Genomic DNA, 115,343 nt, shown 5'->3' with positions numbered 1-115,343 from the left:
CTCGGCGCATGCGAATCGCGACATCGTCAGGCAGCGTCAGGAAGACGTGAACTTTCACGACATCCTCGCCGCCGCGAATCCGAATCCCTTCTTGCGCTTCAGCTGCGAGTTAATCAACGAGATGATCCGGCAGCTCATCGAGTTCCGGAACGACACGCCGCAGGCCGAGCACGAGCGCTTCGGACGCGCCAACGTGAAGATCCACAAGGCGATCACCGAAGCTGCGCGCGCGCGAGACTCCGCGAAGGTGCGCGAGCTGATGGTGATTCACATGACCGAGGCGCCGCGTTATGTGAAGCGCATGAAGGGCAAGCTGCGCGGACGGCTCATTCTCGACTCGGAGATTCGCAAGCGGCTCGCCGGACGCGGGAACAACTGAATCACGGGCGAGTCCGCTTCGAGGGCGCTCAGGCCTTAGCGACTACAATCGATCATCGAACGCGCGGAGCGCGCGTTCGTTACATCCATTTTCAACCCGTAAATCACGGAGTTTTCGACGCCATGCGAGGCGGCGCCGCACGCCATGCGGGGTGGCTCGCGCCACGCGGAGAAACTGAATGCCACCCAGATTCAATGCCGTTCGCAAGACCGGGCGCGTGGTCAGCCGCCGCCTGATGCGGCGCAACAGCACCGCCGCGATGCGTTTCGCCGAGGCGTTTTCACGACATCCGGTGCTCGCGGGCCTCATCGGCACCGCTATCGCCATTTCCATGGCCGTGCTCTCGTTCGCCGCCCTCTGGCAAGGACGCGCGCAGGCTTTGCAGAATGCGCACGCGGCGTCGGCGAATCTCGTCGCCACGCTGAGCGCGGACATCGCGCGCAATGTCGAATCGAGCGATCTGTCGTTGCGCACCATCGTGAGCGGCGTGCAGGATCCGCAAGTCATGGCGCTATCTCCCGAACTGCGCAAGCTCGTCCTCTTCGATGGCGCGACGGCAATGCGCTATGTAGGCGGCGCGTTCGTCATGAATCGAGAGGGGCGGATCGTCGTGGAACGAGACCCGAGCGAGCACACGGACATGCTCTTCAATGACCGGGATTACTTCAAGGTTCACGTCGCGCATCCCGATGCGGGCCTCTATATTTCCGGACCCTACGCATCGAGATTACGCAAGGGCGCGACCTCGCTCGCGATGAGCCGCCGCATCAACGCACCCGATGGCTCGTTCGCGGGCGTGGCGGTCATCGCGCTGAACACCGAATACTTCAGGAGCCTGCTCGAACGCGTGAACGTCGGTGCGTCCGGCTCGGTGTTCATCGTCCAGCAAGACGGCGAAATGATCGCGCGCAAGCCAGCGTTGACGTCCGATGCAACAGCGGCATACGTCGCGAAGTCACCGAGTTTCTCCGCGATGAAGGACACGAACTCCGGCTCGTACATCTCCCGGTCACCGCTCGATGGCGTACGGCGCCTGTATACCTTCCAGCACGTGCCGGGCACGCATCTGATCGCGGCCGTCGCGCCTGCCGAAGACGACGTGCTGGCGTCGTGGCGACAACGCAGCATCGTGATCGGCGGCCTCACGTTGACGTTCGGAGGCTGCTTCATCGTCATCTCGTGGCTGCTCGCGATCTCGCTGCGTTCGCGTGCGATCGCGCAGGAAAAGCTGCAACGGCTCGCGGGCACCGATTCGCTCACCGGCCTGTGTAACCGGCGCGCGCTCGACCGCCGTCTCGACGAAGAATGGCGACGCGCCCGCCGCGCGGACCAGCCGATCTCCGCGCTGTTCATCGACGTCGATTACTTCAAGCTCTACAACGACACATATGGTCACATGATGGGCGACGACGCGCTGATCGCAGTGGCCGATTGCATTTCGAATTCCGCGAGGCGCCCCGGCGATATCGTCGCGCGCTATGGCGGCGAGGAGTTCGTGATCGTGTTGCCGGGCGCGGCCGCGAGCGGCGCGGTGACGTTCGCGGAACGTCTGCGGGAGTCGGTCGAAGCGCTCGCGATCGCGAACAGCGAGGCGTCCAAGGGGGTACTGACGATCAGCATCGGCTGCGCGACGGCCTCGCCGCGCCAGAGCGACGACGCGCTCAGGCTGCTCAACAGCGCGGACGCCGCGCTCTATCTCGCCAAACGCGCGGGCCGCAATCGCGCGATCCACGAAGGCAGCGTGGCGAGCGACGGCGCTTGACACGACACGCAGACGGTCGCGCGTATCATGCATTCCTGATGCAATCGCGCGTTTGACATGTTGCATTAAGAATTCAGGCGACCGCTTCCGGAAGGAGACAACCCGATGAACGCTTCGACCGCCGTATTTGCCATTCTTTTCTCCCTGCTGCTGGGCGCGATGATTCCCGGTCCGAGCTTTGTGATCGTGGCCCGCAACGCTATCGGCGTATCGCGCATGGATGGCATCGCGACCGCGCTGGGCATGGGCGTCGGCGGCATCTTCTTCGGCGGCATAGCGCTCGCGGGGTTGTACACGCTGCTGGTCGCCGTCGAATGGCTTTATATCGCGCTCAAGGTCGCGGGCGGGATATATCTGATCTATATCGCATCGAAAATCTGGCGCGGCGCCGCGCAGCCGATGCACATGCCGGCACGAGACGGTGCGCCCGCGCATCCGGGAAGCGCGCGCAAATCGTTCTGGCTCGGACTCTCGACGCAACTGAGCAATCCGAAGACCGCGATCTGGTACGGCAGCATCTTCGCTGCCCTCTTGCCGCAACACCCGCCGCTGTGGTGCTACTTCGTGCTGCCGCCGATGGTTTTCGCGATCGAAACCGGCTGGTACACCATCGTCGCGCTGGGCTTCTCCAGCAAGCGTCCGCGCGAGATGTACCTGCGCTCGAGGAAATGGATCGATCGCGTGGCTTCCGGCGTCATCGCAGCGCTCGGTCTGCGTCTGGTGCTCACCGCCAGCAAGGCCGGCTTCTGATTTTGCATGCGTGGTTCAAAAACGCGGGGCGCAGAATCGCATCAAGCATGACGAATGCAAAAGACCGGACACGCCGGGCGTCCGGTCGTTGCGCAAGGCTGCGTCAATGCGCGTGCCTCACAGCGGATGCAGCTTGCCATCGAGGTCCATTGTCCACTTCGAGCCATCCTTGAAAGTCAGCACGCCGTTTTGGGCATCGATGTGAGTCGGACGGCCAGCCGGCTCCTGCTTGTCGCCACCGACGATGCGTGACATCTCGGCAGAGGACAGTTCTTCGGCGTGTTTCAGATCGTCGAGCTTCAGTTGCGTCATGGCGGTTCTCCTGGCGGTACGTAGCAAAAGTTTGTCCGGAACGAGCGTGTCTTCACGCTCGCCTGCCCTTTTGCATGCGGCATGCCAATTCACAGCCCAAGACCGTCGAGGCCTTGTGCAGCGGGCGTCGAGCCGATCAGCCCACGTGATGTGTCAAACCCCTAAGTCGGACATGGCCCGACACAATACGCATGCCTCTGTCTGCGCGCCGACGACACCCGATTTCTTTCGTTTTCCCGACATACGAGTACGCCCTCGCTGATTGGCGCGGACCTTGCTCTTATAGACGCTCGAACATCCGGCGATTCGACCGGCACTTGCACACAGGAGGAGACGATGCAAGACGAGATTCAAGAAATCGCGGCGAGTCATGGTGAACGCGACAGCGGCTGGCTGATTCCGTCGATCCAGAAGGCGCATGAGCGCTCGGAAACCTTTGGCCTGAACGCCTCGACGCGACCCGACTACGACGTGCTCACCGAAGGCGACCTGCTGCTCAAGCTCGAGCAGAACCGCGTGCTTTGCGCGCACGCGACGCCGGTGATGGAAACCCTGCGTGAACAAATCGTCAACACGCAAAGCATGATCGTGCTGACCGATGCGCAGGGTCTCATCCTGCATTCCACCGGTGACGACGATTTCCTCGCGCGCGCCGAGAAGGTCGCGCTGAGAGCAGGCGCGAACTGGGCCGAGGAACGGCAAGGCACGAACGCGATCGGCACGGCGATCGCGGAGCGCACGCCCACGGTCGTGCACGGCGACCAGCATTATCTCGCGGCCAATCGCTTTCTCACGTGCTCCAGTGTGCCGATCCTCGATCCGTACGGCGATCTGATCGGCGTGCTCGACGTCACCGGCGATCATCGCAGCTATCATCGCCACACGATGGCGCTCGCGCGCATGTCCGTGCAGATGATCGAAAACCACCTGTTTTCCAGCACGTTTCAGGGCATGCTGCAAGTTTCGTTTCATGGCCGCCCCGAATTTCTCGGCACGCTCATGGAAGGCATCATGGCGTTCACGTGCGATGGCCGCTTTCTGTCGGCCAATCGCAGCGCGCAATTTCAGTTCGGCCTGCCGCTGTCGGCGCTGCGCGCGCATACGCTTTCGTCGCTGTTCGGTGTGACGAGCGCGCAACTGATCGATCGTTCGCACGCGAGCCGCGCTCCGCATATTGCGCTCGACCTGAACAACGGCACGGTGGTGTGCGCGCGGGTGCGCCTGAATCGCGCGCCGCTCGCCGAAATGGCTGCGACGACACTCGCCGCGAGGCCCGCACCGCGCGCTGTAAGCACACGCGAGACGCAATCCAAGCTCGCACCGCTCGACACGGGCGACGCCACGGTCGCCGCCGTCATCGGCAAGGTGCGCAAGGTCATCGGCAAAGACATTCCGATTCTCATCACCGGCGAAACGGGCACCGGCAAGGAACTGCTCGCGCAAGCCATTCACGGCGACTCGCCGCGCCGCGCGGGGCCGTTCATCGCCGTCAACTGCGCATCGATTCCCGAGAACCTGATCGAGTCGGAACTCTTCGGCTATGAAGAAGGCGCCTTCACGGGCGCACGCCGCAAGGGCGCGGCCGGAAAGCTGTTACAGGCGAACGGCGGCACGCTCTTTCTCGACGAGATCGGCGACATGCCCTATCCATTGCAAGTCCGTCTTCTGCGCGTGCTGCAGGAGCGTGTCGTCGATCCGCTCGGCTCGAGCAAATCGATACCGGTCGATGTCGCGATCATCTGCGCGACGCACCGCAACCTGCGCGAAATGATCGCGCAGAACCGCTTCCGCGAAGACCTCTATTACCGGCTCAACGGGCTCGTCGTGAAGCTGCCGCCCTTGCGCGATCGAACCGACCTCGCGGCCGTCATCACGAAGATGCTGCAGGCAATGAGCGCCGACGAAGCATGCGGCATGCGCCTTTCCATCGACGACGAAGTCATGGCCTTGTTCGAGCGTTATGCGTGGCCCGGCAACTTCCGGCAGTTGTGCAACCTGCTACGCACAGCGGCCGCCATGGTCGACGAAGACGGCTGCATCCGTCGCGATCACCTTCCGGAGGACTTCTTCGATGAGCCGTACAGTCGTGCGGAAGGCATATCTGAAGCAAGCGCTCCGTCGGCATTTGTTTCCGGACGACTCCACGAGGTCACAACTTCCGTGATCGCGGCGGCGCTCGCGCGCCATCATGGCAACGTGTCCGCTGCCGCGCGCGCGCTCGGCATTTCACGCAACACGATCTATCGAAAGATGCCCACTTGTTCAGCGATGGAGCAGTGAACTGTTGCATGCGGTGTTCCACTTCGATACACCCCTGTCGCGAAGAGGAACAGCGTGCCCAATCGGGACGCGTATCGTCGAAATAGAACTGAAAGCAAGAGCGTGTTCTGCGCGGTCTTTTCATCGAAGGCATGGACCTTGCATTTTCGACCTCTGGTTGCGAAACCGTTCGCGATCCAATGTCGAACATCACTCAAGGAGATGACCATGCAATGGACCAAGCCCGCCTTCACCGATCTGCGTTTCGGCTTCGAGATCACGATGTATATCGCCACACGCTGATGCTTCACTAAAGACATGCCCGGGCCGGGCTCGCATCGACCCGGGCATGCGCACCTTCCTCATCTCTTCCACATGAACCCGACGACCGCGCGTGCGGGTGCGTTCCCGCGCCCGCGTTTGCGTACGCCCCTCAAGCTGCACTGGCACGCGGACATGCGCACGTGCGAAATCGTGCATCCGCACGGCAGCATCGAACTGAATCGCAGCGCCGGCGAAATACTCGCGCGCTGCGATGGCACGCGCGAACTCGACGACATCATCGGCGAACTCGAAGCGCGCTTCGGCGTGTCCGGGCTCGCGGCCGACGTGTATCGCTTCATCGATGAAGCGCGCCGTCTCGGCTGGATCGACTGACGCACGTCACTGTCACATCGGGCAACACGCCTGCGTCCCATTGCTCCACGTTGCAACACTCATGCATCAACGCCATGCGCCATGTGCAGGCATCGCCGTAAGCGCCACATCCGCATGCGACAAGGCATGCGCGCACATGCATCGCGAATGGCACATGACTTGCCTTGATGAACCGGCAACCGTTTCGCATGCCTATCAAGGCCAACACGAGATCAAAAGAAACGTCGCAATATCATCCCAGGAGACAACGATGAAGACCCCCACCGTCCCGTCCATGCGCATCGCGGCCCTTGCAGCAGGCATCGCGGCTGCATTCGGCTTCGTGCAACATCAGGCCGTCGCGGCCAACAGCACGCCGGCGCAGTATCCCGACGTCAGCTATGAACGGCTCGCGAGCGCACAGAACGATCCAGGCTGGCTCACCTATTACCGCACGTACAACGGCCATGCGCATTCGCCGCTCAAGCAGATCGACACGAGCAACGTGAAGGGACTGAAGCAGGCATGGAGCTACAAGTTTCCCGCCGATCTGCAACAAGGCTTCGAAGCGACGCCTATCATCAACGGACGCTTCCTGTTCGTGACGACGCCCAAGGACAACGTTTATGCATTCGATGCCGAAACGGGCAAACAGCTCTGGAAATACGAACCGAATCTCGACGCGAGATCGTTCAAGACCGCTTGTTGCGATGTGGTGAATCGCGGCGTCGCGCTGTATGGCAAGAACGTCTATGTCGCGATGCTGAGCGGTGAAGTCGCCGCGCTCGATGCGCAGACCGGCGCCCTCGTGTGGAAGAAGGCGATGTTCGATCCGGGTACGGGCTACGCGTTCTCGCTGGCGCCGCTCGCACTCGATGGCGCGATCGTCGTCGGCAGTTCGGGCGGCGAGTATGGCGCTCGCGGCTTCATCGCGGCGCTCGATCCCAATGACGGCAAGGTGTTGTGGAAGCGCTTTACCGTGCCCGGCGCCAAGGAGCCGGGCGGCGACACATGGCCCGATGGCATGCAGGAACACGGCGGCGCGCCCGCGTGGCTCACGGGCACCTATGATGCCGCGAGCAAAACGCTGTACTGGGGCGTGGGCAACCCGGGGCCGTGGCTCGCCGACCTCCGTCCCGGTGACAATCTATATTCCGATTCGCTGCTCGCGCTCGATCCGAAGACCGGCGATCTCAAGTGGCACTATCAGTACACGACCCACGACACGTGGGACTACGACGGCGTCAACACGCCCGTGCTCGCGAACATCAAGTATCAGGGCAAGGACTATGACGCGATCATTCACGCGGATCGCAACGGCTTCTTCCATGCGATCGATCGCAGCAACGGCAAGCTGATCTATGCGCGTCCGTTCGTGAAAGCAACCTCGGTGACAGGTTATACCGACGACGGCAAGCCCGTTCAGGATGCGGCGAAGTACCCGAAGACGGGCACGACCATCGAAACCTGTCCGAGCTTCCTGGGGGGCAAGAACTGGTGGTCCGTGTCATACGATCCGGAGAAGCATCTCGCGATCGTGCCGGCGCTGCATGCGTGCATGTCCTTGTCGGGCAAGTCGGTGAACTACATGGAAGGCCTGCCCTATCTCGGCGAAGGCTTCGAGATCAAGCCCGAGCCGGGCAGCAAGGGTTATGGCGAGCTGCAGGCGATCGACGTCGATACCGGCAAGAAGGTCTGGAGCCACTGGAGCAAGCTGCCGTGGAACGGCGGCGTCGCGACCACGGCGGGCGGCCTCGCCTTCAGCGGCTCGCTCGACGGCCATCTGCTCGCGTTCGATGAGAAAACCGGCAAGGTCCTCTGGCAGAGCCCGAAGCTCGCGAGCGGCATCATCGCGCAGCCTTCGGTCTATGAGATCGACGGCAAGGAATATGTCGCGGTGCTCGCGGGCTACGGCGGCGCCAACCCGATCTGGGGCGGCCCGATGGCCAAGGCCGCGGACAAGGTGCCGCGCGGAGGCACGCTCTACGTGTTCGCGCTCAATCGCACCTGACAACACCTGATCGAAGCGCGAGCGCTCAACTTCATCGCGCGCTCGCGATGCTCATTACATCATCGGACGCCTGGTCATGAATCATCCACTCAACTCCATTCGTGCGGCGGGCATGCTCGCGGCATGCATCGCACTCGCACCGTCGCCCTCGCACGCCGCAGTGAAGATCTGCACGTTTCCCGGCAGCCCGTCCGTGGCACTGGATCGCGCCGTCGCGCAAGCGGTCTTCGCGCGCGCCAACATTGCGGCGACGCTCGTCACGCACGGTATCGGCGAAGGCGACGATGACGGCGTCTCGCTCAGCGAACTCGACAAGACGCTCGCCCGCGATTGCGACGTGATCGCAGGCTTTCCACGCTCGACGGTCGCCGATGCATCCGGCGGCAAGATGCGCTTCTCGCGAGGCTATCTGCGTGCGGGCTATGTCAGCGTCGAAGCGCCCGGCGCCGTGTTGCAGGACGCGGCGAAGCGCACGGTCGCCGCGACCTACGCGAGCCCCGCGCAACTCATCGCCGTGCAGCAACCTGACGTGACGCTGGATCTGGAGAACACCTCGGCATCGACGGTCGAAGCGGTCGCGAAAGGACGCGCGCAGAAGGCCATCGTCTGGTATCCGGCTGTCGTCGCCTATCGCATGGCCCATCCGGAGCACAGCTTCGATGTGGCGCTCGCGGACTCGCCTTATGCGGACTGGCATCTCACGTTCGCATTCGGCGACAAGGCTGCCGCGTTGCTTCCGCGCATCGACGATGCACTCACCGCCATGAACAACGATGGCCGCCTGCAGGCGCTCACGAAGCAGTGGACCCTCCCGGCACAAACTGCGTCGGTGCGTTCATCGGCGCATTATCTCGACACGGCTTCGACAGCATCGTCGGCGCGCACGGGCATCATGCTCGCCGACGCCAATGCGGCGCGCATGGGACGCTTCATCAAGGTCGCGAACGAAGGGGGCGGCGAGCCGCCATCGTTCGAACAGGCGCAGATCGCTCACGGCAAGACGCTTTACGCGAGCTCGTGCGCGAAGTGCCACGGCGCCCAATTGCAAGGCGTCACCGCGCCCGCATTGCAGGGGCCATCGTTCGCGCCGGCGGCGAACTCGCATCTGACGGTTGGCGGCATCTTCACCTACATGGCGACCAACATGCCCGCTGATCGACCGGGCAAGATGAAAGATCAGGATTACGCCGACATCATGGCGTTCCTGCTCAATTCGAACGGCTACAAGGCCGGCGCGACAAAGCTGACCGCCGACAGCGCGCGCGCCTCCACCTTGCCGCTGAACGCCGGACCTGGCCATTGAGCTTCCCATGCGGACATCGTTCGCGCGACTTCAAATACATCACAACGTGATATATAATCGAAACGTCGCGCAGGCGGATCGAGAAGCGCCGCAAGCGTGGCGCAATGCGCAAATCAGCCGGCTTGTGTCGGCGGGAGGCCAGCGTCGTGCTTATCAATAATGACTTCGAAATCGGCTATCTTGTGGTAATTTTCGCTTTGCTCGGCGTCATCCTGATCGGCGCGCTGCTCACGGTGCTGCATCTGGATCGCTGGCATCCGAAGCTCATCAGCGCAGCCATCGGGGCGCTACTCGGGCTTGCGCTGATCGAAGCGGTGCCGATACTCACCTGACGACACACCCTGAAGTTTCGTCGAGTCTTCGGTTCGTCGCGACACCAAGGCGGCAACACGCCCAGCTTCATGGGTGTGTGTCGCCTTCTTCATTTTTCGTCCTCGTTTCCTGCAACGTCCTCGTCGCGCGTATTGGCATAATGCGGCATCGGACGCGCGCATCCGCCGCGACTTCGTCACTCATACAAGAGCGCATGATCGCGATCACCCGCACTCGACGCCGCTTGCGCGCATTCTTCGGCGCGCCCGAAGCCAGACGGCTCGCCCGCACGCTTCTGAGCTGCGCGATCAGCTATGGCGCAGCGCGTCTCGCCGCATTGCCCGAAGGCTATTGGGCGCTCATCACGACGCTCGTCATCGTGACGCAGCCGAGCCTCACGCAAGCGGTCGATACGGCGCGCGACCAGATCATCGGCGCGTTCATCGGCGCGGTAGTGGGGGTGCTCGGCATCGTCGCCATGGAACGTGGCGCGCCGCCGCTCGCCGTCTTCACGGTCGGACTCGTGCCGCTCGCCACCTTGAGCGCGAAGCGACCCGCGTTCAGGCTCGCGTGCGTCACTCTCGTGATCGTCGTGCTGATTCCCGCCGGACCAGGCTCGCCCTTCGAGCGGCCAATGCATCGCGTGCTGGAGATCTTGATCGGCGCGGCGTCGTCGTTCGTCGTGTCGGCTATCTGGCCGAATCGTGCGCTCACGGCCGCGCATCGCGGCGTCGCCGATACCTTGAAAAGCCTCGGCCAATTGATCGGCCTGCATCTTTCCGGCGACAAGGACGAAGCCCGCGCAATGCGCCTCGAAGCGCAAAGCACGGACGCACAAAAGGCGCTCGACGATGCGTTGAAGGAAGCCGAACGAGAACACATCATCGTGCTCGTGCAGAACCGGCGCTCGGACGCCATCGACAAAGCCGCGCCGTTCCTGCGCCGTCTGCACAGCGATGCGCTGTTTCTCGCAAAGGCCGTGTCGCGCGTCGATGCCAATACGTGCGCGGCGCGCTTCGGCGAAACAGGCCGCGAACTGCAGGCGCTGTTCGAGACGCTTGCGAGCGTGCTGGCATCGCCGCGCCAGGACGACGCCGGACTCGTACGCGCGCGCGGCGCCGTGAGCGAACTCAAGGACATGCTCGCGGCGCAGGAGTCGACGCACGGCGCGCAGGAAGTCGCGCAATTCGTGATCGATCTCATCGTGACCGATCTCGATGCGCTGATCTCGACGATCTATCCGCCCAAAGAACAGTCAGCCTAGCGCGAGAGGCCGCGCGCGTCGATCGGCCAGATATCGGTCACGTGGGCGCCGCGAAAGCAAACGTATTCGTCGTAGAGATTCACGGTCGGATCGCAATGCCCGGGGGGCAGAAGGAGCCGCTTGCCGACGAGTTCCGCCAGGTCGTCCTCCGGTGCGCCGTGCGCCTGAAGCATGCCGTGCTCGTCGTTCGCGGAGCCGTAGGTCAGCACCGGTTCAATGCTCGGGTCGAGCCAACGCGCGCTGCGCGGCAGCCCTGAATCCACCGCGAGCCCCTTCAAGCCGACATCGCATACAGCCATGCCGGGACGCGTCGCGCTCATCACCGTGGACAGCACGAACAGACTGTGACGCCAGCGCATTTCGCCGCCCCAGCCGATGCCGCCATAGTCACCGTCCATGAACAGATAGGAACCGGGCTGAAGCTCGGTGTAGACGCCGCTCGCGGCATCGAACTCGACGGTGCCCGTCCCGCCGCCCGTCACGATCGCGCAACGCATGCCGCGCGCTTCGAGCGCGCGCACGTAGCGTGCAGCGCTGTCGGCGGCGCGGCGCGCTTCGCTCTTGCGCGCGTGCCAGTCGGCGACGTGCTGTATGCCGCCGTGATATGCCTGAATCCCGGTGAAGCGCAATGCGCTTTGCGCGCCGATCGCGTCCACGAGTTCGATGAGCGCGTCTTCGCTGGTTACGCCGCAACGATGCTGCCCGGCGTCGACTTCGGGCAGCACGTCTATCGTCACGCCAGCGCGCGCGGCCGCTTCCCCCACGGCCTGCACTTGCGGCAATGCATCCACGCACACGGAAAGCCGCACGTGCGAGGCGAGTTCGACGGCCATGGCAAGCTTGTCCGCGCCGACGAACTCATTGCTCACATGGATGCTCGCAATGCCCGCGGCAGCGAACGGATACGCCTCCGACAACTTCTGACAACACACACCGACGGCCCCAGAATCGATCTGACGCTGCGCGATTGCACTGGATTTGTGCGCCTTGGCATGCGGACGCAAGGCGACGCCGTGGCGCGCCGCGAATGCGGACATCGCGGCGAGATTCGCGTCGAAGGCGTCCAGGTCGATGATCAGTGACGGCGTGCCGACCGATACGAGCGCGTCGCCCACGCGGGCGGCAGGAGGGGGTGAAAGTGTCATGGCGTTTCGTGGCGTAGGAGTGAGAACATCATAGCCCGGCATTCTGCATGATGAATGCAGAATGCCGAGCACCCGAGTCCGCCCATCACGCGGGAACTTCCGTTTCAAGGATCGCGCCTTCCTCCTTGAGCGCCTGAATGCGGGTATCGTCGAAGCCGTATTCGTTGAGCACTTCGCTCGTGTGCTGTCCCAATAGCGGAGCGGGGCGCGATACCCTGGTGCACCCTTCGGAGAAGTGAATCGGCAAGCCGATGCCGCGCATCGGGCCCGCCAGCGGATGCTCGGTTTCGACGATCATCCCGCGCGCGATGGCCTGCTCGTGCGACGACGCTTCGGGCACACCGAGAACCGCGCCGCTCGGCAAGCCGATTTCATCGAACGAGACGAGCCATTCATCGGTGGTCCGCTCGACGAGGCGCGCGGTCAGAATCTCCACCAGCAGCTCCCGATGTTTCAGGCGCCCCGCGTTGGTCTGAAAGCGCTCATCTTCGGCCAGCCCGGGAATGTTCAACACCCCGACGAGCCGCTCGTAGTTGCTCTGATTGGCTGCGCCAATATTGACCCAGCCGTCGCGTGTGCGAAACGCCTGATACGGCGCACTCGTCGGATTGGCCGAGCCCGCTTTGGGCAGCACGGTGCCGTCGGCGAAGTAGTTGGCGAAGGCCCAGTACATCTGCTGCAAGCCCGCTTCGAACAGCGACGTGTCGACCATCTGGCCCAGACCAGTCGCCTGCTTTCTCGCATAGGCCGCGCTGATGCCGAGCGCGGCGAGAATGCCCGCGTTGATGTCGGTGACGGGCGAGCCTGCCTTGATCGGCGCCTGCCCCGGCTCGCCGGTCATGCTCATGAGTCCGCTCAGACCTTGCGCGATCAGATCGAAGCCGCCCTTGTCGGCCATCGGCCCGCTGCGGCCATAGCCGGAAATCGCGCAATAGATGAGGCCGGGATTCATGGCCTTGAGCATGTCGTAGCCCATGCCGAGCTTTTCCATCGTGCCGCGCCGATAGTTTTCGGTCACGACGTCCGCGCTTGCGAGCATCTTGCGGAGCACTTCCTTGCCGCCCTCGGTCTTGAGATTGAGGGCGATGCCGCGCTTGTTGCGGTTCACGATCATGAACGACGCCGATTCGCCGCTCGCCAGAATCGGAGCGAAACGCCGGCAATCGTCGCCATTCGGAATCTTTTCGACCTTGATGACATCCGCGCCCATATCCGCGAGCATCATCCCGCAGATCGGTCCCGACATGATGTGCGCGAGCTCGACCACGCGCATGCCCGCGAGCGGTCCCGCGCCGGGCGCGGCCGCTGGTTTGATGTCTGACATGTCAACGTCCCTTGAATTGCGGTTTGATCTTGTCGAGGAAAGCCTGATAGCCGGTGCGGAAATCTTCCGTGCCGAAGCAGGCGAAACCTTCGTCACGCTCTTCGTCGCCGAGCGGCGCGGGGTCCATCACGCGACGCACGAACTGCTTGTGCCAGCGCGCGACGAGCGGCGCGCCATCCGCGATGCGCCGCGCGGTCTCACGGGCGTGCGCGGTGACTTCCGCATCCGCGACGACGCGCGTGACGAGGCCTTTCGCGAGCGCCTCCCTGGCATCGAAGATGCGTCCTTCGAGCAGGAGTTCGAGCGCCACAGCCGGACCAGCCAGACGCACCAGTCCCTCCATTTCCGCGTGCGCCATCACGAGCCCGAGGTTCTTGATGGGCACGCCGAAGCGGCTCGATTCGCCGCAGATGCGCAGGTCGCACATCGCGGCAATCTCAAGACCGCCGCCGACGCAGATGCCGTGAATCATCGCGACGATCGGATGACGGCACTCGTGCAATGCATGCAAAGTGCGATGCATGATCGCGCCGTACTCGCGCGCCTGCTCGACGTTGGCGCGATCCGTACGGAATTCGGCGATGTCGTTACCGGGAGAGAAGGCTTTCTCGCCCGCGCCACGCAACACGATGCAACGCAGCGTGTCATCGCCGGACAGTGTTTCGATGGTCTCCCCGAGCGAGCGCCACAAGGGCTTGGTCATCGCGTTGAGCTTGTCGGGCCGGTCGATGACGACCGTCGCGATATCGCCGTCGCGCTCGATCAGGATGGATGGTTCCGCCACATCGCCTCCGTAGTTTGAATACTGCATGCGTTATTCCGGATCGGTGCAATGCATGCGGAATGCATTGCACCGTGACATTCGCCGATCAGACGAACTCGCGCCCCTGCGCGGCGTCTTCCTTTTCCTCCTCCACTTCGAGCGCGCGGTCCGGGCGCATGGTGAACGAGAGGATGATGCCAACCGCCATCAGGATCATCGACACCGTGAACGGCAGGTTCCAGTTGCCGGTGCGGTCGATCAGCCAGCCTCCGACTACCGGGCTGATGATCGCCGAAAGCGCCGAGCCGGAATTCATGATGCCGGCAGCGGTGCCCGAATGCTTCGGTGCGATGTCCATCGGCACGGACCACATCGGGCCGATCGTCATTTCGTTGAAGAAGAAGCCGGCAGAAAGGCACAGCGCCGCGACCGTGATCGAGATGTTCGAGATGAACATGATCGGCGCGAGCGAAAGCAATGTGAGCAGCATGCATACGCCGACCATCACGTTGCGCGCCAGGCGCACGTTGCCGCTCTTTCTCAGGATGCGATCGGTGAGCGAGCCGCCGAGCCAGTCGCCGAGCACGCCCGCGAAGAATACGCCCGAGGCGAACAGCGCCGACTTGCCGAGCTGCATGTGATAGTTGTGCAGGAAGTACTGTGGAATCCAGCCGAGGAAGAGCCACAGCACCCAGCCATAGCAGAAATACACGGCCGTGACGGGCGCCATGCGGCCGAGCAGCTTGCGCCAGGGCACCGGCGTGCGTTGCTTCACGCCCGAGTAGGTCGAGAGCGTGGCGCATTCCGTCTCCGTGATGCGCGGATGGTCGCGCGGGTTATCGCGGAAGTAGAAGACCCATGCGATCGCCCACAGAAAGCTGATGATCCCGGTGATGATGAACGCGCCGCGCCAGCTCGTCGCGACCATCAGCCAGACGATCAGCGGCGGCGCCACTGCATTGCCGATACGCGATGCCGCATGCGTGATGCCTTGCGCGAAACCGCGCTGATCGGCGGGCATCCAGTTGGACATCGCGCGCGTCGCGGTCGGAAAGGTCGCGCCTTCGCCGAGTCCGAGCAGCACGCGCGCGACGATCAGCGATGCGAAGCCGCCCGCCAGACCGGTCAGCACGGTCGCGCCGGCCCAGATGATCGCGCAGAGCGTGAGCGTGCGGCGCGGACCGAAGCGGTCACCGACCCATCCGCCAATGATCTGAAACACGAGATACGGATAGGCGAACGCGGAAAAAACGAAACCGACTTGCGTGTGCGAGAGGCCCAGCTCGGCGCCGAACTGACTCGCCGCGGTGCTGACATTGACCCGGTCGATATAGGTGATGAAATACATCGCGCATAGCAGCAGCAAAACGCGCGTCGTGGCTCGACGGAACATCATCGTCTCCTTGTGTAACCGCGTGCGTGGGCGAGGCGCCTTCGGTCATCGAGAGGCGCCGTGAGTCACGGCATGCGGAACTTCGCGTGTGGTACGTCGGATGAGTGCTTCTGCCCGGGAATCGCGCTTATTGCGTGCGCCGGCGCAAGCTGCGGATGCGTGGTTTGCGCGGTGATGTCATGGCTTGTCTCCTGATCGCGGTTCGTCGCCGTCCGCTGTTATGTGTCGATGAGTGAATGCTTCTTCCCGCTGTCGTCAATCCTTCTAATCAAGTGCCATCGCGAGCACGCGTGCCACATGAAGCGCTTCGCGTTGCGCGCCGTCCGCGATCTGATGACGGCAACTGGTGCCGTCCGCGACGATCACGGCATCGGCCGCCTTGCGCACCGCCGGCAGCAGCGCCAGCTCAGCCATCGCCTGCGATGCCTCGTAGTGCTCCGCTTCGTAGCCAAAGCTTCCTGCCATGCCGCAACACGACGATTCGATCGGCTTCACATCGAGGCCCGGAATCCACGCGAGCACCTTTTCGATGGGACGCACGGCGTCGAAAGCCTTCTGATGGCAATGTCCATGCAGCAGCGCCTTCGGCGTTTGCAAGGGCTTGAACTTCAGCTTCAGACGCCCGGCCGCCTCTTCGCGCACGAGGAATTCCTCGAACAGAAACGATGCCTGCGCGAGCTTGCGCGCGGCGTCGCCGAATCCGTAGCCGAGGAACTCGTCGCGCAACGAGAGCAGACAGGACGGCTCAAGGCCGACGATCGCGACGCCGCGTTCGACATACGGCATCAGCGCATCGAGCGCGCGGCGGGCTTCGGTCTTCGCTTCATCGACGAGCCCCGCCGACAGGAACGTGCGTCCGCAACATAGCGGCCGCTCGCCCGGCTTCACGTTGAAGTGCACCGTGTAGCCCGCCGCTTCCAGCACGCGCTGCGCGGCGCGCGCGTTGTCGGGCTCCATGTAGTTGTTGAACGTATCGACGAAAAGCAGAACTTCGCTGGTTGCGGATGCAACCGGTCTCGCCGGCGCGTCCGCGAGGAAGGGCTTCGTGAAGCGTGGAAACGCGCGTTGAGGCGCGAGACCGAGCCGGGTCTTGAGCCAGCGCGCGATACCCGGCATACCCGCTTCGAACGCCGCTGACAACGCGGGCACACGGCTGGCGTACGGCGCATAACGCGGCAGAAATGCGGTCAGCCGCTCGCGCAAGCGAACACCATGGCGTTCCGTCCATGCAGCGCGCGCCTCTATCTTGATGCGCGCCATGTCCACGCCTGTGGGGCAATCGCGCTTGCAGCCCTTGCATGACACGCACAGGTCGAGCACATCCTTTACGTCCTGGCTCGCGAGACCGTCTTCGCCCAACTGTCCCGACAACGCGAGCCGCAAGGTATTCGCGCGGCCGCGCGTGACATGCTGCTCGTCCTTCGTGATGCGATAGCTCGGGCACATCGTGCCCGCGTCGAATTTTCGGCAGTGGCCGTTGTTGTTGCACATCTCGACCGCTTTCGCGAGTCCGTTCGATGCATCGCCGCCCGAGCCCGGTGCGCCCTCCTCGCCCGTCAACGGATCACGCGTCACGTTCCATGCGGACCAGTCGAGTTGCGGTTCCAACGCGCGCTCACGATATGAAGGCGGAAAGCGGAAATTCGCTGCATCATCCATTTTCGGCGGCGCGACGATGCGATCCGGGCTCATTCGATTCTCGGGATCGAAGAGTCGCTTGATGTCGCGATACGCCTCGTTGATGCGCGGACCGTATTGCCACGCGACCCATTCGCCGCGGCACAGACCATCGCCGTGCTCGCCCGAATAGGCACCCTTGTATTCACGCACCATCGCCGCGGCCTGCTCAGCGATCGCGCGCATCTTGAGGGCCCCGTCGCGGCGCATGTCGAGAATCGGCCGTACGTGCAGCGTGCCGACGCTCGCATGCGCGTACCACGTCCCTTCGGTGCCGTGCTTCCTGAACACGTCAGTCAGGCGGCTCGTGTATTCCGCGAGATGCTCGAGCGGCACGGCGCAATCCTCGATGAAGGACACCGGCTTGCCGTCGCCGCGCATGCTCATCATGATGTTGAGACCAGCCTTGCGCACTTCCCACAAGGCTTTTTGCGGACCTGCATCGGGCATCTGCACGACCGAACCGGGCAGGCCGAGATCGCTCATCAGTTCGACGAGTTGCGCGAGCCTCGCCATCTGCACGTCGCGATCCGCGCCGGCGAACTCGACGAGCAGCACGGCTTGCGGCCTGCCGACCAGCGCCTTTTCGATCACGGGCCGGAACGCGGGATTCGACATTGCGAGATCGATCATCGTGCGATCGACCAGTTCGACCGCGACGGGACCGAGCTTCACGATGTGCTGCGTCATGTCCATTGCATCGTAGAAGCTCGGGAAATTCACCACGCCGAGCGTCTTGTGCTCGGGCAGCGGCGCGAGCTTCAGGGTCAGTTGCCGGCTGAACGCGAGCGTGCCTTCCGAGCCGACGAGAAGATTCGCGAGATTCGGCTCGCCGTCGCCGGTGAAGGGCACCGGACTCTGGCAGTCGAACAGATCAAGGTTATAGCCCGCGACACGTCGCAGCACCTTCGGGATGCGCTCGCGCATCTCATCCTTTTCGCGCAATGCAATGCCGCGCACGCCGTCGACGAGATCGCGCGTGCGCACGTCGGTCATCATGGTCGAGAGCTTGCCGAAGCGCGCTTCATGACCATCGGCGAGAATGGCGTCGATCGCGTCGACGTTGTGGACCATGATCCCGTATTCCATCGAACGCGAGCCGCACGAGTTGTTGCCCGTCATGCCGCCGATGGTGCACTGCGCACTCGTCGATACGTCCACCGGAAACCACAGGCCGTGAGGCTTCAGCCACGCGTTCAGATGATCGAGCACGACGCCCGGTTCCACCGTGACCGTGCGCGCGTCGCGGTCGAAGTGAATGATGTTGTTGAGCCACTTCGTCGTGTCGATGACGAGCGCCTCGCCGACCGTCTGTCCGCACTGGCTCGTGCCGGCGCCACGCGCAAGCACGCTGGCGTGACTGTCCCGCGCGATCTGCAGGGCGAGGCGCAGATCGGTCTGATCCTTCGGTACGACGACACCGAGCGGCATGATCTGATAGATCGATGCATCGGTCGCGTACCGTCCGCGCGATGCGCGGTCGAACAGCACGTCGCCCTTCAACTCGCGTTGCAGACGCGCCTGCAGCGGCGTCGGCGTGGACGCGAGTCTCGCGCGGGCAGTGGCAGGCATCAGATGGATCGGCTTGACGAGCCGGTCGGTCGGGGAATTGAGCATCGTCGCTGTCTGTGAACGCCAGGGCGCAATACGTTCCTGGCCTTATGAATGCGTTATGCGAAATGCAATTCGACGACGGGCAAGCCTTCGATCACGCCCACCGCCACGCCGGGTGCATCGGGAATCGCCAGGCCGGTGTACGAGCCCGCCGTGATCACGGTTCCGCGCTCGACGGGCAGCCCGCGCGCGACGCTGTGATTGACCGTCCATGCAAGCAGCCTGCGCGGGTCGCCCGCCGGATTGGCGGGCTCGCCGTGGAAGAGCGCAGCGCCATCGAGCGTGAAGGTCATCGAAGGCGAGACGAAGGGAAACGCCGCGTCGTACGGCACGCCTTCGCCCACGATCAACGCGCCGTGGTTCTGCAGGTCCGCGAGCTGCCACGGCTTCTCCACGTCGGGCCACGCGGCGAAACGGCTCACCACGATCTCGATCGCCGCATGTACCGACTCGACTGCATCGAGCACCTCTTCGTCGCGATACGGACCGCCGCCCGGCTCGAAGCGCCTGCCGATCCTGAACGCTACTTCGAGTTCGAGACCGGCCCGGCCGAACGCATGCATCGCGAGGCGCGCGCCCGAGCCATGCACGCCTTCGGCGGGAAGCGGCGCGCCCTGGATCGGACCATCGGGTGACTTCGCGCCGACCTTCCAGCCGGCGACATTCGCTTGCATGGCGCGCAGCGTCGCGTCCTGCACCGCATACGCCTGGTCCGCGTTGGCGGGACGAGCGCCTTCGGGCAAACCGTCGAGCTTCGCGCGATGCGCTCGCGCCTGCACGAAAAACTGTGCGACTGCGGCGGCGTCGAACGCGGCGCTCATGCAGCCGCCTTCAGCGCGGGCTTCGCGACGTGACTCGTCAGATAGTCCATTGCCGCCGCCACGCCGCTGTCCTTCAAACCGATGCCCGCGAGCCTGAGCCCCATCTCACAGCCGGAAAGCGCGGCCATCAGCGTGAGATCGTTGCAATCGCCAAGATGGCCGATGCGGAACATGCGGCCCTTCACCTTGCCGAGTCCCGTGCCCAGCGACATGTCGAAGTGTTCGTAGATGAGCTTGCGCACCGCATCGGCATCGACGCCTTCGGGCGTCATCACGCCCGTCAGCACCGGCGAATAGACGGACGGATCGGCGCACTGGATTTCGAGCCCCCAAGCGGTGACGGCCGCGCGACACGCCGCCGCGAGCCGCTGATGTCGCGCGAACACGTTGTCGAGCCCTTCGCCGAGAATCATGTCGAGCGCTTCCGAGAGCCCATACAGCAGGTTCGTGTTCGGCGTGTACGGCCAGTAACCCTGCTTGTTCATCTCGATGATGTCGGTCCAGTCCCAGAACGCGCGCGGCAAGGTTGCGCGTTTGGACGCTTCACGCGCCTTCTCCGACACCGCGTTGAAGCTGATCCCCGGCGGCAGCATCAAGCCCTTCTGCGAGCCGGAGACAGTCACGTCCACGCCCCATTCATCGTGTCGATAATCGGCGGACGCAAGACCCGAGATCGTGTCGACCATGAGAAGCGCCGGATGCTGCGCGGCATCGATCGCGCGGCGCACGGCGGCGATGTCCGACGTCACGCCCGTCGACGTCTCGTTATGCACGACGCACACGGCCTTGATCGTGTGTTGGGTGTCCTCGCGCAAGCGTTTCTCGATCATGTCGGCCTGCACGCCGCGCCGCCATCCTTCGATGCCCGGCAGCCCGAGAAACTCAGGCTTCAAACCGAGGTTCTCCGCCATCTTCTTCCACAGTGTCGCGAAGTGGCCGGTCTCGTACATGAGCACCGTATCGCCCGGGCTCAACGTATTGCACAGCGCCGCCTCCCACGCTCCCGTGCCCGACGCCGGATAGATCACGACGGGCTGACTCGTCTTGAAGATCTTCCCGATGCCGTCGAGCACCTTCAGGCCGAGCACGCCGAACTCCGGGCCGCGATGATCGATCGTCGGATAGCTCATCGCGCGCAGGATGCGGTCCGGCACCGGGCTCGGACCGGGGATCTGCAGGAAGTGACGGCCAGCGGGATGGGAGTCGAGCTTCAGCATGAGTTCATGTCCTTAAATGTAATTTTGCATGCAAAATACAATAGCGCAGCAAGTTATCCGGGTAAAGGAATACATAGGCCGAATGGCCTAGGGATAACCCGCTGGCGGTTTTTTCCGCTATGGTCGAGTTAAAATTGCCGCAAACGGAATCCGAGGTATTGAATGCAAAATCCCGATTTTCCCGAGACTCACGTCTCGACTCCTCTGCCGAAGGTCGAGCGCCTGCGCCTGCACGACACGGTCGTCGATCATCTGCGCGGGTTCATCGTGGAGGGCTTGCTCGCGCCGGGAGTGAAGCTCAACGAGCGCAAGCTGTGCGAGACGCTAGGCATCTCGCGCACGCCGCTGCGCGAGGCGTTGAAGGTGCTCGCATCGGAGGGGTTGATCGATATCTCGCCGAACCGGGGCGCGTCGGTATCGCAGATGAGCGACTTCGAGATCCGCGAGATGTTCGAACTGATGAGCGGCCTGGAAGCGTTTTCGGGCGAGCTCGCGTGCGAGCGCATCACACCGCTCGAGATTGCCGATATCAAGGCGTTGCACTCTGCGATGCTCACCTGCCGCGCGCAGAACGATCTCTCCGGCTACTACAGCCGCAATCAGGCCATTCACGACAAGATCAACGAGGCCGCGCGCAATACGGCGCTGCGTCAGACTTACGTGTCGATCAACCGGCGCCTCATGGCGCTACGGTTTCGATCGAACTTTCAGACGCCGAAATGGGACCGCGCCATTCACGATCACGAGGAGATGATCGAGGCGCTCGAAACGCGCGACGGCAAGCGCATGGCGGAGATCCTGCGCAAGCATCTGCTCTCCAAGCGCGACGCGGTCCTGGCCGAGCGCTCGCTCACGACGGTCAAGCCGTCGGCGCCGAGGAAGCGCGCGAATCGTGCTGAGTCGAGCGAGGGCTAGCCTTCGGAAACAGAACGCCCGCACGAATTACCCCGCTGTAAGGTACGATACGCGCCTACGGCCGTCAGAGCCTTCAATTCGGGGAATACGTTGAACAAGATTCGAGGGACATGCATCGCGCTCGGCGCGGTGCTCGTCATCACGGGCTTCACCTTCTATCACTCGTCGGATTTCGAAACCGCATCGGCTGCCATGGACCGGCAGACCGTCGACTGCCTCACCAGCGGACTCACGCGCGACGAGAAAGTCCGCATCGCCCGACTCACCGCGGCACATGACCGCGAAGGGCTTCGTCCCGTCTACACCGACATTCTTTCGCGCTGCGTCGTGCGCTCCGATCAATGGGACCGTCGTCCGCAACTGGTCACGAGCGCACGCCAGGCCCTCTCCCACGACCCCGAGTTCAGGCAGTTATTGACCGCCAGCACGATGGAACTCGCTCGGGGCCGGTAATCCAGCAGGCGTCTCACACCGACATTCCGCTACCCGCGCCGGGTTGTATCCGGGGGCGCGCGCTTGCCGCATGCGCGCTCAGCACCGCGACTTCATGCTGCGTATAACGCGTGACGGGCGCAATGGCCGCGAGCGCGGCGGTGATGACGATGGCGACGATACTGATCGAGATGGCGTTCATGTTCGGCTCCTTTGCCCTGATGTTGTCCTGTCCGTGAGACGCATTGTGGTCGCCGAGTGTTAGCGAAGAATGAGCCTCGCGAGAGCCGCCGTTCGGCCACGTCCGACGCGGTAAGATCGGCATGCAATCGACCCTTGCGGTCGACCCAGTCGCATTCCGCATCCGGCATTCAAAATGAATTCGACAATCGACCGCTCCGCCACGCTCGAACTGCCTTTCAGGCGCCCTTTCGACTGGACCCGCATGCTGAAATTCATCGGCGGGCGCGCATCGGCGGGCGTCGAATCAGTGGAGGATGGCGTGTACCGGCGCGCGATCGAATGGCGCGGCGACGACGGCACGCTCGAAGCCAGGCCGCACGAGCGCAAGCATCGTCTGATCGTGAATGTGGAAGGCGCGGTTTCGCGCCATGCGGATGAACTCGCCGCGCCGCTCGCGCGCATGTTCGACCTGCACGCCGATCCGCGCGCGATTGCCCGCTGTCTCGCGGATGATCCGGTACTCGCGCCGCTCGTCGAAGCGGCGCCAGGCCTGCGTGTGCCGGGCGCCTGGTCGGGCTTCGAACTCGTGGTTCGGACCATCGTCGGGCAGCAGGTCAGCGTGAAGGGCGCATCGACGATCATGAACCGCATCGTGCAGCGGGCAGGCAGAAAGATCGACGGCCATCCGCACGAAGGCACCGCGTGGCGCTTTCCGACGCCCGCCGAACTCGCCGCCGCCGATCTGGAGAAGATCGGCATGCCGACGAAGCGCATCGAAACCGTACAACGCTTCGCGAAGGCGGTCGCCACCGGTGCGCTGCCGCTCGACACGCCGGGCGCCGATCCGGAATTCCTCAAGCGCGAGATGCTCGCGATGCCGGGCATCGGACCGTGGACGGTCGGCTATGTCGCGATGCGCGCACTGCGCGATCCAGACGCCTGGCCAGACGCCGATCTCGTGCTGATGCAGGCCATCGCCAGACGCGACCCGTCGCTCGTGAAGCCCGCGCAGCAACGCGCGCGCACCGAACGCTGGCGTCCGTGGCGCGCCTATGCGGCGATGCATCTGTGGAACGGCGTGGCGATGGAAACCGGGCTCGCGCGCGGCGGCTAATCGGAGCGATGTCTATTGCATGCAACATCACGCATGCAAAATGCCATCGCTCCGATCGAATCACCGGCGCGAACCACGGTTTCAAGCGTGCAGCACGAGCTTCTGCACCCGCCAGTTGAGCAACTCGGCGACGAACAGCGTGTTCTCGGCGGGGCAGGCCATCTCGTGAATCCAGCCGAACTGCTTCAACTGCTTTCCCGAGCGTCCGAGCACACCGAGCAGCCTGCCGTCCAGCGAGAGTTTGTAGATGCGTCCCGGAAACGCATCGGCGGAATACAGCACCTGATTCGGCCCGGGTGAGATGCAGATCGCCCATGGTGAGCCCGGCGCGAATGTGCCCGCCGCGATCGCCGCTTCATCGGGCATGTTGCCGATGGCCGGACGCGCATCGGCCGGCACGGGCACGTCGATCGTGAACTGGCGCTGAAAATTGCCTTCGCCATCGAACACCTGAATGCGGCGGTTGCTCCGGTCCGCGACATAGACCATGCCGTTCGCATCGACGGCAATACTGTGCGGCGTATGGAACTGCCCTGGTCCCTTGCCGCGATCGCCCCACGACTTGAGCCAGTTGCCGTCGCGATCCACTTTGGCGACGCGTGAATTGATATAGCCGTCGCTGATGTAGGTATTGCCCGCCGCGTCCCACGCGACATCGGTGACCTGGCGGAAGCGCCCCGGCTCCGAAGGCAGCGGCGGATTGGGATGCTTGAGCGGCGCGGTCTCTTCGTCGGAGGCCTCCTGCTTGCGCCCGAACACCATCGCGACACGGCCTTCCGGCGTGAACTTGATGATCATGTCCGAGCCCTTGTCGGTAACCCAGACGTTATCCTGTTTGTCCACCTTGACCGTATGCGCGAACGACCACGCATAGAGGTTATGACCGATCTCGCGCACGAAGCGTCCGTTGCGGTCGAACTCCAGAAGCTGCGCGGCGGCCGCGCCGTAGGCCGGCCCCGTGCTGTTGCCACGCGAAAGCACGAAGACGTGCCCCGCCGAATTGAGCGCGACACCCGAGCATTCGCCGAAGTACACGTCGTGCGGCAAGCGCACCGGGTCGGGAACGGAATCGTACGAAATGGACGGCACGTCGCTGTCGGCGAACGCGAGATGCGGAAAGAGCGCGAGCGCGGCCGCGCTGTGACCCGCCAGCGCCAGAAAACGCCGGCGGCTTGCGGCGCCCGGTTGTGTGTCGCAACATGGGCAGTACATCGAGTGTCGAAGACTCACTGTTACCCTCCTCTTGTTCCTCGCCTGCATTTGATGAACGTCGATGATGGTTATTGCTTCGCGATGCGAGAGGAAGTGTAGTGCATGAAGCGCATGCATCAAGCGGCCGTTTCATCGCTTTCAACAATGAAAGGACATCATGAACGAGACGTGGCAATACCAGATTCGGATCAAGCTCGCGCCCGAGCATGCGGCCATGGCGCGTGCGGACCCGTCAAATGCGATGCTCGCGCCGCTCAACGCCGTACTCGAGAAGCACAACGCCCGCGTGAAATGCCAGTACGACGCCTTCGCCGATTACGTGGCGCAGGCCGAGCACGATGGCGTCGAGCACTATCCGTTGTATCGATGGACGCGCGATACCATTGAAAACCCCGTGAAAAAGGCCAGGTATCTGGAATCGTTCACGCTCTACGTGAACGACGAAGAGGTCTATGAAAAAGCCCTGGCCGATGCACTCGAAACCGATCTCCGGAAACTCGCCAGCGAGGCGATCATCGATATCCGCAAGTACGACACGAATCCCGCAAGCAATCCTCAGCCGCCTTCCCACGGTTGACGCGGCAGCACCCTCAGGCTAACGTTTGGTACACAAACCAAATCAGGATCGAGTCTCGTGCAGGATCGTCGACAAACCATACTCGAGGCCGCGCTCGCGACGCTGCGCGAAGAAGGCTATTCGGGCTTCACGCAGCCGCGCGTGGCCGCGCGCGCGGGCGTGCGTCAAAGTCACCTCACCTATTATTTTCCGACGCGGCTCGCGCTGATCGAAGCCGTCGCGCGCACCGCGATCGACGCTCAGCTCGCGGCCATTGATGAGTTCGTGGGTGAAGCATCGCTCAAGACCAACGCAGGCGCGATCGCGAACGTGGTGGTTCGCCACGAGAACACGCGCGTATTGATGGCGCTCGCGCAAGCCGCCGATGAAGAACCCACGATCCGCACGCTCTTTCGCGAACTCGCCGACGGCGTCGCGGAGCGCATCACGCGCATGCTCGAAGCAATGGGCCTTGCCGTCAGCAAAGAGCACGTGTCGATGGTGCATGCGCTCGCGGTCGGGCTCGCGGTCATCGATCTGGCGGTCGGCCGTGCCGACGGCAAGCGCCGCGCTAGCACGGCGCTCGAAACCCTGTTCACGCTGCTGCCGCCCCGCGCGTGACGCATCAGGCTCCGCGTGCGTCCAGCCATTCGACGATATTGCGGACCGTATCGCCATAAAACGTGCGGTACAACTCTTCCGACACATAACCGATGTGCGGCGTCGCCAGCACGTTCGGCAGGGAGCGCAACGGATCGTTTGCGGCGAGCGGCTCTTCGTCATACACGTCGATGCCCGCGCCCGCCAGCCTGCCGGACTTCAAGGCATCGACGAGCGCGGCCGTGTCGACGATGGGCCCGCGCGATGTATTGACCAGACGGCTCGTCGGCTTCATCTGCGCGAGTTCTTTCGCGCCGACCAGATGATGCGTGCGCCCGCTCAGGCGCAGGTGGATCGAGAGCACGTCGGAGGTGGCGAAGAGCGTGTCCTTGTCGACGAGTTGCACGCCCTTTTCCGCCGCGCGCTCATGCGTGAGGTTCTGGCTCCATGCGATCACGTTCATGCGAAACGCGCGGCCGATCACGCCGACCGCCGAACCCACGCGCCCGAGACCGAGCAGACCGAGCGTCCTGCCCGCCAGATCGCCGCCGACCCCGACCTGCCAGCCACCCTCCTTCAGCGAACGGTTTTCGGCGGGAATGTTGCGCATCATCGCGAGAATCAGCGCCCAGGTGAATTCGATCGTCGGCGCGGACGTGTAGCCCGTATGCCTCACTTCGACGCCATGATCGGCGGCGGCGTCGAGATCGATGGACGCATTGGCGGCGCCGGTGGACGCGATCAGCTTCAGGTTCAGCAGGCTCTCGATGATGTCGCGCGAGAACGGCGTGCGTTCGCGCATCGCGCACACGACATCGAAGGGACTCAGGCGATCGATCAACGCGCCGCGCTCCGCGATGTGATCGTTGAACACGGTGATCTCGGCGCGCGCTTCGAGCGGCGACCAGTCGGCCATCGAGCGCGCGACGTTCTGGTAGTCGTCGAGGATCGCGACCTTGACCGGATTGGATGTGGACATGGCGGTTTCTATTGTTATGACAAAAAAAATCGGACAGCTTCCGCCAGTGTGACGCAATGCGCGAATTCATGTCGCGAACGACCGCCCAGCGCGCGCCCGATATCGCGCAAAGCCTTTCTCCATAAGGGTTCGATGCCATGACACGAGGTGAAATAAGTTACCGCGGGACTTCGCGGGAGCGCTTCTCTATAGTCACTTCCGTCGCCACACGAAACGCAACGTGGCCCAAGGACCGAGAAGGACATCCCGTGAAAAACGAATCGACTTTCGCTTCAAACGACCGCGTTGCCTCCAACACGCGCCGCGTGCGCAGCGCGCTGCTGATCGCAGCGACCGCCGCGCTAACGCTGTGCAGCAGCTCCGCCTTCGCAGGCTGGGCGCGCAGCGGCACTGCCTACACCGGCCGCGGCGAATATCAGGGCGCGCACGTCGGCTCCTGCGGCGGCGGCAGCTGCTCGCATGCGGGCGCTGTCGAAAATCCGTGGGGCCGCGTCGGCACCAACTCGGGCACCGTGACGCGCAACGCGCCGGGACAGTTCTCGAACTCCGGCACGGCATACGGCCCGAACGGCCGCTCCGTGCAACATGCGGGCGACACGAGCTGCGCTGGCGGAAGCTGCTCGCACACCGGCAGCGCGACCGGCCCGAACGGCAAGACCGCGACGGGCAGCGATACCGTGACGCGCACGGCGCCGGGTCAGTACACGTCATCGGGTTCGGTGACGGGCCCGAACGGCAACACCTCGACGCACAATGCATCGACGAATTGCGGTGGTTACACCTGCAACCGCTCCGGCACCGTCAACACCGCGAACGGCGGCACCGTCACGCATTCGGGCAGTGCAACGAGCGTGGCGCCCGGCGTGGTCACCACCTCGGGCAGCGCGACGGTCACGAACGGCTCGCACAGCACGACGGTCGTCGGCGGCGGCAGCACGGTCACGTCGAGCACGACGGTCGCGGTCGCCACGACGCCGGTCGTCACGGGCACGACGGTGATCGCCGCGCCGGTGATCGTGCCGCCGCCTCCGCCGCCTTCGACGACGGTCGTGGTCGCTCCTGCGCCGGCTTCGTCGACGGTCGTCGTCACGCCGCCCCCGCCGCCGCCCGCCAAGGCCGTGGTGGTCGCATCGCCCGCGCCGGTCAAGACCGTGTACGTCGCGCCCGCGCCCGCGCCGGTCAAAACCGTGTACGTCGCGCCCGCGCCCGCTCCGGTCAAGACGGTTTATGTCGCCCCGCCGCCGCCCGCCAAGACGGTGTATGTCGTGCCGCACCGACCGGTCCTGATTCCGGGTCAGTGGGTCGGCCGGTTCTGGATTCCCGCGCACTGGGCATAACGAGACGACAGCGCAGCAACGAAACCCGCGACGAAACAATCGACAAGGCCGGCCGCACATGCGCCGGCCTTGTCGTTTTGTCGATGCGGAAAGCGGCGTTACACTGCGAGGCAACGCCGCTTCCTACACAGGCACGACATGCCCGACGTCTTTCCCGACGCGCAAGCCGACCACACCGCAAGTCCATGACGAGGCACAGCATGAAGCGCCCGCATCTGCCTCGCGATCATGCCAAAGGCGTCCTGCACGACATCACGTGGACCGCCGGTCCCGTCGTGCTGATCATTGCGATCGTCGCCGCACTCGTCTACTGGCTCGTCGATCCCGCGCCGCCCAAGACCATCACGATGAGCGCGGGCCAGCCGGACAGCTCGTTCTACGTCATCGCGCAGGAATACTCGAAGCTGCTCGCGCGCAACGGCATCAAGCTGAAGGTGCTGCCCTCCGATGGCTCCGTGCAGAACCTCGAACGCCTGCTCGATCCGAAGCAGCATGTCGACCTCGCGCTCGTGCAAGGCGGCATTGCGACGAAAGAACAGGCGTCGAAGCTGATGTCGCTCGGCAGCGTGACGTATGTTCCGATCGTCGTGTTCTATCGCGGCAAGGGGCTCACGTTGCTGTCGCAACTGGAAGGCAAGCGCATTGCGATCGGACGTGAGGGGAGCGGCACGCGCACGCTGTCGCTGAAGCTGCTGGAGGCGAACGGCATTTATCCGGGCGGCGACACGCAGCTTCTGCCGACCGACGGCCTGCAGGCCGCCACGCAGCTCGTCAGCAACGAGGCCGACGCGGTGTTTCTTTCCGGCGACTCGGCAACGCGCGGCCTGATGCTGCGTCTGCTGCGCGTGCCCGGCATCTCGGTGATGGATTTCAAGGAGGCGCGCGCTTATACGAGGCTCTTTCCTTATCTCGACGATATCGAACTGCCGCCCGGCGTGCTCGATCTCGGCCGCCGCATTCCACCCGAGACCGTGCATCTGATCAGTCCGACGGCCGAGATCGTCGCGCGTCCGGACCTGCATCCCGCACTCTCCGATCTGCTCATCGAGGCGGCGCAGGAAGTGCATGGCACGGCCGGCCTCCTGCAACGCGCCGGTCAGTTCCCGAGCCCCGTGGCGCATGAGTTTCCGATCAGCGAAGACGCGAGCCGGTACTATCGCTCCGGCAAGAGTTTCCTGTATCGCACCTTGCCGTTCTGGCTCGCGAACATAGCCGATCGCGCGCTCGTGCTGTTGTTGCCCGTCGCGGTGCTGATCTTTCCCGCGTTGCGGCTCGTGCCCGCACTGTATCGTTGGCGCGTGCGCTCGCGCATTTATCGCTATTACGGCGCGCTGATCGCCGTGGAGCGCGGCGCGATGCGCGTCACGACCGAAGACGAGCGGCGCGCGCTGCTCGTCGAGCTCGACTACATCGAAGAATCGCTCGACACGCTCAAGCTGCCGCTCGCCTATACCGATGCGCTTTACGTGCTGCGCGAACACGTCGGCTTCGTGCGCTCGCGTCTGAGCGAAGCGCTGCGGCGGGACAAGAGCATGGCCTGAGGTCGCTTCGAATGAAGCACGCGGAGGACATACAAGAATGAAGCTTCGCAGATGGTTCGCCGCACTTCCGGTCATCGCGTTGACGCTGCTCGCAACGGGCTGCGCCAGCCTGCCGCCGCAATCCGGGCGCATGCAAACGCACGCCGAAACCAATACGTCGAACACGCGTCTCGGCACGGCGTTCGCGTCGAGCGAGGCCGCGCATCCCGGCGACAACGCGTTTCACCTGCTGTCGGATGGCATGGACGCGCTCATCGCCCGCGTGATTCTGAGCGAAACCGCCGAACGCACGCTCGATCTCCAGTACTACATCTGGCACGACGATCTGACGGGCCGCGAGATGGCCGCGTCCGTCATGCGCGCCGCCGATCGCGGCGTACGCGTGCGTCTCCTGCTCGACGACCTCGGCACCGATGCCGACGACCAGTTCCTGCTCGCGCTCGCCTCGCATCCGAACGCGCACGTGCGGCTTTTCAATCCGGTCGCGAACCGCAGCTTCAAGAAGCTCGGTTCGGCGATGGAGTTCTTTCGCGTGAACCGCCGCATGCACAACAAGGCGCTCATTGCGGACAATCAGGCCGCCATTCTCGGCGGGCGCAATATCGGCGACGAATACTTCGGCGCATCGAGCACGGTTGCCTTCGGCGATCTCGATGTGCTCGTGCACGGACCCGTCGTGCGCGAAGTATCGAATGCGTTCGATCTCTACTGGAACTCGGACGCAGCCTATCCGATAGAGAACCTGATGGGCCGTCATGCCGATCCAAAGGCGCTCGCCGACTATCGCGGGAAGCTCGATGCGTATCTGCTTTCGGAGACGCATTCGCCCTATGTCGCGCAGGTGCGCGAGCGTCTCGCGAACGTGCTCCAGGCGCACGGCACCGCGTTTTCCTGGGGCAAAGCCACGCTGCTTTACGACGATCCCGCAAAGATCACGCGCGCGCCCGGCGATACCGAAGGGCATCTGATGTCGCAGTTCAAGGAACTCACGCTGGACGCCAGTCAGGAGATGCTGATCGTCTCGCCCTACTTCGTGCCGCGCAAGGAAGGCGTGCGCTGGCTGCGCTCGATGACCGCCCGTGGCGTGCGCATCACCGTGCTCACGAACTCGCTCGCCGCCACCGATGTCGCCGCGGTGCACGCGGGTTATCAACGCTATCGGCGCGACATGCTCGAAGCGGGCGTGCGGCTGTACGAGCTGAAGCCCGTCGCATCGACCGATGAAGCGAAGAGCGCGAAGAAGACGACCTTCGGATCGTCGAAAGCCTCGTTGCACGCGAAGACTTACGTATTCGATCGCAAGCGCATCTTCATCGGGTCGATGAATCTGGACCCGCGTTCGGTGCAGTTGAACACGGAGATCGGCGTGTACTGTGAAAGCGAAGCGGCGGCGCAGCAGGTGGCGGATGGAATCGGTGAGAACATCGACCGGATCGCGTGGCGCGTCGAGTTGCGAGACGACGGGAACGGCGGCACGCGCATGGTGTGGATCGATACCGACGCCAACGGCAAGACGACAGAGCTCGATAAGGAGCCGGATGTGTCGGCGCTGAAGCGCGCGGGAATCTGGATGCTGGGCATTTTGCCGATCGAATCGCAGTTGTAGCGCGCGCATGCATGAATCACGGAACGTTTTTTGATAGATCCGTCTGGAATGCTACCTATAATCTGCCGCTCCTCCGTCGTGCCTCAAAGCCGCACGCCTTTGGAAGTCGAACAGCAGATTAATAACGGGTTCATTCATGCAAGAAATGACTTTCGGCGCATGCGTCAAAGATAGTTGGAAAGGCACCTTCCGCTTCATCAGTCAAATACCCGGCCTTTTCTGGGGATCGATTGCGCTCTCCATGCTTTTGTATCTTCTGGCGGGGCCCAACGGCGGTGAGAGCGACGTGAGGGGCCGCTTCATCGGATCGATGGTCCAGCTCGCGTTGCTTCTCGTTGTCGTGCCTGTCCTCCAAATCAAGGTATGCCGCTTTTTGGCGCTCGGCGAGCGTGCGCGTCCGCTCATGCCGGATTCAGGCGCGTGCTATGGACGCTTTATCGCGTTGGCGCTGATTTACACCCTCTTCGCTGGCCTCGCGATAGCTCTCTTCGTCATTGCCACGATACTGGCTTCTTCTCCGGGCGACCTCCGGACGATGATGAGTCACCGATTCATCATCGGCGCGTTTGCCTTCTCTTTTGTGTGCGCGTCGTGCTTCATTGTGATTCGACTCAGCCTGTTACACGCCGGCATCGCCTTGAGTCAGAAGCTCGAATTTCGCGCCGCCTGGCGCGACAGCCGAGGTCATTTCTGGAGCATGTTCGCCGTGATGTTCGCAACCTTTCTGGCGCTTTTTGCCCTCACCTACATCTCGGCGTTCCTCGCGATCTTCGCGGGCGTCATGCTGGGCGACAAGTCGGCTTTTCTGTCCATCGTGAACGGCTTCTTCCTACCGTTGGCTGCGGTTCAAGGGGCCAGCACCGCGACCATCCTCTACCGCCGGTACGCGAACGAACTCGCCGCGAAAGGTTCCGCGCACGTCTAGCCCGTGGGGCTCGCGCCTTGCGCGAGTCCACTTCAGGAGCAAGCGCACGGCCCGTATCGCTTGCCGCTCACAAGGCCAGCACGTTCACCGCCACATCCATGTGATGCGCGCCCCCGCCGAGAATCATGCCGCGCAGTAACGATACATCGCTATAGTCGCGGCCCGTCGCGAGCGTGACATGATCGAGGTCCGCGAGCACGTCGTTGGTCGGATCGAGATCGATCCAGCCGCTCTGCGGACAATGCACCGACACCCACGCATGCGACGCATCCGCGCCGATCAGCCGCGCGTGCCCCGGCGGCGGATCGTTACGCAAATAGCCACTCACATAGCGCGCCGGCAAGCCGAGCCCGCGCAGGCATCCGATCATCACCTGCGAGAAGTCCTGGCACACGCCATGTCGCAACTCGAACGCGCGCGATGCGGGCGTGTCGAACGCCGTCGACGAAGGCAGATATTCGAAGTCCGCGTGAATGCGATGCATCAGGTCGATGGCGCCCGCAACGACCGGCGTGCCCGCACCAAAGCTCGCCTTTGCGTAATCGCGCAATGCAAGGTCGAGCGGAATATTGGGCGACGCATAACAGAACTCGCTTTGCGGATGAAACGGCGCGCCCGCGCTATAGCGCATGCGTCGCGCGACCTCTTCCCATGGCGGCGTCGCATCGACATCGAGCGTGTTCCAGCGCGGCGTGAGGCGCACCGTGGTCTCGCTCGTCATCGACAGACGCTCATGCGGCGCATCGAGCGAAAAGTACAACAGGTCATTGCCGAATGCATCGACGCGGCTATGCACATAAGACGGCACCGGCTCGATGCGCTCGGTATGTGAGATCACCTGCTGCCACGGACAATGCAACGGACGAATGGTCGCGAGATGCTGCGCGATCTCCACCGGCGTGGAGTAGCGATAGGTCGTGCGATGCGTGACCGCGAGCACCGTGTCATCGACGCCCGGACTCATGACGACACCTGCGCGGCAAGCGTATTCGCATGACTGAAGTAGCGCGCGCTCACTTCGTTGGACGCCGCGCTCACCGATGCAACGAGCCTGTCGCACAACGCGATCAGTGCCGGCGTCTCGCATAGCGTCGCAAGTGACGGCAACGCGTCGGCGTGCACGAGCAAGTCGGCGAAGCGCGTCGCGTGCATGAGTCGCGCGCCGCCGGCCGCCGCCGCGATCTCGTCGAGCTTGGTGCGCAGGCGTGCATAGACGCCATAGAGTCCCCGCGGATTGGTCTGATCGACGACGATCAGATCGATCAGCGCCGGCACCTCGAGTCTGCCCGGATAAAGCGAGCGATACGTGAGCGTGCTGTCGAAGAGTTGCAGCAGCAGATCGAAGCCCGCAGGCGATGCGAGCGTGCCGCACGCGGCGACCACGCGCAGAATCGTGGCCATGGTCGTCACGCGTTCGATGTGCCGGCCGATGAACAGCAGCCGCCACGCCTCGTCGCGCGTCATGCGATCGCCCTGCGCGCCGCTGATCGCGGACAGTTGCGTCGCCAGATGTTCGAGCGCGCCGGCAAGCAGCACGCGATCGTAGTCGCGTCCGGGAGGCGTCGTGTCCGCCGTGTTCGGATCGGCGAGCGCATCGCGAAAGTCGTTGCGTGATGCGAGTATCGTGCGCCAGTGATCGGTCGAGAGGCGGTCGCGTATCTCGCCGCACGCGCGCACCTGATCCGCGAGATTGCCGCCTATGCTCGTCACACGGCTCGATTCCGGCAACCCCGCGACCAGCACGCGCTCGAACGCTTGCGGCGTGCTGCGCGCCAGCGTATCGACAGTCGGGATCAAGCCGCATTGCGCCGCGAGTTCCGCGAGCGTCGGAAAGAGTTCTTCCGCGTCGCTGCCTTCCAGCATGCCGAGCAGCAAGCGGCACAAGCGCACGTTGTTTTCGGCGCGCTCTCCATAACGTCCCGCCCAGAAGAGATTCTCCGCCGCGCGGCTCGACACCGTGCGATGCTTGCGCAAGTCGCCGGGCTTCATCGGCGTGGGCCGCAGCGGGACCGCCCCGCCCGGCTGGCTCGACATCACCCAGGTATCGACGCTGCTGCCGCCGAATTGCATCGACACCGTCGCGCGCCGGTCGGCCGCGAGTCGCGTGAAGCCGCCCGGCAATACGCTGAAGCCGCCGTCCATATCCGCGATCGCATACGCGCGCAGCACGCAGGGACGGGAGCCGAGCGCGCCATCGTAAAAGCGCGGCGCAGTGGAGAAAGGCAAGTCCTCCTGCAACGTGAAGACATCCGGCGCGCGCTCGATCCGCTCGCGCCAGGCCGCCAGATCCTGCACGCCTGCATCGATGCCCGGCGCCTGATCGGCCTGCGCGCCGGGCCACGTCGGCGCGATGATCGCGTGCTCGAGACGCTCGAACGCTTCGGTGCGCGCGGCTTCCTCGCCGCACCACCATGTCGGCACCGTCGGCAAGGCGAGCGCCTCGCCCAGCAGCGCCTTTGCGATGCCCGGCAAGAACGCGTTGAGCGCCGGCGATTCCGTGAAGCCCGCGCCCGGCACGTTGGACACCATCACGTTGCCCGCGCGCATCACCTGCAACAGACCGGGCACGCCGATGCTCGAATCCGCGCGCAGTTCGACGGGATCGCAAAACGCATCGTCCATGCGCCGCAGCACCGCATGCACGCGCGACAATCCGGCCAGCGTCTTGAGATAGAGCTTGTCGTGCCGCACCGTGAGGTCCTTGCCCTCGACGAGCGTCACGCCGAGATAGCGTGCAAGAAACACATGCTCGAAGTAGGTCTCGCTGAATGGTCCCGGACTTAGCAGCGCGATATGCGGCGCTTCGTTCGACCCATCGCCGCGGCCGCCTTCGTCGTCGCGCATGGTCGCGCGCGCGGCTTGCGCGATCGTCGCGATGAGCTGCGAATAGGTCGCGCCGAGCCGGCTCACGCGCATCGCGCGAAGCGGATCGGCGAACAGGCTCGAGACGATCAGCCGGTTCTCCAGCGCATAGCCGAGTCCCGAAGGCACCTCGGTGCGATGCGCGATGACCGTCCACGCGCCCGACGGCGCGCGTGCGAGATCGACCGCGACGATCTGCAGAAAGCGGCCGAGCGGCGGCATGTAACCCTTTACCGCACGCAGATAGCCGGGATGTCCGAAGACCAGCGCGGCCGGCAGGAGCCCGCGCTGCAGGAGCGTTTGCGGGCCGTAGTTATCGGCGACGATCGCGTCCATCAGGCGCGCGCGTTGCGCGACACCGCGTTCGATGAGCGCCCACTCTTCCTCGTCGATGATGAGCGGCAGAAGATCGAGCGACCACGCGCGCGGCTTACCGTTATCGGCGTAGACGTTGTAGGTGATGTCGTTGTCCCGCACCTGCCGCGCAACGGCGGCCACACCATCGTCGAGCCGGGCAATGCCTTGCTCGCCGAGCAACTCGAAGAACTGCCGCCACGGCTCGCGTAACGCACCGCCCGGCTCGCGCAATTCGTCCCAGTGTCCTTCGCGCGCGGGCAACGTGCGCAACAGCGCGAGCGCATCGACGCTCGTGCCGGCGATGTCGAAAGGCAAGGTCGATTGATGAGCCAAGGCCGTCTCTGCTTTCCGTTCTGATTGTTTCTATTCGAATGAAGATTGCCGCGAAACGCTTCAACGATAGCGCAGGTCGAGCGTGAACGGAAATTCGCGGCTGCGCTCGCGACTCTCGACGCGCATCTCGCCAGGCGTGTGTCCCGTCGCGAAGAAGCGCGCGCGCCGCCGGCTTTCGGCTTCGTACGCGTTGACGGGGAAGGTCTGGTAATTGCGCCCGCCCGGATGCGCGACGTGATACTGACAGCCGCCGATCGCGCGTCCTGTCCACGTGTCGACGATATCGAAGGTCAGCGGAGCATGCACGTCGATGGTCGGATGGAGCGACGCCGCCTGCGACCACGCGCGAAAGCGCACGCCCGCGACATGCTCGCTCACGCGCCCGGTCGGCTGCAGCGGCAACGCATGACCGTTCACGGTCACGACATGACGGTCGCCATTCAAGCCCAGCGCGCGCACTTCGAGCCGCTCGACCGACGAATCGACAAAACGCACCGTGCCGCCAATTGCGCCTTCCTCGCCCATCACGTGCCACGGTTCCAGCGCATTGCGGATCGTCAGCGCGATGCCATTCGTGTCGTAAGCGCCGATGAGCGGAAAGCGGAACTCGAAATGCGGCGCGAACCAGTTGCGCTCGAACGCGAAGCCGGCGTCGCGCAGATCCGCGAGCACGTCGTCGAAGTCCATCTGCACGAAGGTGCCGAGCATGAAGCGGTCATGCAGCTCCGTGCCCCAGCGCGTGAGACGCGCGGTATAGGGCGCATCCCAGAACCTCGCGACGAGCGCGCGCAGCAGCAACTGCTGCACGAGACTCATGCGCGCGTGCGGCGGCATCTCGAAGCCGCGCAACTCCAGCAGCCCGAGCCGGCCGGTGGGGCCATCAGGCGAATACAGCTTGTCGATGCAGAACTCCGCGCGATGCGTGTTGCCCGTCACATCGATCAGGATGTTGCGCAGAATGCGGTCGATGAGCCACGGCGGCACCGTCGCGCTGCCGCGTCCGCCGAGCAGATCGAGCTGACGCTGCAATTCCGCGAACGCGATCTCGAGTTCGTAGACCTGGTCGTTGCGCGCCTCGTCGACGCGCGGCGCCTGACTCGTCGGACCGATGAACAGACCCGAGAACAGCATCGACAGCGACGGGTGGTTGTGCCAGTACGCGATCAGGCTCGCCAGCAGATCCGGGCGGCGCAGGAACGGGCTGTCGGCGGGCGTTGCGCCGCCGAGCACGAAATGATTGCCGCCGCCGGTGCCGGTATGGCGTCCGTCGAGCATGAACTTCTCGGGGCTCAGATACGATTCGTGCGCCGCGCCATAGAGAAATTCGGTGTGGTCGACGAGTTCTTTCCAGTTCGCCGCCGGATGAATGTTCACTTCGATCACGCCGGGATCGGGCGTCACCTGCAGCATCTTCAGACGCGCGTCGCGCGGCGGCGGATAGCCTTCGACAATGACGGGAATACCGAGATCGGCGGACGTCGCTTCAACCGCTGCGAGAAGATCGAGATAGTCGTCGAGCGCGCTGAGCGGTGGCATGAAAACGTGCATCAGCTTGTTGCCATTGCCGAGCTTGCTGAGCGCATCGGCTTCCGCCTTCGGGCCTGCTGCGCGCGACGGATCGCGCGCCTCCACGCACAGCGCCGTGCGCGCGATCCAGCCAGCGGATTCACCGCGCCCGGGCACGCGCTCCCGCGACTCGCCGGATGCCCGTGCGGATGCGCTTGCCGTTGCGGTCGCGGATGCAGGCGCGCTCGCGTCCGGAATGACATTTTGCATGCGTGATTCATTATTTAAATCTGCATATTGCATGCGTAATTCAGTCGCGCTGCGCAATGGCGTCGGTGGCCCGAACGGATCGTGGGCGTGTTGCCACGGATAGTCGGCTTCCGATACCCACGGCAGCGAATCGAGCGGCAGGCGGTAGCCCATCGGCGAATCGCCTGGAATCAGATACATGCGTTCGTCGCGGAAGAACCAGGGGCCGCTCTCCCAGTGCCCGGGCTGCATCGCAGGGCCGCCGTCGCGCGAGATCGGCAGCGCGTAGCCGGTGATGGAGGGAAGGCCCGCATCGAATACGCGGCGCAGACGCGCGCGCTCCAGTTCGTCGTCGAGACGCGAATCGAACGGATCGACGTTCACCGGCAGGCGGCGCTCGCGCCACAGGTAATACCAGGTGTCCTCGTACGCCGGTTGAATGTATTTTGAATCCAGAGACAGCTTGCCCGCGAGATGGCGGATGAAGCGCGCCGCGTCATCCGACGTGTACGCGGCTGGCCGCCGTTCGTCCGCGAACAGCGCGGGGTCGCGCCAGCACGGCTCGCCGTCCGCTCGCCAGAATAAGGACAGCGCCCAGCGCGGCAATTGCTCGCCCGGATACCACTTGCCCTGTCCGATGTGCAGGAAGCCGCCCGCGCCGTATTGGGCGCGCAGCTTGTCCATCAGCGAGACGGCGTAGGCGCGCTTCGTCGGGCCGAGCGCATCGGTGTTCCATTCGGGCTCGTCGCGGTCGCGCACGGAAACATACGTAGGCTCGCCGCCCATGGTCAGGCGCACGTCCGACGCGTTCAGTTGCGCATCGACCAGTTCGCCCATGCGCAACACCGCGCTCCAGTCTTCCTCGGCGTACGGTTTGGTCACGCGCGGCGTTTCGAGCACGCGCGCGATCGACATCGTGTGGGCGAATTCCACTTCGCACGGATCCACCGCGCCGGATACCGGCGCCGCGCTGTCCGGCTCCGGCGTGCACGCGACCGGAATATGCCCTTCCCCCGCGAGCAGCCCCGAGGTCGGATCGAAGCCGATCCACCCGGCGCCCGGCAGATAAACCTCGCACCATGCGTGCAAATCCGTGAAGTCCACTTCAGTGCCGCTCGGGCCGTCGAGCGATTTGGTATCCGGCGCGAGCTGCAGCAGATAGCCCGACACGAAACGCGCGGCGAGACCGAGATGCCGGAGCGTCTCGACGAGCAGCCAGCCGGAGTCGCGGCACGATCCCGCCGCGCTTTCGAGCGTTTCCTCGGGCGTCTGCACGCCGGGCTCCATGCGAATCAGATAGCGGATTTCATTCGCGAGACGCTGATTCAGTTCGACCAGAAAATCCACCGTGGCGCGCGGCGAACGATCGATGCTTTCGACGAAAGCCGCGAAGCGAGGTGTCGGTTCGCGCTTGACCATGTAGGGCGCGAGATCGTGCAACAACTCGGGCGCATACTTGAACGGAAACTTTTCGGCCACAGGTTCGAGAAAGAAGTCGAACGGGTTATAGACGGCCATTTCCGCTACGAGATCGACCGTCACACTGAATTCGCGTGTCTTCTCGGGAAAAACCAGCCGCGCCTGATAGTTCGCGAACGCGTCCTGCTGCCAGTTGATGAAGTGGTCCTCCGGCTCGACGCGCATCGAATACGACACGACCGGCGTGCGGCAATGCGGTGCGGGCCGCAGACGCACGACCTGCGGCGAAAGACCGACGAGCCGGTCATAACGGTAATGCGTGACATGGTTCAACGCGACACGAATGGACACACCGGACTCCTTTGTTCAAATGACGCCGCCACCGTCGTCGATAGCGGTCGTGAATTGCGTCGACGCGGCACGATGTTTGCGACTGCACCGCCGCCATCTCGCGCATGCGAACACCGCAAGGCTCAACCTGACGCCACCACACGATGAAGACTTTTCACTGCAACCGCTGCAATCAGCTGGTGTTCTTCGAAAACACGCATTGCGAAAAATGCGGCGCGCGGCTCGGCTACGTGCCCGACATCAACCAGATCAGCGCGTTCGAGGAAACCGGCGACGGCCGCTGGCGCAGTCTGCATCCGCTCGCGAAAGATCTTTTCTACAGGCCTTGCCATAACTACACCGTCGAGAACGTCTGCAACTGGATGGTCCCCGCGCCCGATGCGAACACGCCCGACACGCTCTGCTGCTCGTGCCAGCTGACGAGCACGATTCCCAACCTCGCCAATCCCGAGAACCGCGTCTACTGGTATCGCATCGAGTCGGCCAAGCGGCGGCTGCTCTACACGTTCGCGGAACTGGGCCTGCCCGTGAAATCGCGCCAGGACGACCCCGGGCACGGCCTCGAATTTCAGTTTCTCGAAGGCGATGCACAGGGTCACGGCGTGGTGACGGGACACAACAACGGCGTCATCACGCTCAACATCGCCGAAGCCGATGACGCCCATCGCGAGAAGACGCGCTCCGCGCTGCACGAGCCGTATCGCACGCTGCTCGGTCATTTCCGCCATGAATCCGGGCACTACTTCTTCGACCGCCTGATCGCCGACACGGCGCGCATCGCGCCGTTCCGCACCGCGTTCGGCGACGAGCAAGCCGACTACGCCGCCGCGCTCGACCGTCACTACCAGGAAGGCCCGCCCGCGCAGTGGGAAGACAATTTCATCAGCGCATACGCCAGCGTGCATCCGTGGGAAGACTGGGCGGAAACCTGGGCGCACTACCTGCATATCGTCGACACGCTCGATACGGCGGTGTCGTGCGGTCTCGTGCTCGTGCCCGACAGCCCGCACGAGCCCACGCTCACCGATCAGACGCCAGTCGAGGAAACCAATTTCGATAACCTGATGGACCGCTGGTTTCCGCTCACTTATGTGCTGAACAGCCTGAACCGCAGCCTCGGCATGCCGGACGGATACCCGTTCACGCTCGCGCCCGCGGTCATCGACAAACTGCGCTTCGTGCATCGAGTCGTCGCCGCCGCGGCCCGACGCTGATGACACGCGTTCACCCCATGCTTTGCGACTGGCTCTGTGACGGCTGCGTCTGCTCCGGCGCCGGCGGCTTCTCTGGCGCGATCGGCAACAGGAATTCGCGGCTCACGCGGCTCGCCAGATCGTTCACGCGCGCGAGAAAACTCACGAGATAAGCATGCAGCCCGCCTTGCAGAATGTCGCCAATGCGCGCGTTCTTCAATTCCGCGCTGAGCTCGGCCGCAAGCCGCGCCGCTTCCGTGTCGCGCCCCTTCGTCACCTGCCCGATCAGTTGCTCCACTTCCGCGATGCTCGCCGCGAGCGAACGCGGCCAGTCGCCATAAAGAATCAAAAGGCCGGCTACGCGCTCGGGCGTGATGACATCGCGATAGACGCGCCGATACACCTCGAAGCCCGACACCGACCCGAGCACGGCGGTCCAGTGGTGATAGTCGAACGGCTGGGCGGATGTGTCCGCGCGCTGCTCCATCATCTCGAACTTCACATCGAGAATGCGCGCCGTATTGTCCGCGCGTTCGATGAAAGTCCCGAGACGCATGAAATAAAACGCATCGTCCTTGACGAGCGTGCCGAGCTGCACGCCGCGCGACAAATGCGAGCGGAACTTGACCCACTCGAAGAACGCATACGGCTCGCGCTCCAGAATGCCGTCCGCGAGCATGCGCTGACAGTCGAGCCAGGTCGTGTTGAGCGATTCCCATAGCTCGCTGTTGGTCGAACTGCGCACGGCGCGCGCATTCTCGCGCGCGGCGCGCAGACAACTCACGATCGATGACGGATTCGACAGATCGCGCGCCATGAAGTCGATCACTTCGCGGCTTTTCATGCCGTGATGCGCGGCGGAATAGATGCCGCTCAACTCCGATATCGACAGCATCGCGCGCCAGCCCAGTTCCGCATATTCATCGGATTGCGGCAGCAGCGAAAGCTGATGATTCGCATCGAGCATCCGGGCGGTGTTTTCGGCGCGCTCGGTATAGCGCGCCATCCAGAAGAGATGATCCGCGGTACGGCTCAGCATGGGTGTTCCCGGTCGTTTGTCGTTGTGTTTGACGCCTGTGATGCTGTGCTTCTCTAGCGCTCCAGAACCCACGTATCCTTGGTGCCGCCGCCCTGCGACGAATTCACCACGAGCGAGCCTTCACGCAATGCCACACGCGTCAGGCCGCCCGGCACCATGCGCACATCATTGCCCGACAGCACGAACGGACGCAGGTCGATGTGGCGCGGCGCGATGCCCGCCTCCACATACGTCGGACAAGTGGAGAGCGCGAGTGTCGGCTGCGCGATGTATTTCTCCGGATGCGCTTCGAGCACCGCGCGAAATTCCGCGATCTGCGCAGCCGTCGACGCGGGACCGACGAGCATTCCATAGCCGCCCGCTCCATGCGTCTCTTTTACGACGAGTTCGGGCAGATGATCGAGCACATAGGCAAGATCGTCGGGTTTGCGGCACATCCATGTCGGCACGTTGTTGAGAATCGGCTCTTCGCCGAGATAGAAGCGCACCATGTCCGGCACATACGGATAAATGGATTTGTCGTCCGCGATGCCGGTGCCCACCGCATTGCACAGCGACACATTGCCCGCGCGATAAGCGCCGATCAAACCCGGCACGCCCAACGCGGAGTCCGGCCTGAACACGAGCGGATCGAGAAAATCATCGTCGACGCGACGATAGATCACGTCGACGCGCTGCGGCCCCTGTGTCGTGCGCATATACAGATAGTCGTTCTCGACAAAGAGGTCCTGCCCTTCGACGAGCTCGACGCCCATCTGCTGCGCAAGAAACGCGTGCTCGAAATATGCCGAGTTGTACATGCCCGGCGTCAACACGACGATCGTCGGATTTTCCGCCGCGGCGGGTGCGGCCGCGCGCAAGGTGTCGAGCAGCAAGTCCGGGTAATGCGCGACCGGCGCAACGCGGTTGCGAGCGAAGAGATCGGGGAACAGCCGCATCATCATCTTGCGATTTTCGAGCATGTACGACACGCCCGACGGCACGCGAAGGTTATCCTCGAGAACATAGAACTCCCCCTGCCCCGCTCGAACGATATCGATGCCCGCGATATGCGCATAGATATCGCGCGCCACGTTCACGCCTCGCATCTCCGGGCGATACTGCGCGTTGCCGAGAATCTGCGCCTCGGGGATGATGCCCGCGCGAATGATGTCCTGGCCGTGATAAATGTCGTGGATGAAGCGATTCAGCGCATTCACCCGTTGGCGAAGTCCGCGCTCCAGCGCGCGCCATTCGTCGGCGGGAAAGATGCGTGGAATCACATCGAAGGGAATCGTGCGTTCGGGAATGATGCCGGGAACATCGCTCGTTCCATACACCGCGAATGTAATGCCCACGCGTCGAAAGTTCAGGTCCGCTTCCGCACGTTTGATATCGATTTGCTGCTCGCTCTGCGCGGTCAGCCAGGTCATGAAGTCGCGGTAGTGCGTGCGTGGATCACCCACGCCGCGAAATGCCGCCGCCGGCACACCCCGCGCCTCGAAATCGCTGCGCTCGAACATCTCGTTGAAGAATGCTTGCGTCATAGCCGGTCTTCCATATGAAGTGCATGCCGGGGTGGCGATCCCCTTTCGCTTTTTGTACCGGGTTGCACTCGCAAAAGACGCTTCGAAGAGCCTGAAAGACGCGACGCAACCGGAAGCTCCGGATACGTCGATAGGCGACCTCTAAGCGCGATGCATTTCTTCTTACCGTCACACCGGTTCCGTGTGAGCATCGCTTGCGTGGGCAGCCCAGTGCCGACTGGGAAAAAGCAACTTCAATGCCAATGCTTGAAGTGATGAGCCTCCTTGCAAAACGTGCCTTCAGATCGTGATGAGTTATCTGCCTTGCACCAAATCGGCGCGCCGCTTCCGGGCGCTGCACAGCTTGTGTTTCGCCTTCATGCTGCAACACGGTGCACAAACCACGGGACGTTACAGAATCGCATCGCGGGGCCGGTATGATAGGCGTCTTCCCGCACGATTACGGCACCACACGAAAACCATGAACACGCCTTCCGAAGCCGCACCCCGTCCCGCCCTGCGCGAACTCACGCCTCTGGAGGCGCGCGTGCTCGGCGTGCTGGTCGAAAAACAGCATACCGTGCCGGACACTTATCCTCTTTCGCTGAATTCCCTAACTTCGGGCTGCAATCAGAAGACGGCGCGCTCGCCCGTCATGAACGTCAGCGAAGATGAAGTGCTCACGACCATAGATGGCCTGAAGCGGCTGAGCCTCGTCTTCGAAGGCAGCAGCAGCCGGGTGCCGCGCTTCGAACACAACGTGAATCGAGTGCTGGGCGTGCCGAGCCAGTCGGTCGCACTGCTCGCGACGTTGTTCCTGCGCGGGCCGCAAACGGCCGCGGAGTTGCGCGCGAACAGTGCGCGGCTGCATTCGTTCGCGGACATATCATCGGTGGAAAGCTTTCTCGATGAACTCGCCGCCAACGATCCGCCCCGCGTGGTGAAGCTCTCGCGCACGCCCGGCGAGCGCGAGAGCCGCTGGATGCATCTGCTGTGCGGCGAAGTCAGCCTGAGCGATCTCCCGGTGCGCGAAGCGCAAGGCGGCGGCGAATCATTCTCGCTTTCTGAATTCGAGGCATTGAAGTCCGAGCAGAAGCGCCTCGCTCACGAAGTCGGGCAATTGCGTGCGATGGTTCAGCGCATGGCGGCAGAACTCGGCATTACGCTGGAACAACCCTCGACCGACGCCTGAGTCATGGACGCGCCGCTGGCATTGGCATCGCTCGTGTTTCGCGGCGATGGCACGCCTTACTCGCCGCGCCACGACGATATCTATCACAGCACTGCCGGCGCGCTTGCCCAGGCGCGCCATGTCTTTCTCAAAGGCAACGGACTGCCCGCGCGCTGGCGCCAGCGCACACATTTCACCGTCCTCGAGACGGGCTTCGGCATGGGCATCAACTTTCTCGCGACTTGGGACGCGTGGCGCAGCGACCCGACGCGTGCCCGCCAGCTCCATTTCGTGTCGATGGAGAAGCATCCTTTCAGCGCGAACGATCTGTGTCACGCGCATGCGGCAATCATCGACGATGCGCCGCTCACACCGCTCGCCGACGCTCTTTCGAGCGCGTGGCCGTCCCTCATGCCTCTCATGCCGGGCATTCACATGCTGGGCTTCGAGCAAGGCGCGATCACGCTGACCCTCGCTTTCGGCGACGCGGGCGATTACCTGCCACGTCTGCCCGACTATGGCATCAGAGCGGACGCGATCTATCTCGACGGCTTCGCGCCGGCCAAAAATCCGGACATGTGGACACCCGGCATCTTCGCCTCGCTCGCGTGCATCGCAAGCGACGACGCGACCTTCGCCACTTATACGAGCGCGGGCTCGGTCAAGCGCGCGCTCTTGCAAAGCGGCTTCGAATATCGCAAGGTCGCGGGGTTCGGCGGCAAGCGCGCCATGCTCGTCGGAGAGCGAGCGCCCCATTCAGCGTCAACATGACGTAAGCAATTTCATCGCTTATGTGAAGGCTTATTCATTGCGCATGGCCTGCCAGTTCAGCGAATGAATGTTATGAAGAAAGCATCGCGTAATCATGCTTTATGAAGCTATCCTTCGATTCATTGCGACATCGGCAATAAAACCGAATATCTTGGATAATCCGCACCCGTTGGCGGCGCGGCCCTTGCTCGCATCGGCGAAACGAACATGGAAGCCGCTCGCCGGCATGTTCCTGTCAGCGCTGATCAACGAGGAGATAACTCTTGGAATCGAACAACGATGCGCCACGCAGCCCCTGGCTCTGGGTCGCGCTACTCATACCGTACGTCGCCCTGCTCTGGCTGCCGTTCTATAACGACACGCGCCCTTCGATCGCCGGCTTTCCGTTTTTCTACTGGTATCAGTTCCTTTGGGTGCCGCTCACCTCGCTCCTGCTTTATGTCGTGTACAGGGGCCTCAAATGAACGATCTCACTCCGGTCGATCCGGTCGCGATGACCATCTTCATCGCGTTCTTCGCGCTCGTGACCATCGTGGGCTTCTTCGCCGCGCGCTGGAAACGCGGCGATCTCACGCAGCTTCATGAATGGGGCCTCGGCGGCCGCCAGTTCGGCGTGTTGATCTCATGGTTTCTCGTCGGCGGCGATTTCTATACGGCCTACACCGTGATCGCCGTGCCCGCGCTGGTCTATTCGGTCGGCGCATATGGCTTCTTCGCGCTGCCTTATACGATCATCGTCTATCCGTTCGTGTTCGCGGTCATGCCCAAGCTATGGAAGATCGCACATGCGAAGGACCACATCACCGGCGCCGATTACGTGCAGGGCGAGTACGGCGGCAAGTGGTTTCCGGCCGCGGTCGCCGTGACGGGCATTGTCGCGACGATGCCTTATATCGCACTGCAACTCGTCGGCATGCAGGTGGTCATCAAGGGACTCGGCGTGACGGGCGAGTTGCCGCTCATCATCGCGTTCGTGATTCTCGCGCTCTATACCTATACGAGCGGCCTGCGCGCGCCCGCGATGATCGCCTTCGTGAAAGACATCATGATCTATATCGTGGTGATCGCCGCGGTGTGGCTGATTCCGTTGAAGCTCGGCGGCTACGGACACGTGTTCGATTCCGCCGATCAATACTTCAAGGCGAAGGGCGGCGCGACCGGCATCATCCTGCAGCCCGGTCAGTTCACGGCTTATGCATCGCTCGCGCTCGGCTCCGCGCTCGCCGCGTTCATGTATCCGCATACGATGACCGCGGTGCTTTCGTCCTCGTCGGCGGCGACCGTGCGCAAGAACGCGATCTTCCTTCCCGCCTATACCTTGCTGCTCGGCCTGATCGCGTTGCTGGGCTATATGGCGATTGCGGCGGGCGTGCATGTGAAGTCCGCTTCCGATGTCGTACCGGCCTTGTTCGGCACGCTGTTTCCGTCGTGGTTCGTCGGCTTCGCCGCCGCGGCCATCGCCATCAGCGCGCTCGTGCCTGCCGCCATCATGTCGATCGGCGCGGCGAACCTCTTCACACGCAATCTGTGGCGTCCGCTGGTTTCGCCCGACATGACGCCCGCGTCCGAGGCATCGACCGCGAAGCTGGTGTCCCTCGTCGTGAAGTTCGGCGCCCTGCTTTTCATCGTGTTCCTGCCGACGCAGTACGCGATCGATCTGCAACTGCTCGGCGGCGTGTGGATCCTGCAGATCTTCCCGGCCATCGTGTTCTCTCTCTTCACGCGTCGCCTGACCACGCCGGGCCTGTTTCTCGGCTGGCTGTGCGGCATCGTGCTGGGCACCGGGCTCGCGATCTCGCAGGGCCTTAAGCCCGTCTATGCCCTGCATGTCGGCGATGCGACGTGGCCCACGTATATCGGTCTGATCGCGCTTGTCGTGAACATCGTCGTGACGTATGCGGTGTCGCTCGTCACGCGGCGCAGTGTCGTTTCCACGGCCTGAGCGCGCGACGTTCGGGAATACCCGGCGCACGCGTGCGCCGGGTATTCCATCGAGGGGCGGTGATACCATCGACGGCACGTTCATTTCCTGACCCAACGCGTGTCATGCCTTCGAGCGAAACCACTTCGGCTCCGTCTTCCATTGCGAATAAGGTCTTCGCGCAAGGCGAGCTCTCCATCGGCATCACGCTGCCGATCACGGGCGACCATCAAAGCGTCGTCGACTTCAACGAGCAGATCGAACACGCGCGCCTGGCCGATCAACTCGGCTATCGCGCGCTCTGGGTTCGCGACGTGCCGCTCAACAGCACCGACTATCCCGATCCCGTCGGGCACCTCGATCCCTGGGTTCTGCTCGGCGCGCTGGCGTCGAACACCGAACGCATCGCGCTCATCAGCGGCGCGATCGTGCTCACGCTCAGGCATCCGCTTCATGTCGCCAAGGCTGCGATGTCGGTCAATACGCTCGCGCGCGGGCGCTTCATTCTAGGTCTCGGCTCGGGCGATCGTCCTCCGGAATATGCCGCCTTCGGCCGCGATCCCGATGATAGGCGCGATCTATACCGGCAGCATTGGGATACGCTGGCGGCGGCGGTTTCCGTGCCCTCGCGCGTGATTCCCGACCACGCCCCCGAAGATGCGCCGGAGTTTTATCTGCTGCCTCGGCAGGAGGCGTCGATACCGCTGCTCGCGGTCGGCTCGGGCGGCCAGAGCGTCGACTGGATCGCGCGACATTCGCTCGGCTGGATGACTTATCACCGCGAGCCGCAAGCGCAGCGCGGGCGCTACAGCATGTGGCGCGCGGCCGTCGAGCGCACGGCTTCCGGCGCATTTCGCGGGTTCGGCGTCGCGATGGGTCTCGATCTGAGCGACGATCCCGACGAACCGGCGACCGAACTGTCGCTCGGCTATCGCACGGGGCGTCGCGCGCTTACGGCGTTGTTGTGCGACATGCGCGCAAGCGGCACACATCACGTCACGCTCAACATCACATCGGAGCGGCGGCCCGCGCGCGATATCATCGAAGAAGTCGCAGCACATGTGCTTCCCGAGTTTCATCGCTGAATCCGCTCGCTCATTCACGAACCAGACCATGACCGCATCCGACGCAAACATTGCCTCCGGGCCTCACGACGAAATCGTATCGCTCGACGCCATCGCGCTCTCGCACGCCATCCATGCACGCGAAGTGTCGTGCGTTGAAGTGATGGGCGCGTATCTCGCGCAGATCGACCGCCTGAATCCGACGGTCAATGCGATCGTCGCGATGCAGGACCGCGACGTCTTGCTCGCGCTGTCCGCCGAACGCGACGCGCAGTTATCCCGTAACGAAAGCCTGGGGCCCTTGCATGGATTTCCGCAGGCGCCCAAGGATATCCTGCCGGTTGCCGGCATGGTCACGAGCAAAGGCTCGCCGATCTTTGCAGGTGAAATCAGCAAGGCCGATGCAGTCGTGTTCGAACGCATGCGTCGCGCCGGCACCCTGTTCATCGGCCGGACGAACTCGCCGGAGTTCGGCCTCGGCGGCCATACGTATAACCCGGTCTATGGCACCACGCGCAATGCGTTCGATCCCTCGCGCTCGGCGGGCGGAAGCAGCGGCGGCGCTGCGGTATCCGCCGCGTTGCGCATGTTGCCGTTCGCCGACGGCACGGACATGATGGGCTCGTTGCGCACGCCGGCCGCATTCAACAACGTATTCGGCTTCCGCACGTCGCCGGGATGCGTGCCCTACGCACCCAGCGACGATGTCTTCTTTCAGCAGTTCAGCGTCGTCGGCCCCATCGCGCGCACGATTCCCGATCTGGGCCTTCTGCTGTCCGTGCAGTCCGGCTTCCACGCCCGCGCGCCGCTTTCGCGCAGAAACGACCGGCCCGCGGATTTCGTTCAAGGGCTGGAGCGTGACATGCGCGGCACGCGCATAGGCTGGCTGGGCGATCTGAACGGACGGCTGCCTCTCGACCCCGGTCTGATGGAGACATTCGCAGCCGCATTGCGTCACTTCGAAACAGCGGGCTGCACGGTTGAGCCAGCCGATGTGAACTTCGATCTCGAGCGTCTCTGGAATGCCTGGATCGATTTGCGCTGTCTGAATTTTTCGGGCACCAACGCGTCGCTTTATCGCGATACGGGAAAACGAAAATTGCTGAAGCCGGAAGCGGTGTGGGAAGTCGAACGCGGATTGAAGTTATCGGGCGAAGATGTTTCGCGTGCGGTGCGCGACCGTTCGGCGTGGTATCAGGCTTTGAGCGCGCTATTCGATCGTTTCGACTATCTCGTCATGCCTTCGGCCCAGGTCTTTCCATTCGACGCGGACCTCGACTGGCCGCATGAGATCGCCGGACGCGCGATGGATACTTACCATCGCTGGATGGAGACCGTCGTGCCCGCAACCATGGCGTCGCTACCCGCGTTGAGCGCGCCAGCGGGCTTTGGTCCCGCAGGCTTGCCGGCCGGATTGCAGATCATCGGACCGACTCAGGGAGATCTCGGCGTGTTGCAGCTTGGGCTCGCATATGAGCGGTCAAGCGGCTATTCCAGCACGCGCAGTCCCTTGCTCGGCTAAGGAAAAATCACGCAGAAGCGCTCTCAGCGCTCTTGCGTGAGGTCTTTCCGGTCGATACATGCGCCGACCGCCGGGCGGCTTTTTTGGCTGTACCGCGCGCGGCGCGTTTTGCGCCTGCCGCGCGTGAAGCCGATGCGGCGCGCTTTCGCCTCGTGTCTTGCTTTGCGGCGCCATCGATCAGATAGACGCTACGATCGGGCGCATCCTTGATCCATGCGGGCGGGCGCGCATGACCACTCCACGTTGCACCGGAAACAGGGTCGCGATACTTGGGCGGCAGCTTCGACGCACCACCCGCTTTCACATGCACGCTGCGTGCGTTCGTCGACCCCGCCGGACGTCCCCGCTTTCTTCCCGACGCTAGGCCAGCCTTGAGCAGATCGGCCGTAGTCAGGCCGCATTCGTCCATCATCCTGACAATCCTGGCGATAACTTCAGCCGATTCTTTTTCGCGCAATGCTTGCGCGCGGCGCTGCAGTTTCTCGATCTGGCTTTCCAGTTGCGCCAATGTAGCCATTGTTCCTCCCGAATCGATGTACGCGCCTGACATGGACGACACTCTCTCCCAACGCACGCATTTTGTCACATGGAGAGGTTAAATATCCAATACCACATGGATAAGCCGTCCTGCGGATAAATGTGCTCGAAATACATCGATTTTTTGCTGGACGTTAGCGCTCGCGCCGTTTCACACACGGGTTCGAATGCTTGTGGCATTTAACCGCCAGTCAGACGATTGGCGTCAAGGACAACGTTGCGCATCGACTGGTCAGCGCAATCCATATAGTTTCGCGCTCGAGCGAGCGTGCCGCGCGCGAGCGATAGAACGCGGGCATGGCGCCCGCGTCATTTTGCAGGATCGGTCAAACGGCTGCTACGGCCGCTTCCTGATCGGCCGGCGTCAGCGCGAGCGCCAGGATCATCGCGCCGCTATTGAGCGGCACTGAACTGCCGACACGCCTCGGCCGATAAACCGGCTGCCCGCGCCGGATCGCCTGCCCGCTCAACGCGCATGTTCCGCGCTTGCGGGCAGTGCAAAGCGCCCAGACTTGCTCGGAGTAGTTAAAGGAAGTGGGATCGTGCCAAGACAAGGAGAGCGTCGACTCGCTCAGGCGCTCCAGTACGCGGATGTTTACGCAATGTCCTTCGTTCGGCGCTGTGCAGCCGCCTTTTACGGATACGTTACGCACGAGCGATCGTGTCAGCAACGCGGGCTTTTCGCACGCTTCGGTCGTGCGGCCCGACCGGGTGTCGAGCATTGCCAGGGTACGGCTCCAGGGATCCATCAGCGATGGATGCTTCATGTTCCGCTCCTGCTGTCGGCAACGCACGCCGCAACAGAAGCCGGAGTGGATGTTGCCGTGGAGTTTCGGGAAATGGATCGCCCTTGCGCTGGGCGACGCTGCCGCTTCGGATAATCGTTCCTAGAGTAGTACAACTGAGCATGATTTTGGTTTCATTTTTATCCGTCATGATTGAACAACCGCGTCGGATTGCGCAATTGCCGTCAGGCTGACCCGCTATCTGAGATTGACCGGATGGGCAACTTTCGTGAGACACGGAAGTTGCACCCGTGGCCAATGCATCGTGTATCAGACGTCTTAACAGAACGAACGTTCGATACAATCGAAACATTTGAATATGACAGACGGATGAAACCGGCGCGATCTGCCGTGTTTGACCGTTTGCGCACGTTTCCCGTTTGTTTCGGGATGCGCGAACTCGCCGATTTCTGACACAATTAAAACCAGCAAACCGGAATCTCCTGTCGAATCATGACGAGCAAGCTCACGATCCATGCCACTATTTCAGCGGACCGCGCCTCCGTCAGCTTTGTCGCGTTTTCTCGCGAGCAGGCGATTCAATGCAATATCACGCGCAAGGCGCTCGAGCAATGCTTCTGGGCTCCGGTCGGAGCCAGCGACGAGCGCCTGCTCAAAGCGCTGAACGATGGCTATGAGCGCATCAGCGCCCGTGTTCACCGGAAGTTTCTGGCGCACCCCGCCAGCTCGATTCATCTGGACGTCATGGATTTTTCTTCCTGACTGCGCCGGCAGCCGCAGGAACAATGCGCTTCAGCGCGCCGCCTGCGTCGCCTTTCGCAACTTGGCCACATCGTCCGGTTGCACCGCCGGTGTGTTGTTGTTCCAGGCCCCGCGAATAAAGCTCAGCACGTCGGCGATCTGCTGGTCGCTCAGAACCGGCGCGTAACGCGGCATCGGATAAGGCGCGGGCACGCCGTGAATCACGAGATCGCCCGTTCCGTTCAGCGTAACGTTGATGAGCGACGTTGCATCCTTTTCCAGCACGTTCGGATTGCCCGCCAGCGGCGCGAGCATGGGCGCGAATCCACGGCCGTCCACGCCATGGCAGTGCATGCAATACGCCGTGTAGACGCGTGCGCCCGAATCGGTAGCGGCCGGGCGTGTGAGTGAGACCTTCGTCGCTTTAGCATCATACGAATACGCCGCCCCGCCATTGCCGTTGTCGCCGGATGCGGGCAAGGATTTCAGGTAACGCGCCATCGCGGCGATATCGGCGTCGCTGAGTTCCTGTGTGCTGTTGTTGATGACGCTCGTCATCGAGCCGAATGCCGATGCATGAGCGTTCGCGCCGGTCTTGAGAAAGGTCGCGATATCCTGCTCGGACCAGCGCCCGAGACCTGTATTGTGCTCACCTGTCAGATTCGATGCGAACCAGTTATCGAGGAGACCACCGGTCAGATAAGCGCTGCTGCTTTCGTCCAGCCCTTTCTCCTGAAACGCGATGCCGCGCGGCGTGTGACACGATCCGCAGTGCCCGAGCCCCTGAATCAGATAAGCGCCGCGATTCCAGGCGACATCCTTGCCGGGCTTGCTGTTATACGGCCCCTTGTCCAGAAAGACGACATTCCATAGCTTCAATGGCCAACGCATGTTGAGCGGCCATTTGATATCGGGTTCGCGATTGACCTGCTTCACGGATGCGACGCCATGCATGAAATACGCATACAACGCATGCATGTCGTCGTCATTGATCTTTGCGTAGGACGGGTAAGGCATAGCCGGATAAAGGTTATGCCCGTCTTTCGCCACGCCTGAGCGCAACGCCCGCGCGAAATCCTCTTCCGTATAACGCCCGATGCCGGTTTCGACATCGGGCGTGATGTTGGTCGCGTAGATCGCGCCAAGCGGCGTCATCATCGGCAAGCCGCCTGCGAGAGGCTTGCCACGCGGCGCCGAATGACACGCGACGCAATCGCCCGCCTTCGCGAGATAGGCGCCGCGCGCGACGAGTGCATCGTCGGCTGCGTGCGCGGACATCACCGCGCCGGCCATCAGACCTGCGGCAAGCAATGCCGAAAAGCGAGGCTTGAATGCGTTTTTCATGACGACCTCCTCAAGCGTTGCGCAGTTGATCGCCGACCGGTAATTGCCTCAGGCGCTTGCCCGTCGCCGCGAAAATCGCATTCGTGATGGCAGGCGCGAGCGCTGCCGTGCCCGGCTCGCCGATCCCGCCCGGCGCTTCGGTGCTCTTGACGATATGCACTTCGACCGGCGGCGTTTCGTGAATGCGCAACATGCGGTAATCGGTGAAATTGCTTTGCTCGACGCGACCGTCCTTGATCGTGATTTCGCTGTACAGCGCCGCCGTGATGCCAAACAGAATGCCGCCTTGGACCTGCGCTTCGACGGTATTCGGATTGACGACCATGCCGCAATCCACCGCGCACACGATGCGATTCACTTCCACCGAACCGTCCTTGTCGACGGCCACATCCGCGACGATTGCAAAGAAGCTGCCGAATGCGTGCATCACCGATACGCCGCGTCCCTGACCTTGCGGCACGCTTTGCTTTCCCCAATTCGCCGCCTGCGTCGCGACGTCGAGCACATTGCGCGCGCGCGGCGATTTGCCGAGCAGATCGCGCCGGTACTGGACCGGATCGGCTTTGGCCTGTATCGCGAGTTCGTCGATGAAGCTCTCCACGACGAAGGTTCCGCGTGTCGGACCGACACCGCGCCAGAAAGCGGTCGGCACGTCATGCGGTTCGAGACGCACGTAATCGATGAGCTGATTCGGCAGGTCGTAGGGAAGATCGGACGCGACTTCGACCGCGTCCGGATCGACGCCGTTCTTGACCGCGGGCGGCGCGAAGCGCGCAAGCACCGAAGAACCGACGATGCGATGCGTCCATGCCACTGGCTTGCCATTCGCATCGAGCCCCGCCGATAACTTGTCGTAATAACACGGGCGATACATGTCGTGCTGAATGTCTTCCTCACGCGACCACGTCACCTTGACGGGCACGCCCAGCGCCTTGCCGATCTTGAGCGCCTGTGTCGCCATGTCGAATTCGAGCCGTCTGCCGAAGCCGCCGCCGAGCAGATGGTTATGCACGGTTATCTTGTCCGCCGGAAGACCGGTCGCTTTCATGCCGGCGTCGCGAATGCGCGTGGGCACCTGCGTGCCGAGCCAGATATCGCAGGCGTCGGCGCGCACATGCACCGTGCAATTGATCGGCTCCATCGTCGCATGTGCGAGCAAGGGCTGAATATAGACCGCATCGACACGCGTCTTCGCATTCGAGAACGCGTTGTCGACGTCGCCTTCCTTGCGTGCGACCGCGCCAGTGCGTTGCGACGCAATCGCCATATCTTCGACGATCTGCTTCGTCGATAACTTCGCGCCCGCACCTTCGTTCCACTGAATGCGCAATGCGGATGCACCACGTTTCGCGGCCCATGTGTGATCGCCGATCACCGCGACGCCGTTATCGAACTTCACGACCTGACGTACGCCGGGAATCTTCTTCGCAACGCTGTCGTCGACCGATGCCAGCGTGCCGCCGAACACCGGGCAATTGACGATCGCCGCATACACCATGTCGGGCAGACGCACATCGAGGCCGAACATCGCGCTGCCGTCGATCTTCTCCGGCGAATCGAGACGCCTCACCGGCGTGCCGACTATCTTGAAGTCCTTCGGGTCCTTGAGCCTGATGTCTTGCGGCACTGGCAGCTTCGCGGCCGCCTCTGCGAGATCGCCATAACTTGCGCTTCGATCGCCCGATTCATGCGTGACCTTGCCTCCTTGCGCGCGACACGATGAAGGATCGCATTGCCATTGCTGGGCGGCCGCCGCGACGAGCATCAAGCGCGCGGCCGCGCCCGCCTTTCGTAACGGCTCCCACGCATAGCGCACGGAAGTCGAGCCACCGGTCAACTGGCCGCCCAACAGCGGGTCGGTGAAGAGCTTCTCGTTGGGGGGTGCATGGGCGAGCGTCACGCTGTCGAGCGGCACATCCAGTTCTTCCGCGATCAGCATGGGCAGCGCCGTATAGACGCCCTGCCCCATCTCTACCTTGGGCACGATGAGCACGACTTTGCCGCTCTTGTCGATCTGCACGAATGCATTCGGCGCGAACACGCCATCCTGTGGCGTCTCGATGCCATCGCCGCCGATCACCGACGTGCCCTTGTGCTGGTCCTGACTCGCCGCTGGCATGCTGAAGCCGATCAGCAATCCGCCGCCCGCTGCCACGCCCGCGCTTACGCCGAGTTTCAGAAACGCGCGACGCGAAAATCCCGCGCGAGCGGCATGACGTCCTGCTTCGATCAATCCCTGGGACATGTCACGCCTCCTTCGCGGCCTGCTTGATGGCGGCGCGAATGCGGTGATAGGTGCCACAGCGGCATATGTTGCCCGCCATTGCTGCATCGATGTCGGAGTCGGTCGGAGCCGGCACGGTCGCGAGCAAAGCGGCTGCGGACATCACTTGCCCGGACTGACAGTAGCCGCACTGCACGACATCGAGTTGACGCCATGCTTCCTGCACTTTCTTTCCTGATGGCGTAGCGCCGATAGCTTCGATGGTCGTGATTTTTCGATCGCCGACAGCCGCAACGGGCAATACGCATGAACGAACGGCGGCGCCGTCGAGATGGACAGTGCATGCGCCGCATTGCGCGATGCCGCAGCCGAATTTGGTGCCGGTAAGGCCGACGATATCGCGCAATACCCAAAGCAATGGCATGTCGGGCGGCGCATCGATAGTATGGTTCTGACCGTTGATGGAAAGCGTGGTCATGAGCGGCTCCGGCTTGTAGATGGTTTTCGCGGATAACGCAAAGGCGCCAACTGCGCGGGGCTGCAATCGGCTTGCGGATAGAACGATAACTGCGCGCAGAATGGGCGCGGATAAGGCATCGGGATTGTAGCCCCGCTTTAAAAATCGAGCTTGAATGACGCCGTGCTTATGGATCGCTTTGTTATTCGATCCATATTGGCGCGTTGCCTAAAGCTCTGAATGGCTCCGAGTGCAGCGCGGTTCTGATTGCTTCGGCCGACTAGATTTGGATTCGCGATGTCCTGATTTAAAGAGGTGATAAGAAAAAGACGGTTAGTTGCAGCCTCAGGCTGTTTGCGCATTTATCCGTCTAGCCGCTCTTTGATACCTATTCCGCGCTCAATGCCGAGAAGGTTTCTTCCAGCAAGGCACGCAATCGCGCGACGCGTTTGAGATCGCGGTGATAGCCGAGCCACACGTCGCGCCCTGGCGGCGTCTCGCCAAGGTCGAAGCGTTGCAGGCGCGCGTCGGCGTCGCCCAATGGGCAAGGCAGGACAGCAAAGCCGACGCCTTGCGCGCACATCTGCGCCTGCGCGTCGCGATTGTTGCTGCCAAAAGCGATTCGGGCTCGGGGCAGCATGCGCTTGACCCACAGCACATCGGGCAGGTGATCGAATGCGGCGTCCATGCTGATGAGCGTGAGCCCTTGTCCATCTCCCGCGCCGGGTTGCGCACGTCCCGCACGTCCATACAAGGCGTAATCCATATGCAAGAGCTTGCGCTGGACGACGTCCGGTTCGTCGAACGGTGTGATGCGAAACACGAGATCGGCCTCGCGCCGCGCGAGGTTATAGCGTCGCGCATCGGTGACGAGTTCGATCGATACCTCCGGATGCTTCGCGAGAAAGCGCGCGAATACCGGCGTGAGCACATGCACGCCAAACCAGTCCGACGATGAAACGCGCAGCAATCCCGTCAGCTTCGCGTCCTGACCGGCGAGTGCGCGCGTGAAGCCGAGCGCTTCTTCCTCCATGCGCTCGGCATACGAAAGCACGGCGGCGCCTTCGTCAGTCAGTACGAAGCCGTCGCTGGTGCGCTGGAACAGCGTGTGGCCCAACGCCTCTTCGAGCGCGCGCAAACGCCGGCCCATCGTCGGCTGCGTCTGGCCAATGGCTCGCGCGGCCGCGCCCAGCGTGCCGCTTCGCGCGATCGCGAGGAAGATGCGCACATCGCTCCAGTCCGGATTCGCCCCATTCATTTTTGTATGACCATCGTGCAGTTATGTGGATTTACATGCCGACGTGCATGACCGAGTATGAGCGCATCGAATCCCGTCATCAACCGCTCAGGAGCCTTCCATGTCCACGATGCAAGCACTCGTTCTCCATCATCACAATGGTCCGCTCGAACTTACCGAGCTTGCGCGTCCCGAGCCTCGCGCGGGAGAAGTGCTCGTGCGCATCGCCGCCAGCGGGCTCAATCCGCTCGACGCGAAGATTCGCGCAGGCGCGGCGGCTCATGCGAAGCATCCTCTGCCGCTCGTGCTCGGCATCGATATGTCGGGCATCGTCGAAGCGGTCGGCGCCGGCGTCGATACGTTCAAGCCGGGCGATGCCGTTTATGGCATGACGGGCGGCGTCGGCGGCATCCAGGGCTCGCTCGCGCAATATGCATCGGTCGATGCCGCGCTGCTCGCGCACAAGCCAGCGAACCTCTCGTTGCGCGATGCCGCCGCGCTGCCGCTCGCGTTCATCACGTCATTTGCGGGGATCGTCGATCGCGCGCATCTGCGGGCCGGACAAACCGTGCTCGTGCAAGGCGGCGCAGGTGGTGTCGGTCACATATCGGTGCAACTCGCGCTTGCAACCGGCGCGCACGTCTTCGCAACCGCGAGCAAGAAGGATCATGCCTACGTCGAAAGCCTCGGCGCGACGGCAATCGACTACCGCACGATGACCGTCGAGCAATACGTCGCCATGCACACGGATGGATCGGGCTTCGATCTCGTCGTCGATACGGCGGGCGGCGCTTCGCTCGATGCCTCGTTCGCGGCAGTAACGCACTTCGGCCACGTTGTCAGCGCGTTGGGATGGGGCACGCACGCGCTCGCGCCACTGTCGTTTCGCGAAGCGAGCTATTCGGGCGTGTTCACCTTGCATCCGCTGTTGACCGGACAACATCGCGCTCACCATGGCCAGATGTTGCGCGAAGCCACGCGACTCGCCGAAGCAGGCAAGCTCGCACCGCGCGTCGATGCGCGTCGCTTCGACCTTCGCGACGCGGAGCGTGCTTATGAAGCACTGCAGGACGGGACGGCGCGCGGCAAGATCGTCGTCGATATCGACAGCGCGCTTTCTTGAGTTCCCTAAGCTTCCGATAAGATTCTTCTCCGATGATTCATCTTTTTTGTTCCGAGCTTCGTCTCATCGGAGAAACCGTTCCATGCGAAACGAACCGTCGTTCGTCTATAACGCGCCCGCCCGCGCGTTCCACTGGCTCACCGCCCTGCTTTTGCTCATCCAATATGTGCTCGCCTGGACCATGCCGGACGTGCATCGCGACACGAAGCCCGTCGGACTGATTGCGTGGCATCTCGGCGTCGGCATGGTGATCGTGTTGCTCCTGGTCGTGCGTCTGGTCTGGCGCGGCGTGCATGGCGCGCCGCCCGAGCCCGACACGTTGCCGTCCGCCTTGCGCACGCTGGCTCGCTTCACGCACGCATTGCTGTATGCATTGCTGATAGCGGTGCCGTTGATGGGCTGGGCGAACGCGTCGTCGCGCGACTGGTCCGTGACCTTGCTGGGCGTGCCGATGCCGCCGCTGTCGCGTGCCGGATCGTCCATCGGACACGCGCTCGGCGACTGGCATCGCAACTTCGCGTGGGTGCTGCTCGCGCTCGTCGGCCTGCATGTCGCGGCGGCGCTGTTCCATCAGTTCGTGCTGGGCGATGGAACCCTGAGGCGCATGCTGCCGGCTCATGGAGATCGCGCGCGGTCTGAACAATGACGACGATGAGACGCGATTCCATTCTCACTCACCGCGTCTTATAGGGCTATTCATGCGTGCGCGCGTCCTTCGTCTTTACTCTTGAATCAATGAGACGAACGACAAAGGTGACGTGATGGCGTCCCAGGCCGAGTTGAAACGCTTCAGCTCCAATCTCGCCGACGAACTCGATAGCGCCGCGCTCTACGACACGCTCGCGCAAGCGGAAAGGCAGGACGACAAGCGACGCATCTACAGCGAACTCGCGGCGGCCGAACGCCGCCACGCCGATATCTGGGCCGCGAAGCTCAAGGCCAACGGCGTGTCCGTGCGTGCGCATCGGCTCGGGGCGAAAACGCGCATCATGCGTACGCTCGCGCGTGTCTTCGGCCCCGAGTTCGTGCTGGGTTCGGTCGCCGCCAGCGAAATGGCCGATCGCGACAAATACGCCGGCCAGCCCGACGCCGCGCAGATGTCGCTGGAAGAGCGGCATCACGCGGATATCGTGCAGGAAGTCGCGAACCGCAGCAAAGGCATCAGCAAGGGCGGCGCGATTGCGCAGGCCGAATCGTGGCATCGCGGCGTGGCCTCCGGCAACGACTTGCGCGCCGCCGTGCTGGGTGCGAACGACGGACTCGTGTCGAACTTCTGTCTCATCATGGGCGTCGCGGGCGCGGGCACCGACAGCAGGAACGTGCTGCTTACCGCATTCGCGGGACTGGTCGCGGGCGCGGCTTCGATGGCGCTCGGCGAATGGCTCTCGGTCACCAACGCCCGCGAGCTCGCGCGCACGCAGATCGCGAAAGAAAAGGACGAACTGGACCACATGCCCGATGCGGAACGCCACGAGCTGGCGCTCATCTATCAGGCAAAGGGCGTGGATGCCACTGAAGCGCGGCGCGTGGCGGCGCAAATCATGCTCGACAAGGACAAGGCGCTCGACACGCTCACGCGCGAGGAACTCGGTCTCGACCCGCGCGAGCTCGGCGGCAATCCATGGACCGCAGCGCTCGCGTCGTTCACCCTGTTCGCCGTCGGCGCCATCTTTCCGGCCATCGCGTTTCTCTGGTCCAGCGGAACGGACGCCATCGTGCAATGCATCGCGTTGAGCGGACTCGGGCTCGCGGGAATCGGGGTGTTCACGTCGCTGTTCAATGGACGCGGCGCGATCTTTTCCGCCGTGCGTCAGGTGTTGATCGGGATGATCGCCGCGGGCTGCACGTACGGCGTCGGCAGACTGCTCGGCGTGTCCCTTTCCTGAGGACGCGGACCGGTAAGCGCTTCTACAGCGCGAATCGCTTGCGATGTAAATATGACGCGCGTTGTGGGACAACCGCGCAGTCCCGTGGACGCGAGCCGTTACACTGAGCGCTCACTCCACGACGAATCGACTTCATGAGCCAACTTCTCGCGCTGCGCCCATTCGTTCCCGCGCAGGATTTCGCGCTGTCCCAACGCTTCTATGAAGCACTCGGCTTTCGCGTCACGCATCAGGACGAGAACCTCGCGATGATGAAATCCGGCAGTTTCAGCTTCATCCTGCAGAACTTCTATGTGAAAGAGTTCGCGGAAAACTGCATGCTGCAAATGCTCGTGCGCGATGTCGATGCATGGTGGCGCGAGATTAACCCCGAAGTGCTGAGCGGCCGTTTTCCCGTCAACCCCGCGCGCGCTCCCGCCATGCAAAGCTGGGGGATGAAAGTAGGCTTCGTGTTCGATCCGTCGGGCGTGCTCTGGCACGTGGGCGAGGTTCCTTTCTGACGTACGCAATCGGGCGAAAGGGAAAGTGCATAAAGCGCTTGCTTTTCATCCGATAGTTGCAAACGCAATCATTTCGGTTTGAGCAGCACCTTGATCGAGTCGAGCGAATTGGCGACCTTGATGGCCTCGTCCCATTCGTCCAGCGAGAAGCCGTGTGTGACGATGCCCTTCGAGGTCACGAGACCGCGTGCAAGCAGGTCGATCGCTATCGGGTAACAGTACGGCCCGAGATGCGCGCCGCGCACGTCGAGTTCCTTGCGGTCGCCGATGATCGACCAGTCCACGGTCGTATCCGCGCCGAATACCGAGAACTCCACGAAACGGCCAAGCTTCCGGATCAGTTCCAGCCCTTGCGATACCCCCGCCGGCACGCCGGTCGTTTCGATATACACGTCGCAGCCGTAGCGGTCGGTGATCGAGCGTATGGTTTCCAGCGCGTCGTCGGTTTTCGGGTTGATCGTGACATCCGCGCCATACTCGCGCGCGAGCGCGAGGCGCTCCTCGACCAGATCGATCACGACCAGCTTCTTCGGCGTCTTCAGATGGGCAACCTGCGTCATCATCAGACCGAGCGGCCCTGCACCCGCGATCACGACGACATCGCTCAACTGGATATCGCCGCGATTCACCGTATGGATCGCGCACGCCAGCGGCTCGATGATGGCGGCGTCTTCCAGCGAGATGCCATCGGGAATCTTGTGCACGATCGCGGTCGGCGGAAAGCGCATGTATTCGGCCATGCCGCCGTCCGCGACTTCGCGCTGGAAGCCGAAGATGTTATGCACTTCACACATCCAGTACTCGCCCGACTTGCAGTAGCGGCACTTCGCGCACGGCACGATCTGCTCGGCGATCACGCGGTCGCCTTGTTTCACCCCGAAGTGCTCGGCCGCGCCCTCGCCCAGTTCCTCGACATAGCCGAAGAACTCGTGTCCCGGAATGACGGGCGCCTTCACCCAGGGATTCGGCCCGCCCCAGAACATCTTCGCGCCCGACCAGCATTTGCAGTCGCTCGCGCAGATGCCGCACGCAGCGATGCGAATCACGATTTCATTCGTACCGGCGGCGGGGCGCGCAACGCGTTCGACGCGATAATCTTTCGGCGCGCGGCATACGATCGCCGTCATTTCGGTATCGGCCATGACGTGTCTCCGTGTGGCTATATGAATGGCGTAATCACTCTTCCAGTACGATCTGCACCTTCACGTCGGTCGGCACGCCGCTCGCCGCTTCCTCGAACGCCTTGACGCCTTCCGCAAAGGGAAACGTGCGTGAGATGAACGGCTTCACATCGAGCTTGCCGGATGCGATCAGTTGAATCGCGCGCGGGAAGATGTTCGCGTAACGGAATACCGACTCGATGCGCGCTTCCTTGATCTGCACGGCGACGACATCGAGCGGAATCGCGCGCTGCGGCATGCCGACGAGCACGAGACAACCGCCCGGACACAGCAGATCCACGATGCCATCGAACGCACGCTCGTTGCCGCTCGCCTCGAATACGACATCCGCGCCCCAGCCGTCCGTCAGTTCGTGGATCACGTCGAGCACGCGCCGCTCGCGGATATTCACCGCAGTGACGCCCTGTACGCTACCGATCAGATCGAGCTTCTCCTGCACGAGATCGCAGACGATCGCGCGGCTGCATCCGCCCGCGAGCGCGGCGAGCGCGCACATCATGCCGATGGTGCCCGCGCCGAGCACGACCGCCACGTCGCCCGGCTTGATCGCCGCTTTCTTCGCCGCCTGCAAGCCGATGGACAGCGGCTCGACGATCGCGCCCTCGGCAAAGCTCACGTTGTCCGGCAACTTGTAAGTGAACGCCGCCGGATGCACGACGAACGGCGCAAGACAGCCGTGCACGGGGGGCGTTGCCCAGAAGCGCACTTTCGGGTCGAGGTTGTACAGGCCTTCACGCGACGCACGCGACTCCATGTCGGGCACGCCCGGTTCCATGCATACGCGATCGCCCGCCTTCAGATGCTTCACGTCCTCGCCCACTTCGACGACCGTGCCCGACGCTTCATGCCCCAGCACCATCGGCTCATTGACGACGAACGGACCGATGCGGCCGTGCTGATAGTAGTGAATGTCGCTGCCGCAAATGCCCACCGTATGAATCTTGATGCGCACGTCGCGCGGGCCCACGACCTGCGGCAGGCTGAACGGGCGCAGGCTGATGCGCTTCGCTTCCTCGAGAACCAGTGCTTCCATCGTCGTTCCTTTCACGGAGAGAGAGTTGCGGTATCAGCAGGACTGGAATCCGCCATCGACCAAAAGACTGACGCCGCTCACCATGCTCGAATCGTCGCTGAGCAGATAAGCGATCGTGTGCGCCACCTCCACCGGCTGCACGAAGCGGTTCATCGGAATGCGCGCGAGCATGGGCCCGGACTTGGCGGGATCGCTCCACGCGCGCTCGCCCATCGGCGTCATCGTGACGGTCGGGTTCACGGCGTTCACGCGAATGCCGTGTGGCCCGAGTTCGTTGGCCATCACGCGCGTCATGGCATCGAGTCCGCCTTTCGATGCGCAATACGCGGCGTGAAGCGCAAAACCCACATTCGCCGACAGACTCGACACATTGACGATCGCGCCGCCCGTGCCGCGCGCGATCATGCTCTTCGCACACTCCTGAGCGACGATCATCGCGGCGCGCAGGTTCACGTTCATCGTCAGGTCGAAGGACTCGGCGCTCGTCTCCAGAAACGGCTCGAGCACGGCGAGACCCGCGTTGTTCACGAGCAGGTCGACGGGTTGCGCGGCGCGCGCCGCCTCGCGCGCGGCGTTGGCGTCGGCGAGATCGACGGCGATGGTCTCGCAGCCCGTCTCCCGCTTCAACGCGTCGAGATCGGCGGCGCTCCGACTCAATGCAATCACGCGCGCGCCGCGCTCGATCAGCAGATGCACGGTCGCATGACCGATGCCTTTGCCCGCGCCCGTGACGAGCACGGTCTTGCCCGCGAACTCGCGGTTTCTGTCGTGGATGGTCATGGTGTTGTCTTCAGGGCTCGTCGCACAGCCGCCGCGCGGTGTCCTCGTCCGTCACGAGCACCGACGGATAGCGTCCGCGCAATGCAGCGCGCGTCACATGAAACTTCTTCTTGCCGCCACTCACGAGAATCACGCGCCTGATCCTGCGCAGATCTTCGAGCGTGATCGCCACGGTGCGACGATTCAGCGGATGATCGATCAGCTCGCCGTATTCATCCATGAAATGACCGAGCATGTCGCCGACCGCGCCCGCTTTCTCCAGCGTGCGCAACTGCTCCGGATTGTCGATCCCGTAAGTCACCACCAGCGATTCCGTCAGGTCGCCGCAAGTGAGCAGGGCAAGATCCGCGTTGCGTGCGAGCTCATAGGTTTCGCGCACGGTCTCTTCCTGCAGGATCACGTCGCGCGCCTTCTGGCTGCTCACGTAAATGGGCGCGGCGAAGAGATAGCCATCGGCGCGGCAGATGTTCGCGAAGTCCGACACGATGTCGAAGGTATTGATGCTCGGGCAATGCGACAAGCCGCCCTGCAACGACACTGCCGACACCGCCGCATACGTGCGCTGCGGCATGGCGCGCAGCACGGCGCGGATCGTGCGTCCCCATCCCAGGCCGATGGTTTGTCCCGCGACGATCTGCTTGGCGAAGTACGACGCCGCGCCAATGCCGAGCGCAGCGTTGTTCGCCTCGTTGTTCGCGCCGCTCGGCACGACGACCGCGCATTCGAGCCCGAAGCGCTTCGCGAGCGCTTCCTCCAGCGCGACGCACGGCGCGATCTTGCTGTTGATCGTGATCTGCACGAGGCCCGACTCGCGGCTCGCGGCGAGCAGGCGGTTCACGCGCACGCGGTTGCTGCCGATGCGCTGCGCGATCTCCTGCTGCGTCAGATTGCCGACGTAGTAATGCCACGCGACGCGCGCCTGCAGTTCTTCTTCGGTATCGATGGATTCGTCCGCTTCTGCGATCGCGATGGGCGGTGCGCTCTTGCTCATGTTGTCCCGAGTGTTCAATGAAGGTCGCGCGATTCTATTTCACTGCGCCCATCGTGAGCCCTTGCACCAGCCGGCCGGATACGGCCAGCGCGAACACCACCATCGGCAGCACGATCAGCGTGCCAGTCGCCATGATTTCGCCCCATGGCAATTCATAACCGCTCATGTAACTCGTCGCCGCCACCGGCGATGTGATCGCGTCGCTGCGCGTCAGCACGAGCGCATACAGCAGATCGTTCCACGAGAAGATGAACGCGAAGATCGCGGAGACCACGATGCCCGGCATCGCGAGGGGCAGATTGATGCGCCAGAACACACGCCACGGCGACGCGCCATCGAGACGCGCGGCTTCATCCAGTTCGACCGGGATGTTGCGGAACTGGTCGGTGCAGATCCATACGACGATAGGCAGCGAGAACGTCAGATAGAGCAGGATCAGCACGATGTGCGTATCGACGAGATCGAGCTTGGTGGCAATCAGAAAGAACGGCACCGCCAGCACGACCGGGCTCACCATGCGATTCGAGATGAACCAGAACCACAGGTCTTCCTTGCCGCGAAATTCATAGCGCGCGAGCGCATACGCCGCGGGCGTTCCGAGCAGGATCGCAAGCACCGTTGTGCTGCTCGCGATGATCAGTGAGTTCAGGAGACTGCTCGCCACATCGTGTTCGAAGAGCGCGGCCGAGTAGTGATGGAACGTGGGCGAGAACAGCCACTTCGGCGGATACGCGAGCGCATCCGCCTGGCTCTTGAGGCTGGTCGTCACCATCCAGTAGAACGGAAACACCGAGGACAGAAACACGACGACGAGGCCCAGAAAATGCCATACCGTGGCGCGCTTTCGCGCGGCGCGCGCACGCTTCGCGCGTTGCGAAACGCCGCCGTTCGATGCCTGCAAAGTCGGTGAACTCACGCGGCCTCCCGATACACGAAGCGGATATAAAGACGCGACAGCACGATGGTCAGAATCAGCAGGATGATGGCCTGCGCGGACGCCATGCCCTGATCGAAAAGACGAAAGCCCACGCGTTGAATATAGATACTGATGAACTCCGTCGCCGCCCCCGGGCCGCCGCGCGTCATCGTGAAGACGGCGTCGAACATCTTGAGCATGTCGGCGGAGCGAAGAATCAGAATGGCCGTCAGGCCCGGCAGCAAATACGGGCGCTGCAGATGCCAGAGGATCATGCTCCACTTGGGCGTCTCGAGCCGCGCGGCCTCTTCCGCTTCCTTCGGCACCATCGAAAGGCCGGCGAGCAGAATCAGCGTGCAGAACGGCGTCCACTGCCAGATATCCATGATCATCACGGAGACGAATGCGAGCGTCGGGTCCGCGAGCCAGTCTTGCGGCGGGATGCCCAGCAAGCCCGTCAGATAGTTCGCCACGCCGAACTGACGGTTGAAGATCAGACGCCCGATCAGGCCCACGACCGCGTACGTGGTCGCCATCGGAATCACGAGACTCACGCGGGCGGCCGCGCGCATCCACGGCAACTCGGTGCGATGAAGCAGCAGCGCCGCGAACAGACCCAGCGCCACCTCGATCGGCAAGGTGAGGCACAGGAACAGCGCGGTCCGTCCGAGCGCTTCCCAGAAGGTCGGATCGGTGAGCGTGGAAACGTAGTTGTCCACGCCGACGAACGGCGTGCCCGAACCGAGATCCGCGAGCTTGTACTGATGAAACGAGTTATACAACGCGAGCAGCAGCGGATAAATGCCGATGATCGCGAGCGCGGCGATGGCGGGAATCAGGAACCAGAAGGCGGGCGAACGCGGCAGGATGCCGAAATAGCGCGTGGGCTTGCGCGGTCCTCTCGCGTGCATTGCAGGTGATGCCATTCGATCGCCTCCGGTTCCTTGAACGATTTACTTGAGCAAAGGCTTCTTGCCGTCGTAATAGCCCGCTTTCTTCAGGATGTCCTCGGTCTTCTGACCGATAGTCTGCGCGCCCTCCTTCACCGTCACCTGGCCGAGCATCATCTTGCTGCCCCATTCGCCGATGACTTCCGAGATCGCCGGCCATTCCGGGAAGCGCGGACGATAATCCGGCACGCCACCCTGCCACGATTCGACCATCGGCTTCACGAACGGATACTTGTCCTGCACGGCCTTGTCCTGATAGATGGCCATGCGCGCCGGCACGCCGCCCGCTTCGAGATAAGGCTTCGCCATTGCCTCGGACGTGATCCACTGAATGAAGAGCCACGAGGCCGCCTGTTTCTTGGCGTTGGACTTCGCGTTCACCGCGAGCGAGAAGCCACCGAGCGCGGGCTTAAGACCCGCCGGACCCTTGGGCTCGGTGGTGATCGCAAGACAGTTGCCGATCTTCGACTTGCTCGGGTCCGTCAGCGTGGGATAGAACGCGGACCATTCGGTGATCATCGCCACCTGGCCTTGCGCGAGCGCGTTCACCGCTTCCGCGTGATCGAAATCGACGATGCCCGGCGGCATGTACTTCATGAGCTTCTGCCGATATTCGAGACCCGCCTGCGATTGCGGCGACATCAGATTCGACTTGAATTTCGCGTCGAGCAGCGAGCCGCCGTTGGGCCACAACACGCGCATGAAGCTGTCCGCCGATTGCGTCTCACCGCGACGCGATTGCAGCGCGAACGCGAACTTGTCGCCCTTCGTGAGCTTGGGCGCGTAGGTGTTGAGCAGATCGTCCCAGGTCTTCGGCGGCTCGTCGAAACCCGCGTCCTTCAACATGCACTTGTTGTAGAACATCAGGCCCGAGTAGTTATCGAACGGCAGGCCGTAGGTGACCTTGTCCCAGGTGCCAAAGGAATCGAGCAGGATCGGAAAGAAGCCCTTGAGATTGAGGTTCGGGTCCGCGAGCTTGGGGTCGTCAGTGAACTTCTTGATCGGCACGAGCCATTTGTTGCTCGCGAATTCGCCGATCCACACGACGTCCACCAGCACGATGTCCTGATCGCCGCCGCCGACGAAGTTCAGCACTTCCTTCTCGCGCGTGTTCTCGTAGGGAATCACTTCCCACTTCACCTTGATGCCGGTTTCCTTCTCGAACTGCGGGATCAGTTGCTGCGCGGCCTTGTAGCCTGGGCGATCGAGAAAGATCGCCTTGATGGTGGTGCCCGAGTACGGCTGCGCCGCTTCCTTCAGAGTCCAGGCCTGCGCGTTCGATGCGGCGAACGCTGCGCTGGCCGCCAGTAGCGCGACTGCCGCGACGTGTTTGATCGGGCCGAGCTGCGCGGCCGGGATGAAGCGCTTCTTCATGCCTGTCTCCTTGGTTTTTATCGAGCGGGTACGGCTTGCGGGTGCGATTCCTTCGTGTTTCTGCCTGCGGTAAATAACATGAAATCACACGGTCACAGTGTCGTGTCGAGCTTCGGACCGTGGGCGCCGTTTCACTTGTAATTTCGGTTTTACAATTGTATATTTTGGCGCGAACAGGTTGTCAAGAACAAATTCGACGATGCGTCCGATGCTGCGCCGCCGCAGCAAAAACGGGAGACACGTATGAGCGCAGTTCACCTGCAGCAGATCCGCAAGACCTTCGCCGGCGTGGAAGTGCTGAAAGGGGTCAATATCGAAGTGACCGATCGCGAGTTCATGGTCTTCGTCGGTCCGTCGGGCTGCGGCAAATCCACCTTGCTGCGCACCATCGCCGGTCTCGAACGCAGCGACTCGGGGCAAGTGCTGATCGGCGGCGAGGACGTCACCGAGCTCGAACCTTCGCAACGCGGCGTCGCCATGGTGTTTCAGTCGTATGCGCTCTATCCGCACATGTCGGTGTACGAAAACATCGCGTTCGGGCTGCGCATGCTGAAGCTGCCCGAGGCGCAGATCAAGGAGCGCGTGCATCGGGCGGCGGATATTCTGCAGATCGGTCAGTTGCTCGAACGGCGTCCCCGCGCGCTGTCGGGCGGGCAGCGTCAGCGCGTCGCGATTGGCCGCTCGATCGTGCGTGAGCCGAAAGTCTTCCTGTTCGACGAACCGCTCTCCAATCTCGACGCCGCGTTGCGCGTCCAGATGCGCCTCGAGCTCATCAAGCTGCACAAGCAGCTCAACGCGACGATGATCTACGTCACGCACGACCAGACCGAGGCGATGACCATGGCCGATCGCATCGTCGTGCTGAATCATGGGCGCGTCGAGCAGATCGGCTCGCCGCTGGAGTTGTATCGCACGCCGCACAATCGCTTCGTCGCGGGTTTCATCGGCTCGCCCAAGATGAACTTCATGGACGTGCGCGTGGCGCGCGTGGACGCCTCGGGCGTGACGATCGAGCTGCCCGGCGGCGAGCCGCTCACGCTGCCTTTCGCGGCGGCGTCCGTGAAGGCGGGCGAGACGCTCACGCTCGGCATTCGTCCCGAACATTTCATCGAGGCATGCGGCGGCGATATCGACAGCGGTCTCACCGGCGAAGTCCAGGTGATCGAGCATCTCGGCGGCGAAACGCTGCTCCATGTACGGCTGCCGAACGATCTCGTGATTCAGGTAAAGGGCTCGGGGGAATCCACGGCCGTCGAAGGTCAGCGCCTGAATGCGGGCTTCAGCATCCGGCATGTGCATCTGTTCCGCGAGGACGGCAGCGCGCTGGAGCGCATGCGCCCGGTGGCCGAGACCGCCACTGCCTGATCGTCAGCGGCCGACGAAATGGCGTTCCGAAAGCGCTCGCGCGGTTGATCCGATGACACCCGCAAGCTAGTCGGGATTACAAAAGTTCCGGCGCGGGTCTGCACAAAACTGCAAAAGGACGCCGTGCGCGCCCCGAAGCTTATGTGCGTCAGCCCACAAAGCCCGGCGCGCGTCCACACTCGAAACGCAACACCGACCGGTTAAAGACGCCGTCCTGACGGTGCACGGCATCGCGCAAACGTTGCCCAGCCACGGCCGCCGCCGGAAAACACGCCAAAGCGCCAACCGCCGTTGAATCTGGCACGACTCGTGCGACCCAACTCACGACCAACTGGGAGGGGATGGCTCAAGCATGAAAAGAACGATACACGGCTCGCCTGCATCTGGTGCCGCGCCGATCTCGGATCATGCATTCAGGCAACGCGTGCTCGAAGGTCTCAAGACTGGCGAGTTCTGCATTGCCTATCAGGGAATCTACCGAGTCGACAGCGGCGACCTCGCGCAAATGGAGGCGCTGATTCGCTGGCGTCATCCGGAATACGGACTGATGCTGCCGGGCGCTTTCAGCGAGGCGTTCAAGGACGCCGAGATCATGCTCGAGCTCACATGGTTCGTGATGGACGCCGTCGCGGCGGACATCGAAGCATGGCGCGAGTGCGGCGGCGCGCATTATCCGGTGGCCGTGAACGTGCCGCCTTCGGTCGCGGCGCTGCCCGGCTTCGCGGAGCGCATGGAGAACATTTGCCGCGCGCACGGCGTTTCGCCGGATTGCATCGAGCTGGAGTTGTCGGAGAGCGAGGATCTGGCGCGCTTTCCTTCGATGTCGAAGGTCGTGCGGCGTTTCAGGAACAAGGGCGTGAGCATCGCCATGGACGATTTCGGCACGGGCTACGCTTGTCTCGCCGCGCTCGGTCCGATCGACTTCAAGACCGTCAAGATCGCAAAGGAACTGCTCGCCGAAGCGCCGCGCAGCCCCAACGCGTGCATGGTGTTTTCGTCCGTGCTCGCGCTGTTGACGCGGCTGAACGTGGCGATCGTCGTCGAAGGCGTGGAGACGCCCGCGCAGGCGCAGTGGCTCGCGCAATGGCCGCACGTGCTCGCGCAAGGCTTCTTTCTCGCGCGCCCCGCTTTCGGCATGAGCAACGTGCCCGGCGCGCGGCTCGCGATCGCGCGTCGCAAGACGGCGCGACGTGACGGATCGCGCACGATGCGGCTCGCGGATGCCGCGTGAAGATCGAAGGTCCGGACGCGATTCGTTGAATCGTCCGGACCAATAGAGTTTCTGGCAGCCCTCGTATAGCCAGAACTTGGCCGGTGCGGTTTGCGCCGGCTTTTTTTTATGGCTTCTACGTGGAACTGCGCGTTTTTATCGCGCGATTGCGCAACAAATCCGGCTTTGTGTGCAGGATCAGAAACGCGCCGAGCAAACCCATCCGCACGAGCGCAGGAAGGAAGAACGCGAGTCCCGCGAAGGCGAATAACGCCACCATCACCCACGCCCTGATCCATTGCATGCGTCGCTGGTCGAGCGTCGCTGCATCGCTCGTCGGACGCTGGCGGAAGCTCTCGTACATCAGAACCATGTAGGTCAGCTCGACGAGCAGAAAGACCGCTGCATAGGCAGTCGACGGCACGTTCGCGACCCTGCTCGACGCGAGCCACGCGGTCGTGAACGGAATCAGCGATATCCAGCAAAGATTGGCGAAGTTGGACCACGCCAGCAAGCTCGTGAGCGATTCCGCGTGCTTGAAGACGTCATGATGGTTCAGCCACACGACCGCGATGAACGCGTAACTGACCACATAGCTGACCAGATCGGGCCAGAGTTCGAGCAACGCGCGTCCGTCGTTGCGGGTGGGGACTTTCCGCGCCAGCACCATGATCGTGATGATGACGGCGAAGATGCCGTCGGAGAGCGCGCTGAAACGGTCGAGGTTCGCGTCCGGATCGTTCATGCGGCACCACGCGTTCAGAACTGGGGCAGTCCGCCGTCGACGACGAGTTCGATGCCGGTGACGAACGATGCATCGTCGCTGGCGAGAGACAGCGACGCTTTCGCGATCTCCAACGGCCGACCGAAGCGCTTGAGCGGCACCGCTGCCGTGATCGTTTCACCGGTATTCGCGAGCTGTTTCTCCGAGAGTCCGAGCTTGCCGTGAAACGGCGTGGCGATCGGTCCGGGACTCACTGCGTTGACGCGAATGCCGCGCGGCGCTAGTTCGGCGCCCGCCGATCGCACCAGAGGGCGCAGCGCGGCCCTGGCGGACGGTCGGCAGTTTCCGATTATGCGCCCGAACGCATTGGCCGCGCATAACCGGCGATGCTGCTCAGGCCGTCGCGAGCGCGCAGAATCGCTCGAGGTCGATGTTGCCACCGCTGATCAGTACGCCGACACGCTTGCCCTTCAGCGCATCCTTCATGTTCAGCGCAGCGGCTAGCCCGAGGCATCCGGTCGGTTCCACGATCATCTTCATGCGCGTCGCGAAGAACTTCATGGCGTTCACGAGATCGGTATCCGATGCCGTGAGAATGTCGTTCACATCGCGCTTGATGATGCCGAACGTGTAGTCGCCCAGATGCTGCGTCTGCGCACCGTCCGCGATGGTCTTCGGTGTATCGATATGAACGATTTGACCGCTGCGGAACGATTGCTGACCGTCATTGCCCGCTTCCGGCTCGACGCCGTACAACACGCATTGCGGCGCGAGCGCGCGCGTGGACAGCGCGGTGCCCGAGAGCAAACCACCGCCGCCCAGCGGCACGAACAGATAATCGAGCGCGCCGGCGTCTTCGAAGAGTTCCTTCGCGGCCGTGCCCTGTCCCGACAGAATGTCCGGGTGATCGTAAGGCGGAATCAGCGTGAGGCCTTTTTCTTCGGCGAGACGCCGGCCGATCGCTTCACGATCTTCCGTGTAGCGGTCGTACGAAACCACGGTCGCGCCGTATCCCTTCGTCGCCGCCACTTTCGACGCGGGTGCATCGTGCGGCATCACGATCGTCGCGGGAATGCCGAGAATCTTCGCCGACAAGGCGATTCCCTGAGCATGATTCCCCGACGAGAACGCGACCACGCCCGCCTTGCGCTGCTCGGGCGAAAACTTGGAGAGCGCATTGAACGCGCCGCGAAACTTGAACGCACCCATGCGTTGCAGGTTCTCGCATTTGATGAACACTTCCGCGCCCATCATTTCATTCAGCGTGCGCGAGGTCTGAACCGGCGTGCGATGCGCGTAGCCGGCGATGCGGGATGCGGCAGCCTCGACGTCGGCGTAAGTGGGAAGCTCGAAAGTAGTCATGTCAGACTCGAAAGTGAATTGGATCGACCAAAGGCCAATGTCCGTCGGCAGGATCGCACATTGCTCAGGTGGTGGCTGATTCTGTAAATTATGTCCAAAAATGGACAAACAATCAAGATGGGCTAGGAGCGAACGCTTCCATAATCGGGGACCGGCTCGACACTCGCGCTCGGCGATGCCTGATCTCGTTGGTGCGTCCCGGCCGGCGACAACGCCCCTTCCCACTTGGCCACCACCGCACTGGCGATGCTATTACCCAGCACATTGGTCGCCGTGCGGCCCATGTCGAGCAACTGATCGATGCCCATCACCAACAGCAGGCCGGCTTCGGGAAGATGGAACATCGGCAGGATCGCGGCCACCACGACCAGCGAGCCGCGCGGAACCGCCGCCATTCCCTTGCTGCTGATCATGAGGATGAGGAGCATCGTGATTTGCGTGCCGATCGACATATGCACGCCGAACGCCTGCGCAATGAAAATGGCCGCGAACGCCTGATACACCATCGATCCGTCGAGATTGAACGAGTAGCCGAGGGGCAGCACGAAGCCGACGAGCCGTCGATGCACGCCGAACTCGGTCAGCTTCTCGGTCAGCACGGGAAACGCGGCCTCGCTGCTGGCGGTCGAGAACGCGATCATCATCGGCTCACGAATCTTCCTGATCAATTCGGGCATGCGACGGCCCAGGGCGGCGCGCCCGGCGAAATAAAGCACCGTCCACAGCGCGAACAACGCGACGTAGAACCAGCCGATGAGCTTCCCGTAAGTCACGACCACACCGAGACCCTGCACGGTGATGACACCCGCAATGGCGGCAAAGATGCCGACAGGCGCGAAGGCCATCACCGCGTTCGTTGCGAGAAGCATCGTTTCCATCAGGCCATCGACGGCGCGCTTAAGGAACACGCCGGGTTCGCCCGGCACCTTTCCCAGCGCAATGCCGAAAAACAGCGAGAACACCAGAATCTGCATGATCTGATTTCCGGCCATGGCTTCGGCGATGCTGCTCGGAACGATATGCGTCAGAAAGTCCTTCACGTTCAGCGCGCTCGTTTGCAGATGGGTCGCCGCGTCCGCCGGCGGCAGCGGCATGTTGAGATTCGCGCCGGGTTTCGCGATGTTGACGAACAGCAGGCCGATGCCGAGCGACACCAGCGACGCGCCGACGAACCAGCCGAGCGCCTTCGCGCCTATTCGTCCGATCGATCTGCCGCTGTCCATGCTGGCGATGCCGGAAACGAGCGTCGCGAAGACCAGCGGCGCGATGATCATCTTGACCATGTGCAGGAAGATCGTCGTCACCACGCCGAAGTCGGCGGCCATGGCTTTGGCGGCGGTTTCGTCTGATGCATTTCGATGGCACGCATAGCCCGCGACGATGCCGAGGATCATGCCGAGCATGATCCAATGGGAAAGCTTCCACTTTTTCATGAGGGTGTCTCCTTCGATTTTCTTATCGATGTCAATCGGCCGAAGCCAGCGCGACGGCTTCCACTTCGACGGCCGCGCCGTAATGCAGGGACGCGGACTGCGCCACGGCCCGCGCCGGCTTGTGCGCGCCGATCCATTCGGCATACAGCGCGTTGAAAATGGGCCAGTGCGCGATATCCGATACGAACACGCGCACCTGAACCAGATCGTCGCGCGTGACGCCAGCGGCTTTCAAGGCGGCATCCACGTTGTGCAGGACCTGTTTCGTCTGCGCATCGAAGGGCGCGTCGCTCAGCGGCTTTCCAGTGGCGTCGATGGGCAGTTGACCCGAGACGAACACGAATCCGTTCGCCATGCAGACGTGAGCGTAATGCCCGGCCGGCGGGGGCATGTCGGGCGCATTGGCGCAAGTGATGGCGGAAGTTCGGGCTGGTGTGGACATGCGTTTGATCCCGTGAGTGATCGCGTTGGCTGAAAGGGCTTGCTGAATCTCTTCTGGACTTATTATCTACATTTAGACGTTCGGTAAAACATAGGGGAATCCGAGGATTTCCCGCCGCGCGCCGATAGCCTATACAATGTGGCGAAATGTAGATGAATCGTCCAATGGCCAAGAGCAAACTCACCACCGAGCAGCAAACCATCCTCGATCAGGTCAAGCACATTGCAGCGGGATTGGGAGAGACGCTCGCGCCGTTCACGGAAGTCGTGGTTCACGATCTTCTGCATCCGAAGAACGCGGTTCTTGCGATCCATAACAATCTGTCCGGACGCGAAGTCGGCGATCCCGCGACCGAGCTGGGTCTCGCGCGCATCGCCGATGCGCAATATCCGCAAGTGCTCGCGAATTACGCGAATCGTTTCGCGGATGGGCGGCAGGCCAAGAGCACGTCGATCGGCATCAAGGATTCGGACGGACATTACATTGCCGCGCTCTGCCTGAACGTCGATGTGACGCTGTTCCGCAGCATGGCCAACATGCTGGAGCAGTTTTCCTCGCTCAGGAGCGACGGGGTCAGGGAGTCGCTGGATTCGTCGAGCGCGGAGTCGCTGCGCGAGCGGATCGACCGGTTCGCGGTCGGTCTCGCGACGACGCCGCAGGCGCTGCGCACCGATCAGCGAAAAGCGCTGATGCAGGCGCTCAGGGAAGAGGGATACCTCGATTTGCGACGGTCGATGGAGACGGTCGCGCAACATCTGGGCGTGTCGCGCGCGACCGTCTACAACGACGCGAAGTAAGCAAAAATGCCGCAAATCGCGGCATTTTTCTCGTTTCGATCAGACTACCAGCCGTAGAAACGCGGCCAGGTTTCGACCGAGCCGTCGTCGCCGACAGCGTGATACTCGGGATGCTGCGCGCCCGTGGCGCACGCGTGGTTCGGAACGATGCGCAGAAGCGTCCCGACAGGAAACGTATCCGCGATGTTGGTATCGGTCGAATTCAGCCGCGACACGATGCCGTGCTCCTGATTCGCCCCGCTGACGATGTAATCGCCGAGCACGGTGCCGTCTGCCGCGCACACTTGTCCGTAGCCGAAATCGCGGGCTTGCCGCTGCGTGCCGCGATCGCGGCTCATGGCCATCCATCCGGCGTCGATGATCGCCCAGCCTTTTTCTTCCTGATGACCGATGACGGTGGTCAGCACGGACAACGCGATGTCCGATATCTCGCACACGCCGACGTTGCGCATGACGAGGTCGAACAGCACGTACACGCCGGCCCGCACTTCCGTCACGCCTTCGAGGTGTTCGGCGCTGAGCGCGGTCGGCGTAGATCCGATACTCACCACGGGACACGCGAAGCCCGCCGCCCGCAGGCGTTCGGCGGCGCGCACCGTGAGGCTGCGCTCCTGCTCCGCGATCTTCACCAACGCTTCCCGGGTGTCGTATTCGTAGCTCGATCCCGCGTGCGCGAGCACGCCGCCCAGCATCATTCCACCCTCGACGAGCGCACGCGCGACATCGATCAGCACGTCGTCTTCCACTTGTATGCCGGATCGATGACCGTCCACATCGACTTCGATCCACACTTCGAATCGCTCGCCGTGCTCGCGTCCGAATGTGGCAATGGCGTTCGCGGCCAGCAGACTGTCGGCGACTATCTTTAGATCGCAACCCTTGCGCCGAAGCGCCAAAGCCTGCCCGAGCTTGGACGGCGCCATGCCGACCGCGTAGACGATGTCGCGAATCCCGGCATCGAAGAATTGTTCGGCTTCCTTGAGCGTCGAGACCGTGATGCCCTGAGCGCCCGCCGCGATCTGCGCGTCGACCACGTTCCTGCATTTCGTCGTCTTCACGTGAGGACGGAATCTGACGCCGAGCCGATCCAGTTGCGATTGCATCCGATCGATGTTGCGGCGCATGCGGCCGACGTCGATCAGTGCGGCCGGAGTATTGAGCGATTCGATTCCCATGATGCGTGTGCCTCGATGCGTTTGGATGACGAGACTATAGAGGCCGTGCGCTTGCACGTGTTTAACGACGGACTAATCCGAAATTAAAGCAGTCTTAATGCTCGAACGAGCCAGTCACGCCTTGCGATGCCACGGCGGCGGACTGAGAAAAGTCTTCGCCGCTTCCAGAAACGCGCGCTGACGCACCGATGCGCCCGTTCGCGAAGGCAACAGCGCCGTAACCGGCGCGGGCGGCAGATGCCAGTCGGGCAGCAGCCGCACCAGCTTGCCGGCGCGCAGAAGATCGGCGACGTCCCACTCGGAGCGTTCGACGATACCCAGTCCGGCCAGCGCCCACTCGGTGATCACCGTGCCGTCGTTGGAGGACAGCGTCCCGGCGACGCGCACGACGACCGGCTTTCGCGCATCGCGCCTATCGTCGCTCCGGTGCGAAAAGCGCCAGCGGACGACATCCTCGTCGTTCTCCTGCAGACACAGGCAATTGAAGCGAGCCAGATCGGACGGTTGATTCATGCCCTTCGTACGACGCGCATACGCCGGGCTCGCACAGAGCAGCCTCTCGTTCGACGCGAGCGGATACCCGATCCACGACGACGACTTGAGCGCGCCGACATGCACGACGACATCCGCCGCCGATGAATCGGAGAGCGGGCTGTCGGACAGATGCAGGGCCACGCGCAGCTTCGGGTGAACACGTTGCAGGTCACGCACGATCTGCGTCACGTACTTCCGCCCGAAGCCGAACGGCGCCACGACGCGAAGCGTTCCCTGTACTTCGCCCTCGCCGCCCGATATCCGCGCGGGCAGCGCCTCGATGCGTTCGAGGATGGCGAGCGATTCCTGATACAGCCGCTGGCCTTCGTCGGTGAGCGAGATGCCGCGCGCTTTCCGGACGGCGAGCCTGACCTTTAGACGTTCCTCCATTCTTTGCAGCCGGATCGTGACGGCGGGAGGCGTGAGATCGAGCAGACGAGCAGCGGATGCCAGCGAACGCGACGCGCCGATGGCGCGGATGAGCCTGAGATCTTCGAAATCGAGCACTTAACGGACCTTAATGCCGGAATGTCCTGCTATTAAATATCAGATAAGCGACGAATTCAAAACTTCGTGCGCACAACCCGGAGAAGCCGCGCGGCAAACGGCGGCGAGTCAAGCAGCCCCACCCCTTGCGCTGGTAAAGTGAACAGGTTTGGCAACCGAACAGGAGATGCTTCATGGCTATTGCAGGTTATACGGATACGCGCCTTTTCATCGACGGCGAATGGTGCGACGCCAAATCCGGCGAAGCGATCGACGTCTTGAGCCCGGCCACGGGCGAAGTCATCGGCAGAGTGGCGAAAGCGGGCACGGTCGATCTCGAACGCGCCGTTGCCGCATCCCGGCGCGGTTTCGCGACGTGGCGCAACAAGACGGCGCTCGAACGCGCGACGCTCATGCGCAAGGCAGCGGGCCTCATCCGCGAACGCGCCGACGCCATCGCGCGCCTGATGACGCAGGAACAGGGCAAGCCGCTCGCGGAAGCGCGCATCGAAGTGAATTCCGCCGCGGACATCATCGAATGGTTCGCGGACGAAGGGCGTCGCGTGTATGGCCGCATCGTGCCGCCGCGCAACATCAACGCGCAGCAGACCGTGGTGAAGGAGCCCGTCGGCCCGGTCGCAGCGTTCACGCCGTGGAACTTCCCGGTCAATCAGGTCGTGCGCAAGCTGTGCGCTTCGCTCGCGACGGGCTGTTCGTTCATCGTGAAGGCACCGGAAGAAACGCCGGCGTCGCCCGCCGAGCTGATCCGCGCATTCGCCGATGCAGGCGTGCCGAATGGCGTCGTGCAACTGGTGTTCGGCGATCCGCCGCAGATTTCGCAATTCCTCATCGCGCATCCGGATATCCGCAAGGTGACGTTCACCGGATCGACGGCGGTCGGCAAGCAGCTCGCCGGTCTCGCGGGCCAGCACATGAAGCGCGCGACGATGGAACTGGGCGGCCATGCGCCGGTGATCGTCGCGGAAGACGCGGACGTCGAGCTCGCCGTAAAGGCCTCGGGCGCGGCCAAGTTCCGCAATGCCGGGCAGGTCTGCATCTCGCCCACGCGCTTTCTCGTGCACAACAGCCTGAAGCAGGATTTCATCGCGGCGCTCGTGAAGCACGCGGAAAGCCTGAAGGTCGGCGACGGCCTCGCGGAAAGCACCACGCTCGGGCCGCTCGCGAATGCGCGCCGCATCACCGCGATGAACAGCGTCATCGAAAACGCACGCAAGACGGGTGCGACGATCGCGACGGGCGGCGAGCGCATCGGCAGCGCAGGCAACTTCTTCGCACCGACGGTCATCACGGATGTCTCGCTCGAAGCCGACGTTTTCAACGCGGAGCCGTTCGGCCCGGTCGCGGCGGTGCGCGGCTTCGATTCGCTCGAAGATGCGATCAGCGAGGCGAACCGTCTGCCGTACGGTCTCGCGGGCTATGCGTTCACGCGCTCGTTCAAGAACGTGCATCTGCTCACGAACCAGCTCGAAGTGGGCATGCTGTGGATCAACCAGCCGGCCACGCCCTGGCCTGAAATGCCGTTCGGCGGCGTGAAGGATTCGGGTTACGGCTCGGAAGGCGGACCGGAAGCGCTCGAGCCGTATCTGGTCACGAAGTCCGTGACTGTGATGGCGGTCTGACGTTTTGCAGGCAAGAGCGGCGCGGCCATGAGTCATGACCGCGCCGCTTGCGCTTCAGATGCGCGTGCGCGTCAGATCCACGGCGGGCGGCTTCAGCTTCGCATCGACGACAGTCGCTCGCGTGCGCGCATCGACCGGCAAGCCCCAGCGCACGAAGAAGTCCGTGAGATCGAGATTCGCCGCGATACACGCGCGCAGCACGAAGGTCTGAACCTCATTGCTGTCGCCGCCCTCATTTTCGGTCAGCGGATGCAGCCGATAGTACTTGTGCAGCCGCATATAAAAACCATCGCCCAGCGCGCGACGCAACTGCTCGTACATGACGAGCCTGATCCACACCGCCTCCGACGGCACCGGAAACGACGCATCGCGCAGAAAATCCTTCGACGGCTGCGCGAGATACTGCGCCGCGAGATCGAGGCGATTCTTCCTGCCGCGCGGATCGACCACCTGCAACAGCGGCGATGGCATCGGCGTTCCTAGACGCTGCAACGCATGCAGCGAATAGAGGTTCACCGTCGTCTCGGTGACGCCCGGCCAGGTCCAGTCCCACTGCTGATACATGTGGCCCATCTCGTGCCACACGCCCCACTCGTCGGACTTGGCGGGTTGCAATAGCGTCTCGGCCGCGCTGTTCAGCGGCAGGCCGATCATGTAATACGTCGCGTATAGATACGCGTTCTGAAGATCGTCGTGCGTCGAGATCGTGTCCTGCACGAAATGCACGCGCAGAGGCGAAGGCATGTCGAGCGCGCTCGCGCCGTCGAGCCCGGACAACTCGTCGTGATACCCCATGATGCGCTCGACGTAGCCGAGCAGCGCAGCCGGGTCCGAGGCGCCCGCCTTGTCGTACATCGCGCGGGCGACCGTGAACATGGTGCGCGCGCCGACCATCTCGATGAGCGGGGCATCGGCATGACGTTGCAGCATCGCACGCCACGCGGCCAGCGTCGTCACGCCCTCCACATAGAACGGCACGGGCCTGCCGCCTTCGCGCACGGTGACATCGATCGAAGTGAGCGGCCGCTCGTTGAAGCCGCTGTCGACGTACTCGAAGTAGAGCAGCCCGTCGCGCGACGCGGTGAAGGTGTTGCGCCCTTCGGTCGCGAGGATCATCTGCGGATCGCCGGCGGGCTGGCGGCGGAAGAAGCCGTTCTTGTTGCCGACCATCACGACAAGGCCATCGGGTCCGTCGTCGGCGAGGCCTTGCACGTCGATCACGACGGATTCGCCCTTTGACACATACAGCCCCGACGGATGATAGTCGGTCCAGCGAAAGCCGCCGAGCCGGTCGGCCTCGATCGCATCGGGCGCATAGGCGCTCAGGTGATAGCGCCGGTTCTCGTTGTCGTAAGTCGAGCGCGCGGAGGCATTCAGCGTGCGATAGTCGTGCGCCGTGTCGGGGTTCTCGACCTTGTACATGCGCCATTGCCCGGCCTGAGCGCTCGCCTCGACGAACGCGCCGTCGCGCAGCGCATGATGCTCGACGACGAGGCCCGTTTTGGTCCCGCTCGCCGCGATGGTCACCGCGTTCGCATCCGCCTCGATGCTCCAGTTCTGCCGCGCATCGCTCGCAGCCTCTTCGAGATCGAGGCGCACGCCGAGCGTCACGTCGCGGTCATACAGCTTCGAATGGAGGCGAAAGCCGCTGCCTTCCTTGGTCACGGTCCAGATCTGGTTGGCGGCGAGCGCGGGCGTCCATCGCGATTGAACCAGCGCGATCGTGCCGTCGCGTTGCGGCTGCGCGGTCAATGCCTTGAAGGTTGCGCCGGAGACGATATAAAAATCGCCCTCCCCGACTTTCGCGCCCGCGCCGTATGGCGCCTGCATCGCACCGCGCGTCGCGGCGAAGCGCGAGATGCGCGTCGCGTCGTGCGGATAAAAGCTCATCGGCGCGTAATAGCGCGATGCCGCATGCGCGTCACTCAGCGCGAAGATCAACAGCCACGAACGCCAGTCCATGCGCACCTCCTTGCGACGTTGCGTCGCCCGAGTCTTTGGCGCTTCGACTTCGTATCCTGCCTGCACCAGCCGCTCGCGTCGAGCGTCGTGAGCGCGCCACCGCACGTCCGGCGCCGTTCACCGTGGCGTCGGTGCATCGTCGCGAAACGGCCGTGCATGGCCACGGCCGCCGATTCACGTCATGACAATTCACGCGGACCTGAAGGCGCGCCCGGCGCCCCCGGGTTCGCGACGATCATCAGGGAGCCGACGCCGGCGCGGGCTTGCCTGCCTTTTCCGCGTTGATTTTGGACTGGGCGCTCTGCAGATTCTGCGGATAGTTCGTCTGCTCGCCGGCCGGGTTATAGCCGTTCTTCTCCAGTTCCTTCAGTTCGGCGTTTTTCTTCGCGCGCGCCTCCTTGCGCTGAGCCTTCTTGACCTGCTTCGGCGTGGAGGCCGCCGTGTCCTGCGCCTGCACGGGCGCGACGGGCAGCGTGACGAGGGCGGCGAGCGACAGTGCGACGACGGCCAACGGTGCGGTGCGTTTGTTCATGATCGATCTTCTCCGAAGGGATGACGACGGTTGACAACGACACTTCCGAGGAGCGCGACAGCAATTAGCGATCCATGCGAGGCACGTTAGCACGGCCCGCCGCAAGCCGCAGCGCGCGCCGCAAACCGTTCAGCGGTCGACGATACGGCTCAGATTGCCGCGCACGCGTTGCAGCAGCGCGATCAGCTGCTCGCTTTCCTGGCGGCTGAAGCCCGCGAGCGCTTCCGACGTGATCTCGTCGCCGACACGCCTCGCGCGATCCAGCGCCTTTTCCGCCTTCGCGGTCATGCGCACCTGACGTTCGCGACGGTCGTCGGGATTCAGGCGCCGTTCGATCCAGCCGCCCTCTTCCATGCGGTCGAGCAGCCTTCCGGCGGAGATCGGCGCGACTTCGAGCAACCCGGCGAGCCGCGCCTGATTCACCTCGCCGTAGTGCGAGAGATACGCCAGCACGCGGCATTGCGCGCGCGTGAGATTGAGCGACGACCTGGCCAGCACGTCGAAGCGATTGCCGCACAGGCGGTCCACGTCCGCGACCAGAAAGCCGAAGCGTTTGTCGAGTTGAGTTTCCATCGCGCGATTATATGAAAGAGGCCTCGGCGCGCGCGTTCGCGCGCCCCCGTATTTGACCGCATTGCGCCGCAGCGAGCGCGCTCCTTATAATAAGCGTGCTTATCATCACCCTGATTACAATTTGCCGTCAGCCGACGGTCACCCGCTCATGTCCTCCGAAGTCTCGCCGGAAAGCGCCGCGCCGCCGTTGAACCGCGGCATGCTGACCGTCTCGATCATGCTCGCCACGCTGATCCAGACGCTCGACAGCACCATCGCCAACGTCGCGCTGCCGCATATGCAGGGAACTCTGTCGGCGTCGCAGGATGAGATCACCTGGGTGCTCACGTCGTACATCGTCGCGGCGGCCATCGCGACGCCGCTCACGGGCTGGCTTTCGGATCGGCTGAGCGTGAAGAAGCTGCTGTGCATCTCGATTGCGGGCTTCACGATCGCGTCGGCGTTTTGCGGCCTTTCGGAGACGCTGGCGCAGATCGTCGCGTCGCGGCTGTTGCAGGGCATTTTCGGGGCGTCGCTGGTGCCCTTGTCGCAGTCGATCCTGCTCGACATCAATCCGCGCGAGAAACAGGGGCAGGCCATGGCCGTGTGGGGCATGGGCGTGATGGTCGGGCCGATTCTCGGGCCCACGCTGGGCGGCTGGCTCACCGACAGCTACAACTGGCGCTGGGTGTTCTTCATCAACGTGCCGATCGGCGCGTTCGCGCTGTTCGGCGTATCGACCTTTCTGCCTTCGCAGGCGGCGCGCCGCGCGGTGAAGTTCGACGCGTTCGGCTTCGCGACGCTGGGCCTCGCAATCGGCGCATTCCAGGCGATGCTCGACCGCGGCGAGCAGCTCGACTGGTTCGGATCGGTCGAAATCCGCATCGAGGCGATTCTGGCGGCGGTGAGCTTCGTCTTCTTCGTCGCGCATACGGCGACGGCCGGCCCGCGTTCGTTCTTCAAGTATCAGTTGCTGAAGGACCGCAACTTCGCGACGGGCACGTGCTTCATCTTCGTGATCGGCGCGGTGCTGTATGCGACGCGCGCGCTGCTGCCGCCGATGCTGCAGAACCTGATGAACTATCCGGTCGTGACCACGGGTCTCGTCACGGCGCCGAGCGGCGCGGGCACGATGATCGCGATGCTGGTCGCGGGAAGGCTGCTCAAGTATATCGACGCGCGTTTGCTGCTGCTTTCCGGCTTTCTGATTTCCGCGTTCGCGCTGTGGCAGATGATGCAATACACGATCGTGCTGTCGGAGTCGGACATCGTGTGGCCGGGCGTGTTTCAGGGCTTTGGACTCGGGCTCGTGTTCGTGCCGCTGTCGGCGCTGACGTTCTCGACGCTCACGCCCGAGCTGCGGGCGGATGGCACGGCCACCTATAGTCTGATGCGCAATATCGGCAGCAGTATCGGCATTTCGATCGTGCAGACGCTGATGACGCGCAACACGCAGGTCGCGCACGCGGACCTCGCCGCGCAGGTGACGCCGTTCAATCCGGCGATGCAATCGATGCTCTCAGGCGGATCGATGCAGGATATGGCAATGCTCAATCAGTCGATCACGCAGCAGGCGTCCATGATCGCGTATCTCAACGACTTCAAGCTGATGTTCATCGCGACCTTGCTGGTGGTGCCGTTGCTGCTGCTCATCCGGCCGGCGCGCAAGGCCGCCACGGACGAGACCGTGGCGCATGCAGCGATGGATTGATGCCGTCGCTGGCCGCGCGGCCGGCGAATGCTAAACCTCCGCCCCCTGCGTCTCGAGCATCCCGCCGAACGCCTCGGCGGAAAGCGGCATCGCCAGCAGGAATCCCTGCATCTCATCGCACATCATGTCCTGCAGCCGATCGAGCTGCGACCCGGTCTCGACGCCTTCCGCCACCACATCCATATCGAGCGAGTGCGCGAGCGCGATGATCGCCGACACGATCGCGCGTCCTTCCTGCCCGTTCTCGTCGAGCCCGTTGGTGAAGAACCGGTCGATCTTCAATTGCTTTGCGCGAAACCGCTGCAGATAAGCCAGACTCGAATACCCCGTGCCGAAATCATCGATGGCGATCTCGAATCCGTTCTCCTGAAACGCGCGAATCATGTCGATGGTCCGAGGCGCGTCCTGCATCGCCACCGTCTCGGTGATCTCGAACATGATCTGCTCGCTTTGCACACCCTCCTCGCGCACGATCCGCATGATGGTCTCGACGAGATCGGCCTCATGCAGTTGCCGCGGCGACAGGTTGATCGCCACCTTCACGGCCGGGCGCCCTTCGCTCATCCAGCGCGCCATATGACGGCACGTCTCGCGCACGACCCAGTAACCGATCTGCACGATCTGGCCCGAACGTTCCGCGATCGGAATGAATTCGAGCGGCGTCAGCGTACCGATCTCCGGATGATCCAGCCTGATGAGGGCCTCCGCGCCCGCCAGCTCGCCGCTCTTGCCGCGAAACTTCGGCTGGAACAGCAGATAGAAATGGCCACTGCTCAGCGCCTCGTGCAGCGCCTGCTGAATCTGCAAGATCCGCACCGCCGCCTCGTTCATGCTCGCCTCGAAGAAGCGATAGGTGCTGCGCCCGCCGCGCTTCGCCTCGTACATCGCGACATCCGCGTGCTTGAGCAGCGACTCGACGCTGTCGCCGTCCTGCGGATACAGCGCAATGCCGATGCTCGGCATCACCTGCAAAGGATGATTCCCCACGAGCAGGCCCTGCTTCATGGTGTCGAGAATGCGCTCCGCCATCTTCTCGGCGTCGGTGGGCGCGTGAAGGTTCTCCAGCATCACGACGAATTCGTCGCCGCCCAGACGCGCCACCGTATCGCCGCCGCGCACGCATTCCTGCAGGCGCCGCGCGAATGCCTTCAGCACTTCGTCGCCAACGGTATGGCCCAGCGAATCGTTGATCGTCTTGAAGCCGTCGAGGTCCATGAAGAGAATCGCGAAGCGGCTGTCGCTGTGCCGCGCGTTGCCGATCGCGCGCTCGATGCGCTCGTTCATCGTGCGGCGGTTCGGCAGGTCCGTGAGCGTGTCGAAGGTCGCCATCCGCACGATCTGGCCGTTCAGCCGCGAGACGGAGCCGGCGAGCAAGGCCGTGCGCGCATCGAAGCGCGACAGCACCAGCGTGATGATCAGGATCGCCAGCGTGAAGAGCACGACGGTCGTCGCGAGCCAGTGCCCGTCGACATCGTTGGCCGCGCCGCAGATCGCGTTCGGCAGAAAGTTCGCCGCCGCGTTGCCCGTATAGTGCATGCCGGTGATCGCGATGCCCATCACCAGCGCCGCGCCGCAGCGCTTGGCGAGCACGTTCGTCTGGTTGGCGTCGGACAGCGTATGCGCGATCCACAGCGCCGCGCCCGACGCCACCATCGCGATCGCGATCGACGCCGCGAACAGCACGGGATCGTAGGTGATCGCCGGATTCATGCGCATCGCGGCGTCGCCGGTGTAGTGCATCGCCGCGATGCCTGCGCCCATCAGCACGCTGCTCGCGACGATGCGCCGGAGCGTCAGCCGCCTGCTCGCTATCACATGCAGCGCGAAGAACGACACGAGCACCGCGATGCCGAGCGAGCCGGCGGTGATCTTCAGGTCGTAGCCAAGCGGAATCGGCAGCTCGAAGGCGAGCACGCCGATGAAATGCATCGACCAGATGCCGATGCCCATCGACGCCGCTCCGCCCGCGAGCCAGACATGCCGGATGCGCGATTGCGGGAGCATCGTGATCCGGCCCGAAATGTCGAGCGCGGTGTAGGAAGCAAGCGTCGCGACTACCAGCGATGCCGCGACCAGCCAAAAGTTGTAGGTGCCGTGCATAGATTGCCAGTCGCCGAGACTCGTTTGCGTGCTCGTCTTATCGGCTTACGTCCGACAATCTTTAGCCTGCATGCGGTAAATATTCCGGGGACGAACGTTCACGCGCTCAGAGCTGCGAATCGAGCAGCGCGACTACGCGTTCCAGCAGTTTTTCGGACAGGGGACGGCGGCGCCAGTCGTCGAGCGTGATGCGTTTCGAGTGGGCAACGTCGTCGTCGAAAATGGCGGTCTGCTGGCGCGCGAAATCTCGGTCGTAGATATTCAGATTGGCTTCGTCGTTGAGCTTGAACGAGCGGTTGTCGAAGTTGGTCGAGCCGACCGACACCAGATACTCGTCGACGATGATCAGCTTGCAGTGAAACATGGTCGGCTGATATTCAAACATTTCGACGCCCGCCGCGAGCAGGTCGCCCCAGCATGCGCGCGACGCCTCGCGGACCGTATGCGTGTCGATGCGTTTGCCCGGCGTGATGATGCGCACCCGCACGCCGCGCTTCACCGCCTCGACGATCGCGTTGATCGTCAGCTTGTCCGGCACGAAATACGCGCTCGACAGGTGGATGGAATGGGTCGCCGCGGTGATCGCCATCAGATACATGAGCTGCATGTCGTCGCTGCCGCCCGAGGGCGAGCTGCTGAACATGTGCGCGTAGCCGTCGCCCGCGTCCTCGATATCCGGAAAGTAGCGCGGGCCGTGCAGCACGTTGCCGGTCGTCTTGATCCAGTTGTCCATGAAGACGGCCTGCATCTGTCCGACCGCCGGGCCTTCGAGGCGAAAATGCGTGTCGCGCCAGTGTTGTTCGTCCTGCGCGTGCCCGGTCCATTCCTCGGCGATGCCCACGCCGCCGGTAAAGCCGATGCGCCCGTCGATCACGAGCAGCTTGCGGTGCGTGCGGTCGTTCATGCGCCCGAGACCGGTCCAGTGCGGCTTGTGGTACTGGATGACTTCCGCGCCCGCGTCGCGCAGCATGCGCAAATAGCGCTTGTCCATTTTCGAACTGCCGACCCAGTCGAGCAGCACGTGCACCGCGACGCCCGCCCGCGCCTTCTCCGAGAGCGCCTGCGCGATCTCCTCGCCGATCGCGCCGGACCAGTAGATGAACGTCTCGAAGGTGATGGTCTCGCGCGCCGAGCGTATGCCTTGCAGCATCGACGGAAAAATCTCGTCGCCGTTCACGAGCACCTCGAAGCGGTTTCCGCCGATGACGGGCGGCCCGAGCAGCAGGCCCATCGAGCGGAGAAACTGGGGATCGTCGGTCGAATACAGCCGCTCGATCTTGTGCTCGATCTCTTTTTCGCCGGTCGTCAGGTTCGCGATCACCAGCACGACGACGAGCGTCGCCACAACTGTCAGGACTATCAGGGCAATCGTCGGCATACGCGCGGGCCTCGCGAAGCGAACATGCGTCCGGATTCCATTTTGAAGCACGTTCCGGACCCACTATTGCCCGAGTTCGCCGGATCAGCTCTTCGCCGGCATCCAGCCCTGATCCTGGCCGAGCTTGGCGATCTGCTTCGCGATGGAATCGGCGAGACGTTTTTCATCGGACGAGACATCCGCGTGCTTCTTTTCCGATACCGCGTGCAATCCGCCGGACACTGCGATCGAACTCACGACATGCCCCGCCGCCGCGCCGACGCCCGCCATTTCCGCCATGCCAGGCGCGTGGCCGCTGTCGGCCTTGGCGTCGAACTGTTCGAGCAGTTGCGGCGCGCCGTTCGCGGGCTTGTACACGAGCTGCACCGTCGCGCCGACCTTGCTCTCGCCCGCGCCCAGACCGATCAGCATGCGGCGGCGGCGATTGCCGGCATCGATCGTGTTGAAGTTGCCTTCCACGACCAGCACGTTCTGGTCTTGCGGCGGCGGCACGTCGGCGCGCACGGCGCGCAGGCCCATCGACTGGAGTTTCGCGACGATCTCGTTGGCGACTTCCTCCTGCGCCGCGATGGCGTCCTGCGTCTGCTTCTGCGCTTGCGAATCGCCGGAGAACGCCGAGCCGATCTTCGAGATCATGCCGTGATTGTCGAGCTTGACGTCGCTCGCGTCGCTGGCGAACGAGTAGACGTAGATGGTATCGGGCCGCATGGCGGGCGTGGCCGCGACGGTCTGCGCGTACTGGCCATATTGATTCGATGCCTGCGCCGGATTGCTCGCGCAGCCAGCAAGCATCGCCGTGCCGATGACGACGCTAGCGAGCGCCGCGCCGCGCGCCTTCTTGAAGAACGTGTTGAGCGACGAGAAGTTGATCGGGCTGGACATGTTGCACCTCTGGAATGGTGGATTCGTGGATGCGTGATACGGCTCCGGGTTCTCGCTGCTGCTTCGTTTCGTTTCACGCTGGGCGCAACTATGGAGGATGGCGGCAAGTGCGGCCAGCGAGCATTTATGTCGCGGGGTTTCATCGACCGGAGAGCCTTGTTCGGCAAGGCTTTCGGGGCATTCGAAAAGCGTCTTCGGCAGCGCGCCGAAACACCGTTTCTGCACGCTTCGCGGGCTTCTGGTTAACTTCAGCCGACGCACCGCATCGCGCGGCGCAACCCGTCAAACGCCGTCAAACTACATCAACCGTCACGAAGGAGCAGACATGGATCTCAAGATCGCCAACAAACTCGCACTGGTTTCCGGATCGACGAAGGGCATTGGTCACGCGATCGCCGTGGCGCTGGCGCGCGAGGGCGCGCGCGTGATCGTCAATGGCCGCTCGCAGGCTTCCGTCGATGCCGCGCTCGCGAAACTGCGTGACCTCGTGCCGAACGCGCAGGCCGAAGGGTTTGCCGGCGACGTCTCCGATCCCGCGCAGGTCGACGCGCTCGTGCAGCGCTTTCCGCACGTCGATATTCTCGTGAACAACATGGGCATCTTCGATCCCAACCCGTTCGAACAGATTTCCGACGACGAATGGCTGCGCTTCTTCAACGCCAACGTGATGTCCGGCGTGCGGCTCTCGCGTGCGTATCTGCCGAAGATGAAGGAGAAGAACTGGGGGCGCGTCGTGTTCATCAGCAGCGAAAGCGGCATCCAGATTCCGGTCGAGATGATTCACTACGGCGTGACGAAGTCGGCGCAGATCTCGCTCGCGCGCGGACTCGCCGAGACTTGCGCGGGCACCGGCGTCACGGTGAATTCAGTGCTGCCGGGACCGACCAGCTCCGAAGGCGTCACCGATTTCGTCGAAAAGCTTTCGGGCGGCAAGAGCTTTCACGAGTTCGAGACGCAGTTCTTCCAGGAAGCGCGCCCGACGTCGATTCTCAAGCGCTTCATCACGCCCGAGGAAATCGCGGATACGGTGGCGTACGTGTGCTCGGAGTTGTCGTCGGCGACGAACGGCGCGGCCCTGCGCGCGGACGGCGGCGTGGTGCGCGCGGCGTTCTGAACGCTAACGCGCACTCAGTTCACGCGCCTGATCCAGCGCCGCGACAATGGCCGCGACGGTACGCTCGCGCGCGGCTTCGTCGTTCTGGCGCAGCGCATACGACGGGTGATACGTCGCGACGACGAGCTTGTCGCGATACGGCACCACGCGTCCGACATGCGCCGAGAGCGTCGCGCGCCGGCCAAAAAGCGCGGCGAGCGCCGTCGCGCCGAGCGTGACGATCACGCGCGCGCCGACTTCGTGCAACTCCCGTTCGAGCCAGTACGAACAGGCTTCGACTTCCTGTTGCGCGGGCGTCTTGTGCAGGCGCCGCTTGCCGCGCGGCTCCCATTTGAAATGCTTCACGGCATTGGTCAGATATACCTGCTCGCGCGGCACGCCCGCGCGTTGCATGGCTTCGTCGAGCAACTGTCCCGCCGGTCCGACGAACGGTTCACCCTTCAGATCCTCCTGATCGCCGGGCTGCTCACCGAGCAGCATGATGCGCGCATCCGCCGATCCCGCGCCGTGCACCGCCTGCGTCGCGTTGCGCCAGAGGTCGCAGCGACGGCACGTATCGAGCGAGGTGGGCGCGTCGCGTTCCGGCTGGGCGTCATGCGCCTCGACCTGCACCGCCTTGCCGCCGAGCGCGCCGACCCGCTGCGCCTGCGCGACGCGCCGCGCCCCGCCGCGCGCATCGCTCACGAGTTGCGGAATCAGCGCGCCTTCCGGCAATCCTTTCCAGAAACGCACCGGCATGTGCTGCTCCAGCGCCGCTTCGTTCAGCCGCGCGGGGTTGAAGATGCTGCGGTAATAGGTCATCCAGAGCGCTTCGGCGGCGTCGGGCGTGTCGACGTCGTGCTCGGAGGCGAGTGCGCGGCGACGCTCGATCTGCAGATGCTCGCCGTCGAACATGGCCGCGCCGTCCGGCGTCGCGATGAGCCACGTCGATTTGCCCATGCGCGCCGCGAAATGCTCCGCGCCCCACGCAAGCACGTCGTGATCCGGCTCGTGCCACGCGACGTACTCGGGCGCGCCCAGCGCCGCGTCGCGCTGCCGGAATCGCACGTACGCGATCATGTCGTGCTGCGCGCGCCGCACCGCCTTGGCCATTTTAGAGAGCCGCGCGCCGTCTTCATCCGCCGCCGACGCCACCGCGCGCTCGCCCTGCGCCCAGCGCCACAGCACGCGATAGAGAAAGCTCCAGCGCCGCGAATCGCGGAAATGCGCGGCATCTTTCAAGAGCGTGGCGAGTTCGCGCGACACGCGAATCTGCGGCGTCTGATCGACTTTCTGCGGCGCCGCCGATTCGTTGAACAACCCCGGCTCGGCCTGCGCCGTGCGCCAGTCGATCGATTCGGGCGCGAGCCTGCGCGCGATGGCGTCGAGCGCGGCGGCGCGCCAAGCGGCGAAATCGTCGTCGATCGAGATGACGTGCATCAGATCAGGGACAACTGCACCGGTTCAGTGGCGAGCGCGCGCCGCAGACTTTCCGACGAGGTCTCCGCCAGCGGCGGCCGGTAATCCGCCGTGACGACGAACGGCTTGACCTTGTCCATCGGGCAACGCAGCCGCACGAGGTCCTGATAGCGCACGCGCCGCGCCCGCCGCAACTCGACGATGCGCTTCGCGTTGCGCATGCCGATGCCCGGCACGCGCGCGATCACGCGCGCGGGCGCGGCGTTCAGATCGACCGGAAAGCGTTCGCGATGCGCGAGCGCCCAGGCAAGCTTCGGATCGACATCGAGCGGCAGATTGCCGGCGTCCCCGAGCAGTTCCGCGGCGGCGAAACCATAGCCGCGCATCAGAAAATCCGCCTGATACAGCCGATGCTCGCGCAACAGCGGCGGCGCCTTCGACGGCACGCCGGACGGGCTGTCGGGAATCGGGCTGAACGCCGAGTAGTACACGCGCTTCAACTGATACGAGCCGTAGAGCGTTTCGGCGGTGCCGAGAATCGTGCGGTCGTCGGTTTCGTCCGCGCCGACGATCATCTGCGTGCTCTGCCCCGCCGGCGCGAAGCGCGGCGCGCGCGGCTCCGCTTCCGACTCCTCGCGCGCCACGCGAATGTTGCCCATCGCAAGCTTGATCGTGCGGCCGCTTTTTTCCGGGGCGAGACGCTCGAGACCGATCTCGGTCGGCAATTCGATGTTCACGCTCAGACGGTCCGCGTAACGTCCGGCCTGCGCGATGAGTTCCGGGTCGGCATCGGGAATCGTCTTCAGGTGGATATAACCGCGAAACTGGTGCTGCTCGCGCAGGGATTTCGCGACCTGAACGAGTTGCTCCATCGTGTAGTTAGACGAACGAATCACGCCCGAGCTGAGAAACAGGCCGTCGACGTAATTGCGGCGGTAGAAATCCAGCGTGAGACTGACGACTTCCTCGGGCGTGAAGCGGGCGCGCGGCACGTTGCTCGAACGACGGTTGATGCAGTAGCGGCAGTCGTAGAGACAGAAGTTGGTCAACAGGATCTTGAGCAGCGAGACGCAGCGGCCATCGGGCGTGAAGCTGTGGCAGATGCCGGAGCCGGTGCTGGCGCCGAGACCTTCGATGCCGCGCGACTCGCGTTTCGGTGCGCCGCCGCTCGCGCACGACGCGTCGTACTTGGCGGCGTCCGCGAGGATTGCGAGCTTTTCAGAGAGATCCATCTTGAGTTCGATACTGTATATATATACAGTATCGCATATGAGTGGCGCGGTCAAAGGCAAATGGTTTTATTCCAGCCTCGTCGTCACTTCCGCATGCTTCGCGCCTGCCCTCCAGAATTCATCCTTCGCAGCCCTCATGCGATTCGACTACAAGACGTTTCACATCGACTGCACCGCCCGTCACGACCCGGACGGGAGCTACTACGCGCATGCGCGCATCACCCGCGATCCGGGCGAGGCCGCCGCGCATGTGGAAATTTTCGAGTCCGGCGAACTCGACGTCTTCACCATCGAATCGGACGCCGTGCATTGCGCGCGAGCGTGGGCGATCGAATGGTGCGACGAGGCCCTGGCCTAGCAATCCCTTCTTCCTTTTGATTGCGCGACCTGATTAGCAAGACCCCGCGTGAACCTCGCGCGGCACGACGATTGCGCAATGTAAGCCGCGACGCCGCAGCACGGCGAGTAGCGGCGTGCGTCGAAATCATCGATCAACGGGAGGAAACCATGAAGAAAGCGAAGAGAAGTCTGCTCGTTTCTGCAATCGTTCTGAGTCTGTCCGGCGCGGCGTTCGCGCAAGGCGCAGGTGCCGGCGGCGGCACAGCGGGCGGCAACGGCGCGGGTCAGGGCGGCACCGGCATGAGCACGCCGAACGGCAATGGCGTGACGGGCTCGACGTCGGGCGCATCGGGTGCGAACACCATGGGCTCGCAATCGAACTCCGGCAGTCAGATGCACAAGCATAAGAAAGGTAGTTCGGCTTCCGGCACGTCTAGCGGTGGCGCCGCGAAGTCATACTAAACGTTTCTTGGTTTGAATCGGCCCGGCTTACCGCAAGTACGGGCCCCTCTCCCCTCTAAAGCATCCCTACCAGATAGGGATTTCGCCTGCTTTCCCGCTGCCTTACCTTAGCTCCTGAGCGCTACCCGTTGCGCCCGGCTTTCTGGCTATTGGCGCATCGGGCGAGTCGTTGTTTCGGCCTTCGCGGCGCGCGCTCGATCTCATCCACCATCCATCGACCACGCTGCAAGGAGACCGAGACGCGCGATCCCGGCTGCTTGTGCCTTCGTTTCAAGGAGCTGGAACATGAAGCGCAGAATCAATCCGAATCTCATCGCCATGATGGCCGCCTGTGCGGTCGTCACCAATGTCGCCACCATCGGCGCGGCGCACGCGCAAGGCATGCCGCCCGAAGCGCAGCAACTCATACAGACCATGCGCCCGATGCAAATCTCGCAGGCGACGCCCGATCAGACGCAAACCGCCGCCGCGCCGCAAGAGCAAACCGGCGACGGCTCCGCCTACGGCGGCATGAGCGCCGCGTCCGCGAGCGGCCGTCGCGATGGCGGCGGTTGCAGCGTGCCAAACTGCAACGTCTTCTTCGGTCAGTAAAGACGGACTCTTTTAGTCCACGCGAGTCGTCCAGGCGAATGTCGCGCTGACCGACTCGCCCGGCAGCAGCACCGCGCCGCCCGTAAGCGCGCGGCCGACATCGAGATTGAGCCAGTCGGCGACGTTGCTCACCGGTTCGACGCACAGCAAATCCGGATGCGCCGCCGGCGCATACACCACCATGTGGTCGAAAGGCGCGCAGGCTTCGAGCGTGATCGAGCGTGCTTCGTCCGGCCATGCGATCGTCGCGCTGCGCGACCAGACGGCGAAGTTGTTGTCGAGGTCGAAGGCATCGGCGGACATTCCTTCGTTCGACGCCATCGCATCGACGCACGGATGCGGTCCCGCATGAGTCGGAAGCAGATCGGGCGTGCTGTGCCACATCGCGGCGACACGTGCATGTATGCGCGTGTTGCGCGTGCGCGGATAGTACGGGTGATGTCCCATGCCGAACGGCATCGGCCGATCGGACAGGTTGCGCGCCGAAATCGTCACGGTCAATCTGAGTGCATCGAGCGCGATGTCCTGCGTCGCTTCGTAGGCAAACGGCCAATGGCGCCCCGCCGCGCGCGAGGGCTCATGCAGAAAATGCAAACGCGCGCGCGATTCCGACACATCGCCCGCGCGCCAGGGCAGCCGCCACGCATTGCCGTGCAGGGCGTGCGCGAACGCGTTGCCGTCGCCGGAAAGATCGACCGGCGCGCCGTCGAACACGAAACTCGCATCGCGGATACGGTTGCAATAAGGCAAAAGCGGAAAACTCGCCATGCCGAGCGGATCGCGCGCGGCGAGCGCGGCGAGCGTCGCGGGACGCAACCAGTCGATCGCGCGGCCGTCACGCGTCTCGTCGAAAGCCGCGATCGCGCCGCCGATCTCCGGCGCGAGCAGCACGCGCCGCGCGCCATGGCGCAGCTCGATGAGCTTGTCGGCGGTGGCGGCGTTCAATATGCGAACTGCCGGTAACTTTCGTCGAAGATGCGCGGCGTGCGCTCGACTTGCGGGTTGAAGCGCAACAGACGCCGCGCTCGCGCGGGCAATGCGGCAAGCACGGCGCGCGGCACGTCGATATGCACCTCGGGCCGGAAATACCACGCGCGGCTATAACCGATCACGACCATCGGACGTGGCTCGCCGGTCAGGTTCGGCGTGCCGCGATGCAGGCCGCGCACGTCGCGGATCATGACGTCGCCGATTCGCATCGGTACGCGTTCCGCCGTGAAGCGCCCTGCTTCGAGACCTTCGAGCGCCTCTTCCCGCGACATGCGATGCGTGCCACGCGTCGTTTCCAGCGGGCCGTTATGGTCATCGACATCGACCAGCGGGAAATTCACCGCGAGCTGGAATGACGGCGTTTCGGGCGCGTCGTCGAAAAGCGGCGGCGTGTCGCGATGCCAGTCCTGATGCTTCGAACCGTGCACGGGCGTGTCGGTGGCGAGCTGACACATGACCGGATCGCGCCCCGCCACGCGCTCGACGATTCCGACGATGTCCTCGTCGCAGATGATCGACGGGTCCGCGAATTCGCCTTCGAACGGCAGCGTCACGTAGTACCGGCCCGGACCACGATTGCCGCTGGCATCGGCTTCGACGTGCGGTGCGAGCAAAGGCGCGAACGCGTCGCGCCACGCTTCGATCTTCGCGCGCGGGAAATGCTCACGCAGCAGCACGAAGCCGTCTCGTTCGAACGCTTCGGCGAGCGCGTCCCGCGCGCCTTCGTCGTACTTGCCCATGCGTGGCCTCCTCGTTTCGAGTTCGAAACCAGAATCGCACGCGTGTAATCCGTTCGTCAATATTATTAGTAATAACCAGTGAAAACCCCGATTCGAATCGATGAATAAACGCGTGCGTTTTACATCGGTCATCACTAATATTAGTGACGAAGTTTTCGTTCTCGCGACGCACCACACAATGAAAAAATCCACGCAACGACGCCCGACGATGACCGACATCGCGAAGCTCACCGGAGTCTCGCAATCGACCGTCTCGCTCGTGCTGAACAACGCGAGCGGCGCGAAGTTTTCCGACACGACGCGCGACAAGGTGCTGCGCGCGGCGCAGGAACTCGGCTATCGCATGACGCAGCGCGAGCCGGTCGCGGCGCTCCAGCGCGCGGGGGAGCGCAATCTGATCGTCTACCTCGCCGACGAGATCTCGACAAGCCCGCATCCGGTGGTGAGCATCGACGGCGCGCGCGACGCCGCGTTCGCCAACGGCCGCGTGCTGGCCGTCTATTCGACCCACGGCAACGCGGCGATCGAAGCGCGCGTGCTCGACGCGACGCTCGGCAATCCCGACGTGCTCGGCGTGATCTACGCGACCGTCTACACGCGCCGCGTCACGCTGCCCGCAGCGCTCGCGCGCGTGCCGACGGTGCTGCTCAACTGCTACACGGGCGAGGCGAACGTGTCGTCGGTGGTGCCGGCCGAGGTGGCGGGCGGCCACACGGCGACGGATCATCTGCTGGCCGCGGGCCACAGGCGCATCGGCTATATCAACGGCGAGCCCTGGCAGGACGCGGCGCGCGATCGGCTGAAGGGTTATCGCACCGCGCTCGCCACAGCCGATCTGCCGTTCGCGCCGGAACTCGTGCGCGAAGGCGACTGGAGCCCCGACACCGGTTTCGAGCAGACGCTTTCATTGATGCGCGAGGCGAATCCGCCGACCGCGATCTTCTGCGCGAACGACCTGATGGCGCTCGGCGCGATCGAAGCGCTGAAGCAGCTCGGCCTGCGCGTGCCGGACGACGTCTCCGTGCTCGGCTACGACGATCAGGAAATCGCGCGGCACACGCATCCGCCGCTGTCCACCGTCGTGCTGCCGAACTACGAACTGGGCCGCTGGGCCGTCGAGACACTGCTCCAGGAAGAAGAGAATCGCGCGGCGGGCGCGCCGGTGCGGCGTCGCACGGTGAAGCTCGACGGGCCGCTGATCGAACGCGGCTCGGTCAGGGAAATTACCGAAGCGAAACTTCTGGCAAGCAATAATATTAGCGATTAAAAATTAATAAACGCTTCATCGATATCACTCTCGCAGCAGGGCAGACCGGGCAACACAAGCATCGGCACTCATACAAAGAGGCAAACCATCCTATGGAGGAAGACATGCTGTCGCTCACGAAGAAATCGCGCCTGGGCCTGCGCCCGCTCGCTGCCGCACTGACCGCCATGACCGCATTGACGCTCGCGGCCGGCTTCACCGCCGCCCACGCCGCCGACGACGGCCTGCCGAAGATTCCGAACAAGAAGCCGCTGAAGGTCGGCTTCGCGCAGACCGAGAGCAACAATCCGTGGCGTCTCGCGGAGACCAAGAGCTTCAAGGACATCGCCGCGAAGTGCGGCTGGCAGATGGTCATGACCGACGCCAACAGCTCGGCGGCCAAGCAGGTCTCGGACATTCAGAGCATGATCGCGCAGCACGTCGATCTGCTCGTCTTCCCGCCGCGTGAAGAGAAACCGCTCGTTCCGGTCGTCATGCAGGCGAAGAAGGCGGGCATTCCGGTGATTCTCGTCGACCGCAACATCGACCAGTCGATGGCGAAAGCCGGCAAGGACTACATCACCTTCATCGGCTCGGACTTCATCGATCAGGGTCAGCGCGCCGCCAACTGGCTCGTGAAGGCGACGAACGGCAAGGCGACCATCATCGAACTCGAAGGCTCGACGGGCGCGTCCGCCGCGAACGATCGCAAGAAGGGGTTCGACGACGTCATCGCGAAGAATCCGGGCATGAAGATCGTCGCGTCGCAAAGCGGCGACTTCGCGCGCGACAAGGGCCGTCAGGTGATGGAGACGCTGCTTCAGGCGCATCCCGACGTGACCGCCGTCTACGCGCACAACGACGAAATGGCGCTCGGCGCGATCGCCGCGATCAAGGCGGCGGGCAAGCAGCCGGGCAAGGACATCGTGCTCGTGACCATCGACGGCACCAAGGGCGGGCTCGAAGCCATCAAGGCGGGCGAGCTCGGCGCGAGCGTGCAGTCGAGCCCGTTCTTCGGGCCGCTCGCCTGCGATGTCGCGCAGAAATACGCGAAGGGCGAAACGATTCCGCCGTGGGTCAAGGTGTCGGACCGCTTCTACGACAAGAGCAATGTCGACGAGAGCATGAAGTACGGGTATTGAGCTCCATGCTGTGAAGGTGCTTTGCGGGCGCGCCTCGCCAGTCGGGGCCGCTCGCGTTTTCATCTGAATGGAACGAAGCCATGCCAGAGACTCCCCTGCTCGACATGCAGGACATCGACATCTCGTTCGGCGGCGTCGCCGCCCTGAAGCACGCGCGCCTGACGGTCGCGGCGGGCGAAGTGCACGCGCTGATCGGCCAGAACGGCGCGGGCAAATCCACGCTGATCAAGATTCTCACCGGCGCGTATCGCAGAAACGCGGGCACGATCCGCTTCGACGGCCGCGAAGCCGATTTCCGCACGCCCAAGGAGGCGCGCGAAGCCGGTATCAGCACGATCTATCAGGAGATCAATCTGGTGCCGTTCCGCTCGGTCGCGGAGAACATCTTTCTCGGGCGCGAGCCGCGCCGTTTCGGTCTGATCGACTGGAAAACGGTGCAGCGGCGCGCCTCGGAGCTGCTCGAATCGTTCGGCTTGTCGATCGACGTGAAGAAACCCGTGCGCGAATATTCCACCGCGATCCAGCAGATGGTGGCGCTCGCGCGCGCGGTTTCGTCGGACGCGCGCATGGTCATCATGGACGAATCGACGTCCTCGCTCGACGAGCGCGAAGTCGAACTGCTGTTCACCGTCGTGCGCCGTCTGCGCGACGACGGCCGCGCGGTGATCTTCGTGTCGCACCGGCTCGACGAACTGTACGCGCTGTGCGATCGCGTCACCGTGATGCGCGACGGGCAAACCGTCGCCGAAAGCACGATGCAGGAAATGGACAAGCTGAAGCTCGTCACGACGATGCTCGGCCGCACGCTCGCCGCCGTCGTGCACGAAGACAGCGCGGTGAAGGAAGCGAAACTAGCGAAGCGCGGGCCGGTGATGCTCGCGGCGCAGGGCCTCGCGGCCGGCGCGAAAGTCACCGATGTATCGCTCGACGTGCATGCGGGCGAAGCGGTCGGTCTCGCGGGCCTGCTCGGCTCGGGACGCACGGAGACCATGCGCCTGCTGTTCGGCGCGGATCGTCCCGCGAAAGGCGCGCTCGCAGTCGGCGGCGAGAGCGCGGCGTTCAGATCGCCGAAAGACGCGATCGCGCGCGGCGTCGCGTATCTGACGGAGGATCGAAAAGCGGAAGGCATCGTCCCCGAGCTCTCGGTGCGCGACAACCTCACGCTCGTGTGCCTGCCGGCGCTGACGAGGAACGGCGTCGTCGATGTCGAGAGGCAAAGAGAGATCGTCGATGGTTTCATCGAATCGCTCGGCATCAAGCTGCGTTCGGCGGATCAGCCGATTCGCGAACTCTCGGGCGGCAATCAGCAGAAGGTGCTGCTCGCCCGCTGGCTCGCGACGCACCCGCGCCTGCTTTTGCTTGACGAACCCACGCGCGGCATCGACGTCGGCGCGAAGGCGGACGTCGCGAAGATCGTGCGCGAATTGCGTGATGCGGGGCTGGCGGTGCTGCTGTCGGCGTCGGAACTGGAAGAGCTGACGGCCATCGCCGATCGCGCCGTCGTGATCCGCGACGGCGAAACCGTCGCCCAACTGGACGGCGCGCAGATGAACGAAACCGCGATCATGGACGCGATCGCCTACGGCGCGGGCGAGCGCTCGGCGCTGGCGGAAGCGGTGGAGACGACGGCGCGAGGAAGCGAATGATGATCGACAAGACGCAACCGGCCGCGGCCTCCATCGCGCCCGAGCCGGCGAAGAAGAAGAAAAAACGCGGCCTCGCGATCCAGCGCGAAGTCGCCGTGCTGCTCGCGATGATCGTCTTCAACCTGATCTTCACGCAGCACTTCGTGTCGCTGCAGACCTTCAACGTGAATCTGACGCAGGTGGTGACGATCGTGATCGTCGGCATCGGCATGACGATGGTGGTCGCCACAGGCGGCATCGACTTGTCGGTGGGCGCTTCGATGGCGATCGCCGGTGCGCTCGCGCCGATGCTCTTCATGAACATCGAGGGACCGCTCGGCATTCTGCTCGCGTTCACGCTGCCGATTCTCGCGGCCGCCGTGTGCGGCGTGTTCAACGGCTTTCTCGTGACGCGCCTCAACGTGCAGCCCATCGTCGCGACGCTCGTGCTGTTCATCGCGGGTCGCGGCATCGCGCAGGTGGTCACCGACGGCAGCCTGCAGGCCTTCACCAATCCCGCGTTTCAGTGGATCGCGCTCGGCAAGATCGCGGGCGTGCCGTTCCAGATCCTTCTGATGCTCGCGCTGGTCGCGCTGTTCACGTGGATCGTGCGCAAGACGCTGTTCGGCAAGTACCTGCTCGTCACCGGCGGAAACGAAGACGCCGCGTATCTCTCCGGCATTCCCACTGCGCGCGTGAAGATGATCGCGTACACCGTGTGCGCGGCGCTCGCCGGGCTCGCGGGGCTGATCTCGATCTCGGTGAATTCGTCGTCGGATGCGAACGTGGTGGGGCTCGGCGTGGAGCTCGACGCGATCGCGGCGGTCGCGGTCGGCGGCACGGCGTTGACGGGCGGCAAGGCGTATATCACCGGCACGCTGATCGGGGCGCTCATCATCCAGTTGCTGCGCTATACGCTGCTCGCGCACGGCATTCCGGATGCCGCCGCGCTCGTGCTCAAGGCCGCGATCATCATTGCGGCGGTGTACGTGCAACGCAAGCGAGGCTGAATATCGACATGAAAAAGAACCTGCCGATCCTGATCGCGCTCGTGGCGTTGCTGGTGCTTGGCGTGACGCGTTACGAGCATTTCGCGGATGCGTACAACATCACCTCGTTCTGGCGCTACAACTCGATGTTCCTGCTGATCTCCATCGGCATGGCGTTCGTGATCATCACGGGCGGCATCGATCTTTCGGTGGGCGCGGTGGCGGCGCTGGCGAGCGTCGTGTCGGCGCTGGCGAGCCCGCATGGCGTCGTGGCGGGCGTGCTCGCGGGATCGTTCGCGGGACTCGCGGTCGGCGTGCTGAACGGCATCGTCATCACGCATATGCGGATTCTGCCGTTCATCGTGACGCTGGCGACGAGTCTCGGCGCGCATGGACTTGCCTTGCTGCTCGGCCATAACGACGCCGTGGGCATTTCGTCCGATTCGAACTTCGCGAGCTTCGGGCAAGGCGATCTGTTCGCGCTGCCGATTCCGGGGCTCGTGTCCGCGGCGGCGGCAATCGCCGCATGGATCGCGCTGCGTTCGTCGCGCTTCGGCCGGCATGCGCTCGCCATCGGCGGGAGCGAGGAAGCATCGCGGCTTATGGGGCTGAACGTGGACCGCACGCTGGTGTTCGTGTATGCCGTGAGCGGCCTGCTCGCCGGCATCGCCGGGGCGATTCTCGCCGCGCAGTTCGGCGCGGGGCAGCCGAATGAAGGCGTGGGCTGGGAGCTGTTCGCGATTTCCGCCGTGGTGCTCGGCGGCACGCGGCTGACCGGCGGCGAAGGGTCCATCGCGATGACCGTTGCCGGCGTCGCGCTGCTCGGGCTGGTGTTCAACCTGCTCAACTTCGAGAACGGGCTCGGCTATATCTCGCTCTCGGCGTACTGGCAGTCGGTGATTCGCGGCGCGTTTTTGCTGCTGGTGATCGTGTTGCAGGCGCGGGTGCTGAATCGCGGCGGCAAGACCGAGAAAGTGGCGCACTGAGCGACGACGCGAACGCTTTCTCCGATGGCCGGCGCGTTGCAAGAACAAGCGCGCGGCGTTTGTAAAGAGGACATTTCGCGATTGCTGATTTGTTACAGCGGCTTTGGGAGCGTTCCGATAGTTGGTCGGCGATGCGCAATCTTAGGATTTCGCCCTGATCAAGTCGAAAGGAACGCACACAATGCTTCAGAAATCGGGGAAATCCGCGCGTGGCTTCAGGCTTACTGCGATCGCGTTCGGCGCGCTGTCGGCCGCATTGTTGTCGGCCTGCGGCGGCTCGGACGGCGGTCTTGACTCCACGCCGGGCGTCAAGGGAAGCCTGAGCTACGAATTCGTACCGACGGCCATTCAGAAAGCAGCCGACGGAACGTTCAACGGCAAGCTCGACTACGCGAACACCGAGAAGCGCCCCGTTCGCCATGCACTGGTCGAAGCCGTCTCCGAGGACGGCAAGAGCGTACTCGCCAAGACTTATTCCAGCGAGACCGGTGGCTATTCCATGAAGTTGCCGGGCGGCACCCGCGCTTACGTGCGCGTGACGGCACAAGTCTCGGACGGACCCGAAAGCGCGCCCGACTACCTCGTGAAAGCGCGTGACAACACCGCGCCGGAATACGCCGTGTCTCCCAACACCGCCCCGCTCTATTCGATGCGCGGAGGCGTCTTCGAGACCCCCCAACTTGGCAAGACGCAAGTCGACCTGAACGCCGCTTCGGGCTGGACCGGCAAGGGTTACGGCGCACCGCGCACGGCGGCGCCCTTCGCCATGCTCGATCAGATGGTGACCGCCGCGCAGAAGATGCGCGCCACCGCGCCCGAAGTAAAGCTTCCCCTGCTGAACGTTTTCTGGAGCATCAACAACCGGCCCTCCGGAGGCGAGCTGAACGACCCGGCGAAAGGCCTGCTCTCGGCCACTCATCACACCATCACCGACAACACGGAAGCGCTCTATATCAAGGGCGCCGAGAACGTCGACACGGACGAGTACGACAGTTCCGTGGTGCTTCACGAGTTCGGGCATTACGTCGAGTCCAGCGTTTCCCGCTCCGACAACATGGGCGGCAGTCACTCAGTCGGAGAAGCGCTAGAAATAGGCACGGCTTTCTCCGAGGCCTGGGGTAACGCGTTCTCGTCGATGGTGCGCGATTCTCCCTATCTCGCGAACACGAACGGCCCGCTTCAGGCGCAGACCGGCTATGTGCTCAGCTTCGACGAGCCCCCCAAGATCGCGAACCAGTTCTGGTTCGACGAAATGTGGCTCTCCCGCACGCTCTTCCAGGCTTACAAGTCTCCTGACATCGGCTTCGCCCCGATCTACCGCGCCATGCTCGGCGGTCAGAAGGTCACGCCGGCCATTGCCAGCATCTTTTCGTTTGCAACCGTGCTGCGTCCTGGTCTGAGCGACGCCGGAAAGACGAAGCTCGATCAACTCCTCGCCGACATAAAGGTCACCAGCGGCAATACGCTCGATGCGTGGGGAACCGCGACGGCGGCCAACGATCTCACCGCTGCCCTCAAGCCCGCCGTCGTCCCGATCTATCTGCCGCTCACGCCCGGAACCAGCGGCACGTCGTGCTCCAGCGTATTTGCCGGTACGCCAAACAAGCTCGGCAACCGCGGACAAATTCGCCTCACGGTGCCCGCGGTGGGTCAGTATCGGATAACTGCCGCCAGCGCACCGAACGAAACGAAGCCGGCGAACGATTACACGATGCGCTTAGTCCTGCGCGGCAAGCCGATCAATCCGACAGCAGGCGACGACACACCAAACGGCTTCGTCGCGACCTTCCCGCTCCCCGAGGCCGGCGACTACGTCGCCACCGTCTTCCCGGAAAAGAATATGGACATGGCCGATCCGGCGATCGACAGCGTACCGCGCTGTTTAACGGTCGCGCTCGAACGCGTGGCTCAATAAACCGGAGCAGTCGATGAAAATCTCCCTTCTACTCATCAGTCTTGCGATGGTGTGCGGCGGCGCGAGCGTGTGCGTGTGCGCCAGCGAGCTGGCGGGCTCGCAGCCGGGCGTGAAAACCGGGTACGACAGCATTCGCGTGAGCACCAGCGGCGCCGAAGGCGAGCCGCGCAAGCCCATTCGCGTGCGGATCGATTTCGCGGGCTTGCCGGCATCCGGCGCCGCCATCACCTACACGACGGAGGGCGGGCTCGCGCTGGAAAGCGCTGCTCAGACCCGGCTCAGCGCCGATTCCCGAGGTTCGGCGCAAGACACCGTCACGGTTCAGGCCGGCACCGCCGGCGTGTACTTCCTGAACGTATTCGCCCACGTTCCTGGCGGTAGCAAGGCGGCTTCGATACCCGTCACGGTCGGCAATGCCGTCTACACGCCGCGCCCGGCCCCGGGGAAGTCGGCCGTGGGGACGGACGGACAGCGCGTGCTCGAAATGCCGGCTCAGGAGACAAGAGACTAGTACACGTCCAGATGACAGCGGATGGTAGCTAGTAAACACAATGATCCGCTGCTTCAGCAGCGGATCATTGTCGCTTCTGCCCGCTATCGGTTTCACGCGTGCCGATGATCCGGCATCGCTTCATGATGCGCATCGACACGTCGCGCGTCGCGCTTCGCAACCACCGCCTGTCCCGGAATCTCGCGTCCGCGCAGCGAGCAGCCCACTGTCTCCGTCACGAACAGCAACGCGACCGCGCCCACCACGCACGCCCCCATCATGTAGTAAGCCGGCACCAGCGTGCTGCCCGTGCGGCCGATGAGCCAGTCGGTGACCATCGGCGCCGTGCCGCCGAAGATCGATGTCGACACGTTATAGGCGATCGCCATGCCGGCATAGCGCGCCTGCGTCGGGAACATCGCGGGGAACATGGCCGAGATGCTCGCCAGTTGCGGCACATAAAGAAGACCCAGCACGCTCAGACCGATCAGCGCGCCCGCGATGCCATGCGACATCAGCGTGAACATGGGCACGGCCGCGACGAAGATACCGACCAGCGAGAGCCACCACACCTTCTTGCGTCCGACGCGATCCGACAGCGCGCCCGCGAACGGCAGCAGCACCATCATCGAGAGCATGCCGATCAGCGGCAGCAGCAGCGAGAGGTTGTCGCTCATGCCCAGTTCCTTCTTCATGAAGGTCGGCATATAGGCGAGCAGCACATAGTTGACGACGTTCAGCGCGACCACCAGACCGCCCAGTTGCAGCAACGGCTTCCAGTAGCTCGCGAACAGTTCTCGCAGCGGGACGCCCGCATGATGCTCGCGCTCCGCCGCCTCCGCGCACTCGCGGAACACCGGCGTGTCTTCCATCTTCGAGCGCAGATACAGGCCGATCAGACCGAGCGGCGCCGCGACCAGGAACGGCAGACGCCAGCCCCATGAATGCATCGCGTCGTTGCCGAGCAGCACGGAGCAGCCGAGCATCAGGAACGCGCCGAGCGAGAAGCCCGCCAGCGTGCCGAATTCGAGGAAGCTGCCGCAGAAGCCGCGTTTGTGGTCCGGTGCGTACTCGGCCATGAAGGTCGCCGCGCCGCCGTACTCGCCGCCGGTGGAAAAGCCCTGAATCATGCGCAGCACGACGAGCGCCGCGGGCGCCCAGATGCCCACGCTCGCATACGAAGGCAGCAGGCCCACGAGCAGCGTAGCCATCGACATGATGATGATGGTCAGCGCCAGCACATGTTTGCGGCCGAGGCGGTCGCCGAGCGGTCCCCAGAACAGCCCGCCGAGCGGACGGACCAGGAACGAGATCGCGAAAGTGGCGAGCGCGAACAGCGTGGCTTGCGCGGTGCTGCCGGGAAAGAGCGCGGCGGAGATATAGGTCAGGCCGTAGCTGTAGATGCCGTAGTCGAACCACTCGGTCGCATTGCCGATTGCCGAGGCGGCCATGGCGCGTCGAATCGGCGCGCGCGACGGCGTCTGATCGGGCGCCGTGTGCTGGCCCTGCCTCGTGGATGGTTGCAGGTAACTCATAGTCGTGTTCCGGATGCGTCAGTGACCCGGTGCTGCGCCCGCGTTCGCGCGCCTTGCACCGCCTTGAGGTCAAGATACAGACGCATGCCGCGTGCGCTGCATGTCCTAGGACGATCGAAACGCTGGGGTTTTCCCCGAAGCGCGCGCCATTCTTGCCGATCGTCCGTGTGATGCGCGGGGCTTCTTACCGCCTGGCTCACGGTCGTGTCGGACTCTTGTCAGATTTGGCCGCGCGCGGCGTGCCGTCTGCGTCAAGGACAGGCGCATACGACGTACCCAACCACATCGTCATAGGACATGCGGGACGGCACTCGGAGCGCTGCTCAGGGCTCCGGATTGGCTAGGTCCGCGTCGGCGATGCGCTCGCCGAGCACGACGGCCGCGCGCCGCGCATCCTCGCTCGATTCGAACGGGCCGATGGTCTCGCAGCCATCGAACGGATAAAGCACGCGCTTGTCGCGCTTTCTCACGACCTTCAGGGTGCCGATGTGCATGCCCGTCGCGTTCACCACATACGATGCGTAGATGTCGAAGTCTTCGCGCGCTCCCGCGTCGGAGTTTGAGGTGGATTTCGGCATCGGTCTGGACATGGTTTCGCTTGAGTCATGCTGGCGCTCGAGAGGTCATGCGCACGTTATCGATTTGAGCGACATATCCAGCAAGAGATGTGCCGCGCAAGGCGCGCAGCCATCTGGAGAAGATGAGGCGATGGAGGTGAAGCGGGACTCGTCGCGGTGCAGTCGCGACGTGCCGTAATGGAATCACTGCAGGGATTCGTGCGAGCCCCGGTCGAGGCCCGCCTGGAGATTAGCGCTTGCCGCCGGTCTTGCTCTCGGCCCGGTCGCGGCGGCTGCCTTGAACGAGAGTCTTGGGGTCTGTCTGAAGTCCCAACGTGTCGGAATCGGCCTTTCGCGCCAGAGCGAAATTCAGCGCATTTCTGGCGATCGGATCGTCCGGCTGAATCGACAATGCCTGCCGCAGTGCGGCTTCCGACTCGACGAAATGTCCGCTGTCGATCAGCACGAGCCCGAGGCCTCGGCTCGCCTCGAAAAATACCGGGCGTTTGGCCAGCGCTTGCCGATATTGCGCTTCGGCCTCGTCGAGCAGCATGCGGCGATGCGCAACGTTGCCCAATCCGCAGTGCGCCTCCGCCGACTCCGGCTGCATGGCGAGGGCGTGATTGAACGCCTCGTCGGCGGCCACGAGTTTGCCGGTGGCGAAATGCACATCGCCTAGACCGAGGTAACCGGCAACCAGGTCCGGACGCAAGTCGATCCCGCGACGACACGCCGCCTCCGCTTCGGGCAGTTGTCCCAGACGTCGCAGCACATCGCCCAATGCGAAATGCGCGTCGGCGAACTCCGGCGCTGCGGCGAGCGTCTTCTCCAGGTGCGTTCGGGCATCGCTCAGGCGATCCTGACGGACCATGACGCCGGCGTGCATGTAATGGGCCATGGCGTTTTCCGGCTGGAGCTTCAGCGCGGCGCCGAGCGTGGCCCCGGCTTCCGCGTCGCGCCCGAGGTCGAACAGGACGAGCGCCAGATTGACGTGCACATCCGCGGAATCCGGCTGCAGCGCCAGAGCCTTGCGCAACATCTCTTCCGCTTCTGTCAGACGACCCTGTTGTCGCAACACGAGCGCGAGATTGTTATGCGGCGCAACCGCATCCGGCCGCTGCTCCAGTTGCTGGCGAAACATGGTTTCCGCCTGTTCCAGGCTCAATTCGAGACCACTGTTATCTTGATTCATGGGCATTCACTCATGCACGGGATGGCCCGATGGGCCGATACATAAAAGGACGACGCGCTAAAACCATGTCGATGAACGAACGTGGGCTTGCTGTCACGCAATGTCGAGAAGCAACCGACGAACGATGACCGGGCGCGCATCGCATAAACGCGCGCCCCGATAAGGAAAGACAAGCCGCTTTTGTTTCATCGATTCGGTTTGCATTTCGAATTAATCGGCAAACCATTTTAAAACTCGCACCATTCCGCGATTAAACGGGAACAGACGATAACGCAGTCAAATCAGTATAGTGCAAAAAATTATGGCCAATTGACCTGCTCTTGCCGATGAAATCACGCTTCAAAAGAATTGCCGGCACGCTGTTCCCAAGCGAAGACGACCCCGGATATTCCGGTCGCCGCGTCGCCGCGAGGCGGATGCGAGGCCGGCTTCCGGCCGGCGAACCCGTAAGCCTTGCCGGGCAGGCATCGCGCGTGCGGATGACGAAAACGGAAGCGCTTTTCCGTGCGAGAATTCGACATTATTTACTTTTGCAAAAATTGACATCGCCCGATCCAGAGGACGGGCGAGGAGATCGAGCGTCGATGAAACCTGACAATCTGATCGCGGATACGAGGAATAGCGGGCTCGACCCGAGCTTCCTTCTGGGGGGCGGCGAAATGGGCGCGCTCATCCGCGGGTTCGATTGGACGCAGACCACGCTCGGCGCGCCGGCGCACTGGCCGCAAAGCCTCAAGACGGCCATCCGCATCATGCTGACCTCGCGCCAGCCGATCTGGGTCGGCTGGGGCCCCGACCTCCTGTTCTTCTACAACGACGCCTACAAGTCGATCATCGGCGGCAAACATCCGCAGGCGCTCGGCCAGCCTACGTCGGTCGTGTGGCGCGAGATATGGAGCGACATCGGGCCGCTGCTCGACACGGCGCTCACCGGCGTCGAAGGCACTTACGTCGAACAGAAGCTCCTCATCATGGAGCGCAACGGCTTTCCCGAGGAAACGTACTACACGTTCTCCTACAGCCCGATTCCCGACGATCGCGGCGGCGCGGGCGGCATCATCTGCGCCAACAGCGACGACACCCAGCGGGTGCTCGGCGAGCGCCAGCTCAACGTGCTGCGCGAACTCGCGGCGTCGGCCGCGGATGCGCGCGCGTGGCGCGAGGCCTGCGAACTGTCGATGAACGCGCTCGAGAGCGCGTCGCGCGACCTGCCCTTCGCGCTGCTCTACGCAGCGGAGCCGGGCGACGAATCGGCGACGCTGGTGGGCTCTTGCGGTATCGCGCCAGGGCATCCGGCCGCGCCCTCGATGCTGCACGCGAAGCAGGCGCATCCCTGGCCGTGGCGCGACGTGCTGCGCGCAAACCAGGCGCGCGTGGTGACGGATCTCGCGCAGCGCTTCGACGCGCCGCTGCCGGGCGGTACTTGGAATACGGCGCCCGGCAGCGCCGTGCTGCTGCCGATCGCGCAAGCCGGCGAGTCCGGCCGCGCGGGCGTGCTCATCGCGGCGCTCAATCCCTACCGGCTCTTCGACGAAGGCTATCGCGCGTTCGCGAATCTGGTCGCGAGCCAGATCGGCGCGGCGATCGGCTACGCACATGCCTACGACGAAGAACGGCGCCGCGCCGAAGCGCTCGCCGAAATCGACCGCGCCAAGACCACGTTCTTCTCCAACATCAGTCACGAGTTCAGAACGCCGCTCACGCTGATGCTGGGCCCGCTCGAAGAACTGCTCGCCAGTCCGGAACGCGTGAGCGCCGAGGACCTGCGGCTCGTCGAGATCATGCATCGCAACGGACTGCGGCTGCTGAAACTCGTCAATGCGCTGCTCGACTTCTCGCGCATCGAGGCCGGACGCATCGAGATTCACCGGCAGCCGACCGACATCGCCGTGTTCACCGCCGAACTCGCGTCGCTGTTTCGCTCGGCGATCGAGACGGCCGGCCTGCGTCTCGAGATCGATATCGAGCCTGTTCCGGTGATCGCGGATATCGATCGCGACATGTGGGAAAAGATCGTGATGAACCTGCTGTCGAACGCGCTGAAGTTCACGTTCGATGGCGTCATCGCCATCACGCTGCGCGCCAACGCACAGCGCGGCGTCGAGATGAGCGTGCGCGACACCGGCATCGGCATTCCGGAAAGCGAACTCGCGCGCGTGTTCGAGCGCTTTCATCGCGTCGCGGGCGCGGCGGGCCGGTCCGTGGAAGGCAGCGGCATCGGGCTCGCGATGGTGCAGGAGCTCGTCAAGCTGCACGGCGGCGCGATCGGCGTGCAAAGCCGGCTCGGCGCCGGCACGCGCTTCACGGTGACGCTGCCCGCGTCGACTGAAGAGGCCGCCGGCGGGCATGGCGCGCCGCATGCCGAAGCGAGCTCACGCGCGCGCTCTTATGTCGACGCAGCCATGCGCTGGATGCCCGACGCGACCGAGTGGGCCAACATCGAAAGCCAGGAGGACACGCCGCTCGGCGTGACCCCGACCGACGAGCCGAAGCCAGCGCACGCGCTGCCCGGCCGCGTGCTCGTGGTCGACGACAACGCCGATTTGCGCGACTACATGCGCCGCATGCTGGCGGCGGCGGGCCACGAAGTGAGCATCGCGGCCGATGGCGATGCCGCGCTCGCGATGGCCCGCGCGAGCCGCCCAGAAGTCATCGTCTCGGACGTGATGATGCCGCACCTCGACGGCTTCGGCCTGCTGCGCGCGCTGCGCGAGGACGAGGCGCTGCGCGAGACGCCGGTCGTGCTGCTGTCGGCGCGCGCGGGCGAGGAAGCGCGCATGGACGGCCTCGAAGCGGGCGCCGACGACTATCTGACCAAACCCTTCTCCGCGCGCGAATTGCTCGCGCGCGTGGCGAGCAATCTGCGGCTCGCGCGCTTGCGCCGCGAGACGGAGCAGAAGCTGCGCGAAGAATCGCGCACGCTCGAGATCATCAATCGCGTCGGCACGGCGGTCGCGGGCGAACTCGATCTGAGCCGCGCCGTGCAGGTGGTGGTGGACGCCGCGACGGAGCTGACCGGCGCCGCCTTCGGCTCGTTCTTCTACAACGTGATCGACGACGAAGGCGGCCGTTACACGCTCTACACGCTGTCGGGCGTGCCGAAGGACAGCTTCGCCCGGTTCCCGATGCCGCGCAACACCGCCGTGTTCGGGCCGACCTTCGAAGGCGTCGGCACCGTGCGTTCGGACGACATCACGAAGGACCCGCGCTATGGACACAACGCGCCGCATCACGGCATGCCGAAGGGCCATCTCGCGGTGTGCAGCTATCTCGCCGCGCCGGTGGTCTCGCGCACGGGCGAAGTGCTCGGCGGACTGTTCTTCGGCCATCCGGAGCCGGGCGTGTTCACCGAGCGCGCGGAGCGCATTCTCGAGGGCATCGCGGCGCAGGCGGCGATCGCCATCGACAATGCGCGGCTCTATCGCGCAGCGCAGGACGAGATCGCCGAGCGCACCAAGGCGCAGGACGCGTTACGCGATCTCAACGAGACGCTGGAGCGGCGAGTGGCCGACGCCGTTGCCGATCGCGACCGGTTGTGGGAGCTGAGCGAGGACCTGTTCTATGTCGCGAGCGCCGAGGGCGCGCTCCTGCGCGTGAGCCCTTCGTGGACCACGGTGCTGGGATTCGACTCGCAGCGCCTGCATTCACACGCCGTGCTGGACCTCGTGCATCCCGACGATACGCAAAGCGCCGCCGCGGAGCTCGACCTCCTGCGCGCGAGCGGCCAGCCGGTGCGCTACGAGTGCCGGCTGAAGCGCGCGGACGGCGGCTGGCGCTGGATCGCGTGGACGGTGTCGCTCGATCCGCGCACGCGGCGCATTCACGGCGTGGGCCGCGACGTCACGGCGGACCGCGAAACCAGCGAGGCGCTGCGTCACGCCGAGGAAGCGCTGCGCATGGCGCAGAAGATGGAGGCGATCGGCAAGCTCACGGGCGGCGTCGCGCACGACTTCAACAATCTGCTGCAGGTGATCGGCGGCAATCTGCAACTGCTCGCCAAGGACGTGGCCGGCCGCGACAAGGCTGAGCAGCGCGTGCGCAATGCGCTCGCGGGCGTCGCGCGTGGAGCGAATCTGGCGTCGCAACTGCTCGCGTTCGGCAGACGGCAGCCGCTCGCGCCGAAGGTCGTGAATCTGGGCCGCTTCGTGCGCGGTCTCGACGACATGTTCCGCCGCGCGCTCGGCGATGGCATCGAAATCGAGACCATCGTGTCGGGCGGCTTGTGGAACACGCTCATCGATCCGTTTCAGGTCGAGAACGCACTGCTCAATCTCGCGATCAACGCGCGCGACGCAATGAGCGGTCACGGCAAGCTCACGATCGAAGCAGGCAATGCATCGCTCGATGAAACCTACGCATTGCGCAACGCCGACGTCACGCCCGGCCAGTACGTGATGGTCGCGGTAACCGACACGGGCTCGGGCATGTCGCCGGAAGTGCGCGAGCGCGCGTTCGAACCGTTCTTCACGACCAAGCGCGAAGGTCAGGGCACGGGCCTCGGGTTGTCGATGGTATATGGCTTCGTCAAGCAGTCCGGCGGCCATGTGAAGGTGTACAGCGAGCAGGGGCACGGCACGACGGTGCGCATCTATCTGCCGCGCGCGCGCGAGGAAGAAGATCTCGAAACGACCATCGATGCGGGCCCGGCGAAGGGCGGCAGCGAGACCATTCTCGTCGTCGAGGACGATGAGGAAGTACGCGGGACGGTCGTCGAACTGCTCGCGGATCTCGGCTATCGCGTGTTGCGCGCGAAGGATGCGCAGAGCGCCCTGGCGATCGTCGAGAGCGGCGTGCCGGTCGATCTGCTGTTCACCGATGTCGTGATGCCCGGGCCGTTGCGCAGCACCGAACTGGCGCGCAAGGCGCGCGAGCGCGTGCCGGGCATCGCGGTGCTGTTCACGTCCGGTTATACGGACAACGCGATCGTCCATGCGGGGCGGCTCGACGAAGGCATCGATCTGCTGAGCAAGCCTTATACGCACGAGGCTCTGGCGCGCAAGGTGCGCAACGTGCTGGGGCAACGCGTGGACGCGCCGGTCCTGGCTTCGCCGCATCAGGGGACGAGCGTGCCGGGCGTGGCGCAAGACGATCCGGCTGCGCGCATGCGCGTGCTGTTCGTCGAAGACAACGAACTCGTGCGCGCGAGCAGCGCCGAACTGTTGCGCACGTTCGGGGTGGATATCGTGGAGGCGGCGAGCGTCGAGGAAGCGCTTGCGCTATTGCGCGAACATCGCTTCGAGTTGCTGCTGACGGATGTCGATCTCGCGGGAAAGTCCGGAGTGGAACTCGCGATGACGGCGTGCGCGGAAATGCCCGGGCTCGGCGTCGTGTTCGTCACGGGTTTCGATCTTTTGCTTTCGGACGATGAACGGCGGGCCCTGCCCAAAGCGATTCAATTGCGCAAGCCGTTCGATCCGCTGGCGCTGGTTAGCGCCTTGAACGCCGCGATGGCGGGCCAGGCTTGACGCCCTATATCGTCCCCGTATCGAACTCGGCCAGCTCCAGCACCGCGAAGCCGCGCGTATGTTCCTTCGCCCAGCGCTTCGCCACCGCCGCGACCGTGCTCACATGCGCGCTTCCCCGCGCCGCGCCCGCCTCGATGCAAACCGCGCCCGCGGATAAGCGCACGAAGCCGAAAAACGTCGGCCGCCCCAGGCGGTCGGTCCCGAGAATGCCGCCCGCGAGCCGCTCTTCCGGTGCATAGAAGCGTTTGACCAGTTCGTTGAACGCCGCGATCGCCTGCTCGATCCGCTCACGCCAGTCATCGCTCTGGAACAGCAGCAGAAAGTCATCCCCGCCGACATGCCCCAGAAAGTCACGCGTCGGCTCGCACACTGAAGCAAGCGTGTTTGCCGTCGCCTTCAGCACTTCATCGCCCTGCCAATAGCCATATCGGTCGTTGAACGGCTTGAAGTGATCCAGATCGAAGTAACACGCGACGAACGCCGAACCATGCGCGACCAGCCGGTCGATATGCGAATTCAACGGCACGTTGCCCGGCAGGAAGGTCAGCGGATTCGCGTAGCGCGCCGCTTCCACACGCACCTCGGTCACCGCGCGCACCATGCTCGCGCCCGTCCCGAGACCAACATAGCGCCCGTTGTCCGTGACGATGAAGCCATCCGACAAGTCGCGCTGGTCGTCGCTCGCGAACAGGCGCGCGATCTGCTCCAGCGTCGAACCGCGCTCGACCACGAGCGGCGTGACATTGGCGAACTGCATGCACGGCCGCTTGCCGAAGACTTCGCGGTGATACGGCAACGCATATTGATCCATGAACGACCTGCGATTGATCAGGGCGACGGGCCTGCCGTCGTCGACGATCGCGACCGCGTGCAGCAACGGCATCGCGTTGAAGAGCCGCACGACATCGTCGTTGCGCGACCTCACCGTGAGCGCCGGCGCTTCGACGAGCATTCGCTCCAGCAGCACGGCGTTCATGTCGGCGGTCGCGCTCGTGCGCGTGCGCGCCGGATAGACCGCGATCTGTCCCGAGCGCAGCGCGTTTGCGACCGGTTCGGGCAAGCGCGCATCGGGTGACGCCGCCGGGCGGCCGAGCAGATAGCCCTGCGCGCACGCAATGCCGAGATCGCGCACGATCTCCAGATCCGCCTGGGTCTCGATGCCTTCCGCGATCAGCAGCGCGCCGCTCGCATTGGCGAACGACACCATCGCCTTCACGGCCTCGAACTTGAGCGGATCGCGCGCGATATCCGCGACGAAGAAGCGGTCGATCTTCACGTAGTGCGGCGCGAGGCGCACCCATAGATTCATCGACGCGTTCGCGCTGCCGTAATCGTCGAGCGCGAATTGCGAGCCGGACGCGCGCAGCGCACGCACGCTCGCGCCGAAGCGATCGGCATCGGCGATCACGCTCTGCTCGGTCAGTTCGACGACGAGCCGCTTCGCATCGAGCCCGCCCGCGCGCGCGAGATCGCCCGGCGTCTGGCACTCGATGATGCTCGATTCGATCGCAGCCGCGCTGAAGTTCACGAACAGCAGCCCGCTGCGCGCGAGCCGCGCGAACGCGGCGATGCACGCGCGCGCCGCCGCCTGTTCGAGCGCGATGGTCTGCTGTTCGTGCGCCGCCTGCTCGAAGAGCGCCGCGGGTGATTCGAGTGCCGTGCCCGCCGGACCGCGAATCAGCCCTTCATAGCCGATGATCTCGCCATCGGCGAAACGCACGATAGGCTGAAACACGGCCCTCAACGCGTTCGACGCGATGAGTTGCCGGATGCTGGGAGCATGCGTCTCGGGGGCGCACAGACTGAGGGACATGGGGCTGTTTTCGAACGAACGGTCTATCGTCAGAACTATCGTCCGGCGCAGCACTAACTTGAGTGAAGCTTTTGTGAATCGTTGCACTGCCCTGGTGCTTCGCCCATGTCACTCGTTGGCCCGAGCGCGATTATCCCGCGCGGCGCTTTCTCACTGCCTGCGCAAGCAGTTCGAGCACCGGCTCGCTTTGCGTCCAGCCGAGGCAGGCATCCGTGATCGATACGCCATGCTTCAACGGCACGCCCGGCTTGAGATCCTGACGGCCCTCCTCCAGATGGCTCTCGATCATCACGCCCGTAATGCGGCGCTCGCCCGCTTCGAGTTGCCGCGCAATGTCCTGCGCGACATCGGCCTGGCGCAGATGCGACTTGTTCGAGTTCGCGTGCGAGCAGTCGATCATCACCTGTTCGCGCTGGCCGAGCGTGGCGAGCGCGCCGCACGCCGCCGCGACGCTTTCGGCGTCGTAGTTCGGGCCTTTCTTGCCACCGCGCAGAATCACGTGACAGTCGTCGTTGCCGCGCGTTTCGAAGATCGCGGCCATGCCCATCTTGGTCATGCCCATGAACGCGTGGCTCGCGCGCGCCGCGACGATCGCGTCCGCCGCGACCTGCACGCCGCCGTCGGTGCCGTTCTTGAAACCGATCGGACAACTCAACCCCGACGCCAGTTGCCGATGACTCTGGCTCTCCGTCGTGCGCGCGCCGATCGCGCCCCACGCGATCAGATCGGCGATGTATTGCGGGCTCAGCAGATCGAGGAATTCGGTCGCCGTGGGCAGGCCCAGGCCGCTTATGTCGAGCAAAAGTTCGCGCGCGCGGCGCAGGCCCTCGTTGATGCGGAAGCTGCCGTCGAGACGCGGGTCGTTGATATAGCCCTTCCAGCCCACCGTGGTGCGCGGCTTCTCGAAGTACACGCGCATCACGACGAGGAGATCATCGCGCAGCCGGTCCGCGACCGTCTTCAGGCGCTGCGCGTATTCCATCGCCTGGTCGTGATCGTGAATGGAGCACGGTCCGACGACAACGACGAGCCTGTCATCTCGCCCGTGAAGAATCCTGGCGATCGCCGCGCGGCTTTCTTCGACGAGCGTCTGCACGCCGGGCGTGACCGGCAGTTCGTCTAGCAGCAGCGCCGGAGAAATCAGCGGGCGCACCGCGCCGATGCGCGTGTCGTCGATGCGCGTGATGTCTTGCGTGGAGTCGGCCACGCCGGTTTCCTGATCGCGGGAGGGATTGTCAATGCGTGTCAAGATAGGCTCCGGGATGCGTAATTGATGCAAATTTCGCTTGATTATGCGTACTTTCCGCGCGCGAGGCCCCTCACGGCGCAAACCTCGATTATCGCATCCGCGAAGGCCCGCGCGCTCGATCCTGCGTATGATGAAGCCGGATACGACACATTCAATGGGAGAGCTTCATGCGCATAGAAACCTCATTTCTCTTCGATCTTGACGGCACGCTGGTGGACAGCGTCTATCAGCATGTGCTGGCGTGGAAGGAAGCGCTGGACGCAGAGGGCATCGAGTTGTCGGTGTGGCGCATTCACCGGAAGATCGGCATGAGCGGCGGTCTTTTCACCAATCAGTTGTTGCGCGAGACGCACGGCGAGATCA

Annotated in this window: 99 protein-coding genes and 1 pseudogene (2 of these 100 cut by a window edge); 49 read left to right on the top strand and 51 right to left on the bottom strand. The window is 63.6% G+C overall.

Annotated features, from left to right (window positions below; genetic code table 11):
* The 3 genes from AWB79_RS04290 to AWB79_RS04280 all read left to right on the top strand — a co-directional run.
* Window positions 1–379, top strand: partial view of a FadR/GntR family transcriptional regulator gene (locus AWB79_RS04290; RefSeq protein WP_061166466.1) — the end only. Its footprint begins 461 nt before the window's first position; only the last 379 of its 840 coding nucleotides appear in the window; the start codon falls outside the window, past its left edge; it ends in the stop codon at window positions 377–379.
* A 235-nt stretch (window positions 380–614) separates the two neighbouring features.
* Entirely contained in the window at window positions 615–2,141 is a 1,527-nt protein-coding gene (locus AWB79_RS04285; protein WP_061166465.1) for a GGDEF domain-containing protein, read from the top strand.
* Between the two features lie 105 nt (window positions 2,142–2,246).
* Entirely contained in the window at window positions 2,247–2,891 is a 645-nt protein-coding gene (locus AWB79_RS04280) for a LysE family translocator (RefSeq protein WP_061166146.1), read from the top strand.
* 117 nt (window positions 2,892–3,008) lie between these two features.
* Here AWB79_RS04280 and AWB79_RS04275 read toward each other — a convergent pair whose 3' ends face one another.
* Window positions 3,009–3,203, bottom strand: a complete 195-nt coding sequence (locus AWB79_RS04275; protein WP_061166145.1) for a hypothetical protein — start codon at window positions 3,201–3,203, stop codon at window positions 3,009–3,011.
* A 336-nt stretch (window positions 3,204–3,539) separates the two neighbouring features.
* On the opposite strand from AWB79_RS04275, the gene AWB79_RS04270 reads away from it, so the two are divergent.
* The 7 genes from AWB79_RS04270 to AWB79_RS04240 all read left to right on the top strand — a co-directional run bounded on the left by AWB79_RS04270 (window position 3,540) and on the right by AWB79_RS04240 (window position 10,988).
* A complete protein-coding gene (locus AWB79_RS04270; protein ID WP_061166144.1) occupies window positions 3,540–5,483 on the top strand; it encodes a sigma-54-dependent Fis family transcriptional regulator in 1,944 nt (647 codons plus the stop codon).
* 207 nt (window positions 5,484–5,690) lie between these two features.
* Window positions 5,691–5,765: a pyrroloquinoline quinone precursor peptide PqqA gene (gene pqqA / locus AWB79_RS04265; protein ID WP_157695699.1), complete on the top strand. Its 75-nt coding sequence runs from the start codon at window positions 5,691–5,693 to the stop codon at window positions 5,763–5,765.
* Between the two features lie 72 nt (window positions 5,766–5,837).
* Window positions 5,838–6,119: a pyrroloquinoline quinone biosynthesis peptide chaperone PqqD gene (pqqD, locus tag AWB79_RS04260; protein WP_061166142.1), complete on the top strand. Its 282-nt coding sequence runs from the start codon at window positions 5,838–5,840 to the stop codon at window positions 6,117–6,119.
* 250 nt (window positions 6,120–6,369) lie between these two features.
* On the top strand, window positions 6,370–8,109 hold the full coding sequence (locus tag AWB79_RS04255; RefSeq protein WP_061166141.1) for a methanol/ethanol family PQQ-dependent dehydrogenase: 1,740 nt from the start codon (window positions 6,370–6,372) through the stop codon (window positions 8,107–8,109).
* Between the two features lie 76 nt (window positions 8,110–8,185).
* Window positions 8,186–9,412, top strand: a complete 1,227-nt coding sequence (locus AWB79_RS04250; protein WP_061166140.1) for a c-type cytochrome — start codon at window positions 8,186–8,188, stop codon at window positions 9,410–9,412.
* A 146-nt stretch (window positions 9,413–9,558) separates the two neighbouring features.
* Window positions 9,559–9,744 carry a hypothetical protein gene (locus tag AWB79_RS04245; protein ID WP_061166464.1) on the top strand — a complete coding sequence of 62 codons (186 nt, stop codon included), beginning with the start codon at window positions 9,559–9,561 and terminating at the stop codon, window positions 9,742–9,744.
* Window positions 9,745–9,938: 194 nt separating this feature from the next.
* On the top strand, window positions 9,939–10,988 hold the full coding sequence (locus AWB79_RS04240) for an FUSC family protein (RefSeq protein WP_061166139.1): 1,050 nt from the start codon (window positions 9,939–9,941) through the stop codon (window positions 10,986–10,988).
* On the opposite strand, the gene AWB79_RS04235 is transcribed toward AWB79_RS04240, so the two are convergent.
* From AWB79_RS04235 to AWB79_RS04205, 7 genes are all read right to left on the bottom strand, one after another.
* Entirely contained in the window at window positions 10,985–12,133 is a 1,149-nt protein-coding gene (locus AWB79_RS04235) for a DSD1 family PLP-dependent enzyme (protein WP_061166138.1), read from the bottom strand. The genes AWB79_RS04240 and AWB79_RS04235 overlap by 4 nt on opposite strands.
* An 85-nt stretch (window positions 12,134–12,218) precedes the next feature.
* Complete coding sequence (locus tag AWB79_RS04230; RefSeq protein ID WP_061166137.1) at window positions 12,219–13,457, bottom strand: CaiB/BaiF CoA transferase family protein; 1,239 nt, start codon at window positions 13,455–13,457, stop codon at window positions 12,219–12,221.
* Between the two features lies 1 nt (window position 13,458).
* Window positions 13,459–14,268 (bottom strand): enoyl-CoA hydratase/isomerase family protein, encoded by an 810-nt coding sequence (locus AWB79_RS04225; protein WP_198398964.1) that lies wholly within the window; start codon window positions 14,266–14,268, stop codon window positions 13,459–13,461.
* Between the two features lie 58 nt (window positions 14,269–14,326).
* The gene (locus AWB79_RS04220) at window positions 14,327–15,616 is read right to left on the bottom strand and encodes an MFS transporter (protein ID WP_061166135.1); all 1,290 of its coding nucleotides are present in this window, start codon (window positions 15,614–15,616) and stop codon (window positions 14,327–14,329) included.
* A 261-nt stretch (window positions 15,617–15,877) separates the two neighbouring features.
* The gene (locus AWB79_RS04215) at window positions 15,878–18,907 is read right to left on the bottom strand and encodes an FAD-binding and (Fe-S)-binding domain-containing protein (RefSeq protein ID WP_061166134.1); all 3,030 of its coding nucleotides are present in this window, start codon (window positions 18,905–18,907) and stop codon (window positions 15,878–15,880) included.
* A gap of 53 nt (window positions 18,908–18,960) precedes the next feature.
* The gene (locus AWB79_RS04210) at window positions 18,961–19,725 is read right to left on the bottom strand and encodes a 2-keto-4-pentenoate hydratase (RefSeq protein ID WP_061166133.1); all 765 of its coding nucleotides are present in this window, start codon (window positions 19,723–19,725) and stop codon (window positions 18,961–18,963) included.
* The gene (locus tag AWB79_RS04205; protein WP_061166132.1) at window positions 19,722–20,942 is read right to left on the bottom strand and encodes a pyridoxal-phosphate-dependent aminotransferase family protein; all 1,221 of its coding nucleotides are present in this window, start codon (window positions 20,940–20,942) and stop codon (window positions 19,722–19,724) included. The genes AWB79_RS04210 and AWB79_RS04205 overlap by 4 nt, the downstream gene beginning before the upstream one ends.
* Window positions 20,943–21,104: 162 nt before the next feature.
* On the opposite strand from AWB79_RS04205, the gene AWB79_RS04200 reads away from it, so the two are divergent.
* The gene (locus AWB79_RS04200) at window positions 21,105–21,857 is read left to right on the top strand and encodes a GntR family transcriptional regulator (protein WP_061166131.1); all 753 of its coding nucleotides are present in this window, start codon (window positions 21,105–21,107) and stop codon (window positions 21,855–21,857) included.
* Between the two features lie 90 nt (window positions 21,858–21,947).
* Window positions 21,948–22,310, top strand: a complete 363-nt coding sequence (locus AWB79_RS04195; protein WP_061166130.1) for a hypothetical protein — start codon at window positions 21,948–21,950, stop codon at window positions 22,308–22,310.
* A gap of 13 nt (window positions 22,311–22,323) precedes the next feature.
* On the opposite strand, the gene AWB79_RS39980 is transcribed toward AWB79_RS04195, so the two are convergent.
* The gene (locus AWB79_RS39980) at window positions 22,324–22,491 is read right to left on the bottom strand and encodes a hypothetical protein (protein ID WP_198398963.1); all 168 of its coding nucleotides are present in this window, start codon (window positions 22,489–22,491) and stop codon (window positions 22,324–22,326) included.
* 174 nt (window positions 22,492–22,665) lie between these two features.
* On the opposite strand from AWB79_RS39980, the gene AWB79_RS04190 reads away from it, so the two are divergent.
* Window positions 22,666–23,586, top strand: coding sequence for a DNA-3-methyladenine glycosylase family protein (locus tag AWB79_RS04190; RefSeq protein ID WP_061166129.1), 921 nt, complete (start codon window positions 22,666–22,668; stop codon window positions 23,584–23,586).
* A gap of 81 nt (window positions 23,587–23,667) precedes the next feature.
* Here AWB79_RS04190 and AWB79_RS04185 read toward each other — a convergent pair whose 3' ends face one another.
* Window positions 23,668–24,798, bottom strand: coding sequence for a peptidyl-alpha-hydroxyglycine alpha-amidating lyase family protein (locus AWB79_RS04185; protein ID WP_374728525.1), 1,131 nt, complete (start codon window positions 24,796–24,798; stop codon window positions 23,668–23,670).
* A gap of 157 nt (window positions 24,799–24,955) precedes the next feature.
* Between AWB79_RS04185 and AWB79_RS04180 the strand changes: the two genes are divergently transcribed.
* Window positions 24,956–25,375, top strand: coding sequence for a hypothetical protein (locus AWB79_RS04180; RefSeq protein WP_061166127.1), 420 nt, complete (start codon window positions 24,956–24,958; stop codon window positions 25,373–25,375).
* 57 nt (window positions 25,376–25,432) lie between these two features.
* Entirely contained in the window at window positions 25,433–25,975 is a 543-nt protein-coding gene (locus tag AWB79_RS04175) for a TetR/AcrR family transcriptional regulator (protein WP_061166126.1), read from the top strand.
* A 4-nt stretch (window positions 25,976–25,979) separates the two neighbouring features.
* On the opposite strand, the gene AWB79_RS04170 is transcribed toward AWB79_RS04175, so the two are convergent.
* Entirely contained in the window at window positions 25,980–26,933 is a 954-nt protein-coding gene (locus AWB79_RS04170; RefSeq protein WP_061166125.1) for a D-2-hydroxyacid dehydrogenase family protein, read from the bottom strand.
* A 248-nt stretch (window positions 26,934–27,181) separates the two neighbouring features.
* On the opposite strand from AWB79_RS04170, the gene AWB79_RS04165 reads away from it, so the two are divergent.
* The 4 genes from AWB79_RS04165 to AWB79_RS04150 all read left to right on the top strand — a co-directional run bounded on the left by AWB79_RS04165 (window position 27,182) and on the right by AWB79_RS04150 (window position 32,342).
* Window positions 27,182–28,270, top strand: coding sequence for a hypothetical protein (locus tag AWB79_RS04165; protein ID WP_061166124.1), 1,089 nt, complete (start codon window positions 27,182–27,184; stop codon window positions 28,268–28,270).
* Between the two features lie 200 nt (window positions 28,271–28,470).
* Window positions 28,471–29,811, top strand: coding sequence for a TAXI family TRAP transporter solute-binding subunit (locus AWB79_RS04160; protein WP_232470814.1), 1,341 nt, complete (start codon window positions 28,471–28,473; stop codon window positions 29,809–29,811).
* Between the two features lie 37 nt (window positions 29,812–29,848).
* On the top strand, window positions 29,849–31,417 hold the full coding sequence (locus tag AWB79_RS04155) for a phospholipase D family protein (RefSeq protein WP_061166122.1): 1,569 nt from the start codon (window positions 29,849–29,851) through the stop codon (window positions 31,415–31,417).
* Window positions 31,418–31,553: 136 nt separating this feature from the next.
* Window positions 31,554–32,342, top strand: a complete 789-nt coding sequence (locus AWB79_RS04150; RefSeq protein ID WP_061166121.1) for a hypothetical protein — start codon at window positions 31,554–31,556, stop codon at window positions 32,340–32,342.
* Window positions 32,343–32,409: 67 nt separating this feature from the next.
* Here the strand turns inward: AWB79_RS04150 and AWB79_RS04145 are convergent, their stop codons facing one another.
* From AWB79_RS04145 to AWB79_RS04135, 3 genes are read right to left on the bottom strand one after another with little or no spacing between them, the layout of a single operon-like run.
* Complete coding sequence (locus tag AWB79_RS04145; protein ID WP_061166120.1) at window positions 32,410–33,306, bottom strand: transglutaminase family protein; 897 nt, start codon at window positions 33,304–33,306, stop codon at window positions 32,410–32,412.
* Entirely contained in the window at window positions 33,303–35,894 is a 2,592-nt protein-coding gene (locus AWB79_RS04140) for a circularly permuted type 2 ATP-grasp protein (RefSeq protein WP_061166119.1), read from the bottom strand. Before AWB79_RS04140 ends, AWB79_RS04145 begins: the two co-directional genes overlap by 4 nt.
* A gap of 60 nt (window positions 35,895–35,954) precedes the next feature.
* Window positions 35,955–39,419 carry a transglutaminase family protein gene (locus AWB79_RS04135; RefSeq protein ID WP_061166118.1) on the bottom strand — a complete coding sequence of 1,155 codons (3,465 nt, stop codon included), beginning with the start codon at window positions 39,417–39,419 and terminating at the stop codon, window positions 35,955–35,957.
* A 143-nt stretch (window positions 39,420–39,562) separates the two neighbouring features.
* Between AWB79_RS04135 and AWB79_RS04130 the strand changes: the two genes are divergently transcribed.
* Window positions 39,563–40,633: a zinc-binding metallopeptidase family protein gene (locus AWB79_RS04130; RefSeq protein ID WP_061166117.1), complete on the top strand. Its 1,071-nt coding sequence runs from the start codon at window positions 39,563–39,565 to the stop codon at window positions 40,631–40,633.
* 10 nt (window positions 40,634–40,643) lie between these two features.
* Here AWB79_RS04130 and AWB79_RS04125 read toward each other — a convergent pair whose 3' ends face one another.
* Entirely contained in the window at window positions 40,644–41,651 is a 1,008-nt protein-coding gene (locus AWB79_RS04125) for an alpha-E domain-containing protein (protein ID WP_061166116.1), read from the bottom strand.
* 53 nt (window positions 41,652–41,704) lie between these two features.
* On the bottom strand, window positions 41,705–43,177 hold the full coding sequence (locus tag AWB79_RS04120; RefSeq protein WP_061166115.1) for a circularly permuted type 2 ATP-grasp protein: 1,473 nt from the start codon (window positions 43,175–43,177) through the stop codon (window positions 41,705–41,707).
* A 460-nt stretch (window positions 43,178–43,637) separates the two neighbouring features.
* On the opposite strand from AWB79_RS04120, the gene AWB79_RS04115 reads away from it, so the two are divergent.
* The 6 genes and pseudogenes from AWB79_RS04115 (at window position 43,638) to AWB79_RS04090 (ending at window position 49,605) form a co-directional block, all read left to right on the top strand.
* Window positions 43,638–44,348: a YceH family protein gene (locus AWB79_RS04115; RefSeq protein WP_061166114.1), complete on the top strand. Its 711-nt coding sequence runs from the start codon at window positions 43,638–43,640 to the stop codon at window positions 44,346–44,348.
* Window positions 44,349–44,351: 3 nt separating this feature from the next.
* Window positions 44,352–45,080 (top strand): annotated as a pseudogene (mnmC2, locus tag AWB79_RS04110) (tRNA (5-methylaminomethyl-2-thiouridine)(34)-methyltransferase MnmC2); the annotation flags it as partial.
* Between the two features lie 281 nt (window positions 45,081–45,361).
* On the top strand, window positions 45,362–45,562 hold the full coding sequence (locus AWB79_RS04105; protein WP_061166112.1) for a DUF3311 domain-containing protein: 201 nt from the start codon (window positions 45,362–45,364) through the stop codon (window positions 45,560–45,562).
* Window positions 45,559–47,040, top strand: a complete 1,482-nt coding sequence (mctP, locus tag AWB79_RS04100; RefSeq protein WP_061166111.1) for a monocarboxylate uptake permease MctP — start codon at window positions 45,559–45,561, stop codon at window positions 47,038–47,040. Before AWB79_RS04105 ends, mctP begins: the two co-directional genes overlap by 4 nt.
* 104 nt (window positions 47,041–47,144) lie before the next feature.
* Window positions 47,145–48,104, top strand: a complete 960-nt coding sequence (locus AWB79_RS04095; RefSeq protein ID WP_061166110.1) for an LLM class oxidoreductase — start codon at window positions 47,145–47,147, stop codon at window positions 48,102–48,104.
* Window positions 48,105–48,132: 28 nt separating this feature from the next.
* Complete coding sequence (locus tag AWB79_RS04090; protein WP_061166109.1) at window positions 48,133–49,605, top strand: amidase; 1,473 nt, start codon at window positions 48,133–48,135, stop codon at window positions 49,603–49,605.
* Window positions 49,606–49,612: 7 nt separating this feature from the next.
* On the opposite strand, the gene AWB79_RS04085 is transcribed toward AWB79_RS04090, so the two are convergent.
* Window positions 49,613–50,122 (bottom strand): H-NS histone family protein, encoded by a 510-nt coding sequence (locus AWB79_RS04085; protein WP_061166108.1) that lies wholly within the window; start codon window positions 50,120–50,122, stop codon window positions 49,613–49,615.
* Window positions 50,123–50,468: 346 nt separating this feature from the next.
* Window positions 50,469–50,909: a DUF3331 domain-containing protein gene (locus AWB79_RS04080; RefSeq protein WP_061166107.1), complete on the bottom strand. Its 441-nt coding sequence runs from the start codon at window positions 50,907–50,909 to the stop codon at window positions 50,469–50,471.
* A gap of 471 nt (window positions 50,910–51,380) precedes the next feature.
* Between AWB79_RS04080 and AWB79_RS04075 the strand changes: the two genes are divergently transcribed.
* Window positions 51,381–51,650, top strand: coding sequence for a DUF1488 family protein (locus AWB79_RS04075; protein ID WP_061166106.1), 270 nt, complete (start codon window positions 51,381–51,383; stop codon window positions 51,648–51,650).
* Between the two features lie 30 nt (window positions 51,651–51,680).
* Here AWB79_RS04075 and AWB79_RS04070 read toward each other — a convergent pair whose 3' ends face one another.
* The 4 genes from AWB79_RS04070 to AWB79_RS04055 all read right to left on the bottom strand — a co-directional run bounded on the left by AWB79_RS04070 (window position 51,681) and on the right by AWB79_RS04055 (window position 56,912).
* Window positions 51,681–52,973 carry a c-type cytochrome gene (locus tag AWB79_RS04070; RefSeq protein ID WP_061166105.1) on the bottom strand — a complete coding sequence of 431 codons (1,293 nt, stop codon included), beginning with the start codon at window positions 52,971–52,973 and terminating at the stop codon, window positions 51,681–51,683.
* Window positions 52,974–52,983: 10 nt separating this feature from the next.
* On the bottom strand, window positions 52,984–55,218 hold the full coding sequence (locus AWB79_RS04065; protein WP_061166104.1) for a xanthine dehydrogenase family protein molybdopterin-binding subunit: 2,235 nt from the start codon (window positions 55,216–55,218) through the stop codon (window positions 52,984–52,986).
* A gap of 1 nt (window position 55,219) precedes the next feature.
* On the bottom strand, window positions 55,220–55,675 hold the full coding sequence (locus AWB79_RS04060) for a (2Fe-2S)-binding protein (protein WP_061166463.1): 456 nt from the start codon (window positions 55,673–55,675) through the stop codon (window positions 55,220–55,222).
* A gap of 367 nt (window positions 55,676–56,042) precedes the next feature.
* Window positions 56,043–56,912 carry a LysR family transcriptional regulator gene (locus tag AWB79_RS04055; RefSeq protein ID WP_061166103.1) on the bottom strand — a complete coding sequence of 290 codons (870 nt, stop codon included), beginning with the start codon at window positions 56,910–56,912 and terminating at the stop codon, window positions 56,043–56,045.
* A gap of 100 nt (window positions 56,913–57,012) precedes the next feature.
* On the opposite strand from AWB79_RS04055, the gene AWB79_RS04050 reads away from it, so the two are divergent.
* The 4 genes from AWB79_RS04050 (at window position 57,013) to AWB79_RS04035 (ending at window position 60,400) form a co-directional block, all read left to right on the top strand.
* Window positions 57,013–58,014, top strand: a complete 1,002-nt coding sequence (locus tag AWB79_RS04050; protein WP_061166102.1) for a zinc-dependent alcohol dehydrogenase family protein — start codon at window positions 57,013–57,015, stop codon at window positions 58,012–58,014.
* An 82-nt stretch (window positions 58,015–58,096) separates the two neighbouring features.
* A complete protein-coding gene (locus tag AWB79_RS04045; RefSeq protein WP_061166101.1) occupies window positions 58,097–58,660 on the top strand; it encodes a cytochrome b in 564 nt (187 codons plus the stop codon).
* A gap of 115 nt (window positions 58,661–58,775) precedes the next feature.
* The gene (locus AWB79_RS04040; protein ID WP_061166100.1) at window positions 58,776–59,900 is read left to right on the top strand and encodes a VIT1/CCC1 transporter family protein; all 1,125 of its coding nucleotides are present in this window, start codon (window positions 58,776–58,778) and stop codon (window positions 59,898–59,900) included.
* A gap of 134 nt (window positions 59,901–60,034) precedes the next feature.
* Entirely contained in the window at window positions 60,035–60,400 is a 366-nt protein-coding gene (locus tag AWB79_RS04035) for a VOC family protein (protein WP_061166099.1), read from the top strand.
* Between the two features lie 68 nt (window positions 60,401–60,468).
* Here the strand turns inward: AWB79_RS04035 and AWB79_RS04030 are convergent, their stop codons facing one another.
* Genes AWB79_RS04030 through AWB79_RS04000 form a run of 7 tightly spaced genes read right to left on the bottom strand, consistent with a single transcriptional unit; the run spans window position 60,469 to window position 67,625 of the window.
* Window positions 60,469–61,542, bottom strand: coding sequence for an alcohol dehydrogenase catalytic domain-containing protein (locus AWB79_RS04030; protein ID WP_061166098.1), 1,074 nt, complete (start codon window positions 61,540–61,542; stop codon window positions 60,469–60,471).
* 34 nt (window positions 61,543–61,576) lie between these two features.
* The gene (locus tag AWB79_RS04025) at window positions 61,577–62,614 is read right to left on the bottom strand and encodes an NAD(P)-dependent alcohol dehydrogenase (RefSeq protein ID WP_061166462.1); all 1,038 of its coding nucleotides are present in this window, start codon (window positions 62,612–62,614) and stop codon (window positions 61,577–61,579) included.
* Window positions 62,615–62,647: 33 nt separating this feature from the next.
* Complete coding sequence (locus AWB79_RS04020) at window positions 62,648–63,394, bottom strand: SDR family oxidoreductase (protein WP_061166097.1); 747 nt, start codon at window positions 63,392–63,394, stop codon at window positions 62,648–62,650.
* A gap of 10 nt (window positions 63,395–63,404) precedes the next feature.
* The gene (locus tag AWB79_RS04015; protein ID WP_061166096.1) at window positions 63,405–64,385 is read right to left on the bottom strand and encodes a sugar-binding transcriptional regulator; all 981 of its coding nucleotides are present in this window, start codon (window positions 64,383–64,385) and stop codon (window positions 63,405–63,407) included.
* Window positions 64,386–64,419: 34 nt separating this feature from the next.
* Window positions 64,420–65,301 carry a carbohydrate ABC transporter permease gene (locus AWB79_RS04010; RefSeq protein WP_061166095.1) on the bottom strand — a complete coding sequence of 294 codons (882 nt, stop codon included), beginning with the start codon at window positions 65,299–65,301 and terminating at the stop codon, window positions 64,420–64,422.
* A complete protein-coding gene (locus AWB79_RS04005; RefSeq protein ID WP_232470813.1) occupies window positions 65,298–66,227 on the bottom strand; it encodes a carbohydrate ABC transporter permease in 930 nt (309 codons plus the stop codon). The genes AWB79_RS04010 and AWB79_RS04005 overlap by 4 nt, the downstream gene beginning before the upstream one ends.
* 27 nt (window positions 66,228–66,254) lie before the next feature.
* A complete protein-coding gene (locus AWB79_RS04000) occupies window positions 66,255–67,625 on the bottom strand; it encodes an ABC transporter substrate-binding protein (protein ID WP_061166093.1) in 1,371 nt (456 codons plus the stop codon).
* A gap of 243 nt (window positions 67,626–67,868) precedes the next feature.
* Here AWB79_RS04000 and AWB79_RS03995 point away from each other — a divergent pair, with 243 nt between their 5' ends.
* Complete coding sequence (locus tag AWB79_RS03995; protein ID WP_061166092.1) at window positions 67,869–68,990, top strand: ABC transporter ATP-binding protein; 1,122 nt, start codon at window positions 67,869–67,871, stop codon at window positions 68,988–68,990.
* A 352-nt stretch (window positions 68,991–69,342) separates the two neighbouring features.
* Window positions 69,343–70,221, top strand: coding sequence for an EAL domain-containing protein (locus AWB79_RS03990; protein WP_061166091.1), 879 nt, complete (start codon window positions 69,343–69,345; stop codon window positions 70,219–70,221).
* A gap of 115 nt (window positions 70,222–70,336) precedes the next feature.
* On the opposite strand, the gene AWB79_RS03985 is transcribed toward AWB79_RS03990, so the two are convergent.
* From AWB79_RS03985 to AWB79_RS03965, 5 genes are all read right to left on the bottom strand, one after another.
* The gene (locus AWB79_RS03985) at window positions 70,337–70,945 is read right to left on the bottom strand and encodes a TMEM175 family protein (RefSeq protein ID WP_061166090.1); all 609 of its coding nucleotides are present in this window, start codon (window positions 70,943–70,945) and stop codon (window positions 70,337–70,339) included.
* 14 nt (window positions 70,946–70,959) lie between these two features.
* Window positions 70,960–71,364 carry an SDR family oxidoreductase gene (locus AWB79_RS03980; protein ID WP_082862262.1) on the bottom strand — a complete coding sequence of 135 codons (405 nt, stop codon included), beginning with the start codon at window positions 71,362–71,364 and terminating at the stop codon, window positions 70,960–70,962.
* The gene (locus tag AWB79_RS03975) at window positions 71,318–72,286 is read right to left on the bottom strand and encodes a threo-3-hydroxy-L-aspartate ammonia-lyase (protein WP_061166089.1); all 969 of its coding nucleotides are present in this window, start codon (window positions 72,284–72,286) and stop codon (window positions 71,318–71,320) included. The genes AWB79_RS03980 and AWB79_RS03975 overlap by 47 nt, the downstream gene beginning before the upstream one ends.
* Window positions 72,287–72,408: 122 nt before the next feature.
* Window positions 72,409–73,719 carry a dicarboxylate/amino acid:cation symporter gene (locus AWB79_RS03970; protein ID WP_061166088.1) on the bottom strand — a complete coding sequence of 437 codons (1,311 nt, stop codon included), beginning with the start codon at window positions 73,717–73,719 and terminating at the stop codon, window positions 72,409–72,411.
* 31 nt (window positions 73,720–73,750) lie between these two features.
* A complete protein-coding gene (locus AWB79_RS03965; protein WP_061166087.1) occupies window positions 73,751–74,161 on the bottom strand; it encodes a RidA family protein in 411 nt (136 codons plus the stop codon).
* Between the two features lie 164 nt (window positions 74,162–74,325).
* Between AWB79_RS03965 and AWB79_RS03960 the strand changes: the two genes are divergently transcribed.
* On the top strand, window positions 74,326–74,958 hold the full coding sequence (locus tag AWB79_RS03960; protein WP_061166086.1) for a helix-turn-helix transcriptional regulator: 633 nt from the start codon (window positions 74,326–74,328) through the stop codon (window positions 74,956–74,958).
* Window positions 74,959–75,002: 44 nt separating this feature from the next.
* On the opposite strand, the gene AWB79_RS03955 is transcribed toward AWB79_RS03960, so the two are convergent.
* Complete coding sequence (locus tag AWB79_RS03955) at window positions 75,003–76,133, bottom strand: DSD1 family PLP-dependent enzyme (RefSeq protein ID WP_061166085.1); 1,131 nt, start codon at window positions 76,131–76,133, stop codon at window positions 75,003–75,005.
* A gap of 114 nt (window positions 76,134–76,247) precedes the next feature.
* Window positions 76,248–77,174 carry a LysR family transcriptional regulator gene (locus AWB79_RS03950; RefSeq protein WP_061166084.1) on the bottom strand — a complete coding sequence of 309 codons (927 nt, stop codon included), beginning with the start codon at window positions 77,172–77,174 and terminating at the stop codon, window positions 76,248–76,250.
* Between the two features lie 173 nt (window positions 77,175–77,347).
* On the opposite strand from AWB79_RS03950, the gene AWB79_RS03945 reads away from it, so the two are divergent.
* The gene (locus AWB79_RS03945; RefSeq protein WP_061166083.1) at window positions 77,348–78,793 is read left to right on the top strand and encodes an NAD-dependent succinate-semialdehyde dehydrogenase; all 1,446 of its coding nucleotides are present in this window, start codon (window positions 77,348–77,350) and stop codon (window positions 78,791–78,793) included.
* Window positions 78,794–78,847: 54 nt separating this feature from the next.
* Here AWB79_RS03945 and AWB79_RS03940 read toward each other — a convergent pair whose 3' ends face one another.
* The 3 genes from AWB79_RS03940 to AWB79_RS03930 form a co-directional block, all read right to left on the bottom strand.
* Window positions 78,848–80,755, bottom strand: a complete 1,908-nt coding sequence (locus tag AWB79_RS03940; protein ID WP_061166082.1) for a M60 family metallopeptidase — start codon at window positions 80,753–80,755, stop codon at window positions 78,848–78,850.
* A 238-nt stretch (window positions 80,756–80,993) separates the two neighbouring features.
* Window positions 80,994–81,287, bottom strand: a complete 294-nt coding sequence (locus AWB79_RS03935) for a DUF4148 domain-containing protein (RefSeq protein WP_061166081.1) — start codon at window positions 81,285–81,287, stop codon at window positions 80,994–80,996.
* 129 nt (window positions 81,288–81,416) lie between these two features.
* Window positions 81,417–81,860, bottom strand: coding sequence for a MarR family winged helix-turn-helix transcriptional regulator (locus AWB79_RS03930; RefSeq protein ID WP_061166080.1), 444 nt, complete (start codon window positions 81,858–81,860; stop codon window positions 81,417–81,419).
* Between the two features lie 148 nt (window positions 81,861–82,008).
* Between AWB79_RS03930 and AWB79_RS03925 the strand changes: the two genes are divergently transcribed.
* Window positions 82,009–83,550, top strand: coding sequence for a DHA2 family efflux MFS transporter permease subunit (locus tag AWB79_RS03925; RefSeq protein WP_061166079.1), 1,542 nt, complete (start codon window positions 82,009–82,011; stop codon window positions 83,548–83,550).
* 30 nt (window positions 83,551–83,580) lie between these two features.
* On the opposite strand, the gene AWB79_RS03920 is transcribed toward AWB79_RS03925, so the two are convergent.
* The 3 genes from AWB79_RS03920 to AWB79_RS03910 form a co-directional block, all read right to left on the bottom strand.
* Complete coding sequence (locus tag AWB79_RS03920; protein ID WP_061166078.1) at window positions 83,581–85,650, bottom strand: putative bifunctional diguanylate cyclase/phosphodiesterase; 2,070 nt, start codon at window positions 85,648–85,650, stop codon at window positions 83,581–83,583.
* A 106-nt stretch (window positions 85,651–85,756) separates the two neighbouring features.
* A complete protein-coding gene (gene cls / locus AWB79_RS03915; RefSeq protein WP_061166077.1) occupies window positions 85,757–87,028 on the bottom strand; it encodes a cardiolipin synthase in 1,272 nt (423 codons plus the stop codon).
* A gap of 84 nt (window positions 87,029–87,112) precedes the next feature.
* Window positions 87,113–87,910 (bottom strand): DUF4410 domain-containing protein, encoded by a 798-nt coding sequence (locus AWB79_RS03910; protein WP_061166076.1) that lies wholly within the window; start codon window positions 87,908–87,910, stop codon window positions 87,113–87,115.
* A gap of 325 nt (window positions 87,911–88,235) precedes the next feature.
* Here AWB79_RS03910 and AWB79_RS03905 point away from each other — a divergent pair, with 325 nt between their 5' ends.
* Complete coding sequence (locus AWB79_RS03905; protein ID WP_061166075.1) at window positions 88,236–89,024, top strand: SDR family NAD(P)-dependent oxidoreductase; 789 nt, start codon at window positions 88,236–88,238, stop codon at window positions 89,022–89,024.
* A gap of 3 nt (window positions 89,025–89,027) precedes the next feature.
* Here the strand turns inward: AWB79_RS03905 and AWB79_RS03900 are convergent, their stop codons facing one another.
* Entirely contained in the window at window positions 89,028–90,443 is a 1,416-nt protein-coding gene (locus AWB79_RS03900; RefSeq protein ID WP_061166074.1) for a UdgX family uracil-DNA binding protein, read from the bottom strand.
* Window positions 90,443–91,654: a putative DNA modification/repair radical SAM protein gene (locus tag AWB79_RS03895; protein ID WP_061166073.1), complete on the bottom strand. Its 1,212-nt coding sequence runs from the start codon at window positions 91,652–91,654 to the stop codon at window positions 90,443–90,445. Before AWB79_RS03895 ends, AWB79_RS03900 begins: the two co-directional genes overlap by 1 nt.
* A gap of 136 nt (window positions 91,655–91,790) precedes the next feature.
* Between AWB79_RS03895 and AWB79_RS03890 the strand changes: the two genes are divergently transcribed.
* The 3 genes from AWB79_RS03890 (at window position 91,791) to AWB79_RS03880 (ending at window position 93,046) form a co-directional block, all read left to right on the top strand.
* Window positions 91,791–92,012 (top strand): hypothetical protein, encoded by a 222-nt coding sequence (locus tag AWB79_RS03890; protein ID WP_061166461.1) that lies wholly within the window; start codon window positions 91,791–91,793, stop codon window positions 92,010–92,012.
* Between the two features lie 149 nt (window positions 92,013–92,161).
* A complete protein-coding gene (locus tag AWB79_RS03885) occupies window positions 92,162–92,455 on the top strand; it encodes a hypothetical protein (RefSeq protein ID WP_061166072.1) in 294 nt (97 codons plus the stop codon).
* Between the two features lie 285 nt (window positions 92,456–92,740).
* Entirely contained in the window at window positions 92,741–93,046 is a 306-nt protein-coding gene (locus AWB79_RS03880) for a hypothetical protein (RefSeq protein ID WP_061166071.1), read from the top strand.
* Between the two features lie 12 nt (window positions 93,047–93,058).
* On the opposite strand, the gene AWB79_RS03875 is transcribed toward AWB79_RS03880, so the two are convergent.
* Window positions 93,059–93,991 carry an aldose 1-epimerase gene (locus tag AWB79_RS03875; RefSeq protein ID WP_061166070.1) on the bottom strand — a complete coding sequence of 311 codons (933 nt, stop codon included), beginning with the start codon at window positions 93,989–93,991 and terminating at the stop codon, window positions 93,059–93,061.
* On the bottom strand, window positions 93,988–94,776 hold the full coding sequence (locus tag AWB79_RS03870; RefSeq protein ID WP_061166069.1) for a phytanoyl-CoA dioxygenase family protein: 789 nt from the start codon (window positions 94,774–94,776) through the stop codon (window positions 93,988–93,990). Before AWB79_RS03870 ends, AWB79_RS03875 begins: the two co-directional genes overlap by 4 nt.
* A gap of 178 nt (window positions 94,777–94,954) precedes the next feature.
* On the opposite strand from AWB79_RS03870, the gene AWB79_RS03865 reads away from it, so the two are divergent.
* The 7 genes from AWB79_RS03865 (at window position 94,955) to AWB79_RS03835 (ending at window position 103,190) form a co-directional block, all read left to right on the top strand.
* A complete protein-coding gene (locus tag AWB79_RS03865; RefSeq protein ID WP_232470811.1) occupies window positions 94,955–96,043 on the top strand; it encodes a LacI family DNA-binding transcriptional regulator in 1,089 nt (362 codons plus the stop codon).
* 104 nt (window positions 96,044–96,147) lie between these two features.
* Complete coding sequence (locus tag AWB79_RS03860) at window positions 96,148–97,164, top strand: ABC transporter substrate-binding protein (RefSeq protein WP_061166459.1); 1,017 nt, start codon at window positions 96,148–96,150, stop codon at window positions 97,162–97,164.
* 80 nt (window positions 97,165–97,244) lie between these two features.
* Window positions 97,245–98,810, top strand: coding sequence for a sugar ABC transporter ATP-binding protein (locus AWB79_RS03855; RefSeq protein WP_061166068.1), 1,566 nt, complete (start codon window positions 97,245–97,247; stop codon window positions 98,808–98,810).
* Window positions 98,810–99,799: an ABC transporter permease gene (locus AWB79_RS03850; RefSeq protein WP_061166067.1), complete on the top strand. Its 990-nt coding sequence runs from the start codon at window positions 98,810–98,812 to the stop codon at window positions 99,797–99,799. The genes AWB79_RS03855 and AWB79_RS03850 overlap by 1 nt, the downstream gene beginning before the upstream one ends.
* Before the next feature lie 8 nt (window positions 99,800–99,807).
* A complete protein-coding gene (locus AWB79_RS03845) occupies window positions 99,808–100,764 on the top strand; it encodes an ABC transporter permease (RefSeq protein ID WP_061166066.1) in 957 nt (318 codons plus the stop codon).
* A gap of 259 nt (window positions 100,765–101,023) precedes the next feature.
* A complete protein-coding gene (locus AWB79_RS03840) occupies window positions 101,024–102,679 on the top strand; it encodes a hypothetical protein (RefSeq protein WP_157695688.1) in 1,656 nt (551 codons plus the stop codon).
* 13 nt (window positions 102,680–102,692) lie between these two features.
* The gene (locus AWB79_RS03835; RefSeq protein WP_157695687.1) at window positions 102,693–103,190 is read left to right on the top strand and encodes a hypothetical protein; all 498 of its coding nucleotides are present in this window, start codon (window positions 102,693–102,695) and stop codon (window positions 103,188–103,190) included.
* Between the two features lie 92 nt (window positions 103,191–103,282).
* On the opposite strand, the gene AWB79_RS03830 is transcribed toward AWB79_RS03835, so the two are convergent.
* From AWB79_RS03830 to AWB79_RS03820, 3 genes are all read right to left on the bottom strand, one after another.
* A complete protein-coding gene (locus tag AWB79_RS03830) occupies window positions 103,283–104,704 on the bottom strand; it encodes an MFS transporter (RefSeq protein ID WP_061166063.1) in 1,422 nt (473 codons plus the stop codon).
* Window positions 104,705–105,027: 323 nt separating this feature from the next.
* Window positions 105,028–105,282 carry a DUF6723 family protein gene (locus AWB79_RS03825; protein WP_061166062.1) on the bottom strand — a complete coding sequence of 85 codons (255 nt, stop codon included), beginning with the start codon at window positions 105,280–105,282 and terminating at the stop codon, window positions 105,028–105,030.
* A gap of 229 nt (window positions 105,283–105,511) precedes the next feature.
* Entirely contained in the window at window positions 105,512–106,453 is a 942-nt protein-coding gene (locus AWB79_RS03820; protein WP_061166061.1) for a tetratricopeptide repeat protein, read from the bottom strand.
* A gap of 584 nt (window positions 106,454–107,037) precedes the next feature.
* Here AWB79_RS03820 and AWB79_RS03810 point away from each other — a divergent pair.
* Window positions 107,038–111,918, top strand: coding sequence for a response regulator (locus AWB79_RS03810; RefSeq protein WP_061166059.1), 4,881 nt, complete (start codon window positions 107,038–107,040; stop codon window positions 111,916–111,918).
* A 4-nt stretch (window positions 111,919–111,922) separates the two neighbouring features.
* On the opposite strand, the gene AWB79_RS03805 is transcribed toward AWB79_RS03810, so the two are convergent.
* A complete protein-coding gene (locus tag AWB79_RS03805; protein ID WP_061166058.1) occupies window positions 111,923–113,731 on the bottom strand; it encodes a GGDEF domain-containing protein in 1,809 nt (602 codons plus the stop codon).
* Between the two features lie 130 nt (window positions 113,732–113,861).
* Complete coding sequence (locus AWB79_RS03800) at window positions 113,862–114,980, bottom strand: 3-deoxy-7-phosphoheptulonate synthase (RefSeq protein WP_061166057.1); 1,119 nt, start codon at window positions 114,978–114,980, stop codon at window positions 113,862–113,864.
* A gap of 167 nt (window positions 114,981–115,147) precedes the next feature.
* Here AWB79_RS03800 and AWB79_RS03795 point away from each other — a divergent pair, with 167 nt between their 5' ends.
* A protein-coding gene (locus AWB79_RS03795; protein ID WP_061166056.1) for an HAD family hydrolase crosses the window boundary here: on the top strand, window positions 115,148–115,343 show its beginning. It continues 479 nt past the right edge of the window; 196 of the gene's 675 nt are visible here — the first part of the coding sequence; its start codon is at window positions 115,148–115,150; its stop codon lies beyond the right edge, outside the window.

Source organism: Caballeronia hypogeia (genome assembly GCF_001544875.2).
GTDB classification, from domain to species: domain Bacteria; phylum Pseudomonadota; class Gammaproteobacteria; order Burkholderiales; family Burkholderiaceae; genus Caballeronia; species Caballeronia hypogeia.
The sequence above is the reverse complement of the archived record's forward strand: the minus strand, read 5'-3'. Positions and strand labels throughout refer to the sequence as shown.

Coding starts and splice junctions, on each gene's coding strand:
- AWB79_RS04125 (WP_061166116.1), bottom strand. CDS start 41,651: ATGCTGAGCCGTACCGCGGATCATCTCTTCTGGATGGCGCGCTATACC.
- AWB79_RS04060 (WP_061166463.1), bottom strand. CDS start 55,675: ATGACCACGCTTTCCATCAACGGTCAGAACCATACTATCGATGCGCCG.
- AWB79_RS04050 (WP_061166102.1), top strand. CDS start 57,013: ATGTCCACGATGCAAGCACTCGTTCTCCATCATCACAATGGTCCGCTC.
- AWB79_RS03885 (WP_061166072.1), top strand. CDS start 92,162: ATGAAGAAAGCGAAGAGAAGTCTGCTCGTTTCTGCAATCGTTCTGAGT.
- AWB79_RS04115 (WP_061166114.1), top strand. CDS start 43,638: ATGAACACGCCTTCCGAAGCCGCACCCCGTCCCGCCCTGCGCGAACTC.
- AWB79_RS03970 (WP_061166088.1), bottom strand. CDS start 73,719: ATGAAAAAGTGGAAGCTTTCCCATTGGATCATGCTCGGCATGATCCTC.
- AWB79_RS03835 (WP_157695687.1), top strand. CDS start 102,693: ATGAAAATCTCCCTTCTACTCATCAGTCTTGCGATGGTGTGCGGCGGC.
- AWB79_RS04065 (WP_061166104.1), bottom strand. CDS start 55,218: ATGTCCCAGGGATTGATCGAAGCAGGACGTCATGCCGCTCGCGCGGGA.
- AWB79_RS03940 (WP_061166082.1), bottom strand. CDS start 80,755: ATGGACTGGCGTTCGTGGCTGTTGATCTTCGCGCTGAGTGACGCGCAT.
- AWB79_RS03910 (WP_061166076.1), bottom strand. CDS start 87,910: ATGTCCAGCCCGATCAACTTCTCGTCGCTCAACACGTTCTTCAAGAAG.
- AWB79_RS04145 (WP_061166120.1), bottom strand. CDS start 33,306: ATGAGTCCGGGCGTCGATGACACGGTGCTCGCGGTCACGCATCGCACG.
- AWB79_RS03825 (WP_061166062.1), bottom strand. CDS start 105,282: ATGCCGAAATCCACCTCAAACTCCGACGCGGGAGCGCGCGAAGACTTC.
- AWB79_RS04095 (WP_061166110.1), top strand. CDS start 47,145: ATGCCTTCGAGCGAAACCACTTCGGCTCCGTCTTCCATTGCGAATAAG.
- AWB79_RS04130 (WP_061166117.1), top strand. CDS start 39,563: ATGAAGACTTTTCACTGCAACCGCTGCAATCAGCTGGTGTTCTTCGAA.
- AWB79_RS04250 (WP_061166140.1), top strand. CDS start 8,186: ATGAATCATCCACTCAACTCCATTCGTGCGGCGGGCATGCTCGCGGCA.
- AWB79_RS03960 (WP_061166086.1), top strand. CDS start 74,326: ATGGCCAAGAGCAAACTCACCACCGAGCAGCAAACCATCCTCGATCAG.
- AWB79_RS03935 (WP_061166081.1), bottom strand. CDS start 81,287: ATGAACAAACGCACCGCACCGTTGGCCGTCGTCGCACTGTCGCTCGCC.
- AWB79_RS04210 (WP_061166133.1), bottom strand. CDS start 19,725: ATGAGCGCCGCGTTCGACGCCGCCGCAGTCGCACAGTTTTTCGTGCAG.
- AWB79_RS04040 (WP_061166100.1), top strand. CDS start 58,776: ATGGCGTCCCAGGCCGAGTTGAAACGCTTCAGCTCCAATCTCGCCGAC.
- AWB79_RS04020 (WP_061166097.1), bottom strand. CDS start 63,394: ATGACCATCCACGACAGAAACCGCGAGTTCGCGGGCAAGACCGTGCTC.
- AWB79_RS04080 (WP_061166107.1), bottom strand. CDS start 50,909: ATGAAGCATCCATCGCTGATGGATCCCTGGAGCCGTACCCTGGCAATG.
- AWB79_RS03995 (WP_061166092.1), top strand. CDS start 67,869: ATGAGCGCAGTTCACCTGCAGCAGATCCGCAAGACCTTCGCCGGCGTG.
- AWB79_RS04255 (WP_061166141.1), top strand. CDS start 6,370: ATGAAGACCCCCACCGTCCCGTCCATGCGCATCGCGGCCCTTGCAGCA.
- AWB79_RS04185 (WP_374728525.1), bottom strand. CDS start 24,798: ATGTACTGCCCATGTTGCGACACACAACCGGGCGCCGCAAGCCGCCGG.
- AWB79_RS03890 (WP_061166461.1), top strand. CDS start 91,791: ATGCGATTCGACTACAAGACGTTTCACATCGACTGCACCGCCCGTCAC.
- AWB79_RS03805 (WP_061166058.1), bottom strand. CDS start 113,731: ATGTCCCTCAGTCTGTGCGCCCCCGAGACGCATGCTCCCAGCATCCGG.
- AWB79_RS04150 (WP_061166121.1), top strand. CDS start 31,554: ATGCAAGAAATGACTTTCGGCGCATGCGTCAAAGATAGTTGGAAAGGC.
- AWB79_RS04205 (WP_061166132.1), bottom strand. CDS start 20,942: ATGCTGAAGCTCGACTCCCATCCCGCTGGCCGTCACTTCCTGCAGATC.
- AWB79_RS04070 (WP_061166105.1), bottom strand. CDS start 52,973: ATGAAAAACGCATTCAAGCCTCGCTTTTCGGCATTGCTTGCCGCAGGT.
- AWB79_RS03965 (WP_061166087.1), bottom strand. CDS start 74,161: ATGTCCACACCAGCCCGAACTTCCGCCATCACTTGCGCCAATGCGCCC.
- AWB79_RS04190 (WP_061166129.1), top strand. CDS start 22,666: ATGAATTCGACAATCGACCGCTCCGCCACGCTCGAACTGCCTTTCAGG.
- AWB79_RS04120 (WP_061166115.1), bottom strand. CDS start 43,177: ATGACGCAAGCATTCTTCAACGAGATGTTCGAGCGCAGCGATTTCGAG.
- cls (WP_061166077.1), bottom strand. CDS start 87,028: ATGCCGACGATTGCCCTGATAGTCCTGACAGTTGTGGCGACGCTCGTC.
- AWB79_RS04280 (WP_061166146.1), top strand. CDS start 2,247: ATGAACGCTTCGACCGCCGTATTTGCCATTCTTTTCTCCCTGCTGCTG.
- AWB79_RS04005 (WP_232470813.1), bottom strand. CDS start 66,227: ATGGCATCACCTGCAATGCACGCGAGAGGACCGCGCAAGCCCACGCGC.
- AWB79_RS03990 (WP_061166091.1), top strand. CDS start 69,343: ATGAAAAGAACGATACACGGCTCGCCTGCATCTGGTGCCGCGCCGATC.
- AWB79_RS04225 (WP_198398964.1), bottom strand. CDS start 14,268: ATGCAGTATTCAAACTACGGAGGCGATGTGGCGGAACCATCCATCCTG.
- AWB79_RS03945 (WP_061166083.1), top strand. CDS start 77,348: ATGGCTATTGCAGGTTATACGGATACGCGCCTTTTCATCGACGGCGAA.
- pqqD (WP_061166142.1), top strand. CDS start 5,838: ATGAACCCGACGACCGCGCGTGCGGGTGCGTTCCCGCGCCCGCGTTTG.
- AWB79_RS04230 (WP_061166137.1), bottom strand. CDS start 13,457: ATGTCAGACATCAAACCAGCGGCCGCGCCCGGCGCGGGACCGCTCGCG.
- AWB79_RS03880 (WP_061166071.1), top strand. CDS start 92,741: ATGAAGCGCAGAATCAATCCGAATCTCATCGCCATGATGGCCGCCTGT.
- AWB79_RS03820 (WP_061166061.1), bottom strand. CDS start 106,453: ATGAATCAAGATAACAGTGGTCTCGAATTGAGCCTGGAACAGGCGGAA.
- AWB79_RS03930 (WP_061166080.1), bottom strand. CDS start 81,860: ATGGAAACTCAACTCGACAAACGCTTCGGCTTTCTGGTCGCGGACGTG.
- AWB79_RS03925 (WP_061166079.1), top strand. CDS start 82,009: ATGTCCTCCGAAGTCTCGCCGGAAAGCGCCGCGCCGCCGTTGAACCGC.
- AWB79_RS03860 (WP_061166459.1), top strand. CDS start 96,148: ATGCTGTCGCTCACGAAGAAATCGCGCCTGGGCCTGCGCCCGCTCGCT.
- AWB79_RS03830 (WP_061166063.1), bottom strand. CDS start 104,704: ATGAGTTACCTGCAACCATCCACGAGGCAGGGCCAGCACACGGCGCCC.
- AWB79_RS04220 (WP_061166135.1), bottom strand. CDS start 15,616: ATGATGTTCCGTCGAGCCACGACGCGCGTTTTGCTGCTGCTATGCGCG.
- AWB79_RS04030 (WP_061166098.1), bottom strand. CDS start 61,542: ATGGCCGATACCGAAATGACGGCGATCGTATGCCGCGCGCCGAAAGAT.
- AWB79_RS03920 (WP_061166078.1), bottom strand. CDS start 85,650: ATGCACGGCACCTACAACTTTTGGCTGGTCGCGGCATCGCTGGTAGTC.
- AWB79_RS04160 (WP_232470814.1), top strand. CDS start 28,471: ATGAAGCGCCCGCATCTGCCTCGCGATCATGCCAAAGGCGTCCTGCAC.
- AWB79_RS39980 (WP_198398963.1), bottom strand. CDS start 22,491: ATGAACGCCATCTCGATCAGTATCGTCGCCATCGTCATCACCGCCGCG.
- AWB79_RS04235 (WP_061166138.1), bottom strand. CDS start 12,133: ATGACACTTTCACCCCCTCCTGCCGCCCGCGTGGGCGACGCGCTCGTA.
- AWB79_RS03855 (WP_061166068.1), top strand. CDS start 97,245: ATGCCAGAGACTCCCCTGCTCGACATGCAGGACATCGACATCTCGTTC.
- AWB79_RS04285 (WP_061166465.1), top strand. CDS start 615: ATGCGGCGCAACAGCACCGCCGCGATGCGTTTCGCCGAGGCGTTTTCA.
- AWB79_RS03985 (WP_061166090.1), bottom strand. CDS start 70,945: ATGAACGATCCGGACGCGAACCTCGACCGTTTCAGCGCGCTCTCCGAC.
- AWB79_RS04170 (WP_061166125.1), bottom strand. CDS start 26,933: ATGTCCACATCCAATCCGGTCAAGGTCGCGATCCTCGACGACTACCAG.
- AWB79_RS03870 (WP_061166069.1), bottom strand. CDS start 94,776: ATGGGCAAGTACGACGAAGGCGCGCGGGACGCGCTCGCCGAAGCGTTC.
- AWB79_RS04085 (WP_061166108.1), bottom strand. CDS start 50,122: ATGGCTACATTGGCGCAACTGGAAAGCCAGATCGAGAAACTGCAGCGC.
- AWB79_RS03865 (WP_232470811.1), top strand. CDS start 94,955: ATGAAAAAATCCACGCAACGACGCCCGACGATGACCGACATCGCGAAG.
- AWB79_RS04155 (WP_061166122.1), top strand. CDS start 29,849: ATGAAGCTTCGCAGATGGTTCGCCGCACTTCCGGTCATCGCGTTGACG.
- mctP (WP_061166111.1), top strand. CDS start 45,559: ATGAACGATCTCACTCCGGTCGATCCGGTCGCGATGACCATCTTCATC.
- AWB79_RS04000 (WP_061166093.1), bottom strand. CDS start 67,625: ATGAAGAAGCGCTTCATCCCGGCCGCGCAGCTCGGCCCGATCAAACAC.
- AWB79_RS03845 (WP_061166066.1), top strand. CDS start 99,808: ATGAAAAAGAACCTGCCGATCCTGATCGCGCTCGTGGCGTTGCTGGTG.
- AWB79_RS03900 (WP_061166074.1), bottom strand. CDS start 90,443: ATGCACGTCATCTCGATCGACGACGATTTCGCCGCTTGGCGCGCCGCC.
- AWB79_RS04090 (WP_061166109.1), top strand. CDS start 48,133: ATGACCGCATCCGACGCAAACATTGCCTCCGGGCCTCACGACGAAATC.
- AWB79_RS03850 (WP_061166067.1), top strand. CDS start 98,810: ATGATCGACAAGACGCAACCGGCCGCGGCCTCCATCGCGCCCGAGCCG.
- AWB79_RS04055 (WP_061166103.1), bottom strand. CDS start 56,912: ATGAATGGGGCGAATCCGGACTGGAGCGATGTGCGCATCTTCCTCGCG.
- AWB79_RS03905 (WP_061166075.1), top strand. CDS start 88,236: ATGGATCTCAAGATCGCCAACAAACTCGCACTGGTTTCCGGATCGACG.
- AWB79_RS03955 (WP_061166085.1), bottom strand. CDS start 76,133: ATGGGAATCGAATCGCTCAATACTCCGGCCGCACTGATCGACGTCGGC.
- AWB79_RS04035 (WP_061166099.1), top strand. CDS start 60,035: ATGAGCCAACTTCTCGCGCTGCGCCCATTCGTTCCCGCGCAGGATTTC.
- AWB79_RS04215 (WP_061166134.1), bottom strand. CDS start 18,907: ATGCTCAATTCCCCGACCGACCGGCTCGTCAAGCCGATCCATCTGATG.
- AWB79_RS03810 (WP_061166059.1), top strand. CDS start 107,038: ATGAAACCTGACAATCTGATCGCGGATACGAGGAATAGCGGGCTCGAC.
- AWB79_RS04275 (WP_061166145.1), bottom strand. CDS start 3,203: ATGACGCAACTGAAGCTCGACGATCTGAAACACGCCGAAGAACTGTCC.
- AWB79_RS04025 (WP_061166462.1), bottom strand. CDS start 62,614: ATGGAAGCACTGGTTCTCGAGGAAGCGAAGCGCATCAGCCTGCGCCCG.
- AWB79_RS04180 (WP_061166127.1), top strand. CDS start 24,956: ATGAACGAGACGTGGCAATACCAGATTCGGATCAAGCTCGCGCCCGAG.
- AWB79_RS04045 (WP_061166101.1), top strand. CDS start 58,097: ATGCGAAACGAACCGTCGTTCGTCTATAACGCGCCCGCCCGCGCGTTC.
- AWB79_RS03975 (WP_061166089.1), bottom strand. CDS start 72,286: ATGACTACTTTCGAGCTTCCCACTTACGCCGACGTCGAGGCTGCCGCA.
- AWB79_RS04200 (WP_061166131.1), top strand. CDS start 21,105: ATGCAAAATCCCGATTTTCCCGAGACTCACGTCTCGACTCCTCTGCCG.
- AWB79_RS04015 (WP_061166096.1), bottom strand. CDS start 64,385: ATGAGCAAGAGCGCACCGCCCATCGCGATCGCAGAAGCGGACGAATCC.
- AWB79_RS04240 (WP_061166139.1), top strand. CDS start 9,939: ATGATCGCGATCACCCGCACTCGACGCCGCTTGCGCGCATTCTTCGGC.
- AWB79_RS03895 (WP_061166073.1), bottom strand. CDS start 91,654: ATGGATCTCTCTGAAAAGCTCGCAATCCTCGCGGACGCCGCCAAGTAC.
- AWB79_RS04270 (WP_061166144.1), top strand. CDS start 3,540: ATGCAAGACGAGATTCAAGAAATCGCGGCGAGTCATGGTGAACGCGAC.
- AWB79_RS04075 (WP_061166106.1), top strand. CDS start 51,381: ATGACGAGCAAGCTCACGATCCATGCCACTATTTCAGCGGACCGCGCC.